Source organism: Brevundimonas sp. GW821-FHT10E09 (assembly GCF_058809375.1).
This window is the reverse complement of record NZ_JBXASO010000004.1, coordinates 112,420-223,687: the sequence shown is the minus strand read 5'-3', so window position 1 is coordinate 223,687 and position 111,268 is coordinate 112,420. Positions and strand designations below refer to the sequence as shown.

General features: G+C 68.1%; 102 protein-coding genes, 4 tRNA genes, 1 pseudogene and 1 riboswitch (2 of these 108 running past the window's edge). Of the genes and pseudogenes, 63 read left to right on the top strand and 44 right to left on the bottom strand.

Annotation, left to right across the window (positions count from 1 at the left end; genetic code table 11):
• Positions 1-334: the 3' end of an Nramp family divalent metal transporter gene (locus AC1RSI_RS05705; RefSeq protein ID WP_154726871.1), read on the top strand. The gene continues 866 nt to the left of window position 1, outside the view; only the last 334 of its 1,200 coding nucleotides appear in the window; its start codon lies off the left edge, out of view; it ends in the stop codon at positions 332-334.
• Positions 335-436: 102 nt separating this feature from the next.
• A complete protein-coding gene (locus AC1RSI_RS05700; RefSeq protein ID WP_197019791.1) occupies positions 437-1,930 on the top strand; it encodes an alginate export family protein in 1,494 nt (497 codons plus the stop codon).
• A 311-nt stretch (positions 1,931-2,241) separates the two neighbouring features.
• On the opposite strand, the pseudogene AC1RSI_RS05695 reads toward AC1RSI_RS05700, so the two are convergent.
• Positions 2,242-2,415 (bottom strand): annotated as a pseudogene (locus tag AC1RSI_RS05695) (IS110 family RNA-guided transposase); the annotation flags it as partial.
• Here AC1RSI_RS05695 and AC1RSI_RS05690 point away from each other — a divergent pair.
• Positions 2,333-2,677 carry a hypothetical protein gene (locus AC1RSI_RS05690; RefSeq protein ID WP_008263127.1) on the top strand — a complete coding sequence of 115 codons (345 nt, stop codon included), beginning with the start codon at positions 2,333-2,335 and terminating at the stop codon, positions 2,675-2,677. The pseudogene AC1RSI_RS05695 and the gene AC1RSI_RS05690 overlap by 83 nt on opposite strands.
• A 304-nt stretch (positions 2,678-2,981) precedes the next feature.
• Here the strand turns inward: AC1RSI_RS05690 and gyrB are convergent, their stop codons facing one another.
• From gyrB to rpsT, 5 genes are all read right to left on the bottom strand, one after another.
• Positions 2,982-5,408: a DNA topoisomerase (ATP-hydrolyzing) subunit B gene (gene gyrB / locus AC1RSI_RS05685; RefSeq protein WP_154726870.1), complete on the bottom strand. Its 2,427-nt coding sequence runs from the start codon at positions 5,406-5,408 to the stop codon at positions 2,982-2,984.
• Positions 5,409-5,552: 144 nt separating this feature from the next.
• A complete protein-coding gene (gene recF, locus AC1RSI_RS05680; protein WP_447941186.1) occupies positions 5,553-6,674 on the bottom strand; it encodes a DNA replication/repair protein RecF in 1,122 nt (373 codons plus the stop codon).
• An 85-nt stretch (positions 6,675-6,759) separates the two neighbouring features.
• Positions 6,760-7,878: a DNA polymerase III subunit beta gene (gene dnaN, locus AC1RSI_RS05675; RefSeq protein ID WP_154726893.1), complete on the bottom strand. Its 1,119-nt coding sequence runs from the start codon at positions 7,876-7,878 to the stop codon at positions 6,760-6,762.
• 151 nt (positions 7,879-8,029) lie between these two features.
• The gene (dnaA, locus tag AC1RSI_RS05670) at positions 8,030-9,490 is read right to left on the bottom strand and encodes a chromosomal replication initiator protein DnaA (RefSeq protein WP_419178339.1); all 1,461 of its coding nucleotides are present in this window, start codon (positions 9,488-9,490) and stop codon (positions 8,030-8,032) included.
• A gap of 456 nt (positions 9,491-9,946) precedes the next feature.
• Positions 9,947-10,216, bottom strand: a complete 270-nt coding sequence (gene rpsT, locus AC1RSI_RS05665; RefSeq protein ID WP_008262250.1) for a 30S ribosomal protein S20 — start codon at positions 10,214-10,216, stop codon at positions 9,947-9,949.
• A 196-nt stretch (positions 10,217-10,412) separates the two neighbouring features.
• Between rpsT and AC1RSI_RS05660 the strand changes: the two genes are divergently transcribed.
• Positions 10,413-12,929: an ATP-binding protein gene (locus AC1RSI_RS05660; protein ID WP_492322663.1), complete on the top strand. Its 2,517-nt coding sequence runs from the start codon at positions 10,413-10,415 to the stop codon at positions 12,927-12,929.
• Between the two features lie 32 nt (positions 12,930-12,961).
• Here the strand turns inward: AC1RSI_RS05660 and AC1RSI_RS05655 are convergent, their stop codons facing one another.
• Both AC1RSI_RS05655 and AC1RSI_RS05650 read right to left on the bottom strand, forming a co-directional pair.
• Positions 12,962-14,296, bottom strand: a complete 1,335-nt coding sequence (locus tag AC1RSI_RS05655) for a sigma-54-dependent transcriptional regulator (protein WP_008258643.1) — start codon at positions 14,294-14,296, stop codon at positions 12,962-12,964.
• Positions 14,296-16,137 carry a sensor histidine kinase gene (locus AC1RSI_RS05650; RefSeq protein ID WP_447941618.1) on the bottom strand — a complete coding sequence of 614 codons (1,842 nt, stop codon included), beginning with the start codon at positions 16,135-16,137 and terminating at the stop codon, positions 14,296-14,298. The genes AC1RSI_RS05655 and AC1RSI_RS05650 overlap by 1 nt, the downstream gene beginning before the upstream one ends.
• A gap of 242 nt (positions 16,138-16,379) precedes the next feature.
• On the opposite strand from AC1RSI_RS05650, the gene AC1RSI_RS05645 reads away from it, so the two are divergent.
• From AC1RSI_RS05645 to AC1RSI_RS05615, 7 genes are all read left to right on the top strand, one after another.
• Complete coding sequence (locus AC1RSI_RS05645) at positions 16,380-17,735, top strand: dicarboxylate/amino acid:cation symporter (RefSeq protein ID WP_419178340.1); 1,356 nt, start codon at positions 16,380-16,382, stop codon at positions 17,733-17,735.
• 135 nt (positions 17,736-17,870) lie between these two features.
• Positions 17,871-19,271 carry an OprO/OprP family phosphate-selective porin gene (locus AC1RSI_RS05640; RefSeq protein WP_154726932.1) on the top strand — a complete coding sequence of 467 codons (1,401 nt, stop codon included), beginning with the start codon at positions 17,871-17,873 and terminating at the stop codon, positions 19,269-19,271.
• A gap of 66 nt (positions 19,272-19,337) precedes the next feature.
• Entirely contained in the window at positions 19,338-21,278 is a 1,941-nt protein-coding gene (locus AC1RSI_RS05635; protein WP_154726933.1) for a methyl-accepting chemotaxis protein, read from the top strand.
• A gap of 239 nt (positions 21,279-21,517) precedes the next feature.
• Positions 21,518-24,010, top strand: a complete 2,493-nt coding sequence (locus tag AC1RSI_RS05630) for a TonB-dependent receptor plug domain-containing protein (protein ID WP_447941617.1) — start codon at positions 21,518-21,520, stop codon at positions 24,008-24,010.
• 279 nt (positions 24,011-24,289) lie between these two features.
• Positions 24,290-25,003 (top strand): 2,3-diphosphoglycerate-dependent phosphoglycerate mutase, encoded by a 714-nt coding sequence (gene gpmA, locus AC1RSI_RS05625; RefSeq protein ID WP_154726804.1) that lies wholly within the window; start codon positions 24,290-24,292, stop codon positions 25,001-25,003.
• A complete protein-coding gene (locus tag AC1RSI_RS05620) occupies positions 25,000-25,629 on the top strand; it encodes a bifunctional diaminohydroxyphosphoribosylaminopyrimidine deaminase/5-amino-6-(5-phosphoribosylamino)uracil reductase RibD (protein ID WP_035307921.1) in 630 nt (209 codons plus the stop codon). The genes gpmA and AC1RSI_RS05620 overlap by 4 nt, the downstream gene beginning before the upstream one ends.
• Positions 25,630-25,682: 53 nt before the next feature.
• A complete protein-coding gene (locus AC1RSI_RS05615) occupies positions 25,683-26,954 on the top strand; it encodes a pentapeptide repeat-containing protein (RefSeq protein WP_154726805.1) in 1,272 nt (423 codons plus the stop codon).
• A gap of 4 nt (positions 26,955-26,958) precedes the next feature.
• Here the strand turns inward: AC1RSI_RS05615 and metK are convergent, their stop codons facing one another.
• The gene (metK, locus tag AC1RSI_RS05610; protein ID WP_154726806.1) at positions 26,959-28,164 is read right to left on the bottom strand and encodes a methionine adenosyltransferase; all 1,206 of its coding nucleotides are present in this window, start codon (positions 28,162-28,164) and stop codon (positions 26,959-26,961) included.
• Between the two features lie 145 nt (positions 28,165-28,309).
• Here metK and AC1RSI_RS05605 point away from each other — a divergent pair, with 145 nt between their 5' ends.
• From AC1RSI_RS05605 to AC1RSI_RS05590, 4 genes are read left to right on the top strand one after another with little or no spacing between them, the layout of a single operon-like run.
• Entirely contained in the window at positions 28,310-28,756 is a 447-nt protein-coding gene (locus AC1RSI_RS05605; protein WP_154726807.1) for a helix-turn-helix domain-containing protein, read from the top strand.
• Positions 28,757-28,793: 37 nt separating this feature from the next.
• Positions 28,794-29,132: a hypothetical protein gene (locus AC1RSI_RS05600; RefSeq protein WP_447941616.1), complete on the top strand. Its 339-nt coding sequence runs from the start codon at positions 28,794-28,796 to the stop codon at positions 29,130-29,132.
• Between the two features lie 14 nt (positions 29,133-29,146).
• Positions 29,147-29,593, top strand: a complete 447-nt coding sequence (locus tag AC1RSI_RS05595; protein ID WP_154726809.1) for a hypothetical protein — start codon at positions 29,147-29,149, stop codon at positions 29,591-29,593.
• 21 nt (positions 29,594-29,614) lie between these two features.
• The gene (locus AC1RSI_RS05590) at positions 29,615-29,974 is read left to right on the top strand and encodes a hypothetical protein (RefSeq protein ID WP_035307932.1); all 360 of its coding nucleotides are present in this window, start codon (positions 29,615-29,617) and stop codon (positions 29,972-29,974) included.
• Between the two features lie 4 nt (positions 29,975-29,978).
• On the opposite strand, the gene AC1RSI_RS05585 is transcribed toward AC1RSI_RS05590, so the two are convergent.
• Positions 29,979-30,332 carry a helix-turn-helix domain-containing protein gene (locus tag AC1RSI_RS05585; protein ID WP_008262454.1) on the bottom strand — a complete coding sequence of 118 codons (354 nt, stop codon included), beginning with the start codon at positions 30,330-30,332 and terminating at the stop codon, positions 29,979-29,981.
• Positions 30,333-30,921: 589 nt separating this feature from the next.
• Here AC1RSI_RS05585 and AC1RSI_RS05580 point away from each other — a divergent pair.
• From AC1RSI_RS05580 to AC1RSI_RS05565, 4 genes are all read left to right on the top strand, one after another.
• On the top strand, positions 30,922-31,320 hold the full coding sequence (locus AC1RSI_RS05580; RefSeq protein ID WP_492322664.1) for an Arm DNA-binding domain-containing protein: 399 nt from the start codon (positions 30,922-30,924) through the stop codon (positions 31,318-31,320).
• A gap of 415 nt (positions 31,321-31,735) precedes the next feature.
• Positions 31,736-31,912 (top strand): hypothetical protein, encoded by a 177-nt coding sequence (locus AC1RSI_RS05575; RefSeq protein ID WP_447941614.1) that lies wholly within the window; start codon positions 31,736-31,738, stop codon positions 31,910-31,912.
• 268 nt (positions 31,913-32,180) lie between these two features.
• Positions 32,181-32,255, top strand: a tRNA-Thr gene (locus tag AC1RSI_RS05570).
• A gap of 230 nt (positions 32,256-32,485) precedes the next feature.
• Positions 32,486-33,622, top strand: coding sequence for a DNA cytosine methyltransferase (locus AC1RSI_RS05565; RefSeq protein WP_447941613.1), 1,137 nt, complete (start codon positions 32,486-32,488; stop codon positions 33,620-33,622).
• Here AC1RSI_RS05565 and AC1RSI_RS05560 read toward each other — a convergent pair whose 3' ends face one another.
• Entirely contained in the window at positions 33,623-34,567 is a 945-nt protein-coding gene (locus tag AC1RSI_RS05560; RefSeq protein ID WP_447941612.1) for a hypothetical protein, read from the bottom strand.
• A 132-nt stretch (positions 34,568-34,699) separates the two neighbouring features.
• Between AC1RSI_RS05560 and AC1RSI_RS05555 the strand changes: the two genes are divergently transcribed.
• Together AC1RSI_RS05555 and AC1RSI_RS05550 are read left to right on the top strand one after the other, a co-directional pair.
• Complete coding sequence (locus AC1RSI_RS05555; protein WP_447941611.1) at positions 34,700-36,577, top strand: ATP-dependent nuclease; 1,878 nt, start codon at positions 34,700-34,702, stop codon at positions 36,575-36,577.
• 340 nt (positions 36,578-36,917) lie between these two features.
• Positions 36,918-37,154, top strand: a complete 237-nt coding sequence (locus AC1RSI_RS05550; protein WP_447941610.1) for a helix-turn-helix transcriptional regulator — start codon at positions 36,918-36,920, stop codon at positions 37,152-37,154.
• A gap of 115 nt (positions 37,155-37,269) precedes the next feature.
• On the opposite strand, the gene AC1RSI_RS05545 is transcribed toward AC1RSI_RS05550, so the two are convergent.
• The 3 genes from AC1RSI_RS05545 to hemC all read right to left on the bottom strand — a co-directional run bounded on the left by AC1RSI_RS05545 (position 37,270) and on the right by hemC (position 39,073).
• A tRNA-Thr gene (locus AC1RSI_RS05545) sits at positions 37,270-37,345 on the bottom strand.
• Positions 37,346-37,385: 40 nt separating this feature from the next.
• Positions 37,386-38,123 carry a uroporphyrinogen-III synthase gene (locus tag AC1RSI_RS05540; RefSeq protein WP_154726810.1) on the bottom strand — a complete coding sequence of 246 codons (738 nt, stop codon included), beginning with the start codon at positions 38,121-38,123 and terminating at the stop codon, positions 37,386-37,388.
• Positions 38,120-39,073 carry a hydroxymethylbilane synthase gene (hemC, locus tag AC1RSI_RS05535; protein WP_154726811.1) on the bottom strand — a complete coding sequence of 318 codons (954 nt, stop codon included), beginning with the start codon at positions 39,071-39,073 and terminating at the stop codon, positions 38,120-38,122. Before hemC ends, AC1RSI_RS05540 begins: the two co-directional genes overlap by 4 nt.
• On the opposite strand from hemC, the gene tsaD reads away from it, so the two are divergent.
• The 3 genes from tsaD to AC1RSI_RS05520 are packed head-to-tail and all read left to right on the top strand — an operon-like array spanning position 39,072 to position 41,654.
• Positions 39,072-40,259, top strand: a complete 1,188-nt coding sequence (gene tsaD, locus AC1RSI_RS05530; RefSeq protein ID WP_230307719.1) for a tRNA (adenosine(37)-N6)-threonylcarbamoyltransferase complex transferase subunit TsaD — start codon at positions 39,072-39,074, stop codon at positions 40,257-40,259. The genes hemC and tsaD overlap by 2 nt on opposite strands.
• A 26-nt stretch (positions 40,260-40,285) precedes the next feature.
• Positions 40,286-41,284 (top strand): NAD(P)H-dependent glycerol-3-phosphate dehydrogenase, encoded by a 999-nt coding sequence (locus AC1RSI_RS05525; protein ID WP_040349927.1) that lies wholly within the window; start codon positions 40,286-40,288, stop codon positions 41,282-41,284.
• Positions 41,277-41,654, top strand: coding sequence for a Rieske (2Fe-2S) protein (locus AC1RSI_RS05520; protein WP_008262825.1), 378 nt, complete (start codon positions 41,277-41,279; stop codon positions 41,652-41,654). Before AC1RSI_RS05525 ends, AC1RSI_RS05520 begins: the two co-directional genes overlap by 8 nt.
• Positions 41,655-41,705: 51 nt before the next feature.
• Here the strand turns inward: AC1RSI_RS05520 and AC1RSI_RS05515 are convergent, their stop codons facing one another.
• From AC1RSI_RS05515 to AC1RSI_RS05505, 3 genes are read right to left on the bottom strand one after another with little or no spacing between them, the layout of a single operon-like run.
• On the bottom strand, positions 41,706-42,842 hold the full coding sequence (locus AC1RSI_RS05515) for a hypothetical protein (protein WP_447941609.1): 1,137 nt from the start codon (positions 42,840-42,842) through the stop codon (positions 41,706-41,708).
• Between the two features lie 41 nt (positions 42,843-42,883).
• Positions 42,884-43,651: an ABC transporter permease gene (locus AC1RSI_RS05510; protein ID WP_154726713.1), complete on the bottom strand. Its 768-nt coding sequence runs from the start codon at positions 43,649-43,651 to the stop codon at positions 42,884-42,886.
• A complete protein-coding gene (locus AC1RSI_RS05505; protein ID WP_154726712.1) occupies positions 43,651-44,583 on the bottom strand; it encodes an ABC transporter ATP-binding protein in 933 nt (310 codons plus the stop codon). Before AC1RSI_RS05505 ends, AC1RSI_RS05510 begins: the two co-directional genes overlap by 1 nt.
• Before the next feature lie 164 nt (positions 44,584-44,747).
• On the opposite strand from AC1RSI_RS05505, the gene AC1RSI_RS05500 reads away from it, so the two are divergent.
• The 13 genes from AC1RSI_RS05500 (at position 44,748) to AC1RSI_RS05440 (ending at position 59,412) form a co-directional block, all read left to right on the top strand.
• Entirely contained in the window at positions 44,748-46,163 is a 1,416-nt protein-coding gene (locus AC1RSI_RS05500) for a hypothetical protein (protein ID WP_008262992.1), read from the top strand.
• A 17-nt stretch (positions 46,164-46,180) separates the two neighbouring features.
• Positions 46,181-47,002, top strand: a complete 822-nt coding sequence (ccmI, locus tag AC1RSI_RS05495; RefSeq protein WP_154726710.1) for a c-type cytochrome biogenesis protein CcmI — start codon at positions 46,181-46,183, stop codon at positions 47,000-47,002.
• Between the two features lie 70 nt (positions 47,003-47,072).
• Positions 47,073-47,585 carry a cytochrome c maturation protein CcmE gene (gene ccmE / locus AC1RSI_RS05490; protein ID WP_154726709.1) on the top strand — a complete coding sequence of 171 codons (513 nt, stop codon included), beginning with the start codon at positions 47,073-47,075 and terminating at the stop codon, positions 47,583-47,585.
• A complete protein-coding gene (locus AC1RSI_RS05485; protein WP_154726708.1) occupies positions 47,582-49,570 on the top strand; it encodes a heme lyase CcmF/NrfE family subunit in 1,989 nt (662 codons plus the stop codon). Before ccmE ends, AC1RSI_RS05485 begins: the two co-directional genes overlap by 4 nt.
• A complete protein-coding gene (locus tag AC1RSI_RS05480; protein ID WP_372705321.1) occupies positions 49,567-50,073 on the top strand; it encodes a cytochrome c-type biogenesis protein in 507 nt (168 codons plus the stop codon). Before AC1RSI_RS05485 ends, AC1RSI_RS05480 begins: the two co-directional genes overlap by 4 nt.
• Positions 50,074-50,173: 100 nt before the next feature.
• The gene (locus AC1RSI_RS05475) at positions 50,174-51,715 is read left to right on the top strand and encodes a Do family serine endopeptidase (RefSeq protein ID WP_291755526.1); all 1,542 of its coding nucleotides are present in this window, start codon (positions 50,174-50,176) and stop codon (positions 51,713-51,715) included.
• An 83-nt stretch (positions 51,716-51,798) separates the two neighbouring features.
• Positions 51,799-52,470, top strand: a complete 672-nt coding sequence (locus tag AC1RSI_RS05470) for a response regulator transcription factor (RefSeq protein ID WP_008258750.1) — start codon at positions 51,799-51,801, stop codon at positions 52,468-52,470.
• A 144-nt stretch (positions 52,471-52,614) separates the two neighbouring features.
• Entirely contained in the window at positions 52,615-54,033 is a 1,419-nt protein-coding gene (locus AC1RSI_RS05465) for a sensor histidine kinase (protein ID WP_035310159.1), read from the top strand.
• A gap of 142 nt (positions 54,034-54,175) precedes the next feature.
• Positions 54,176-57,121: a bifunctional [glutamine synthetase] adenylyltransferase/[glutamine synthetase]-adenylyl-L-tyrosine phosphorylase gene (locus AC1RSI_RS05460; protein ID WP_154726704.1), complete on the top strand. Its 2,946-nt coding sequence runs from the start codon at positions 54,176-54,178 to the stop codon at positions 57,119-57,121.
• Positions 57,122-57,167: 46 nt separating this feature from the next.
• Positions 57,168-57,824, top strand: a complete 657-nt coding sequence (locus tag AC1RSI_RS05455) for an EF-hand domain-containing protein (RefSeq protein WP_447941608.1) — start codon at positions 57,168-57,170, stop codon at positions 57,822-57,824.
• A gap of 66 nt (positions 57,825-57,890) precedes the next feature.
• Positions 57,891-58,475, top strand: a complete 585-nt coding sequence (locus AC1RSI_RS05450; RefSeq protein ID WP_154727039.1) for an RNA polymerase sigma factor — start codon at positions 57,891-57,893, stop codon at positions 58,473-58,475.
• Positions 58,472-58,882 (top strand): hypothetical protein, encoded by a 411-nt coding sequence (locus tag AC1RSI_RS05445; RefSeq protein ID WP_154727038.1) that lies wholly within the window; start codon positions 58,472-58,474, stop codon positions 58,880-58,882. Before AC1RSI_RS05450 ends, AC1RSI_RS05445 begins: the two co-directional genes overlap by 4 nt.
• On the top strand, positions 58,879-59,412 hold the full coding sequence (locus AC1RSI_RS05440; protein ID WP_154727037.1) for a periplasmic heavy metal sensor: 534 nt from the start codon (positions 58,879-58,881) through the stop codon (positions 59,410-59,412). The genes AC1RSI_RS05445 and AC1RSI_RS05440 overlap by 4 nt, the downstream gene beginning before the upstream one ends.
• A gap of 7 nt (positions 59,413-59,419) precedes the next feature.
• Here AC1RSI_RS05440 and AC1RSI_RS05435 read toward each other — a convergent pair whose 3' ends face one another.
• The gene (locus AC1RSI_RS05435; protein ID WP_154727036.1) at positions 59,420-60,100 is read right to left on the bottom strand and encodes a bifunctional 4-hydroxy-2-oxoglutarate aldolase/2-dehydro-3-deoxy-phosphogluconate aldolase; all 681 of its coding nucleotides are present in this window, start codon (positions 60,098-60,100) and stop codon (positions 59,420-59,422) included.
• Positions 60,101-60,316: 216 nt separating this feature from the next.
• On the opposite strand from AC1RSI_RS05435, the gene AC1RSI_RS05430 reads away from it, so the two are divergent.
• Entirely contained in the window at positions 60,317-60,574 is a 258-nt protein-coding gene (locus AC1RSI_RS05430; RefSeq protein WP_008262170.1) for an Lrp/AsnC ligand binding domain-containing protein, read from the top strand.
• Here the strand turns inward: AC1RSI_RS05430 and AC1RSI_RS05425 are convergent.
• On the bottom strand, positions 60,571-61,071 hold the full coding sequence (locus AC1RSI_RS05425) for a hypothetical protein (protein ID WP_040349246.1): 501 nt from the start codon (positions 61,069-61,071) through the stop codon (positions 60,571-60,573). The two genes, AC1RSI_RS05430 and AC1RSI_RS05425, sit on opposite strands and share 4 nt — an antisense overlap.
• 126 nt (positions 61,072-61,197) lie before the next feature.
• Between AC1RSI_RS05425 and hmgA the strand changes: the two genes are divergently transcribed.
• Positions 61,198-62,493: a homogentisate 1,2-dioxygenase gene (hmgA, locus tag AC1RSI_RS05420; protein WP_291756967.1), complete on the top strand. Its 1,296-nt coding sequence runs from the start codon at positions 61,198-61,200 to the stop codon at positions 62,491-62,493.
• Positions 62,490-62,852 (top strand): hypothetical protein, encoded by a 363-nt coding sequence (locus tag AC1RSI_RS05415; RefSeq protein WP_154726999.1) that lies wholly within the window; start codon positions 62,490-62,492, stop codon positions 62,850-62,852. Before hmgA ends, AC1RSI_RS05415 begins: the two co-directional genes overlap by 4 nt.
• A 98-nt stretch (positions 62,853-62,950) precedes the next feature.
• On the opposite strand, the gene AC1RSI_RS05410 is transcribed toward AC1RSI_RS05415, so the two are convergent.
• Positions 62,951-63,337 (bottom strand): DUF983 domain-containing protein, encoded by a 387-nt coding sequence (locus AC1RSI_RS05410; RefSeq protein WP_008260146.1) that lies wholly within the window; start codon positions 63,335-63,337, stop codon positions 62,951-62,953.
• Positions 63,338-63,455: 118 nt separating this feature from the next.
• Here AC1RSI_RS05410 and AC1RSI_RS05405 point away from each other — a divergent pair, with 118 nt between their 5' ends.
• Positions 63,456-66,314 (top strand): tetratricopeptide repeat protein, encoded by a 2,859-nt coding sequence (locus AC1RSI_RS05405; RefSeq protein WP_040349248.1) that lies wholly within the window; start codon positions 63,456-63,458, stop codon positions 66,312-66,314.
• Between the two features lie 36 nt (positions 66,315-66,350).
• On the opposite strand, the gene AC1RSI_RS05400 is transcribed toward AC1RSI_RS05405, so the two are convergent.
• The 3 genes from AC1RSI_RS05400 to AC1RSI_RS05390 all read right to left on the bottom strand — a co-directional run bounded on the left by AC1RSI_RS05400 (position 66,351) and on the right by AC1RSI_RS05390 (position 68,007).
• Positions 66,351-66,629: an HU family DNA-binding protein gene (locus AC1RSI_RS05400; RefSeq protein ID WP_008263548.1), complete on the bottom strand. Its 279-nt coding sequence runs from the start codon at positions 66,627-66,629 to the stop codon at positions 66,351-66,353.
• Between the two features lie 113 nt (positions 66,630-66,742).
• Positions 66,743-67,534: a flagellar type III secretion system pore protein FliP gene (gene fliP, locus AC1RSI_RS05395; protein WP_154727001.1), complete on the bottom strand. Its 792-nt coding sequence runs from the start codon at positions 67,532-67,534 to the stop codon at positions 66,743-66,745.
• Positions 67,535-67,731: 197 nt separating this feature from the next.
• Positions 67,732-68,007, bottom strand: coding sequence for a flagellar biosynthetic protein FliO (locus AC1RSI_RS05390; protein WP_008260176.1), 276 nt, complete (start codon positions 68,005-68,007; stop codon positions 67,732-67,734).
• Positions 68,008-68,148: 141 nt separating this feature from the next.
• On the opposite strand from AC1RSI_RS05390, the gene flgB reads away from it, so the two are divergent.
• From flgB to fliE, 3 genes are read left to right on the top strand one after another with little or no spacing between them, the layout of a single operon-like run.
• The gene (flgB, locus tag AC1RSI_RS05385) at positions 68,149-68,556 is read left to right on the top strand and encodes a flagellar basal body rod protein FlgB (protein WP_035311182.1); all 408 of its coding nucleotides are present in this window, start codon (positions 68,149-68,151) and stop codon (positions 68,554-68,556) included.
• Between the two features lie 49 nt (positions 68,557-68,605).
• Positions 68,606-68,992, top strand: coding sequence for a flagellar basal body rod protein FlgC (flgC, locus tag AC1RSI_RS05380; protein ID WP_008261179.1), 387 nt, complete (start codon positions 68,606-68,608; stop codon positions 68,990-68,992).
• A 10-nt stretch (positions 68,993-69,002) separates the two neighbouring features.
• Positions 69,003-69,305 carry a flagellar hook-basal body complex protein FliE gene (gene fliE / locus AC1RSI_RS05375; protein ID WP_008262620.1) on the top strand — a complete coding sequence of 101 codons (303 nt, stop codon included), beginning with the start codon at positions 69,003-69,005 and terminating at the stop codon, positions 69,303-69,305.
• Between the two features lie 25 nt (positions 69,306-69,330).
• Here the strand turns inward: fliE and AC1RSI_RS05370 are convergent, their stop codons facing one another.
• Positions 69,331-70,242, bottom strand: coding sequence for a WecB/TagA/CpsF family glycosyltransferase (locus tag AC1RSI_RS05370; RefSeq protein WP_154727075.1), 912 nt, complete (start codon positions 70,240-70,242; stop codon positions 69,331-69,333).
• Between the two features lie 213 nt (positions 70,243-70,455).
• Between AC1RSI_RS05370 and AC1RSI_RS05365 the strand changes: the two genes are divergently transcribed.
• From AC1RSI_RS05365 to ptsN, 8 genes are all read left to right on the top strand, one after another.
• Positions 70,456-70,542: transfer RNA gene (locus AC1RSI_RS05365), tRNA-Leu, on the top strand.
• Between the two features lie 198 nt (positions 70,543-70,740).
• The gene (locus AC1RSI_RS05360) at positions 70,741-71,355 is read left to right on the top strand and encodes a ribonuclease D (RefSeq protein WP_154727071.1); all 615 of its coding nucleotides are present in this window, start codon (positions 70,741-70,743) and stop codon (positions 71,353-71,355) included.
• Between the two features lie 7 nt (positions 71,356-71,362).
• Positions 71,363-72,031, top strand: coding sequence for an LPS export ABC transporter periplasmic protein LptC (lptC, locus tag AC1RSI_RS05355; RefSeq protein WP_052005176.1), 669 nt, complete (start codon positions 71,363-71,365; stop codon positions 72,029-72,031).
• A gap of 5 nt (positions 72,032-72,036) precedes the next feature.
• Positions 72,037-72,546: an LptA/OstA family protein gene (locus AC1RSI_RS05350; protein WP_492793331.1), complete on the top strand. Its 510-nt coding sequence runs from the start codon at positions 72,037-72,039 to the stop codon at positions 72,544-72,546.
• Between the two features lie 39 nt (positions 72,547-72,585).
• The gene (gene lptB, locus AC1RSI_RS05345) at positions 72,586-73,380 is read left to right on the top strand and encodes an LPS export ABC transporter ATP-binding protein (protein WP_008262903.1); all 795 of its coding nucleotides are present in this window, start codon (positions 72,586-72,588) and stop codon (positions 73,378-73,380) included.
• A 728-nt stretch (positions 73,381-74,108) separates the two neighbouring features.
• Positions 74,109-75,611, top strand: coding sequence for an RNA polymerase factor sigma-54 (gene rpoN / locus AC1RSI_RS05340; protein WP_035309058.1), 1,503 nt, complete (start codon positions 74,109-74,111; stop codon positions 75,609-75,611).
• A 62-nt stretch (positions 75,612-75,673) separates the two neighbouring features.
• Positions 75,674-76,312 carry a ribosome hibernation-promoting factor, HPF/YfiA family gene (gene hpf, locus AC1RSI_RS05335; protein WP_008260210.1) on the top strand — a complete coding sequence of 213 codons (639 nt, stop codon included), beginning with the start codon at positions 75,674-75,676 and terminating at the stop codon, positions 76,310-76,312.
• 84 nt (positions 76,313-76,396) lie between these two features.
• Complete coding sequence (ptsN, locus tag AC1RSI_RS05330; RefSeq protein ID WP_008262263.1) at positions 76,397-76,864, top strand: PTS IIA-like nitrogen regulatory protein PtsN; 468 nt, start codon at positions 76,397-76,399, stop codon at positions 76,862-76,864.
• A gap of 45 nt (positions 76,865-76,909) precedes the next feature.
• Here ptsN and AC1RSI_RS05325 read toward each other — a convergent pair whose 3' ends face one another.
• The 5 genes from AC1RSI_RS05325 to AC1RSI_RS05305 form a co-directional block, all read right to left on the bottom strand.
• Entirely contained in the window at positions 76,910-77,161 is a 252-nt protein-coding gene (locus AC1RSI_RS05325) for a DUF1150 family protein (RefSeq protein WP_008260703.1), read from the bottom strand.
• A gap of 62 nt (positions 77,162-77,223) precedes the next feature.
• Complete coding sequence (locus tag AC1RSI_RS05320; protein WP_008260227.1) at positions 77,224-77,646, bottom strand: Hsp20 family protein; 423 nt, start codon at positions 77,644-77,646, stop codon at positions 77,224-77,226.
• 113 nt (positions 77,647-77,759) lie between these two features.
• Entirely contained in the window at positions 77,760-79,076 is a 1,317-nt protein-coding gene (locus tag AC1RSI_RS05315) for an ammonium transporter (RefSeq protein ID WP_008262589.1), read from the bottom strand.
• Between the two features lie 47 nt (positions 79,077-79,123).
• Positions 79,124-83,635 (bottom strand): glutamate synthase large subunit, encoded by a 4,512-nt coding sequence (gene gltB / locus AC1RSI_RS05310; protein ID WP_008259886.1) that lies wholly within the window; start codon positions 83,633-83,635, stop codon positions 79,124-79,126.
• Positions 83,632-85,059: an NAD(P)-dependent oxidoreductase gene (locus AC1RSI_RS05305; protein ID WP_154726399.1), complete on the bottom strand. Its 1,428-nt coding sequence runs from the start codon at positions 85,057-85,059 to the stop codon at positions 83,632-83,634. Before AC1RSI_RS05305 ends, gltB begins: the two co-directional genes overlap by 4 nt.
• A gap of 264 nt (positions 85,060-85,323) precedes the next feature.
• Here AC1RSI_RS05305 and AC1RSI_RS05300 point away from each other — a divergent pair, with 264 nt between their 5' ends.
• Positions 85,324-87,714, top strand: a complete 2,391-nt coding sequence (locus tag AC1RSI_RS05300) for a membrane-bound PQQ-dependent dehydrogenase, glucose/quinate/shikimate family (protein ID WP_447941606.1) — start codon at positions 85,324-85,326, stop codon at positions 87,712-87,714.
• Positions 87,715-87,879: 165 nt separating this feature from the next.
• On the opposite strand, the gene AC1RSI_RS05295 is transcribed toward AC1RSI_RS05300, so the two are convergent.
• On the bottom strand, positions 87,880-89,142 hold the full coding sequence (locus AC1RSI_RS05295) for a glutamate-5-semialdehyde dehydrogenase (RefSeq protein ID WP_447941605.1): 1,263 nt from the start codon (positions 89,140-89,142) through the stop codon (positions 87,880-87,882).
• Complete coding sequence (gene proB / locus AC1RSI_RS05290; protein ID WP_154726396.1) at positions 89,139-90,308, bottom strand: glutamate 5-kinase; 1,170 nt, start codon at positions 90,306-90,308, stop codon at positions 89,139-89,141. The genes AC1RSI_RS05295 and proB overlap by 4 nt, the downstream gene beginning before the upstream one ends.
• 67 nt (positions 90,309-90,375) lie before the next feature.
• Between proB and AC1RSI_RS05285 the strand changes: the two genes are divergently transcribed.
• The 4 genes from AC1RSI_RS05285 to AC1RSI_RS05270 all read left to right on the top strand — a co-directional run bounded on the left by AC1RSI_RS05285 (position 90,376) and on the right by AC1RSI_RS05270 (position 95,849).
• Positions 90,376-91,155: a ZIP family metal transporter gene (locus AC1RSI_RS05285; RefSeq protein ID WP_035310226.1), complete on the top strand. Its 780-nt coding sequence runs from the start codon at positions 90,376-90,378 to the stop codon at positions 91,153-91,155.
• 250 nt (positions 91,156-91,405) lie between these two features.
• Positions 91,406-93,625, top strand: coding sequence for a glycoside hydrolase family 3 N-terminal domain-containing protein (locus tag AC1RSI_RS05280; RefSeq protein ID WP_154726395.1), 2,220 nt, complete (start codon positions 91,406-91,408; stop codon positions 93,623-93,625).
• Between the two features lie 100 nt (positions 93,626-93,725).
• Positions 93,726-94,886, top strand: coding sequence for a glutamine-hydrolyzing carbamoyl-phosphate synthase small subunit (gene carA, locus AC1RSI_RS05275; protein ID WP_154726394.1), 1,161 nt, complete (start codon positions 93,726-93,728; stop codon positions 94,884-94,886).
• A gap of 18 nt (positions 94,887-94,904) precedes the next feature.
• Positions 94,905-95,849 carry a hypothetical protein gene (locus AC1RSI_RS05270; protein ID WP_154726393.1) on the top strand — a complete coding sequence of 315 codons (945 nt, stop codon included), beginning with the start codon at positions 94,905-94,907 and terminating at the stop codon, positions 95,847-95,849.
• Between the two features lie 10 nt (positions 95,850-95,859).
• On the opposite strand, the gene AC1RSI_RS05265 is transcribed toward AC1RSI_RS05270, so the two are convergent.
• The 6 genes from AC1RSI_RS05265 to metX all read right to left on the bottom strand — a co-directional run bounded on the left by AC1RSI_RS05265 (position 95,860) and on the right by metX (position 99,520).
• Positions 95,860-96,126 (bottom strand): hypothetical protein, encoded by a 267-nt coding sequence (locus tag AC1RSI_RS05265; RefSeq protein WP_008262121.1) that lies wholly within the window; start codon positions 96,124-96,126, stop codon positions 95,860-95,862.
• A gap of 190 nt (positions 96,127-96,316) precedes the next feature.
• On the bottom strand, positions 96,317-96,751 hold the full coding sequence (locus AC1RSI_RS05260; protein ID WP_154726392.1) for a growth inhibitor PemK: 435 nt from the start codon (positions 96,749-96,751) through the stop codon (positions 96,317-96,319).
• A 7-nt stretch (positions 96,752-96,758) separates the two neighbouring features.
• Entirely contained in the window at positions 96,759-97,016 is a 258-nt protein-coding gene (locus AC1RSI_RS05255) for a type II toxin-antitoxin system Phd/YefM family antitoxin (RefSeq protein ID WP_008262511.1), read from the bottom strand.
• 155 nt (positions 97,017-97,171) lie between these two features.
• Positions 97,172-97,246: transfer RNA gene (locus tag AC1RSI_RS05250), tRNA-Glu, on the bottom strand.
• A 52-nt stretch (positions 97,247-97,298) separates the two neighbouring features.
• A complete protein-coding gene (gene metB / locus AC1RSI_RS05245) occupies positions 97,299-98,483 on the bottom strand; it encodes a cystathionine gamma-synthase (RefSeq protein ID WP_154726391.1) in 1,185 nt (394 codons plus the stop codon).
• Positions 98,480-99,520 carry a homoserine O-succinyltransferase MetX gene (gene metX / locus AC1RSI_RS05240; protein ID WP_447941603.1) on the bottom strand — a complete coding sequence of 347 codons (1,041 nt, stop codon included), beginning with the start codon at positions 99,518-99,520 and terminating at the stop codon, positions 98,480-98,482. The genes metB and metX overlap by 4 nt, the downstream gene beginning before the upstream one ends.
• 80 nt (positions 99,521-99,600) lie before the next feature.
• Positions 99,601-99,717: riboswitch (SAM riboswitch) on the bottom strand.
• A gap of 415 nt (positions 99,718-100,132) precedes the next feature.
• Here metX and AC1RSI_RS05235 point away from each other — a divergent pair.
• Both AC1RSI_RS05235 and thrB read left to right on the top strand, forming a co-directional pair.
• The gene (locus AC1RSI_RS05235; RefSeq protein WP_447941602.1) at positions 100,133-101,878 is read left to right on the top strand and encodes an amino acid kinase family protein; all 1,746 of its coding nucleotides are present in this window, start codon (positions 100,133-100,135) and stop codon (positions 101,876-101,878) included.
• Positions 101,879-101,881: 3 nt separating this feature from the next.
• Positions 101,882-102,838 (top strand): homoserine kinase, encoded by a 957-nt coding sequence (gene thrB / locus AC1RSI_RS05230; protein ID WP_008263476.1) that lies wholly within the window; start codon positions 101,882-101,884, stop codon positions 102,836-102,838.
• Between the two features lie 421 nt (positions 102,839-103,259).
• On the opposite strand, the gene AC1RSI_RS05225 is transcribed toward thrB, so the two are convergent.
• Both AC1RSI_RS05225 and AC1RSI_RS05220 read right to left on the bottom strand, forming a co-directional pair.
• A complete protein-coding gene (locus AC1RSI_RS05225) occupies positions 103,260-103,661 on the bottom strand; it encodes a hypothetical protein (RefSeq protein WP_008264108.1) in 402 nt (133 codons plus the stop codon).
• A gap of 169 nt (positions 103,662-103,830) precedes the next feature.
• A complete protein-coding gene (locus AC1RSI_RS05220) occupies positions 103,831-104,595 on the bottom strand; it encodes an SDR family oxidoreductase (protein ID WP_154726998.1) in 765 nt (254 codons plus the stop codon).
• 216 nt (positions 104,596-104,811) lie between these two features.
• Between AC1RSI_RS05220 and AC1RSI_RS05215 the strand changes: the two genes are divergently transcribed.
• On the top strand, positions 104,812-105,120 hold the full coding sequence (locus AC1RSI_RS05215; RefSeq protein ID WP_035310390.1) for a CsbD family protein: 309 nt from the start codon (positions 104,812-104,814) through the stop codon (positions 105,118-105,120).
• Between the two features lie 182 nt (positions 105,121-105,302).
• Here AC1RSI_RS05215 and thrC read toward each other — a convergent pair whose 3' ends face one another.
• Entirely contained in the window at positions 105,303-106,685 is a 1,383-nt protein-coding gene (gene thrC / locus AC1RSI_RS05210; protein WP_154727081.1) for a threonine synthase, read from the bottom strand.
• Positions 106,686-106,873: 188 nt separating this feature from the next.
• Here thrC and AC1RSI_RS05205 point away from each other — a divergent pair, with 188 nt between their 5' ends.
• Positions 106,874-107,821 (top strand): aspartyl protease family protein, encoded by a 948-nt coding sequence (locus AC1RSI_RS05205; RefSeq protein WP_154727080.1) that lies wholly within the window; start codon positions 106,874-106,876, stop codon positions 107,819-107,821.
• Between the two features lie 173 nt (positions 107,822-107,994).
• On the opposite strand, the gene AC1RSI_RS05200 is transcribed toward AC1RSI_RS05205, so the two are convergent.
• Complete coding sequence (locus AC1RSI_RS05200) at positions 107,995-108,741, bottom strand: SDR family oxidoreductase (RefSeq protein ID WP_154726745.1); 747 nt, start codon at positions 108,739-108,741, stop codon at positions 107,995-107,997.
• 110 nt (positions 108,742-108,851) lie between these two features.
• Here AC1RSI_RS05200 and AC1RSI_RS05195 point away from each other — a divergent pair, with 110 nt between their 5' ends.
• Positions 108,852-109,256: a winged helix-turn-helix transcriptional regulator gene (locus AC1RSI_RS05195; protein WP_230307712.1), complete on the top strand. Its 405-nt coding sequence runs from the start codon at positions 108,852-108,854 to the stop codon at positions 109,254-109,256.
• A 58-nt stretch (positions 109,257-109,314) separates the two neighbouring features.
• On the opposite strand, the gene AC1RSI_RS05190 is transcribed toward AC1RSI_RS05195, so the two are convergent.
• Together AC1RSI_RS05190 and AC1RSI_RS05185 are read right to left on the bottom strand one after the other, a co-directional pair.
• Entirely contained in the window at positions 109,315-109,860 is a 546-nt protein-coding gene (locus tag AC1RSI_RS05190; RefSeq protein ID WP_154726746.1) for a GNAT family N-acetyltransferase, read from the bottom strand.
• 128 nt (positions 109,861-109,988) lie between these two features.
• Positions 109,989-110,318: a DUF1491 family protein gene (locus AC1RSI_RS05185; protein ID WP_154726747.1), complete on the bottom strand. Its 330-nt coding sequence runs from the start codon at positions 110,316-110,318 to the stop codon at positions 109,989-109,991.
• 56 nt (positions 110,319-110,374) lie between these two features.
• On the opposite strand from AC1RSI_RS05185, the gene AC1RSI_RS05180 reads away from it, so the two are divergent.
• Positions 110,375-111,247, top strand: a complete 873-nt coding sequence (locus AC1RSI_RS05180; protein WP_154726748.1) for a hypothetical protein — start codon at positions 110,375-110,377, stop codon at positions 111,245-111,247.
• A 4-nt stretch (positions 111,248-111,251) separates the two neighbouring features.
• On the opposite strand, the gene AC1RSI_RS05175 is transcribed toward AC1RSI_RS05180, so the two are convergent.
• Positions 111,252-111,268 carry the 3' portion of a sensor histidine kinase gene (locus tag AC1RSI_RS05175; protein ID WP_154726749.1) on the bottom strand. The gene runs 1,633 nt beyond the window's last position, so 17 of the gene's 1,650 nt are visible here — the last part of the coding sequence; its start codon lies beyond the right edge, outside the window — the gene reads right to left on this strand; it ends in the stop codon at positions 111,252-111,254.

The following is a 111,268-nucleotide window of genomic DNA, read 5'->3' as shown; positions in this document are numbered from 1 at the left end:
GGGCGGGACCCTGTTGTCGGACGGCCTCGGCTGGGGCGGGTCGTTCGATTCCCTGCGGACCAAGTTCCTGGTGGGATGCGTCCTGCTCTTCGGTGTGCTGGTGGTGGCGTTTGCGCCGGGCTCGCGGATACAGCTGATCATTCTGGCGCAGGCGATGACCGTGCTGGTCGCCCCCATGCTGGGCGTTCTGCTGGTCCTGACGGCCAACAACAGGCTGCTCGGGGATCTGCGCAACAGGTGGTGGCACAACCTGTTCGCCGCCGTGGGCCTGATTTCCATCTTCGCCACCAGCGTCCTGCTGGTCCTCAGCCTCACGGGCGTCATCGCGCGCTGATCGCGCTTGCCCGCGCCTGCCTCCTCTCCGGAGTTCCCCGCCGGATCACAGACGTCCGGCGGGGCGGGCGTAGCGAAAACCAAGACATCGGGAGACGAGACCATGACGGTTCGTAAAGACCGGCGCGGGATGCGCCGTGGGCGGAGCGCCGCCCTGACCCTGCTGGCGCTGGCCGCCGTGCCGGCCTCCGCGAAGGCCCAAGACGTTGCGGTGACTCAGACCCCTGAGCCTTCTGCGCCCTATCCTCGCGCCGCCATCGGCGTTGGCTCTGTCGTCGGCGGCTATGCCGAGGCGCGCTGGGCCGAGGACTGGTCCGCCCTGCGCGACCCGGAGCGGCGCAAGGACGTGTTTGATCGGCTGAAATACACTCCGTTGTCGCAGGATGGGGAGGTCTGGCTCAGCCTGTCGGGCGAGATGCGGCTGCGCACCGCCCTGACCACCAGTCCCGGCCTTCGGGAGGGTGCGGACCTGCGGCTGGACACCCTGCGTCTTGTCGGCGGCGCGGATTTGCACATAGGTCGTCATCTGCGCGTCTTCGGCGAAATGGCGCATGGCGGCGCGGGCGGCGACAACTATGGAAATCCGGTCGGCGCCATCCGCAACGACCTGGCCGTCACCCAGGCGTTCTTCGATGTGACGGGAGAGATCGGCGGACGCGAGGTCGGGGTCCGCTATGGCCGCCAATTCTTCATCGACGGCTCACCCTATCTGATCAGCACCCGCAACGGCGCGACCCTGCTCACCCCCTTCAATGGAATCCGGGGGTGGGTGAGGGGCGAGCATTGGCGGGCCGACCTGTTTGACCTGCATCCGACCCGCCTGGGGACAGGAGACGTCTCCGATGACCGAACAGACGACGCTCGACGGTTCAGCGGTCTGAATGTCAGCACTCAGGTTCCAAGCGACTGGTTCGGCGGCTCTAAGCTGTATCTCGATCCTTTCGTCTGGCGTTTCCGTCAGGACGCTCGTCGCTGGGGCGCCGAGACGGCGCGGGAGGAGCGAACCTATGTCGGCGCCCGTCTGTGGGGCGCAGCCGGCCCGGCTCAGTTGGACTGGACGCTGGCGCGTCAGACCGGTCGCTTCGGTGATCGCGATATCGAGGCGTTGCAGGTCTTCACGACCCAGAGCATGCGTGCGGGGGAGGGAACGGGTGCGCCGCGCATCAGCCTGCGCGTCGACTATGGCTCAGGCGGCGGGGCCTATGATGGCGGCGTGATCCGCAACGCCTTGACCCCACAAGGCGTGCCGATCTTCTACAGCTACCAGAACGTCTTCAACCCCGTGAACATGATCGCGGTCGCGCCAGGCGTCACGGTTCGCCAGGGCAAGACCAGCGTTACGGGCGAGGTCCAGTTCACCTGGCGCGCGTCGGAACGCGACGCCGTGTATCGGGCCACCGACCTGCCCTATGCCGGCACTGAGGTGGTCGAGGGCCGCCACGTCGGCGAAGTCTGGAAGCTGCAGTTGGCGCACACGATCTCTCCCAGGACCAGCTTGATCGCCCGCTATGAGCATCTGGCTGCCGGATCGGTGCTCAAGGATGCAGGCTACGAGAGCTCGGACTACCTGACGGCCTGGGTGAACTTCAGATTTTGAAGGACGCGGCCGTTCACCAGGTTCGCCAGGGCGCCATGCCGGCGGCATTTAGTTGGACGCCAACGTCGGCTTTCCGGCGGAAGTACAATGTGCGCTTCTCTAATCGGGTGTAGGGGGCAAGCTGGTTTGTGATTGTTGTCGGCCTGATCGATCACGCGATCACGCTTCTCTTCGCAGTCTGGATGGCTCCTTGCGAGCGGAGCCGGTGTACGCATGCATGGGATCGGGGTCTTGAGAGCCTCGCTTTTGGGCGCGCTCGAAGCGCAGTAAGCATTTTCGGCTTCATCCATCCCGTCGTCCGCGCGGGACGATCCGAGCCGGAACTCTGTGCCATCGACCCACATGCGGTGCAGGACGACAGCGATCTTGCGAGCGACGGCTACGATGGCACGCCGACGGCCCTTGGTCTTCATCAGCCGCATGCCCCAGGCCTTCAGGCTCGACCATTTGATCGAGCGCATGAGCATGGCGTTGGCGGCGGCGTACCCGCCTTTGCCGATCTCAGGGCGCTATGTTCGCGAGTCGGCCTTCGAAGGAAGGACGGCAGTGGATGAGCTTGCAGCGATGATCGACGATTCAGCCCTCGAATTGATCCGCTATTGTCTGAGACGGGCCCCGGACGAGAGCATCGAGGTCAACGAGGCCTGGCTCGACACAGCGCGCGATGCCCTTGGTGAGGACGGGCCCGAGCGGGCGATCGTCACACCTTCCTGCGGTCTGGCGAAGACCGGGCGGTCGAAGGCCTGAAGAGGCGGGTAGCCTGGCTCCAGGCCCGCGTACGAAACTCGACGCCTTGGTCGTGCTTTCCGGCGCCCTGTCCGGGGAGCTCTCCGAATAGTTACTCGCGGCCGAGGAAGAGCTTTCGCGGGCAGAAGTGGGCGCAAAACAGACACCGAAGGCGAAGAAAGCGAAGACGTGAAGCGGTTTGTACTCGTAGGCCGGTGATGATCGACCCCACTCTGCTGATGAGTTTCGTTTGCTGTGACTTCAGTCTCATCTATTGTGGCCCGGGTCTCATCTGCAGTGACCCGGACCACCGCCGCCGTCTTCCTTAGACGTCCACCGCCGCGTCCAGGGCGTTTTCCTGGATGAACTCGCGGCGGGGTTCGACCACGTCGCCCATCAGTTTGGCGAACAGGTCGTTGGCGTCTTCCTCGTGTTCGACCGAGACCTGCAGCAGGGTGCGGGCGTTGGAGTCCAGCGTGGTCTCCCACAGCTGTTCCGGGTTCATCTCGCCCAGACCCTTGTAGCGCTGGATGGCCAGGCCCTTCTTGCCGGCGTCCAGCACCGCGTTCAGCAGGTCCAGCGGCCCGCGGATGGTGGTGGACTTTTCCTTGCGGCGATAGGTGGCCGGAGCGGAGAAGACGCCGTCGAAGGCGGCGGCGCGCTCGGCCAGACGACGCGCGTCCAGCGAACGCAGCAGGGTTTCTTCCAGCACGATGGTTTCCTGCACCGCGCGACGGGTGCGGGTGAAGACGACCGCGCCCTGTTCGCCCGGCGCGCCGGTCCAGTCGCCGTCGCCTTCTTCGGCATAGAGATTCAGACGCACGGCGGCCGCGGCCGAGGCCTGGGTCATGTCGGCGTTTTCGGCGAACAGGCCGGCCAGGGCCGCCTGTTCGATGGCGAAGGCGGGGGCGCGCTGGCTGAGGCGATCGACGCCGCCCTTGAAGGCCTTGGCCTCGCGCACCAGGGCCTGCAGGTCCAGACCCAGGCGACGCTCGCCGGTGGACAGGTCCAGCTCGGCCTCGGACGAGCCCTCCTCGATCAGATAGGCGTCCATCTCGGCCTGGTCTTTCAGGTAGCGAGACTGCTTGCCCTTGGAGACCTTATAGAGGGGCGGCTGGGCGATATAGACGTGGCCGCGCGTGATCAGCTCCGGCATCTGCCGATAGAAGAAGGTCAGCAGCAGGGTGCGGATGTGGGCGCCGTCGACGTCGGCGTCCGCCATCAGAATGATCTTGTGATAGCGCAGCTTGTCGGCGTTGAAGTCGTCGCGGCCGATGCCGGTGCCCAGGGCCAGGATCAGGGTGCCGATCAGGTCCGACGACAACATCCGGTCGAAGCGCGCCCGCTCGACGTTCAGGATCTTGCCGCGCAGCGGCAGGACGGCCTGGTTCTCGCGGTTGCGCGCCTGTTTGGCCGAGCCGCCGGCGGAATCGCCCTCGACGATGAACAGTTCGGACTTGGCGGGATCCCGCTCCTGGCAGTCGGCCAGCTTGCCCGGCAGGCTGCTGATCTCCAGCGCCGACTTGCGGCGCGTCAGATCGCGGGCCTTGCGCGCGGCTTCACGCGCGGACGCCGCCTCGATGATCTTGGCGACGACCTGTTTGGCCTCGACCGGGTGTTCCTCGAACCATTGGGCCAGCCCCTCGGAGCACAGGGCCTCGACGGCCGGGCGCACTTCCGACGAGACCAGCTTGTCCTTGGTCTGGCTGCTGAACTTGGGATCCGGCACCTTGACCGACAGGACGCAGGTCAGGCCTTCGCGGGCGTCTTCGCCGGTGACGGAGACCTTCTCCTTCTTGCCGGCGCCCGAGCTCTCGATATAGCCGCCCATGACGCGCGTCAGGCTGGCGCGGAAGGCCGACAGGTGGGTGCCTCCATCCCGCTGGGGGATGTTGTTGGTGAAGCACAGCATGGTCTCGTGATAGGAGTCGTTCCACCACAGGGCGAGATCCAGCTCGATCCCTTCCTTCTTGCCGCGAATGACGATGACGTCCTTCAGGATCGGCGCCTTGGACTTGTCCAGGTGGCGCACGAAGGCCTCGACCCCGCCCTCGTAGTGCAGGATGGTTTCGGTCGGCTCGGCGCTGCGCTGGTCGGCCAGTTTGATGACCACGCCCGAGTTCAGGAAGGCCAGTTCCCGCAGCCGGTGTTCCAGCGTCTTCAGATCGAAGTCGATGTGGCTGAAGGTCGTGACCGACGGATAGAAGGTGACTTCGGTGCCGCTCAGCGGCTTGCCGGTGTCCTCGCGGATCGGGGCGTCGCCGGTGATCACCAGCGACTTGACCGTGTCGCCGCGCTCGAACCGCATCTGGTGCGCCTTGCCGTCGCGATAGATCTTCAGCTCCAGCCAGTCGGACAGGGCGTTGACCACCGACACGCCCACGCCGTGCAGACCGCCCGAGACCTTGTAGGAGTTCTGGTCGAACTTACCGCCGGCGTGCAGCTGGGTCATGATGACCTCGGCCGCCGAAACGCCTTCGCCTTCGTGGATGCCGGTGGGAATGCCTCGGCCATTGTCGGTCACGGTGACCGATCCGTCGGCGTTCAGGATGACCTGAACCAGGTCGGCGTGGCCGGCCAGGGCCTCGTCGATGGCGTTGTCCACCACCTCATAGACCATGTGGTGCAGGCCGGAGCCGTCGTCCGTGTCGCCGATATACATGCCGGGACGTTTGCGCACCGCGTCCAGGCCTTTGAGAACCTTGATGGAATCGGCGCCGTATTCGGGCATTTCGGCAATCGGATCGGTCATGAAATCTGTAGCTCTGAAGTCCCGACCGGGACGGGGATTGAGCGCCGCGTCGGGCGCTCGAATCGACGACGGGATCGCACCGCATCGAAGCCCGCAACATATAGGAATTTCCGACGAAAAAGCGAGGAATTCCGTGCCGGAATCCTAGTCGCTCTCCAGCGCTCCACCGGCGACGCGCACGAACTGCGCGCGGCCGTCCAGGCCGGCGAACAGGCTGCGTTCGGTGCCGGTCATGAAGGCTTGCAGGTCCAGGGCGACGATCTCGTCGAACAGGGCGGCGCGGCGGGCTTCGTCCAGGTGGGCGGGGGCCTCATCCAGCAGCAGGACGGGGCGGGCCGACTGGTGTGACAGGCGGCTGATCTGGGCCAGGATCAGGTTCAGGACCAGGGCCTTCTGTTCTCCGGACGAGCCCTCGGCGGCGGGGCGGTTCTTCTCGCGGTGAAGGGCGGTCAGGTCGGTGCGATGCGGGCCGAACAGGGAGCGGCCGGCGGCGCCGTCGCGGGCGCGGGCGCGGGCCAGGCCCTCGCGGATCGCGGCGGCGATCTCGTCTTCTTCGGCCCCATCCTCGGCCATCTGTTCGGCGGGACCGTCCAGCCCCAGGTCGGCCTGGGGGAAGGGGCGGTCGCGGCGGGCGTCGATAGCGGCCTGGAGCGCGTGCAGGGCGGCGACGCGGGCCAGGGCCGCGCGGGCGCCGGCCTCGCCCAGCCGGGCCTCCAGGGCGTCCAGCCAGACCGGGTCGGCCTCGCGCCCGTCCTGTGCGTCGTTCAGCAGCCGCAAGCGTTCGCGCAGGGCTTTCTCGTAGGCGGAGACGGCGGCGGCGTGGTCGGGATCGGCGGCGAACACCAGCCGGTCGAAGAATTTCAGCCGCTCGGCCCGGGCGTCGGAGAACAGTCGGTCCTGCTCGGGCGTGGCCCAGACGGGTCGCAGATAGTCCAGCAGCCGACCCGGCTGGGCCGTCTCGCCGTCGATGCGGACGATGCGCCGCGCCGCGCCCGCCGTCTGGACGCCGGTGCCCAGCCGCGTCTCGTCGTCCAGTTCCACCATGACGGCCCAGGCGCGGCCCACCGCCTCGCCGGGCTCGCGCCGGCCCATCTCGGCGGCGGTCGCGCCCCGCAGCCCCTTGCCGGGGGTCAGCAGGCTGACGGCCTCCAGCAGATTGGTCTTTCCCGCCCCGTTCGGGCCGTGAAGCACCACCGGGCCGGAGGCGAGCTCCAGCCGTGCGCCCGCATAGGAGCGGAAGTCGGTGAGGGTGAGGGAGGTGATCAAGGAAGTGACGAGTGGCGAGTGGCGAGTGGCGAGGAAAGCAGGGCGAGGTGTGCTCGCCACTCATCACTCGCCACTCGCCACTCGATCACACCCGCAGCGGCATCAGCACATACTGCACGCCGGGATCGCCCGGATCGAGCACCAGGGTCGGCGAGGCCGGGTCGGCGAAGCGGAAGGCGGCGTTTTCGCCGGTGATCTGGCCGGCGACGTCCAGCAGGTAACGGGCGTTGAAGCCGATCTCGAACGGCTCGTCGGAATAGCCGATTTCGACCTCTTCCTCGGCCTGGCCGGCTTCCATGTTGCGGACGGTCAGCTTCACCCGGTCGTTGTCGAAGGCCAGTTTCACCGAACGGCTCTTCTCGGCCGAGATGGTGGCGACCCGGTCCACGGCCTTGGCGAACAGGGCGTTGTCGATGTCGGCCTGTTTGTCATTGCCCTTGGGAATGACGCGCAGATAGTCGGGGAAGGCGCCGTCGATGACCTTGGAGGTCAGGGACGCCTCACCCATCTGGAAGCGGATCTTCTGGGCCGAGACGGTGATCTCGACCGGGCCGGCGGCGTCGTCCAGCAGGCGGCGGACCTGATCCACCGTCTTGCGCGGCACGATGACGCCGGGGCCGCCGGCCGCGCCCTCGGGCGCCGGGGTCTCGGCCAGGGCCAGGCGGTGGCCGTCGGTGGCCACGGCGCGCAGCAGGGCGACGCCGGCCTCGGCCACCGTGTGCAGATACAGGCCGTTCAGATAATAGCGGGTCTCTTCGGTCGAGACGGCGAACCGGGTCTTGTCGATCAGCCGCGCCAGGTCTTCCTTGGGCATGACGTAGGAGGCGCCGGCGCTGTCAGTGGACATGATGGGGAAGTCGCCCGCCGGCAGGACCGGCAGGTTGAAGCGCGACCGCCCGGCCGAGACCACCAGCCTGGGATCGTCGCCCGAATAGAGCAGCGACACCTCGGCGCCTTCCGGCAGCTTGCGCACGATTTCGTACAGGGTGTGGGCGGGGGCGGTGATCTGGCCCTCGACGTTCACCGTCGCCTCGGCCTCGTCCACCATCTCCATGTCCAGGTCGGTGGCTGCAAAGGCCAGCCGGTCTCGGCCTGCGCTGAGCAGGACGTTGGACAGGATCGGGATGGTATTTCGGCGTTCGACGACGCTCTGCACATGGCCCAGGGCCTTCAGGAGCGCGGATCGTTCGATGGTCAGTTGCATGTCGTCTCGCCCGGATGCGGCGACTCAGGCTGGAGCGCCGCGATAGAGGGCCTTGGACACTAGCGGATTGGGCGCAAGGAGCAAGGAAGGCGACGGAAGCCGTTCACAGATTTCTGTTTCTCCCGCCCCCTTCATGGGGGAGGGAGATTGTTCAGCCCCGCAGCTTGCGGGTCAGGGCCTCGACGTCGCGGGCGATCTGGTCGTCCTGGGCCATCAGCTCCTCGATCTTGCGCACGCCGTGCAGGACGGTGGTGTGATCGCGACCGCCGAAGCGACGGCCGATGTCGGGATAGGAGCGGGTCGTGTGCTGCTTGCACAGATACATGGCCATCTGGCGCGGGCGGGCCACCGAACGGGTGCGGCGCTCGCTCAGCAGGTCGGCCTGTTTCAGGTTGAAGTGGTCGGCCACCGTCTTCTGGATCTCGTCCACGGTGATGCGGCGCTCGGGGCCGCCGCGCAGGGCGGCGCCCAGCAGGATCGAGGCCTCGTCCACCGAGACGGTCGCCAGACGCGAACCGGCGGCGGCGGCCAGGGTGTTCACGGCGCCCTCAAGCTCGCGCATCGAGCCCGGCGTGCGATCCACCAGCTGGGCCAGCACCTCGGGCGCGGCCTCGCCCTGGACGACGCCCAGGGCCGACAGGGCCTTCAGACGGTTCTGGGCCACGGCGATCTTCAGCTCGCGGTCGCCCGCCTCGACCGGGCAGGTCAGGCCGGCGGCCAGGTGGCTGCGCAGGCGCGGCTCGACCTCGGTCAGGGCCATGGGCGCGCGGTCGGCCGAGAAGACGATCCGTTTGCCGTCCTCGATCAGGGCGGTCAGGGTCGACAGCAGTTCTTCCTGGGTCGAGGTCTTGCCGCCGACGAACTGGACGTCGTCCAGCAGCAGCATGTCGGCCGAGCGCAGGCTTTCCTTGAAGGCGGCGGTCGATCGGTCCTGCATCGCCTTGACGAAGGTCGACAGGAAGCGTTCGGCGGTCAGATAGACCACCTTGGCCTCGGGCCGCAGACGCTGGGCCTCCCAGGCGATGGCGTTCAGCAGGTGGGTCTTGCCGTAGCCGTAGGGGCCGCAGAAGAAGACCGGGTTGAAGTGGCCGTCGGCCCAGCTGGCCACCTGTTTGGCGATGGCCAGGGCGAAGGCGTTGCCCTGGCCCTCCACGAAGCTGTCGAAGGTCAGGCGGTCCTGAAGGCCGGCGGCGCGCACGGCGCGGGCGCCGTCGGCGATGGGGGGCACGGTCGGGCTGGCGAAGGCCGCCAGACGCGGTGTGGCGTCCAGGACATTGCCCGCGATCACGGCCGAGGCCGGAGGGGCCGAGCCCACCTCGGCGCGGCAGCGCACGTCCAGGCGGCGGTTCAGGCCGTCCAGGCCCAGCCACAGCTCGTTCATGCGACGCAGGGCGTTCTTGCGGACCCAGTCTCGGGCATAGGCGGTGGGCGTGACCAGGATCAGCTGGCCGGAGGAATCCACGCGAACGGCGGAAGGGGCGATGTAGGACGAGAAGGGGCCGTCGCCGATCTCGGCGCGCAGGCGCACCGAGGCCTCATTCCAGATGCGATCCGGATCCGTCATGTTCGATCCGTTCACGCCGCCTGCCATCGCCGTCGCACCCCCAACCATTTTTTCGCCACCCGCTTCAAAAAACCATTCCGACCTTCGGCACTTCAGGGCGACGGTTCAGGGACGACTTCTCCTGCCCCGAAAAGCGATGCTTTTCGGGCGGGGCCGAGCTCCTGGACAGACATCTCCCGCCAACGCGAAACTATCGTCCCGCGCCGTCTTCATCCGTGTTGGGATGGAAGTGCGTTAGAGGCCAAAACTTACGCTGCGAGCCGGTTGGGTCAACGCTGATTCGTTGGTCGATTCGCAGTTAAATTGTTTGACTCCGTCAAACGCTAATCCTGCTTGAGAAATTCGCCTTCCAGGCGCCCCGAAGTCCGTATTCCTGCGTAGAGAGGGTTAACGGCCAAACGCAAAACGGCGAAGGAGCATATGCCCCTTCGCCGTTGAAAAGTCTGCAAAATCCCGTAACGGAACAGCGACAGCCGTTCCGTATCCGGGAAATCCATAAAGGATTTAGGCGGCCGACAGCTTCTTCAGCTGGGCGGCCAGACGCGACACCTTGCGCGAGCCGGTGTTCTTGTGAACGACGCCCTTGGAGACGGCGCGCATCAGCTCGGATTGGGCTTCCACGAAGGCGGTCTTGGCGGCCGTGGCGTCGCCGCCGGCCAGAGCTTCTTGGAACTTGCGCAGATAGGTGCGGACGCGCGAGCGGCGCGCCTTGTTCACTTCGGTCCGCGCTTCGATCTTGCGGATCGCCTTGCGGGCGCCGGGGTTGTTAGCCATTTCAAACCTTCGAACGGAAAACGCCGCGGAGCACACGTCCACGGCGCGGAAATCTCAAGAGGGCGGGCCTATAGCCGAAAGCCCGGGGGTGGTCAACGCGCAGTTCCGACAAAGGTCAGGTGAGGTGCAACCCGCACCGGGTCGATAAACCTTATTCAACCAAAACATGGCAGCTTCCGATCAGATCGGAAGCCGTATGCCTATAAAAGCCGCAGCCTTTGCCCTCGCCCTCGTCCTGTCGGCGTTTTTCGTACATGACGTCTCAGCTCAGCCTGCGGCGCAATCGCGGACGCCCCTTCAACTGGCAGAGGCTGTCGAACGGAGGGCCGGGACGACGGATTTCAGGGCGCTTGAGGCGTTCGGCCGCGAGGCGATACGCCGTAACGACCGCGAAGGTCTGCAACGCCTCTATCATGTCGCCTGGATATTTCTGAACCAGGGCGAGTTCGACACGGCCAGGATCTGGAACGACCGGCTCATGGAAGGCGCGCGTCACCAGGGCTCCCACCGCTATATCCAGATCGCCCGGCTGAACGCCCTGGCCCTGCGGTACGACGAGGGCGAGACGGCCGCCGCCGACGAGATGCGCCGGCTCGCGTCGATGGAGCCCGACTGGTTCGCGCGCACGCACGCCACCCGACTGTGGGCGCTGGCCCTGATGGATCGCGATCAGATCGGTGAGGGGCTGAAGCTGCTGACCGACGCCGACGCCTTGATCCCCGAGGGCGACGCCTATGCTCGGATTGCGCAGGCGGGCCTGTGGGAAATGACCGGCATCGGCCTGATGAGGCTGAACGACATTGATGGGGCCACCGCCGCCTTCGGGCGGTTCGAGATCGACTTGGCCAATCCGGACTATCCCCGGCCGGACTTCGACGCCGTCTACAATCTGGCCCGGCTATCGACCCAATTGGGCGATGTCGAACAGGCGAAACGCCTGTATCAGGTTCATCACCGGCTGACGCTGCGCGCAGGCCTGCCCAGCCTGGGGGTCTATGACGCCCGCCTGTGCGCCATGGTGGCCCAGGCCGCAGAGGCGCCGCAGGACGTGCTGCGATGTCTGGCGCCCTATGGCGAGAACCTGGGGGACGCCTCCTTCCTGTCGACGCAATTGCTGCCGGCTCGCGCCATCGCCCGCGCCCAGACCGGACAGATCGAGTCCGCGCGGCGCGACCTTGCGCAAATCCGCCGTCGCATCACCGTAGACCGCTACCGAGAGGAAGCGCGGCTGGAGGTGGCGCATGTCGAGGCCGAGATCCTGTTCGCCGAGGGCCGGGCTGCGGAAGCCTACGTCAAGCTTCGCGCCTACAACAGCGCCGAGCGCGTCGCCGAAGCCCGCGTCTTCAGCGGAGGGATCCGCCAGGTCACCGGCGACATGCAGCACAAGCTGACCGAACGTCGCGCCCAGTTGGAGACCGCGCGCTCGAACAAAAGATTGCAGGGCTTGATCCTGACCATCGCCGCAATCTTCATCCTGTCGGCCTTGGCCGCCCTGTTGTGGATGGGAAGCCAGGCCCGGGATCTGCGCATCGCCCGTCGCCGCGCGGAAGAAGCCAGCCGGTCCAAGTCGGAATTCCTGGCGAATATGAGCCACGAGATCCGCACGCCCCTGAACGGGGTCGTGGCCATGGCCGACGCCTTGTCGCGCGCCGGGCTGGAGCCGCGTGAACGCGAGATGGTCGAAGTGATCCGGTCCTCGGCCGTGACCCTGGAACGGCTGCTGTCCGACATTCTGGACACGTCCAAGATCGAGGCGGGCCAGATCGTTCTGGAACGGTCGGTCTTTGATCTGGGCGACACGGTGCGCGGCGCGGCGGCCCTCTACCGGCCGCGCGCCGATGAAAAGGGCGTCGCCCTGCGGGTTGAGGTCGAGCCGACCATCGAAGGCGCCGTCGAGGGCGACGTGGTCCGGGTGCGCCAGGTCCTGTCGAACCTGATCTCCAACGCCTTGAAGTTCACGGAAACGGGATCCGTCGTCGTCGCCGCCGTCGCGGTGGATGAAGATCGGGTCCGGTTCACGGTGAGCGACACCGGCTGCGGCTTTGATGCGGGCCAGAAGGGGCGGATCTTCAATCGCTTCCAGCAGGCCGACGGCTCCATTACCCGCCGGTTCGGCGGCACGGGCCTGGGCCTGGCCATTTCGCGAGACCTGGTCGCGCTGATGGGCGGCGTGCTGGATTGCGACGGCCGGCCGGACGAGGGCGCCGACTTCTGGTTCGAAATCCCACTGACCAGGGTGGGGGGCGTCCAGTCGCCATCCGCGCCCTTCGGCCCGGGCGACGCCGGCGAGACCGACGCGCGCGCCTTCCCTGCGCGGATCCTGCTGGCCGACGATCATCCGGCGAACCGCAAGGTCGTCGAGATCATGCTGGCCGACATGCCGACCGAACTGGTGGCGGTCGAGGACGGGCGGCAGGCCGTGGAGGCCTTCCGAAAGGGCGGCTTCGACATGGTGCTGATGGACATGCAGATGCCGGTGATGGACGGCCTGACGGCCACCGCCGCCATTCGCGCCCTGGAGACCGGGGAGAACCGCGTGCGCACGCCGATCATCATGCTGACCGCCAACGCCCTGCCCGACCATGTGGAAGCGGGACGGGTTGCAGGCGCAGACGGCCACCTGTCCAAGCCGATCACCCTGGTCGGTCTGCTCGACGGCGTGGCGGCGGCCCTGGCTGCGGCTGAACGGCGGGAAAACCCCGTCGCTGCTTGAGGGGGGCTGCTTGAGGGGGCGCCGCTTGAGGGTCAGGCGCGGAAGTCGGCGGGTTTCAGTCCGTGGCGCTGCAGCTTGTCGTACAGGGTCTTGCGCGGAATCCGCATCTCTTCCAGCACCGAGACGATGTCGCCCCTATGGGTCTGCAGCGCGCCGCGCAGCAGTTCGCCCTCGAAACGATGCATCCGGTCCGGCAGGCTCAGATCGGCCTCGGCGCCGCCGGACCCCTCGTCCAGGCCCAGGACGACGCGTTCGGCGAAATGGGCCAGTTCGCGGATATTGCCGGGCCAGTCCTCTTCCAGCAGACGGCGGCGGACGCCGTCGGTCACGCTCGGCGGCTCGACGCCGTGGCGGTCTGCGGCGCGACGCAGGAAATGGGCGAACAGCAGGGGGATGTCCTCGCGCCGCTCACGCAGCGGCGGCACGCGCAGCCGCACCACGTTCAGGCGATAATAGAGATCTTCGCGGAAATCGCCGCGCCGCGCCGCCTCGCTGAGGTCGATCTTGGCCGAGGCGAGGATGCGCAGGTCCAGCACCCGGGGCTCGTTGGCGCCGATCGGATGGATCTCCCGCTCCTCCAGCACCCGCAGCATCTTGACCTGGACCGCCAGGGGCATGCTCTCGACCTCGTCGAGAAACAGCGAGCCGTTGTGGGCGCGCTCCACATGTCCCACCCGTCGCCGCATGGCCCCGGCGAAGGCGCCCAGTTCATGCCCGAACAGTTCGCTCTCGATCAGGCCGTCGGGCAGGGCGCCGCAGTTGACGGCGACGAAGGGCGCCAGCCGGCGCCGGCCCCCGTTGTGCAGGGCGCGCGCGACCGCCTCCTTGCCGACCCCGGTCTCGCCTTCGATCAGCACGTCCATTCGGGCGTCGGCGATCTGGGCGATGGTGGCCCGCAGCGCCGTGATGGCGCGCGACGATCCGGCCAGCGGCAGTTCGTGCCCGCCTTCGGCGGCCATGGCGACCAGGCGGCGGTTCTCCAGCACCAGACTGCGCTTCTCCAGCGCCCGGTTCAGGCTGTCCTGCAGCCGCTCGAACGGAAAGGGCTTGGCGACGAAATCATAGGCGCCGTCGTGCATGGCGGCCACGGCGTCGGCGATGTCGCCGTGGCCGGTGATCATGATGACCGGCAGACTCGTGTCCAGGGCCTGCAGCCGCGTCAGCAACTGGCGGCCGTCCATGCCCGGCATCCTCAGGTCGGTCACGACCACGCCCGGGAAGTCTGCGTCCAGCGCCTTCAGGGCGGGCTCGGCCGCCGTGAAGGCGCGCACCTCCAGTCCTTCAAGCGTCAGGCGTTCGACCAGGGCCTGGCGAAAGTCGGCGTCGTCCTCAATCAGGGCGACGGTCTGCGGCAGGGGCGGGCGCATCAGGCGGCCTTCAGGACGGCGACGAAGGTCGCGCCCCGTTCGGCGGGGACCAGATCCAGCTCGCCCCCGAAACTGGCGACGATGTCGCGGCAGATGACCAGCCCCAGGCCCAGGCCGTTGGCGCGGGTGGTGACGAAGGGCGTGAACAGCTGGCGCGCCACATCGGGCGCCACGCCGGGCCCGTTGTCGGCGAAGATCAGCCGCACCCGCTCGCCGTCGCGCGCCACGGCCAGGGTCAGGCGGGCGTCGGTCTGGCCTTCCATCGCCTCGGCGGCGTTCTTGATCAGATTGACGATGACCTGTTCCAGACGGAACTGGTGGGCGCGGACCTGCACGTCGCCGTCGCCGATCCGCTCCAGTCTGACCCCGCGTTCCTCCACCCGCCCGCGCGTCAGTTCCAGCCCGCCCTGGATGGCGTCCTCCAGCCGGATGGCGTCGATGGTCGGCGTGGCCTTGCGTGAGAACAGCCGCAGATCCTGGGTGATGGCGCCGATCCGTTTGGTCAGACCGCCGATGCGCTGAAGCACGTCTCCGACCTTGTCGGGCTGGTCGCGGCTCAGCAACAGTTTCGCGGTCTCTGCATAGGTCCGGATGGCGGCGACGGGTTGGTTGATCTCGTGCGCCACGCTGGCGACGATCTGGCCCAGGGCGGCCAGTTTGCTGGCCTGCACCAGTTCGTCGCGCAGCAGCTCCCGCGCGGCCTCGGCGCGGCGGCGCTCCTCGATCTGGCGGTTCAGGGCCAGATTGGCGTCGTGCAGTTCGCGCGTGCGTTCGTGGATGCGGCGCTCCAGCTCCAGCCGGCCTTCTTCCTCCGCCTGAGCCTTGGCGCGGGCCAGATGACGCCGGCGCAGCAGCACGGCCACGCCCAGGGCCAGAAGGCTGGTGATCAACAGGGCCAGGCCGCGCGCGCCCGCCACCGCCGCCCCGATCACCCCCCGTTCGGGCGTCAGCAGATGCAGGGTCCAGCCGGGCGCGGCCGTATCCGTCTCCGAATGCACCCATGTCTGCGGACGGCCGTCGCCGACGGCCGTCCGCACCAGCCGGGGCCGGTCGCCGTTCGGCGTCCGGAAGGGCAGGGGGGACAGGGCGCCGGGGTGGAGGGTGAGGTCGGTCAGGCTGAGGCGACGCCGTCGCTCGTCCATCGGTTCGGTCGTGCGGAAGCGCCATTCCGGGATGCTGGTGACCAGGACGACGCCGCCGGGATCCGCCACCCAGGCGGGTTCGCCCGAGCCGCGCCATTCGGCCTCCAGGTCGTCGAACTCGACCTTCAGCACAACCACGCCCAGGGGCGCGCCGTCCGCTGAGTCCACACGGCGCGACAGATAGAGGCCGGGTCGGCCGCTGCGGGTGCCCAGGGCGTAGAACTCGCCTTCGGCGTCGCGCATCGCATTGATGAAATAGGGCCGGAACTCGTAGCGCGAACCGACGAAACTGGTCGAGGCCCGCCAGTTGCTGGACGCCAGGGTCAGGCCCCGCGCGTCCAGCACATAGATGACGGCGGCGCGGGTCTGGGACGCCAGCCGCTCCAGCTTGCGGTCCACCCCGTTCACGGCCTGGGCGCTGGGCGTGGTCAGCAGGGCGGCCACATCGGGATCGCCGGCCAGGACGATGGGGATGGCGCGCTGCTTGTCCAGTTCGCTGCGCAGCACGGCAGCGTGCAGGGCGGCGCCGGCCGTCGCCTGGCGTTCCAGTTCGCCGGTCGCATCGCGCCGCGCGGCCTCGCCCGCGACGCCCGCCAGCACGGCGCTCGCCGCCAGCCAGCCAAGCGTCAGCAGAATCCAGGGCTGTCGAGCGATACTCGAAAGTCCTTCGATAGTCAGGGGCGGCGATGAACGAGTCATACGCCTATCTGTGCGACATTTCGCACGACTAGGCCATCACCTTGTGCGTCCAGCCGCACTGTCGATCCCGGCTCTCGACGTATCGTGGGAATATTATGCTGAAAAAACAGCCTTCTAGACTGTCTTTCGAAGGGGTTTGGAAGCGGCTTCACCCTGCCGGACACTGGACCTCGGAGCCTCGCCGCAGACGTGGGGCCCGTCGAGGAAACCGCGGGATGGTCCCGCAGTGACAGGAGCCTTCCGTGATCGCGCTTCCCTCCACCGCAGAACCGGCCGTGCGTCGGCCCTTTTACCGGCATCTGTATTTCCAGGTTCTGACCGCCATCGTGGCCGGCGCGATCATCGGCCATTTCTGGCCCAGCTTCGGCGAAAGCCTCAAGCCGCTGGGCGACGCCTTCATCAAGCTGGTGAAGATGATCATCGCCCCGGTCATCTTCCTGACCATCGTCACCGGCATCGCCGGCATGAGCGACCTCGGCCGCGTGGGGCGCGTGGCGGCCAAGGCCTTCGCCTATTTCCTGACCTTCTCGACCCTGGCCCTGATCGTCGGCCTGATCATCGCCAACCTGGTCCAGCCGGGACGCGGCCTGAACATCGATCCGGCCACCTTGGATGTCGGCGCCGTCGCCAAATATTCGGAACAGGCGCATGAGACGACCATCACCGGCTTCCTGATGGGCATCATCCCGGACACGATGGTTTCCGCCTTCTCCGAGGGCAATATCCTTCAGGTCCTGTTCGTCTCGGTGCTGTTCGGCCTGGCCCTGGCCCTGGTCGGCGATGTGGGCAAGCCGGTGCTGAGCTTCCTGGAATCGATCAGCCACGCCTTCTTCAAGCTGGTGGCCATCCTGATGAAGGCCGCGCCCATCGGGGCCTTCGGCGCCTTCGCCTTCACCATCGGCAAATATGGGATCGGCTCCATCGCCAATCTGGCCGCGCTGGTCGCCACCTTCTACCTCACCGCCATCATCTTCGTGGTCGGCATCCTGGGCCTGGTCGCCTGGGCCAACGGCTTCAACATCCTGAAGCTGATCCGCTATCTGAAGGAGGAACTGCTGCTGGTCCTGGGCACCTCCTCGTCGGAAGCCGCCCTGCCGTCGTTGCTCAGCAAGATGGAACGCGCCGGCGCCTCCAAGTCGGTCGTCGGCCTGGTCGTCCCGACCGGCTATTCGTTCAATCTGGACGGCACCAACATCTACATGACCATGGCGGCCCTGTTCATCGCCCAGGCCCTGAACATCGAGCTGACCTTGCAGCAACAGATCCTGCTTCTGCTGGTCGCCATGCTGTCCTCCAAGGGGGCGGCCGGCATCACCGGCGCGGGCTTCATCACCCTGGCGGCGACCCTGTCGGTGGTTCCTACCGTTCCGGTCGCGGGCATGGCGCTGATCCTGGGCATCGACCGGTTCATGAGCGAGTGCCGGGCCCTGACCAACTTCATCGGCAACGCCGTGGCCACCATCGTCGTCGCCCGATGGGAGGGCGAACTGGACCGGGACGCCTTGCACGCGGCCTTGAACGGTCCGTCGCAGCCGATCGCGGCCCAGCCCGATCCGGCGGCCGGCCCCGGTGACAAAGAGCTGGTCACCGCCGACTGAGTTCCTTCCTGTACAGGCGCCGTCGCGAAAGCGCGGCGCCTGTACTGCATCCGGCGCCTTGCCCAACGCTGATACGCATTTCTGCTTATAGCCATTTGGGCCTTCCTTAACAGTCGCACCCTATGAGCGTTATTCATGATTATTCACCGCTCCCTCGCAGCGGGTGTCGGCCTCGCCGCGCTCGCCACCTCCGCCTTCGCCCAGTCGTCAACGCCGACGGCGGAAGAAATCGCCGCCCTGCGCGCCCAGGTGCAGGCCCTGTCCGCGCGCCTCGAACAACTTGAGGCCCAGTCGCAGGTCCAGGCTCAGACGGCCGCCGCCGCGCCCGCTGCCGCGGGAACGCCGGCGCCGGTCGCCGCCGCCGCGCCGCGCCCGGTCGTCCAGGCCGCCAGCGCGCCCTCCAGCGTCGACTGGTCGAGCGGCCTTCCCGAACTGCGCAGCCCGGACGGCGGCTTCACCTTCAAGCCGCGCATCCGCGTCACGGCCGACCTGTCCAACACCTTCGGTTCGGACTTCGACGGCCGCAACCTGACCACCACCGAACTGCGCGGCCTGCGCCTGGGCGCCCAGGGCAAGACCCCCGGGGGCTTCAGCTACTGGATCGAAGGCGACATCGCCGACAACGCGATGAGCGTCGCCAACGCCTTCATCGCCTATAGCCGCAAAGTGGGCGGCCGCGATCTCGAGGTGTCCGTCGGCCAACGTCTGAACGACCGCTGTTTCGAATGCGGCACGGCCGAGGATGTGGTTCCGTTCCTGGAGCGCAGCATGGCGATCTCGACGGTGGGGCCGGAGCGCGGCTCCTACGGCGTCGGCGTGACCTCCAAGCTGATCGGCAGCGTCTGGCACGCCTCGTTGTCATTGACCGGCGACGCGATCAGCAGCGGCACGACGAATGACTCCGTCACCCTGATGGGCCGCACCCACTGGTCGCCCTTCAAGACCGACGACGGCTTCCTGCACATCGGCGGCTGGGGCTTTATCGAGGATCTGACGCCCAATGCATCGGTGGGTTCGCGCAGCCTGGTGGTCTCGTCGCGCGGCAACGACAATCTGCGTCTCTCGGCGGGAACCTATGCCGATCCGAAGGGCAGCAAGGGCCTGGGGCTTGAGCTGGGCGGGGTGCATCGCTCGGGCTGGCTGATGGCCGAAGGCGGCCGGCGTGTGCTGGAGACCGCCGCGCGGGACTTCGACCAGGACGGCTATAGCATTTCGGCGGGCTTCTTCATCACCGGCGAGAAGCCGCCCCTTTCGCCCCGTACCGGCACCTGGGCGCGTCCCAAGGTGCTGAAGCCGCTGGGCGTCGATGGTTACGGCGCGGTCGAAATCGTCGGCCGCTATGACACCGCCGACTACAGCGACAACCCGACCGGGGGGGAAGCCGACACCTGGCTGTTGGGCGTCAACTGGTATCCGACGAACAACACCCGCGTCTCCACCCACTGGAGCGCCTGGTCGGTCGATAACCGCACCGGGACCTTCGTCGGCGACGACAGCGGCAACACCGCCACCGTCCGCGTCCAAACCGCCTTCTAGACCTGAAATCCGCCCGAAACGGTCCGCCGTTCCGGGCTTGCGCCCCAAAGCCGCCGAGATGATCGCATGAACCCGAAGAACATCCCGATGCAGCGGAAACTGGCGATCGCCTTCGCCCTTCTGCTGACCGTAGCGGCCGCCATGATCGGGGCTGTCTTTTTCCAGCTGTCGGAGATGAAGACCGCGGCCGAACTGAACGCCGAGAGCAAGTCGATCATCGACCACACCCATGTGGCCGAGAAGGGCGTCATTCGCCTGAACTCACAGATGCGCGGCGTGCTGTTGACCGGAAACGCCGACTATCTCGAAGTCTACCGCAAGGGCTGGGAACAGTTCGAAGCCTCGGTCGCCGCTCTGGGCGCCGCCAACCTGACGCCGGAAGAGCAGGCGCTGGTTGAGAAGGCCAAGACCGACGCGGCCGCATGGCGCACCGAGTTCGGCACGCCGCTGACTGAGGCGGCGCTGGACCCTTCGCGTATCGAGGCCGCGCGCCGCGTGGTGATCGATTCCGGCGATCGGGTGCGGGTCACCCACATCACCAAGGCCGTCACCGAAATCCGCGATATGGAGATCGAGCGGATGAACGTGCGCGACGCCGAACAGGCGTCGGCGATCACCGCCTCCTTCATCGCCCTGGCGGTCGGAGGGCTGATCCTGGTCGCCGCCGCCGTCTTCCTGGGCGTGCAACTGTCCATCCTGATGGTCGCGCCCGTCCGCCGCATGACCGGCGCCATGTCGGTCATGGCCAACGGCAAGCTGGACGTCGCCATCCCCGACACCGACCGCAAGGACGAGGTCGGCGCCATGGCCCAGGCCATGCAGATCTTCCGCGACAACAGCCTGCGCGCCAAGGCGCTGGAGCTCGAAACGGAAACCATGCGCGACGAGTCGGAAGTCGAGCGTCGGCGCCGCGAAGCCGCCGCCGCGCAGGAAGCGGCCGAGAATGCGGTCGTGATCGAAAGCCTGGGCAAGGGGCTGTCCGCCCTGGCGGACGGCGATCTGGTCTATCGCATCGACGCGCCCTTCCCGGCGCGCAGCGAGGTCCTGAAAACCGATTTCAACCGTTCGATCTCCCGTCTGGAAGAGACGGTCACTGGCGTGCTCGGCTCGGTCCGCGGCATCGACTCCGGCGCCGGCGAGATCAGCCAGGCCTCCGACGACCTGTCGCGCCGCACCGAACAACAGGCAGCCAGCCTGGAGGAAACCGCCGCGGCCCTGGACGAGATCACGGTCACGGTCCGCAAGACCGCCGAGGGCGCCACCCAGGCCGCCACGGTCACCAGCGGCGCCCGCCAGAGCGCCGAGGCCTCGGGCGCGGTCGTGATGAACGCCGTCCAGGCCATGCAGAAGATCGAGGACGGCTCACGCCAGATCAGCCAGATCGTCGGCGTGATCGACGAGATCGCCTTCCAGACCAACCTCCTGGCCCTGAACGCCGGGGTCGAGGCGGCGCGGGCCGGCGAGAGCGGACGCGGCTTCGCGGTGGTCGCCTCTGAAGTGCGGGCCCTGGCCCAGCGCTCGGCCGAGGCCGCCAAGGAGATCAAGACCCTGATCAACAGTTCGGGCGCCGAGGTCGAGAACGGCGTGCGCCTGGTCAGCGAGGCCGGTTCGGCCCTGCAGGCCATCGCGTCCCAGGTCAACGACATCAGCAATCTGGTGGTCGAGATCGCCGCCTCCGCCAAGGAGCAGGCGACCGGCCTTCACGAGATCAATGTCGCCGTCAACCAGATGGACCAGGTCACTCAGCAGAATGCTGCGATGGTCGAACAGGCGACGGCGGCCAGCAACGCCCTGCGCCAGGAGACCGCCGAACTGTCGGCCCAGGTGTCCTTCTTCCAGGTCTCGGGCGGAAAGCCGGTCTCAGCCGCGCCCGCAGCCCCGTCCGCGCGCTCTGCGCCCCGCCCGTCCCCTCGCCCGGCCCCGCGTGCGGAACAGCGCGTGGTCAAGGTCGCCAACGGCCGCGACATGACGGTCGGTTCGAACGACGACGGCTGGGAAGAATTCTGATCAGAAGGGGGCGGGACCAAGGTTCCGCCCCGCCCTGTCATCGGACGTGCAAGACCCGAGTCCAACCCTGTTGAACGCGCCGCCGATCCGTTTCCGTCGCACAAGTTCAGGCTGTGTGGGGTGCATGCAACGCTTTCCAAAACGTCATGAATTCCGCCGCTTTCCAGCCATGTTTTTCACGCCCAAAGGGCCTGAAATCTACATTCTGGAACACGGTTTTCATGACTCCGACCGCGCTCATGCTGCTCGCACTCGCTCCGACCGCCAGCGCCGCCGATATCCAGCCTTTGCAGCAGGAAGAGGTGACGACGGTCCTGCCCGACATCGAGGTGACGGCCGCCAAGCGCGGCGTGGCCCTGGGCGGACAGGAACCGATCGTCTCGTATGACGCCGCCCAGATCCAGGCCTTCGGCGCGACCAATATCGGCGAACTGGTGACCCTGCTGGAGGCCCAGACCCGCAGCGCGCGCGGCGGGTCCCCGGTCTTCCTGGTCAACGGCCGTCGCATCTCCGGCTTCCGTGAAATCCGCGGCATTCCGCCCGAGGCCATCGAGCGGTTCGACGTCCTGCCGGAAGAGACGGCCCTGTCCTACGGCTACAGCGCCAACCAGCGCGTCGTGAACATCGTGCTGAAGGCCGACTTCCGCTCGCTGACCGCCTCGGTCAACGTCAGCCGGTCGGACCAGGGCGGCCGGACGACGACGGCCAGCGAGAACAACCTTCTCAAGATCGCCGGGGCCGACCGCTGGTCGCTGGACATCAACGGCGAGAGCAGCAACGCCCTGTACGAGACCGAACGCAATATCGACCGCACCGACTCGAACAGGGTCGACTCGGCGGGCGACAACGGCGAGCGGAACGCCTATCGCACCCTGCTGCCGCGCGCGGCCGAGGCGTCGGTCGCGGGGACCTACAAGCACGACCTGAACGACAAGGTCGGCATGACCCTGAGCGGCAGCCTGGAGGACAGCAGCAGCCGCAGCTATTCGGGGCTGCCCGGCTTCAGTCTGAGCCTGCCAGCCGGCAATCCCTGGTCGCCCGGCGGGGCGGCGGCCGATCTGTATCGCTACGTCGGTCTGCCGGACGCCCTGCAGCGCCAGACCAATACGCGGGCTGCGGAACTGGGCACGGTGTTCGACGGCTACCTCGGCGACTGGCGCTGGACCGCCACGGGCGAATACAGCCGCACAGAGACGGACACCACCACCGGGCGCGGCGTCAGCGCCGCCGCCCTGCAGGCCGCGATCACGGCGGGCGACACGACCGTGAACCCGTTCGGCGACCTGACCGGCGCGGTGACGACGTCCGCCCGCGACACCGCCAATTCGATCTCCCAGTCGGCGGAAGCCGAACTGGTGCTGAACGGCACGGCCTGGGAACTGCCGGCCGGTGGCGTCACCACGACCTTCAAGGTCGGAGGCGAACATCAGTCCCTGGATTCCGAAAGCGTCCGTTCGGGCGTGACGACCGACCGGTCCCAGTCGCGCGACCTGGGCAGCCTGCAGGCCAATTTCGATCTTCCGATCTCCAGCGTCGATCGCGGCGTCCTGCCCAGGATCGGCGATCTGTCGGCCAATATTAACATGGCCTATCAGGAACTGTCGGACTTCGGCGGCGTCTCGACGCTGGGCGGTGGTCTGAACTGGTCGCCGGTCGCCCGACTGTCCCTGTCGGCCAACTATTCGGACGAGGACAAGGCGCCGACGATCCAGCAACTGAACGATCCCACCATCTCGACGCCGAACACCGCCGTCTTCGACTATTCGACCGGCCAGACCGTCCAGGTCGTCCAGATCACCGGCGGCGATCCGAACCTGAAGGCGGAGAACCGTCGAATCCTGAAACTGGGCGTCAACTGGCAACCGCTTTCGGCCACCGACCTGCGCCTGAATCTCGCCTATACCCGCACCGAGGTCGAGGATGAGATTTCCGGCTTCCCGGCCATCACCCCCGACCTCGAAGCCGCCCTGCCGGAGCGGTTCACCCGCGCCGACGACGGCACGCTTCAGTCCATCGACGCCCGTCCGCTGAACTTCGCCAGCCGCGAGCAGCAGGACGTCCAGTGGGGCTTCAACTTCTCCAAGCCCTTCGGCAAGCCCAATCCGGCCATGATGGGGCAGAGGCCGGGCGGCCCTGGCGGCCGGCCCCCCGGGGGGGCGATGCGTATGGGCGGCGGGCCGGGCGGGCCGGGCGGTCCTGGCGGCGGGCGGCTGCGCGGCTCCGCCGCCCCCGGCATGCAACCCGGCCAGGGCATGTTCAACTTCTCCCTGACGCACACCTGGCGCGTCCAGGACGAGGTGGTGATCCGCGACGGCCTGGCGCCCCTGAACCTGCTGGACGGGGATTCCATCTCCGGCTCGGGCGGCCAGTCGCGTCACGAGGTCCAGGTGCAGACCGGCCTGTTCAAGAACGGCTTCGGCGCCTTCGTCAACGCCAACTGGCGGTCGGGCACGACGGTCGAGGGCGACACCGCGGGTTCGGCCGATCTGGACTTCTCGGACCGCACGACGGTCAACCTGTTCGCCTTCGCCGATCTGACCCAGCGCACCGCCTGGGTCGAACGTTTTCCCTTCCTGAAGGGATCACGTGTCGGTCTTGGGGTGCAGAATATCTTCGACGACCGAACGTCCGTCACCAGCAGCGACGGGGCGACGCCGGTCAATTATCAGCGCGACTACCTGGACCCGCAGGGGCGAGTGTTCCGGATCAACCTGCGCAAGATCCTGTACTGATCCGAGGGGCAGGGCGGGGCTCGCGCCGTTCCGCCCTGTCGGCCCTCCGACCTGTCAGGGCCAGACCACCGCCAGGGCGATCAGGACGGCGATGGCGACGAAGGCCAGGGGAAAGAACAGACGGTCGGACATGGCGACAGCCTAGCGGCCGCCCCAGGCCGCCACAAGCCGAGCGCGCGTCGGCTGGGCTGTGCGTTGCAACACGGCGAGGCGCGCAAGCCTTGACCGGCTCATGACTGCGGCTTACCCGGACAGACTGTTTTGCCGAGGACTGATCGAATGCCGCGCCTGATCCTGCTCCGCCATGGCCAGAGCCAGTGGAACCTTGAAAACCGTTTCACCGGCTGGGTCGATGTCGATCTGACGGCGGAAGGCGAGGCCCAGGCGCGTCGCGGCGGCGAACTGATCGCCGAGGCCGGGTTCACCCCTGCGGTCATGTTCACCTCGGTCCTGACGCGCGCAAAGCGCACCGGCGCCCTGGCCCTGCAGTCGGCGGGTCTGACCGATATCCCGGTGGTCGAGGACTGGCGCCTGAACGAGCGCCACTACGGCGGTCTGACCGGGCTGAACAAGGCCGAGACGGCCGAGAAGCACGGCGAGGATCAGGTCAAGATCTGGCGCCGCAGCTATGACGTGCCGCCGCCCCCGCTGGCGCCGGGCGGCGAATTCGATTTCAACGCCGACCCCCGCTACGCCGACAAGCCCATCCCGGACACCGAAAGCCTGAAGACCACGCTGGAGCGGGTCGAACCCTATTGGAACGCCGAGATCGCCCCGCGCCTGAAGGCGGGCGAGGACGTGCTGATCGCCGCCCACGGCAACTCCCTGCGGGCCATCGTCAAACTCCTGTTCGCCGTGCCGGACGACAAGATCGTGGGCGTGGAGATCCCGACGGGCAATCCGCTGGAGATCGATCTGGACGCCGATCTGAAGCCGACCGCCGCCCGCTATCTCGACGCCGCCCGCGCCGAAGAGCTGCCGACCGTCGCATGAGCTGGACCGACGCCGACCGCGCCTTCATGGCCCAGGCCATCGATCTGGCCACCGCCCGCATGGGCGAGACCTGGCCGAACCCGGCCGTGGGCTGCGTCATCGTCAAGGACGGTCGGATCATCGCCCAGGCCGCCACGGCCCCGGGCGGGCGTCCCCATGCCGAGGAACAGGCCGTGCCGGCCGCCGGGGCCGAGATCGAAGGCGCGACCGTCTATGTCACGCTGGAGCCCTGCGGCGCCCGGTCGTCGGGCCGCCAGTCCTGCGCCCATTTCCTGACCGAGGCGGGGGTGGAGCGGGTCGTCATCGCCTGTCTGGACCCCTCGCCCTTCGCCGCCGGGCGCGGCACCGAACGTCTGCGCGCGAAGGGTCTGACGGTCGAGACCGGCCTGATGTGCGACGAGGGCGCGACCCTGTGCGAGGGCTTCCTGCACCGGTTGGAGACGGGGCGGCCCATGGTGCGGATCAGCACGGACGGCGTGGGCTTTGACGGTCGGTTCGTCGCTGCGGCCAAGGCCGATCTGGTGACCGAACTGAAGCGGCTGGGCGAGGCGGGCTACACCCGCCTTTGGACCTCTGCGGGGGATCTGGCCGACGCCCTTCGCGAACAGGGCCTGCTGACCGAGTGACAACCACCTGTTGCGCAAGGCTTTCTTAAGCCGGTTGCGGTTAATCTGGCTGAATGGCCCAGGCTGCTGACCCCCTTGTACGCAAGCGCCTCACCCAGGCGGAGCTGGACCTCGTCTGCGCCCGGCACGACCGTCTGTTCCAGGCCCGCCCCGGCGGCGCCCGCGCGGTCTTCGCCTGGCTCGACATCTCCTTTCTGAGCCTGAAGGGGCGCAACCTGGCCGACGCCGACTTCGCCGCCGCCTGTCTTGAGGGTTGCGACCTGACCGGGGCCAAGCTGGACAACGCCATCTTCTTCGGCGCGGACATGCAGGACGCCGTCCTGGCCGACGCCAGCCTGCGTCGCGCCGACCTGCGCGGCGCCTGTCTGCGCGGGGCCGACCTGTCCGGCGCGGACCTGTTCGAGGCCGACCTGCGCGAGGGCACCATCGCCGCCGCCGACGCCAAACTGGGCTTCAAGGTGATCGAGCCGCGCCAGCGCGAGGAGACCGAGGCGACGGGCGCCTGTCTGGCCGGCGCCAACCTGCAACGCTCAAAGATGTCGGGCGTCATCGCCATCAAGGCCGACTTCTCCGGCGCGGTGATGAAGGACTGCAAGATGGTCCGCGCCAACCTGAAACAGGCCGATTTCCGCGGCGCCGACCTGGCGGGCGCAGACCTCTCGGGCGCCAATCTGTCCGGCGCCGACATGCGCGACGCCATTCTGGTGGGCTGCAAGATGACCATGTGGTGCGCCGACGGCGCCAATATGGAAGGCGCCCTGACGGACAAGAGCACGGTCGGCGAGTCCGTGGCCCGGATGCCGGCGGCCGAAATGCTGCGCGAACACGCCCGCTGGTGCGAAACGGGCGGAAGCGAGGGCCAGCCCTCGGTGTTCGACGGCGTGGACCTGCGACCGCTGAAGTCGATCACCGGCCTGAACCTGACCGCCCTCTCGGCCAAGGGCGCGATCTTCTACGGGCTGGATATGGAGGGGGTGCAGCTGCAGGGCGCGCATCTGGAGAACGCCGACCTGCGTTCGGCCAACCTCCATCGCGCCGACCTGCGCGGCGCGCGCCTGAAGAACGCCAAGCTGAACGGCGCCGATCTGCGCGGCGCCCAACTCGGTCCCCTGCTGATCGCGGCCGACCGGTTGCTGTCGGCGGACCTGACCGGGGCGGTGCTGAGGGGGGCGGACCTGTCGGGCGCGGATCTGCGCCGGGCCGTCATGACCGGCGCGGACCTCGGCCGGGCGACCCTGCACGGCGCCCAGACCCGTCAGCTGGACCTTACGGGCGCCAATCTGACGGGCGTTCGCGGCCTGACCCTGGACGATCAGGCCGCCTGAGCGATCAGGCCAGCGCCTTCAACTGCTCGACCAGATCGGTCTTTTCCCAGCTGAAACCGCCGTCGGCGTCCGGCTCGCGGCCGAAATGGCCGTAGGCGGCGGTGCGGGCGTAGATGGGCTTGTTCAGCCCCAGATGGCTACGGATGGCGCGCGGGGTCGCCCCGCCGATCAGGCCCAGCAGCTTCTCTTCCAGCAGGGTCTCGGAAATCTTGCCGGTGCCGTGCAGATCGACGTGGATCGACTGGGGCTTGGCCACGCCGATGGCGTAGGAGATCTGGATGGTGCAGCGGTCGGCCAGACCGGCGGCGACCACGTTCTTGGCCAGGTAGCGGCAGGCGTAGGCGGCCGAACGGTCCACCTTGGTCGGATCCTTGCCCGAGAAGGCGCCGCCGCCGTGGGGCGCCGCGCCGCCGTAGGTGTCGACGATGATCTTGCGGCCGGTCACGCCGGCGTCGCCGTCCGGCCCGCCGATCTCGAAGATGCCGGTCGGGTTGATGTGCCAGACGGTGTTCTCGTCGGTGAAGCCCTCGGGCAGGACTTCCAGGATATAGGGTTTGACGATCTCGGCGACCTGTTCCGAACTCAGCCCCTTGGCGTGCTGGGTCGACAGGACGATGGAGGCGGCGCGCTTGGGTTTGCCATCCTCGTATTCGATCGTCACCTGGCTCTTGGCGTCGGGCTCCAGTTGCGAGCCGCCCGCATGGCGGACGTCGGCCAGGCGTTTCAGGATGTTGTGGCTGTACTGGAGGGTGGCCGGCATCAGCTCCGGCGTCTCGTTCGACGCATAGCCGAACATGATGCCCTGGTCGCCCGCGCCCTCGTCCTTTTCATTGGTCGAGTCGACGCCGACGGCGATGTCGGCCGACTGGGCGTGCAGGTGGCAGGCGTATTCCGCCGTTTCCCAGTGGAAGCCGTCCTGCTCGTAGCCGATGTCCTTGACCGCGGCGCGGACCAGAGGCTCCAGGCTGTCGATGATGGACTGGGTGAAAGCCTCGTTCTGTTCCCTGGTGTTGCCCGGCTGGGTCGCGCGGACCTCGCCGGCCAGGACGATCCGCTGGGTCGTGACCAGGGTCTCGCAGGCCACGCGGGCCTCGGGATCCTTCGACAGGAAGGCGTCGACGACAGTATCCGAGATACGGTCGGCGACCTTGTCGGGGTGGCCCTCGGAGACGCTTTCCGAGGTGAAGAGGAAGGAAGAACGAGCGGCCAAAAGAGGCTCCTGTCAATGTCAGCCCGGCAAACATATAAAGACATGCTTATATGTTCAAGTGATCTTCCCGTCTTTGGTTCGCAGGAACCACGCCGTGTCTGGTCGTGCCGGTGAAATCCGCTATGACGAGGCGGGGAGCGCGTGAATGCCTGAAAGCCTGTCGCCAAGAGAGATCGAGTGCGTTCGCCTGGCCGGCCTGGGCCTCGAGGACAAGGAGATCGCTGCGCGATTGGGCATTTCCCCCCGCACGGTCGGCAATCACCTGCATCGCGCCTACGTCAAACTGAAGGTCTCGGACCGCAGACTGGCGGCCCGGCGGCTGAGTAACGGCTACTCAGGGGAGCCGATACTCATTCCCGAACCGGCGGAAGACGGGCTTGTTGATGCGGCGTCGGCCGGACAATCGGACGACGACGGCCCGGTCGTTCGGTCCGCTTGGTCCTTGCCGGCTCCGCCTCGCGGCGTCGGCGCACGACTGGCGGTCATCGTGGCGGGGGCCGCCGTCGCCCTCTTGCTCGCCATCGGGATCGTGACGGCAGGCATGGTGGTTCCCTCCCTGTTCGACCGGATCGCTCCCGAATGGGCCCGCTGACGCGGGGATCCTTTTGGAGGACGGCAGAATGCGAAACATGAACGTCGGGGTGAAAGTCGCTCGCCAGGTCAGGACCGCCGAACACGCGATCGACCAGGCCATGATCGAGGTCTGCAAGCTGATCCAGACCGCGCTCGAGGGCCGGCTTGAGGCGCGTCTGGCGGCCGAGGTCGGTCAGGCGGCGCTGGAGGACATCGTAACCGGTCTGAACCGGCTCGCAACGGTTCGAGCGGCGGTCGCCGCCGGCCACGCGGGGCTGTCAACCGTGGCTGACAACCACGCGATCGGTTGGCGTTTGGACGGCATGAGCGAGAACAAGAGCATACCTCAGGCGTCGTCGACGGCGTCGTCCGGCGTGTTGCATCTGGCCGCCTGATCGGTCCCGACGGAATGCCTTCGCCGCTCTGGTTTTTCGGTACGGCCCTGACCATCCTGGCGCTCGTGCTGCTCATCTGGAAGGGCGGCCGGCCCGAGCGCGAGGCGGCCGCAGGCCTCTTCGTCGTGCAACTGGTTTCCGGCTGGGTCGATCACCTCATCATCGGTCAATTCCGATGGGCGGTCGCCTTGGTCTCCCTCAGCCTTCTGGTCTGGTTGGTCCGGCTCAGCCTTCGTTACGACCGTTGGTGGCTGCTGTTCGCGGCCGGGGCTCAGCTTCTCGCGCTCGGCACCCATGCCGCGTCGTTGTTTGGTTCCGACGTCCTCACCTGGTCGATCGTGACCACGCGGATGGTGGTCTGGGTGGAGATCATGATCCTCGGTCTGATCGGCGTCTGGGAAGCGACCTCGGCCCCCTACGCCAGACCTCAATCCCTCAGCGCCAGGTCGCGCATCGCCTGAATTCTACAAGGACATCACAGCGTGAATACCCAACCTCCGAAGACCTTCATGCCGCTTTTCCGGTCATGGTTCGACACGACCCGACTGGCCGACAAACTCGGCGGAGCGGGACTCTCGGGCAGCGAGGACAATCTGCTGGCCGACCTGGATCTCGGACCGATGGTCGAGGCGGAGACCAGCCTGCTCAACCACCAGCCCGTGAACGCTGCGGAGGCCGCCTGTCTGCTTGAGGTCGTGCGTCAGAACATCGCCGATGCCGGACGTTCGGACGGTCTCGATCTTCGTGCGATCGTCGCGGTCCAGACCTGGCTCGCCGATGCTTCGGCCGGCGCGCGGGGCGGCGAACCGGTGGAGCGGGTGTTGAGACAGACTCAGGTCTGACGGATCAGTCGCGCAGGCCCTTGGCCACGACCAGGAGGGCGTCGCGCTTTTCAGCGTCCCGGATGCTGCGGAAGGCGGACAACAGTTCCGCCACGCCCGGCGCGGCCAGAGCCAGTTCATCGCCCTCGGCCGTCTCGAGTTCGCCCAGCAGAGCCGCGCCCGTGGACTTCAGCACCGCTGCGATCTGCAGCAGGCGTGCGGCCGAGACGCGGTTGACGCCCCGCTCATACTTTTGAATTTGCTGGAAAGTCACGCCGGCGCCGGCGGCCAGCTGCGCCTGGGTGATGCGGAGTTCCTCGCGACGGGCGCGAATGCGGGCGCCGATTGCGATGTCTACTGGGTCGACTGCGTCGTTCATCTTGGCCTTCGGGCGTGCGAGAATACCTGCGTCAGGCCTGAAAATGACAAGGGCGTCAAGCCAAAGCTCGACGATACGGGAATCCTACGTACCGCGAATAGGTGAATATTCAACTTGAGAGAGAGGTTGTGAGCGAATCTTTCGCAACTGAAACGAAAGTAACCAAGACTGTTCCAGTCGATACTGGAGTCTCAAGCTCGCCTCAGGTGAACGGGATACCTTATGAGGCCGTTTCAAGGGACTGAAAACTGACCGAAGGGAAGCCTGAAGACTACGGTTCGGATCGGAAATCGATATGCCTGCAGCGACCCGATACTGGGCTTCGCACCCAGGTTCAGGGCGAACACTCTTCTATTTGAGGCCGGGAAACGATGGTGCCGCTTGCGTGACTCGAACACGCGACCCCCTCATTACGAAGAATGGCCGCTCAACGCAATCGGCTACGGGCAGATACGGAAACGTCCACAAAATCAGATAGATCACGTGATCGCACCACGGAGGAGTACGGGTTGATCCGTTTGTCCACGGGGCCTCCTGCTTCCATATTGCTTCCACGGAAGGGCCCAAATATCCCGGCTCCATAAGGAGTATGGATATGTCCAACAGGAGCCACAAACGTCTAACGAAAACGCTGATCGACCAAGCAGCCCCCGGCGAAACGGTGTGGGATGCCGAGATTCGTGGGTTTGGGGTGCGAATCACCCCGTCCGGAGTGCGGTCGTTCATCCTCCAGTACCGGACGCTGAAGGGGGAGCAGGGCAAGCTGGTCCTTGGTCGCTATCCCACGATGCCGGTCGATGAAGCGCGCAGGATCGCTCGAGAGCATCGTGTCTCAATCGACAAAGGCGGAAACCCGAGCCGCGAGCGCCAGCAGATCAGAGCCGCGCCGACGTTGGCGGACTATGCGACGATCTACTGTGACGTATACCAATGCTCTGCGTTGCGCCCTCCTTCCAAAGCGAAGGATATAAGGCTCCATTCTCCATGATCGAAGATGTCTCCGGATAAGAAAAACCTCCGAGAGGCTAAGCGGGTCTCTCATCGGATCATTCCCGAAGTCGGACTGCCTCATTGGGACCACTCCAGCGAAATCCTGAAGATGCTGGGATGGAGCATGGCGTCTCGGGAACTGGGCGCGACGCCCTTCACGCTTCGTCTGTCTGACGATGTGGTCATTAAGGCTCAAGCCTGCCGCCGAGGGTTTGGCTGGTACATGCAGGATCGGCTAAACCGTTGTCTGCGCCCAGTGATGGCCCACCACAGCCTTAATGGGATGGACGCTCATCCTGTTTGCAGTAGGGATGGTTGGACTCGCTCTCGCCGTGAGACGCAAAGAACCTCGCCCTGGCGCAAAAACCTGGCTCGGCTGGCCTGTTGTACTTCTCACGGTTGCGGCGCTGTTCATGACCACGCGCGAAATGAATCTTCTGCTTCTGGATGCTGGGGTCAAAGCTCCCACCGGCATGGCGCAGCAGGCTAAGCGCGATGTCGCAGCGCAGATGCGACAGCTGTGCCTTACCAGTACCGAGGGACCTTTTTCGGCGCCAATGAAGGCCATCTGGCCGTCCGGTAACGATTGAGGCGCTCACGAAGCAGAGTTTTTCCCGGCATAATCACGCCTGTCGCTTTCCCTCTAACTATCTGTTCTAAAGCCATAAGGCCGAGGGATAAAAACGGCCCGTCGCCGATCTCCGAATGTACAACGCGAATGTGGTTGTCGATTAAATCCACGTCATACCGGTCAGCCACGACGATCCCTGCTCCTTCGATACCCTGCACGTCTATAAGCGCGATGAGCTGGTATAATCGCTTCAAATCTCAACAGGAACCGGCTAATAGCCGCGCGTTGCCGCCGTAGCTCAGTGGTAGAGCGCATCCTTGGTAAGGCTGAGGTCGTGGGTTCGATTCCCCCCGGCGGCACCATTCTATGAGATCGACGTGCGCCGACAGCGCCGTCGGCCTCTCGAGTGGGGCTTACACGCTTGGCGGTTCGAGCCGTAGTCATTGACTGACCCAAAGACTGCTTTTCACGGGACTCGCGATCAGGCATCGTCAAATACGATTCTCAACCCGCTTCGTTCATGTTATGTTCTCTTTAGCGTGCGGGTGCGCTGGGGAATGAAATAAGGGCCGCTATGCCGTCGAACTTGACCGTGATTGATCTGTTCTGCGGTGCCGGCGGCCTTTCAGAAGGATTTCGACAGGCTGGCTTCGACGTTCGTGTCGGCAACGACTTCGACGCGCGCGCCGGAGAGACATTCGCGGCGACCCACGATGACGCTGTTTTCCTGCCTGGCCCCATCCAGAACTGGAGCGCCTCGCAGTTTCTCGAAGCGGCCAATCTGAAAAAGGGTGAGCTAACGGTGCTGGTCGGAGGCCCGCCGTGCCAAGGCTATTCGGTCTATAACCACCAGCGTGGATTGCACGATGAAAGGTCGTCGCTCTACCGCGAGTACCTTCGCATTGTCGAAGGCGTGTCCCCAGAGTGGGTGGTTTTAGAGAATGTTACGGGCATGACTTCTGCTGGTCAGGGCGGTGCCGTTCTAGCGATTGTCGAGGGGCTTCAGAGCCTCGGCTACCGGGTCGAAAGCAAGATTTTGAAGGCTGAGGAGTACGGTGTTCCTCAGGAACGCCGACGCTTGGTGTTCGTGGGTAATCGCGTGGGTGCCGACATCCCATGGCCCGCGAAGACGCACGGCCCAGGCTTGGCCCCGTTTGTGACAGTTCGAGATGCGATCTCCGACCTACCTGCGCTCGTCAACGGGGAGGATCGCGGCATCGTACCCTATAGCCAGAGCCCTCAGTCGGCGTTCCAAGCAGCGATGCGTGGAGACTCCAATCTTGTGACCAATCATAGTGCGACGAAGCTGTCTGCCGTCAACCAAGCCCGGATGTCACACATCCCACAAGGCGGTTCGTGGAGAGACATTCCTTTCGAGCTTCTTCCGGAGGGTATGAAGAGGGCTAAGCGGTCGGATCACACGAAGCGCTATGGCCGACTGCGGTGGGATGGGCTGTCGTCCACCATTCTAACTAAATGCGATGTGCACTGGGGGCCGTATATTCATCCGGCTCAAGAGCGAAGCCTGACCGTGCGCGAAGCCGCTCGATTCCAAAGTTTCCCGGACTGGTTCGAGTTCAAGGGCTCTCGCACCGAACAGTTTGTTCAAGTGGGAAATGCGGTTCCTCCCGTGCTCGGAAAAGCGATCGCGGAAGGCTTGCTGTCCAAAATCCGGAGCACGCCGAAATCAAAGGCTAAGGCTGTTAAGCGCGAGTTGGCGAACGCTTAGTTACAGCGTTTTCTTCCGGGCAATCTTCCTCAGGTTCTGCGAGATGACCTCCTCGTAAACTCCAGCCGCCGGAAGGTTCTGCGGCGAGACAAACGCGAACGCAATCTGCTCGACGGTGGTCGTAAAGGTTTCCCCGAACACCAAACCGCGAGTCCCATTCTCGGCCATTGGGCCTAGGTCATAAGTCCTGAAGGTGATGGTCCCAGCTGCTTGCGGATATTCGAGCAATCGTCCTCCAACGCGCCTTTTGATCCTCTGATAAACCGCTTGGGGAACAACGAAGAAAAGCCCCTTGAAGCACATGGGCTCCCGGCGCAGGGCGTGTCCCTTATAAATCAGCTGGGGAAGGATTCGCTTGGAGACATTTTCCCAGTTCAAACCGGCATTGGTGAGGTCTTCGCCCCAAGGGCCATGATATTCTTGGCCAGCGGCGTACCGTGCAGCCGCGTCAGCATAGCTGTTCGTGGTGTCGATCGTCTGTATCTCGACCGATACAAAGGCTTCAGGGTCGTTATCGCTGCCAGCCTTCACCAAAATGAAATCGATATAGAAGCTGCCTGCTCCTTCCCCCTCTTCAAGGCCTGGAGGCGTAGGAATACCAAGCTCCTTGCCGAAATATTTCCCGAAGACGGTTATCTCCCGGCCATTCAGTTCGCCTGCACGCCTTCTGACTTCCACATCCAGAGCGGACAATAACTCAGTATCGATGCCGAAGGCTTCGTCAGCGATCTCTTTCAGAATGTGGAAGCGATCTGCGTACAGGCGATTCGGGCAGATGATCACCGGCTCTGATTGCCCCACCTGCAACGAGCAGGCTCCGAGAGATCGCCGCCGATTCTTGATGCAGTCGCTGTCGACGAACGGACACCAGTGATTTTGCGCGTTTAACACGCTTGGTTCGGACAGCGGTGCCGATCCGAAAAACTCGACGATACGCGACGTCATTGATCCCCCTCAGACACCTCGTGAAGCTACTGCTGGTTGGTGGCAGTTGCCATCACAATCTGCCTGACGTGCTTCACAACTAGCCGGAGGTGGCAATCTTCGGCATGTAGGGAGAAACAACGGGGCTCCTAGATGACCGCTGAGACTGCAGAACTCGACGCTGAACCTAGCGCCACTGATGCCAAAAAATCTGCCGCTCCTTCAATCTTCGATGATTTACCGAAAGCCCCGGCGGCCCCTCTAGCAGATGCTCCGATCGACACGGGCCAGTTCATCAGCTCGAAGACGCCTCGCATCACCAGGAAATGGTCTTCGATAGACTCGGTCACCATCGAGAACTTCAAAGCTATAGACGCAACGACCATCCCGCTTGGCCGAGTAACTATCTTGGTTGGTCCCAATGGTTCAGGTAAATCGTCAGTTTTGCAGGCGATACATTGGGCAGCAAGGAGCGTTAGCTACGTCTTGCCGAAGAACGGCAAAGAAATGATTTCCTTTGACCGTATTGATTATATTCCATCAAGCGAACCTCTGAAAACAGCTTACAAGTCGGAGCTGAAACCGAGTGCCACAACACGACCAACGCGCGTTCTTTTCAATCATAGTCCTGTAAATGAGGAGCAATCTGGTCCAATAGCAAGCGTCAGCATATGGGCGGCACGTAATAAAGGCGGCATCACTGCTCACATCGAAGGGGGTGGGATTGTTTCGCCCTATAAGCAGAGAAGCACTTTTATCACTGCTTACATCCCAGGCTTGGCGGGTCTTTCGGAGCGAGAGTCGATCCTCGCGCAACCTTCTTTACGTCGCCAAGCCGCATCCGGTGACGCGGGCGGTGTCTTAAGAAACATATTGCTCAGCCTAAGTGTTAACAGAACTAACGAGGATAACAGCGCGGGCCAAAAGCGCCTCGCTCGCCTCAACCAACTGGTTCAATCCGTTCATCCCACAATAACCCTGCGCATCGCGTACGACGAACGGGAAGATTTCAACATATCTGCGTCGTACGAAGACTCGAGGATTGGTGGCGGATACCATTCGCTAGAAAGCGCTGCGACCGGAGTTCTACAAGCGGTTCAGATTTTCGCGTACCTTGTACTTTTCAGGCCGCGCATCATGTTGATTGATGAGCCCGACGCGCACCTCCATCCCGACAAGCAAGAGCGGCTTATCGAAACGCTCGAAGCTGCAGCGCTGGAGTTTGATACGCAGGTGATCCTGACAACTCACAGCCCCCACATTGCTCGCGCAGCCAGCCCTAGCACCAAGCTCATTTGGATGAGCGATGGGAAGATTAAGACTGACGACGATGGGGCGATCAGGCAACTCATGGGATGGGGCGGGCTAGACAAACACGCGCTGTTTTTCGTCGAAGATGAAGACGATCAGGCGGTTCGGGCGATTCTCAAGCAATGGCCGGACTTGGCGCGCAAACTTGCGGTTTGCCGATGCTTTGGGGTCGACAACCTGCCGAAGGACACCTTGCTTCGGGGGATGTTGGTAGACGGTAAGATTGGCTTGAACGCGCTCATCCATCGTGACCGGGATTTCATGACCGACGAAGAGGTCATCCGCTGGCTTGACCTCTATAAGACCCAAGGCGTGGAGCTTTGGATATCGGAAGGGTGCGATGTCGAGGCGGAGTTTTGCAAGCCGGAATATCTCGCGGCTCTTTACCGCGTGCCGCTTCAAGAAGCTCAAGGATGGTGCGCTACAGCAGCGGGGAAAATCAACGGTGCAAGGAAGACATATCTAGAAAAACGGCGAGTGATTGCACGGGTGGTTTGGCCCGACGGAGGCTCCCCTGATGCAACAGCGCTATGGGACGGGTCCGGTCAGGTGCCAGAGACTGTGGTCGGAAAGGAGCTGTGGAGGCAGCTCAAGTCTGTGGTGAAGGCGGCAAACTACAATGACAAACTCCTAAATGCGTTTGCGATCCCCGAAAACTACGTCGTCGCACCAGCCTTGAAAGCATTGGTCGAGAAGGTCACCGCGCCGCCCGCTAGGTAGCTAAATAAGGCGCGGCGCTCTCTGGAGGGGCAGACGCAAACAGGCCACGGAATCGTCTAAGCACCAAAGCCACCCTTGTTACGCGCACCTGTTACGCATAACCTCTAAATCGCTGTCCGAATCTGCGTTACGCGCTGATGTTCCACAAGGAAATGGTGCTTGGTTGAGCCTCCCATCGGCTCAACCCTCGTCACCCGTCCGTATCGAAATGACGCCATATTTGGACAGTAGTGCAACGAGGCCGCGCCGATCCTGCGTGCGGTGGGGCCGATAGGCCCACGCGAGGCTAAACTTAACCAGCCGTGCGACGACGCGCTATTCGTCCCTATGGGATTTTCCCATGTTTGAAGTTGAAACTAACCACGCCGAAGCCGTGGTCCCCATACTCCTGAATACCAAGCAGGTTGCGCGCATTCTCGGCGTGTCGCATCGCACCCTTGAAGATTGGCGTCGAAAAGGGGGCGGGCCAAAGTTTGTCATGTTCGGGAGAATGGTCCGCTATCGCCGCTCGGACATAGCGGCCTACCTCAGCCGTCCCACTTTCCAGAACACGGGCGAGGCTGCTCTCGCGGCATAATCCTGTGGATAGCAGCCTATTTTCAGGCTGCTTCCACCATGCTTCCACGGCAAAGGGGCCGAGAGCGCGCGCTTCCCCCTGGCGGGGTTAACGTCTTGATCAGTATGGGTAAAAATGGTGCCGCTTGCGTGACTCGAACACGCGACCCCCTCATTACGAATGAGGTGCTCTACCGGCTGAGCTAAAGCGGCCCGGTTGCGAAGGCGAAGCAGCCCGCGCGAGAGGGGCTCTTTATACGGGCGTATCGCGCTTGCCAAGCGCCGCTTTCAAGGTCGCGAGCAATGTGGCTTCGTCCGGGGCGTCCGCCACCGCCGGCGTGGGGCCGACGGCGCTCAGGGGCGCGGCGGCGGCGGGCGAGATACAGGCGATCACGACGCCGGCCAGGCGCGCCGACGGCAGGGAGACGGGAACCAGGGCGGCCAGGGCCTGGGCCGCGCGCGGGGAGTGGATCAGCACGGCGTCGAACGCCTCTGGCGGCGCAGCGGCGGTCGGGGCGGTGCGATAGACGTTCAGGGGGTGCAGGCTGACGGCCCGGGCGTCGGCGACGCCGAGGGCGGCGGCGAGGTCGCCGGCGGGCGTCTCGGCCTGGGGCGCCAGCAGGGCGGCGTCGCTCAGTTCAGCGGCGATCCGGCGGGCGAGGGCGGTCAGGTCGCCCGAGGCGGAGCGGACGGCGACGAAGCCGGCCTCGCGCGCCGCCTGGGCGGTGGCGTCGCCGACGGCGAAGACCGGCCGGTCGCGCCGGGACGTCAGGGCGGCGAAGGCGGCGACGCCGTTCCGGCTGGTGAAGGCCAGGGCCGCGAACCGATCCAGATCCGGGACGGGCGGGCTCAGGGTCTCCACCGCCAGCAGGGGCTGGATCAGGGGCGTGAACCCCATGTCGCGCAGACGGGCGGCGGTGCGCGACGCGCCGGGCTGGGCGCGGGTGATCCAGACGCGGGGGCTCTGATCCGCGGCGCCCGGGGCCGTCATCCGTCCAGGCTCGCCGGATCGACCTCCTGATCGCCGGCGAAGGCGTGGACCTCGCCGCCCAGCCGTTCGCCCAGGGCGCGGGCGTCGGCCTCGGTGGGCTGGAACAGTTCGCCGACGCGGCGCCAGCGGGCCGATCCGTCGGGGCTCAGCATTTCGGTGGTCAGGCGCAGGGTGTCGCCCTCGATCACGGCGTAGGCGCCGACGGCGGTGCGGCACGATCCCTCCAGCGCGGTCATGGCCCCCCGCTCGGCGGCCACGGCGACGGCGGTCTCCGGGTGGTTCAGGGCGGCGACCCAGGGGGCGTCGATGTCCTCGGCGCGGGTCTGGATGGCCAGGGCGCCCTGGCCCGGGGCCGGCAAAAAGGCGTCCAGCGACAGTTTCTCGCGGATATGTTCGGTCACGCCCAGCCGGGTCATGCCCGAGACGGCCAGCAGTATGGCGTCGAAATCCCCCTCGGCGGCGCGGCGCAGCCGGGTGTCGATATTGCCGCGCAGCATCTCGACCTTCAGATCGGGCCGCAGGGCCAGGGCCTGGGCCTGGCGCCGCAGGCTGGCGGTGCCCAGCCGTGCGCCGAAGGGCAGCTGGTCGAAACTGTCGAAGTCGCGGCTGATGAAGGCGTCGCGGGCGTCCTCGCGTTCCGGGATGGCGGCGATGCACAGGCCCTCGGGCTGTTCGGCGGGCACGTCCTTCATCGAGTGGATGGCGATGTCGATTCGCCGGTCCAGCAGGGCCTCCTCGATCTCCTTGGTGAACAGCGCCTTGCCGCCCATCTCCATCAGGCGGCGGTCCTGGATCCGGTCGCCGGTGGTGACGATCTCGACCAGGGGCACGGCGGCCTCGATGTCGGCCTCGGCCACGCCGAGCGCCCGGCCGATGGCCCGCTGCATCATGCCCGATTGGGCCAGGGCCAGCTTGGACCGCCGGGTGCCGATGCGGAGAGGAAGGTTCATGATCGTTGCTTACCGGACGCCGGATCGCTACCTCGACCCGATGGAGAGTTCCGCCGACTATAGCAGCGGCGCCGCAGCGGCAACCGGACGCGATGTCCGACCCCTGACGGTGCTGGGTCTCGAGACCAGCTGCGACGAGACCGCCGCCTCGGTGGTGCGTCTGCACCCGTCCGAACGGGGCGGCCGGGCCGAGGTCCTGTCCTCGGTCGTTCACAGCCAGATTGACGACCATGCGGCCTATGGCGGCGTCGTCCCCGAAATCGCCGCCCGCAGCCATGTCGAGATGATCGCCGGGGTCACGCGCCGCGCCATGGCCGAAGCCGGCCTGGGCTATGACGGCCTGGACGGAATCGCCGCGACGGCCGGGCCGGGCCTGGTCGGCGGCGTCATGGTGGGCCTCAGCTTCGGCAAGGCGGCGGCCCTGGCGCGGGGTCTGCCCCTGGTGGCGGTCAATCATCTGGAGGGGCATGCGGTCTCGGCCCGGCTGGGGCAGGAGGTCGCCTATCCCTTCCTGCTGCTGCTGGTGTCCGGCGGCCATTGCCAACTGCTCGAAGTGCGCGGCGTCGGCGACATGAGCCGGATCGGCGCCACTATCGACGACGCGGCCGGCGAGGCCTTCGACAAGATCGCCAAGGCGCTGGGCCTCGGCTATCCCGGCGGGCCGGCGCTGGAGCGGTTGGCGCAGCAAGGCGACGGCTCGAAGATCGATCTTCCGCGCGCCCTGCTGGGCCGCAAGGACTGCGACTTCTCCTTCTCGGGTCTGAAGACGGCCGCCTTCCGCATCGCCCAGACCTGCGAGACCGAGCAGGACAGGGCCGATCTGGCCGATGCGGTCCAGAACGCCATCGCCCGGCAATTGTCGGATCGCTCCGAGCGGGCCCTGGCCGCCTATGCCGAGACCCACGATCACCGGCTGTTCGTGGTCGCGGGCGGCGTCGCGGCCAACAAGACGATCCGCGCGACCTTGCAGGCGACGGCGGCGAAACACGGCTTCGACTTCCTGGCGCCGCCCATGGCCTATTGCACCGACAACGCCGCCATGATCGCCCTGGCGGGAGCCGAGCGGCTGGCCCTGGGGCTGACCAGCGACATCGACGTGGTCGCCCGGCCGCGATGGCCGCTGGACGAAGCCCGCGCCCTGGCCGATCCTTCGCACAAGCCGGGCCGCAAGGGCGCGAAAGCATGACCAACGAGACCGCCTCGGGAGGGCGCATGGAATTCCGCACCGCAGGGGTTATCGGCGCCGGCGCCTGGGGCACCGCCCTGGCCCAGGTCTGCGTCCGCGCCGGATTGGACACGACGCTTCAGGCGCGCGAGCCCCAGCTGGTCGAGACCCTGGCGACGACGCGGGCCAACGACCTGTATCTGCCGGGCGTCACCCTGGCCGAGGATCTCAAATTCACCGCCGATCTGGCCGATCTGCGCGACTGCGACCTGATCCTGGCCGTTCCCCCGGCCCAGCATATGCGGGCGACCCTGACGGCCTTTGCGCCCCATCATCGCGCCGGCGTGCCGGTGGTGCTCTGCTCGAAGGGGGTCGAGCGCGGCACGATGAAACTGATGACCGAGGTGCTGGCCGAGACCCTGCCGGACGCGCCGGCGGCGGTCCTGTCCGGCCCCAGTTTCGCCGGCGAAGTGGCGCGCGGCCTTCCGACCGCCGTCACCCTGGCCTGCGCCGATCCTGTCCTGGGTCAGGCCCTGCTGAACACCCTGTCGGCGCCGGGCTTCAGGCCCTATCTGGCCACCGACCTGATCGGGGCCGAGGCGGGCGGGGCGCTGAAGAATGTGCTGGCCATCGCCTGCGGCGTGTCCGAGGGGCGTCAGCTGGGCCGCAGCGCCCACGCCGCCCTGATCACGCGCGGGTTTGCGGAAATGACCCGCCTCGCCGTCGCCATGGGCGGCCAGGCCGAGACGGTGGCGGGCCTGTGCGGCCTGGGCGACCTGGTCCTGACCTGTTCCAGCCCTCAGTCGCGCAACATGAGCCTGGGCCTGGCCCTGGGGCAGGGCCAGACGGTGGAACAGGCGCTGGCGGGCAAACGCTCGGTGGCCGAGGGCTATGAGAGCGCGCCGGCCGTGCGCGCCCTGGCCGCCCGTCTGGGGGTGGAGACCCCCATCGCAGAGGGCATCGCGGCCCTGCTGGCGGGCGAGATCACCGTGGATGGCCTGATCGACGGCCTGCTGTCGCGCCCGCTGAAGGCCGAGCGTGTCTGACGAGGCGCCGACCGAGCGCAAACGGGTCTGGAAGACGCCGCCGAACGTGGCCCTGTGCGCCGAGGCCGACATCGCCGAGCCCGGCGCGCGCGGCTTCGTGCTTCAGATCGGCGAGGCCTTCTTCCACGGTTTCGTGGTGCGCAAGGACGGGGCTGTGGCCGGCTGGGTCGATCGCTGTCCGCACGCCGGTTTTCCCATCGCCATGGAGATCGACCGTTATCTGACGCCGGACGGCGCCCTGATCCTGTGCGGCTGGCACGGGGCGGTGTTCGAACCCCTGACCGGCGAATGCAAGGGCGGCCCCTGCGCCGGCGGGCGACTGACGCCCTGGCCGGTGACGACCAGCGGCGGCGTCATCCGCACGGCCTAACCGCCCCACACGCCGGGGCGCGGGGGCGGAAGCGGCTTCAGTCCAGCGGCTTCAGTCCAGCGGTTGGGGCCGGGTCACGACCGGAGCGTTCGGGTCGGTCTGGGCCGGACGCGCGGCGGTCGGCGCGGGCGCGACGACGACGACCGGCGCCGGCGTTGCGGAGGGGGGCGTCGAGACGGCCGCCGGGGCCTGAGCCGTCGGGACCCGGGGCGCCGGGGTTTGCGTCGTTGATTGCGCCGGCGTCTGAGGACGCGTCGTCGTCGCGGGGCGAGCGGACGAGGTCGGGGGCGTGGTCGGAACCGGGGCCGCTGCAGGCCGCGCGGCCGCACCCGCGGGTGTTTCCTCGACCGGTGCGGCTTCGACGGGCGCTGCGGTCTCGACCGGCGTCTCCACGGGCGCGGCGGCCGGGGGCAGGGCTTCAGGCGCAACGGCTTCGGGCGCCGCCGCCGGGGCGGGCGCAACCGGCGCGGCCACAGGGGCGGGACGCAGGGCGAACCACAGGCCGCCGCCGACCGCCAGAACCGCCAGCACCCCGACGCCGATGTACAGCGGCAGGCGCGACGGCCGCCGGGTCGCGGCGCGCGCGAAACTGGGCGTGACCGAAGGGGCGGCCTCAACAGCAGGAGACGGCTCAAGCGGGGCCCGGGCGGGGGCCGCGACCACGGGCGCCGAGGCGGCCTGTTCGGCGACATCGGGCTGATCGACAGGCGCCGTTCGCGGCTCGGCCGAGACGGGGGGCAGGGGGGCGGGCGTCGAAGGAGCGTTGGTCAGACCCGCGCCGGGCAGGGGCCGCACGGTCGTGTCGGCGCTGGGCGCGGGCGCGGGAGCAGGCTTGGGCTGTGGCGCAGGCGTCACCGGACCGGCGCCCGGACGCGCCTGGGGGATCAGCGACCCGCTCAGGATATTGCCGCCGGCGCGCGGCGCAGGGACTCGGCGCGGCGGCTCCTGAACCTGTCCCGAAACCTGGCCCCCGCTCGGGCCTGTCTGGCCCAGCGGCGTCGTGCGCGGCGGGCGATTGGGAATCCGGTCCAGCGGATTGGGCGCGACCGGCACCGGGCCGACGTGGAAGGTGGTCGTGGGCATGCGCCCCCAGGTCACCTGTTTGCGCACGAACGGCTCCGGCGGTCCTCCCGATGGACCGTTCGAGGCGGGCGGCGTAGCGGGGGTGATCTTGGCGTCGTCGGACATGATACTCTAATCGCTGGCGATCTGGCCGGTTTCGTGACGGCTCAGCTCTTGAGGCGGTAGCCGGTCTTGAACATCCACATGACCACGGCCAGGCAGACGACGAAGAAGCCCATGGTGGCGGCCACGCTGATGCCGATGGGAACGTCGCCCTGGCCATAGAAGGTCCAGCGGAAGCCCGAGATCAGATAGACCACCGGATTGAAATGGGCCACCGCCCGCCAGACGTCAGGCAGCATGTTGATCGAATAGAAGGAGCCGCCCAGGAAGGTCAGGGGCGTCACGATCAGCATGGGGATGAAGTTCAGCTGTTCGAAACTGCCGGCCCAGATGCCGATGATGAAGCCGAACAGGCTGAAGGTCACCGAGATCAGCACCAGCATGGCCAGCATGCCTACAGGGTGCAGCACCTGCAGCGGCACGAACAGGGTCGAGGTGGCCAGGATGATCAGGCCTAGCGCCGCCGACTTGGTCGCCGCCGCCCCGACATAGGCGATCACCACCTCCAGCGACGACACGGGCGCCGACAGGATCTCGTAGATGGTGCCGGTGAATTTCGGGAAATAGATGCCGAAGGAGGCGTTGAAGATCGACTGGGTGAACAGGCTCAGCATGATCAGGCCCGGCACGATGAAGGCGCCGTATGCCACGCCGTCGATCGCCTCCATCCGGCTGCCGATCGCGCTGCCGAAGACGATGAAATAGAGGGCGGTGGTGATCACTGGCGTGACCACGCTCTGCCAGATGGTGCGCAGGGCGCGGGCCATCTCGAAGCGATAGATGGCCCAGACGCCATGTCCGTTGAAGTTCATCAGGCGGTCTCCCCATCGCGGTGGACCAGGCTGACGAAGATGTCTTCCAGCGAGCTCTGGCGGGTGTTCAGATCCTTGAAGCCGATGTTCAGCCGCTCCAGGCTGCGGATCAGCGACGGCACGCCGGTGTCGTCGGCCTGGGCGTCGAAACTATATTCCAGCTCGCTTCCGTCGGCCTTCAGCGCCAGATCCCAGTCGGACAGATCGGCCGGCAGGGCGGGCAGGGGTTCGATCAGGTTCAAGGTCAGGGTCTTCTTGCCCAGCTTCTTCATCAGGGCGGTCTTTTCCTCGACCAGGATCAGTTCGCCGTTCAGGATCACCCCCACCCGGTCGGCCATCTCCTCGGCCTCCTCGATATAGTGGGTGGTCAATATGATGGTGACGCCCCGCTCGCGCAGCTTGCGGACCATGGCCCACATGTCGCGGCGCAGTTCGACGTCCACCCCGGCGGTCGGCTCGTCCAGGAACAGGATGTCCGGCTCGTGGCTCAGGGCCTTGGCGATCATCACCCGGCGCTTCATCCCGCCCGACAGGGTCATGATCTTGGCGTCGCGCTTGTCCCACAGCGACAGGTCTTTCAGGATCTGTTCGATCAGGGCCGGGTTTCCCGGCTTGCCGAACAGGCCCCGGCTGAAGGTGACGGTGGCCAGCACCGTCTCGAAGGCGTCGGTGGTCAGCTCCTGCGGCACCAGGCCGATCTTGGTGCGGGCGGCGCGGAAATCCTTCCTGATGTCGTGGCCGTCGGCGACCACGGTCCCCGTCGTGGCGTTGACGATGCCGCAGACGATGGAGATCAGGGTGGTCTTGCCCGCTCCGTTCGGACCCAGCAGGGCGAAGATCTCGCCCTTCTCAATGGTCAGGTCCACGCGCTTCAGCGCCTGAAGCCCCGACTTGTAGGTCTTGGTCAGGCCTTCGATCTCGATAACCGGCATGGGCGCTCCTGATCCGAGGCGGAAACGCCTGGCGTCGTCGTGGCGGGAATATGGCGTGCCATCGGCTGGGCTCAAGGGGCGCCGGTCTCTGCAGGGACGAGAAGCCGTTGTTAACCCAAAGACGGCACGGTGGCGTCTTCGTCGCCTGCAGACGGGAGTGCCTCTTGTCCTCGCTGTCCGTCGCCCATCGCGCCGCCCTGCAGGCGGTCGTCCAGGCCGCGCCTGACGCGGTCCTGACGCAGCTGCGGGCGGCCGTCCCGTCCCTGGGCGGGGACAAGGCGGCGGAACTGACCGCCATGATCGTGCAGGAGGCGCGCGACCGCGCCCGGCGCGACCTGGCCTTCGCCCCCCTTCTGCCCCTGTTCCAACCCCGCGCCGACCGAACTCCGGCCCTGATCTTTCCGCCGGCCGTGCTGGCGCGGGTCTGGCGCGAGGCGCGGACGGGCGAGGAGGCCTTCCTGAGATTGCTGGACGGGGCGGGCGTCGGCGAGGGGGAATGGACCCTGGCGGCGGATCGGCTGTGCGCGCGGGCGGCTGCGGTGCTGCGGGACCGGCCTCGCGACGTCTGGCCGGACGACCAATGGCCCGACCCGACGGCCGGCCAGGCTGAAACCCCGGCCGCCAGCCCGGCGGAACTGGCCGGTTGTTTCGACCTGGCGCCCCTGGCGCGAACCGCCGTGGCCCGCCTGTCGGTCTGGCTGGAGCGGCCCGACGACAATCAGTTGGCGGGGCTGCGGCTGCTGATCCAGGACTGTCTGGCGATATCCCCCGAGGGCGGGCGGCGGATGATCGACATTCTGTTCGCCCATGTCGCCGACGCTGAGCGGATGCTGCGGATCGTCACGCGCACCAGCCGCCTGGCCGACACCGAGGCCATTCTCAGCCATTCCGAAATGGGCGTCTTCGTCGAGCGGCTGCTGACGTCGGTCCAGAGCCGTGTCCAGCGCATCGCCGCCTGTCTGTCGCCCCGCGACGGGCCGGACATGGCCCAGGCGGTGGAGGATGCGACCTGGTGCGCCGGGGTGCTGGCCGAAATGGACATGACCCTGATGGTCCGGCCCGATTCTCCCTGGGGCAAGACGGCGCGGATGGCGCGGGTCCAGGTGGCCGGCCAGCTGTCGGGCCTGATGAAATCGACCTCGGCCGCCGTCCACGCCGCCCTGCCGATGAAGCGTCAGGTCCTGACCGGGCGGATGACGCGCCTGTGCCCCTGGCTGGAGGCGCCGGCCAAGGGCGAACCCATCGAGGCGGCGGCCGCCCTGCTGGGGGCGGTTTCGGGCCTGCGCGGCGCGGCCAACACCTTCGGCTGCGAGGCGGACCGGATGGCGCTGAAGACCGAGCTGACCGACTATCTGTCCACCTGGGCCAATGAGGCGCTGGACAGTATCGCCGACGGCGATGTGGCCGATCCCGATCAGGCCCTGCGGCTGGTCGGAACGGCGGCCCGTTTCCTGACCCTGGTCGAGGCGCTGGAGGCGGCGCGGGCGGTGCGACGGCGCGCGGCCGCCGCCGAGGCCGCAAGGGCGACGACAGGTGTGACGACTGGCGCGACGACTGGGGCCTCGCCCGGCGTCGTCTGATGCGATAGACGGCGGGGATGATCGTCTTCTGGATAATGACCGGCCTGGCGGCGGCGATGGCCGGCCTGCTGGTGCTGACCGGGGCGCGACGCGGGGCTGACGCGGCCGGCGCCGACGCCGATGTCGGCGGTCGCGAACTGGACGAACTGGACCGGTTGAAGGCGCGCGGCCTGCTGGACGAAACGGCCCACGCCGTCGCACGGGCCGAGGCGGGGCGGCGGCTGCTGGCGGGTCAGGCCGTGGCTGCGGCCACGCCCGTGGCCGGCCGGCATGACCGCTTCTGGGTGTTGGGCGGGATCGCGGCGACGACGGCGGGGGCGCTGGCCCTCTATGTCCTGACCGGGTCGCCGGGTCTGCCGGACCAGGCCTATGAGCGGCGGGTCGATCAATGGTCCACCCAGCTGGAAACCCTGGAGCCGGCGCAGCTGGCGGCGGTTACGGCGCGGGTGGCGCGGGACAATCCGCAGGACCGTCAGGCCCTGACCATGCTGGGCGCGGCCCGGTTCGCCGCCGACGATCCGCTGGGCGCCGCCTCGGCCTTTCGCCGGCTGATCGAACTGGAGCCCGGCGACGCCCGGGCCTGGGCGCGGCTGGGCGAAAGCCTGGTGCGGGCCGATGATGGCCGGATCGGCGGCGACGCCGAGGCCGCCTTCCGCCAGGCGGTGAACCTGGACCCGGACCAGTTGGGCGCCCGCTTCTTCCTGGGCCAGGCGGCGCTGGAGCGGGGCGATACGACGACGACGCGCGCGCAATGGACGCCGTTGATCGCCGCCCTGGACCCGGCCGATCCGCGCCGGATCGACCTGGAACGGCGCCTGCCTGCGGATAAGGCGCAATGACACATTGGCGGCCGGCCCCCGCCGCTATAGACCCAAGGAAAATTCCGTCGGGGAGCGGGACTTTCAGGCCATGAGCTGGCTGCCGAAATCGCCGAAGGCGCGCCGTCGTCTGTGGGTCGTCGCCGCCGTGGCCCCGATCCTGGCTCTAGCGGTCGGCCTGTCGCTGTGGGCCATGCAGGACAGCGTGACCTTCTTCTATTCCCCGTCCGAGGCCACCGCCGACAAGGCGCCGGAAGGCCGCGACATCCGTCTGGGCGGTCTGGTCGAGACCGGCAGCGTGCGGAAATCCGGCGACGGGCTCGTGGTCTTCACCGTCACCGACAATATCGCTGTGACCCGGGTCCAGTATCACGGCGACCTGCCCGACCTGTTCCGCGAGGGGCAGGGGATCGTGGCCCAGGGTTCGTTCGGCGCCGACCGCGTCTTCCACGCCAGCCAGGTCTTGGCCAAGCACGACGAGAACTATATGCCGCGCGAGGTCGCCGACCGGATCAAGGCCAAGGGCGAGTGGCGGCCGGAGACCTCGACCAAGAACACGCGCTCAAGCAGGCCGCAGGCCGATAGCGCAACGAACAGTCTATGATCGCCGAACTCGGGGCCTTCGCCCTATCCCTGGCCCTGGCTCTTTCGATCCTGCAGACGGCCTTGTCGACGGCGGGACGGGCGCGGCGCAGTCCGGTGCTGGCGGGCGCGGCGCAAGGGGCGGCCCTGGCGGCGGCGGGCGCTGTGGCCCTCAGTTTCGCGGCCCTGATCTACGCCTTCGTCGTCTCCGACTTCTCAGTGTCCAACGTCGCGGCCAACAGCCACACCGACAAGCCGATGCTGTACAAGGTCGCTGGCGCCTGGGGCAGTCACGAGGGGTCGCTGCTGCTGTGGTGCCTGGTCCTGACGGTCTTCGGCGGCGCCCTGGCCCGCGCGCGGGGACTGCCGTTCGGGCTGAAGGCCTCGGCCGTGGCGGTGCAGGGGGCGCTGGGATCGCTGTTCCTGGCCTTCGCCGTCTTCACCTCCAGCCCCTTCACCCGCCTTGACCCCGCGCCGTTCCAGGGGGCGTCGCTGAACCCGCTGCTTCAGGATCCGGCATTGGCCGTGCATCCGCCGCTGCTCTACGCCGGCTATGTCGGTTTCTCCGTCTGCTTCTCCCTGGCGGTCGCCGCCCTGATCGAGGGCCGGGCCCAGACGGCCTTCTGGCCCGCCTGGGGCCGGTGGGTGCGCCCCTGGGCCCTGGCCAGCTGGGCCCTGCTGACCGTCGGCATCACCCTGGGGTCGTTCTGGGCCTATTATGAGCTGGGCTGGGGCGGCTGGTGGTTCTGGGACCCGGTCGAGAACGCCAGCTTCATGCCCTGGTTGGCCGGCGCGGCCCTGCTGCACAGCGCGGTGGTGACCGAGCGGCGCGGAGCCCTGGCGGGTTGGACCGTCTTTCTGGCCCTGCTGGCCTTCAGCTTCTCCATGCTGGGCGCCTTCCTGGTGCGGTCCGGGGTGCTGACCTCCGTCCACGCCTTCGCCGTCGATCCCCAGCGCGGGCTGATGCTGCTGGCCATCCTGGGCCTCACGGCCGGCGCCGCCTTCGCCCTGTTCGCCTGGCGCGCGCCCCAGTTGAAGGGCGGCGGCCTGTTCGCCCCCGTCAGCCGCGAGGGCGCGCTGGTGCTGAACAATCTGTTCCTGACGGCGGCGGCCGCGACCGTCCTCTTGGGCACCCTCTATCCGCTGATCCTGGAGGCGGCCTCCGGCGCCACCATCTCGGTCGGCCCGCCCTATTTCGCCGCCACCTTCGTGCCCCTGATGACGGTCGCCTTCATCATCCTGCCCGCCGGGCCTCTGCTGGCGTGGAAGCGCGGCGACCTGCCCGGGGCGATGCAGAGGCTGGCCGTCGCGGCGGGCCTGGCCCTGGTTTCGGCCCTGGCCGCCTACGCCCTGTGGGAGCCCAGAAAGGCCTTCGCCGCCGCCGGTATCGGTCTGGGCGCCTGGCTCATCCTGGGTTCGCTGGCCGAGGTCGCGGAACGGGCGCGTCTGTTCCGCGCCTCGGGCGCCGAGACGATGCGTCGTCTGAAAGGTCTGCCGCTGGGCGCCTGGGGCATGAGCCTGGCCCACCTGGGCCTGGGCGTCTTCATCCTGGGGGCGGTGGTCGAGACCGGCTTCAAGGCCGAGGCCGCGCGCGCCCTGTTCCTGGGCCAGAGCGTCTCCGCCGGCCCCTGGACCGTGACCCTAGATCAGGTCAGGGTGGTCGAAGGCCCCAACTATCTGGCCGAACAGGGCCGGCTGACCGTGCGGCCCTCCAACGACCGGGGCCCGGCGAAGACCGTCACGGCCGAGCGCCGCTTCTTCCCCGCCGGCGGCCAGACCACGACCGAGGTCGGGCTGGATTTCCGCGGGCTGGACGACGTCTATGTGGTGATGGGCGAACGGGCGGGCAGCCCGGCCGAACCCGCCTGGGTCGTGCGCCTGTACTGGAACCCCTGGGCGCGGCTGATCTTCCTGGGGCCGATGATCATGGCGTTTGGGGGGCTTCTGTCCCTGCTGGACCGCCGGCTGCGGCTGGGCGTCGGGCCCCGTCGGAGGAAGGCCCCATGAGGCGGCGGCTGATCCTGCTGATCGCGCCCGTTCTGGCGCTGATGCTGACGGCGGCCGAGCCCGCCGCCGCCCCCGACCGGCCCCTGGCCGACCCGGCTCAGGAGGCCCGCGCCCAGGCCCTGTTCGAGGACGTGCGCTGCGTCGTCTGCCAGCATGAGGCCATCGCCGACAGTCCGGCGGGCGTCGCCGGCGACATGCGCCGTCTGATCCGCGAAGAGATCGCCGCCGGCGCCACGGATCAGGCGGTGCGCGACGACCTGGTGCGCCGGTTCGGCGACTATGTGCTGTTCACCCCGCCGGTGCGGGCTGGAACCTGGCTGCTGTGGTTCGGGCCGTTCGCTCTGGCGGCCCTGGCGCTGCTGGTTATCCTGGTCCGCGCAGGTCGCGGCGCCGTCGAGGCGCAGCCCCTTTCCCCGGATGAGGAACGTCGACTGCAAGACATTCTCGCAAATGAGAAGCTTCGCCGTGATCTGGACGCAACCTCGCCTCACGACGGGCGCTAGTCGAGATCATCCATCGAACACCGGAATTGGCGTCGCGCCGGTTCGGCCTATATCAAGAGCCAAGACGGGGCGTCGCCCCGAGAGGATCGCAAGGACCAAGATGCTGAAGCGCAAAGAGTTCATTCTCGGGGCCGCGGCCGGCCTGACCCTGGCGGCGGCGGCGACCGCAGGCGGGGTCATCAACTGGCCCGGCGCGCACGCCGACCCCCAGGCGGTGAACCGGCTCACCCCCGTGCCGGCCAACGGAAACAGCTTCTCGCCCCCGCCGGGCGCGCCCAACAGCTTCGCCAACATCTTCGAACAGGTGGCCCCCGCCGTCGTTCAGATCGACGTGACGGTGAAGGTCGAACAGCCCCAGGGCGGCGCCTTCCAGATCCCCGGCCTGCCGTTCCAGTTCGTTCCGCCCCAGGGGCGCGGCGGCCAGGGCGAGGAGGACGAGCCTCAGACGACCCAAGGCGCCGGTTCCGGCTTCTTCATCTCCCAGGACGGCTTCATCGTCACCAACAACCACGTCGTCGCCGACGCCACCGAGATCAAGGTCAAGATGTCGGACGGCCGCGAACTGCCGGCCCGCCTGATCGGCCGCGACCCCGGCACGGACCTGGCCGTGATCAAGGTCGAGGGGAACGACTTCAAATACGTCAGCTTCGAAGAGACCGCCCAGCCGCGCGTCGGCGACTGGGTCATCGCGGTCGGCAACCCCTTCGGCCTGGGCGGTACGGCGACCGCCGGCATCGTCTCGGCCAAGGCCCGCGACATCGATCCGTCCGGCTATAACGACTACATCCAGATCGACGCCGCCATCAACCGGGGCAACTCGGGCGGCCCGACCTTCGACATCTACGGACGCGTCATCGGCGTGAACTCGGCCATCTATTCGCCCACGGGCGGATCGGTCGGCATCGGCTTCGCCATTCCGGCCGAAACCGCCAAGTCGATCACCGAGCGGCTGATGCGCGGCCAGGCGATCGAGCGCGGCTACGTCGGCCTGGGCCTGCGCAGCCTGTCCCCCGACTCCTGGGAAGCCCTCGGCCAGCCCAAGGACTTCAAGGGCGCCTATGTCGAGACCGTCACCGAGGACGGCCCCGCCGCCCGCGCGGGCGTCAAGGTCAACGACATCCTGGTTGCCGTGAACGGCGAGGCCATCGACAGCAGCGCCGAGGCCACCCGTCGGGTCGGCGCGGCCAAGCCCGGCGACACCATCCGCCTGGAGGTCATCCGCGACGGCCGTCGCCAGACGCTGAACGTCCGCTCCGGCGTCCGCCCGTCAGACGAAGAACTGAACGCCGGCGAGGAGGGCGGCTCCTCCGCGCCCGGTCAGGCCCAACCCGGCCAGAACGAAACCATCGAGGGCCTGGCGGTCACCCCGCTCAGCGCCGCCGCGCGGTCGCGCTTCAACATCCCCGAAAGCGTGAACGGGGTTGTCATCACCAATGTCGCCCAGGGGTCTTCGGCTGCGCGTCTGGGCTTCCAGCCCGGCTTCGTCATCACCCGCGCCAACGGCCGCGCCATCGCCTCGGCGGCGGATCTGCGGACGGCGGTTCAGGAAGCCAAGTCGGCCGGACGTCCCAGCATCCTGCTGTTCGTCCGCACGCCCCAGGGCACCAGCCCGGTGCCGCTCCGCTTCGCCACGGAAGAATGATCGGCATTCTGACCAAGCCTTAACTCGTCAATCGCCGCCGATGCGCTACCATCGGCGGCGATTTTGATTCCGGGAGGGGTTCCATGCGGATTTTGGTGGTCGAAGACGACGCGGAGGCGGCGACCGCCATGGTGCGGGGCCTGTCCGAAGCCGGGCATGACGTCACCCATGCCGTGGACGGGGCCTTCGGCCTGCTGGAATCGCAAAAGGGCGGCTACGACGTCTATGTGGTGGACCGGATGATGCCGCGCCTGGACGGCGTCGGCATGGTCGAGACGGTCCGCAAGGGCGGGGACCAGACCCCGGTCCTGTTCCTGTCGGCCCTGGGCGAGGTCGAGGACCGGGTCACGGGCCTGAAGGCCGGCGCGGACGACTATCTGGTCAAGCCCTACGCCTTCGCCGAACTGATCGCGCGGGTCGAGGCCCTGTCGCGCCGTCGCGAGACCGGCGGCGTCCAGACCGTGCTGAAGGTCGGCGACCTGGAGATGAACCTGATCGCCCGCACGGTTCATCGGGGCGCGACCGAGATCGATCTCCAGCCGCGCGAATTCCAGCTGCTGGAGTTCCTGATGCGCCACGCCGGCCAGTCGGTGACCCGCACCATGCTGCTGGAGAAGGTGTGGGAATATCATTTCGACCCCCAGACCAACGTCATCGACGTCCATATCAGCCGCCTGCGCTCCAAGATCGACAAGGGCTTCGACCGGGCGATGCTGCAGACGGTGCGCGGCGCGGGGTATCGGTTGGAGGCTTGATGTGAATGGTGAATGGTGAATGGTGATTAGATAGAATCTGGGGCGAGACGTGGGCGCGAAGACCCTGGATGTTCATCCGTCAGCCTGTTCACGCACTCCACTTCTGCGTCACCACTCACAAATCACGACTCACCTCTAACCCCCATGCGTCTTCCCTCCCTCCTTCGCCGCACGCCCTTCCGGCTGACGCTGCTGTTCCTGGCCCTGTTCGTGGCGGCGGCGGGGGCGATCCTGGCCTATGTCTATTTCGCCTCGGCGTCCGAGGCCCAGACGCGGGCGCGGACCGACGTCGAGACGGAGCTGGCCGCCCTGACCGCCGTCCACCGCACGCGCGGGATCGACGCCCTGAACCAGGCCCTGGTGGAACGCACGATTCGGGGCGGTCCCTATCTGTATCTGCTGACCGGCCCGGACGGTAAGATCGTCACCGGCAATCTGTCGGTCATGCCCTTCGACCTGAAGGAGGCGCGCCGGACCGGGACCGGCGAATGGAGCACCTTCCGCCTGACCAGCACCGATCCCGACGGCCGGGTCCAGACCCGCCGCTCCATCGGGGTGATCATGCCGCTGGCGGGGGGCGACACCCTGTTCGTCGGCGAGGATATCGGCGGGATCGAGGAATATCTGTCGCGCCTGACCCAGGCCCTGTGGGGGGCGATGGCCCTGGTCATGTTGCTGGGTCTGGCGGGCGGTCTCTACATCAGCCGCCGGGTCGAAAGCGCCATGGCCGGGCTGAACCGCGTGGTCCAGGCGGTGCAGGACGGCGACCTGAAGGTCCGCGCCCCCATCCGCAATTCGGGCGACGAACTGGACGAACTGGGCCAGGGATTGAACGTCATGCTGGACCGGCTGGAGGGGTCGATGGCCTCGATCCGTCACGCCGGCGACGCCATCGCCCACGACCTGCGCTCGCCCCTGACGCGGATGCGGGCCAAGCTGGAGGTGGCCCTGATCGACGCCGAGGCGGGCAAGATCGACGGGGTGGACGCCCTGGGCATCGCCCTGGACGAGGCCGATCACCTGCTGAAGACCTTCAACACCGTCCTGGCCATCGCCCGGCTTCAGGCTGGCGGAGCGCCGGACCCCAAGCCGATGGACGCGGGCGAACTGGCCGCCGACATGGCCGAGCTGTACGAACCGGCGGCCGAGGACAAGTCGATCGACTTCTCGTCCGAGGTCGAGACCGGCCTGATGATCGAGGGCAACCAGCCCTTCCTGGCCCAGGCCCTGGCCAATCTGATCGACAACGCCATCAAATACACCCCGGCCGGCGGGGCGGTGAAGCTGCGGGCGCGGCGGCGGTCGTCGGGCGAGATCGAATATTCGGTCACCGACACCGGCCCCGGCGTGCCGGAAGAGGACCGCGAGCGCGTCGTTCAGCGGTTCGTGCGCCTGGACAACAGCCGCACGGAACCGGGCTCGGGCCTGGGCCTGTCCCTGGTCACGGCGGTGGCTGAGGCCCACGGCGGCCGGGTGGTGCTGGACGAAGGCCCCGGCGCCTATGGCGGCTTCGGGCCGGGTCTGCGGGTGGCCCTGGTGCTGCCGCCCGCTGGGCAGACTTAGAGATTTCCGCTCATCCCGGCGAAAGCCGGGACCCAGTTCTTTGGGCGCGCGGCCTTGTGGCGCGTGTCAGGATTGTGGTCCAACGGCGGCGCCGAGCGAAAGCACTGGGTCCCGGCTTTCGCCGGGATGAGCGGATAAATTGATGGCCGATACTGAAACCTCCGCGACGATCCCGCTGGGCCAGCGGATCAAGGCCGCCGGCCCCGTCGCGAACCCCGCCGCCGCCGAACGCCTGCTGGAGACCCTGATCGAGGCCGCCGACGCCGACGGCTGGCGCGAGACCCTCGACGCCGCCTGGCCCGCCCTGGCGCCGGTGGCGGGCGCCTCGCCCTATCTGGCGGGCCTGATGCGTCGTCGGCCGGCTCATCTGCGTCGGATTTTGGAACGGGACCCGACGTCGGGACTGATCCGCATCCTCGCCGAGACCGACGCCCTGGACGCCGAACCCGACGATGTCCGCGCGCCGCTCCGGGTGCTGAAGGCCGATCTGCACCTGCTGACGGCCCTGGCCGATCTGGGCGGGGTCTGGGATCTGGACCAGGTGACGGGCGCCCTGTCCAGCTTCGCTGACGCCGCCTGCCGCGCCGCCCTGCGCGCCGTCGCCGCCGAACAGCGCGCGCGGGGTCGCCTGGTCTCGCCACCCGACGATTCGCGCGGCCCCATCCCCGGCCTCTTCGGCCTGGCCATGGGCAAGCATGGCGCGAATGAGCTGAACTATTCGTCCGACATCGACATCTCGCTCTTCTTCGAGCCGCGCCTGCTGGGCCTGGCCCTGCGCGAGGGCGAAGAGATGCAGGATTTCGCCAATCGGGTTGGCAAGGGGATCGCGACCCTGCTGACCGAACGGACGGCCGACGGCTATGTCTTCCGCGTGGATCTGCGGCTGCGGCCCGACCCGTCCTCGACCCCCCCGGTGGTGTCGGGCCCGATGGCCCTGGCCTATTATGAAAGCGTCGGTCAGAACTGGGAGCGGGCGGCCTTCATCAAGGCGCGGCCGGTGCTGGGCGACCCGCGCGCCGCCGCCCGGTTCGTGAAAGCCCTGCGTCCTTTCATCTGGCGCCGCAGCCTGGACTACGCCGCCGTCCTCGACATCCAGTCGATCAAGAAACAGATCCACGTCCACAAGACCGGCGAGGGGCTGCAGGCCGCCGGGGCCAATCTGAAACTGGGCCGGGGCGGCATCCGCGAGATCGAATTCTACGCCCAGACCCAGCAACTGATCCTGGCCGGTCGCGACCCGGCCCTGCGCGCCACGCGCACCCTGGACGCCCTGGCGGCCCTGGCCCAGGCCGACCACATCCCCGCCGCCGTCGCCGACGAGATGTCGGCCGCCTATGTCGAGCTGCGCGGCCTGGAGCACCGGGTCCAGATGCTGGACGACGAACAGACCCACCGCCTGCCCGAGGATCCCCAGCGCCGCGCGGCCGTCGCCGCCCTGGCCGACTGGACCGATCTGGCGGCCTTCGACGCCCATGTCGAGGCCCTGCTGGTCCGGGTCAACACCCGCTACGGCGAGCTGTTCGAAGGTGGGGAGGAGCTGGATTCCGCCTATGGCAGCCTGGTCTTCACCGGGGTCGAGAACGACCCTGAGACGCTGGAGACCCTGCGCCGAATGGGGTTCTCCGAGGCGCCGTCGGTGGCGGACACCATCCGCTCCTGGCACCACGGCCGCATCCCGGCGACCCGGACCGAGCGCGGGCGCGAACTGTTCACCCGCCTGGCGCCGCGCCTGCTGGAGGCCCTGGCCCGGTCGGGCGCGCCCGACGACGCCTTTCGCCGGTTCGCCGTCTTCTTCTCGGGCCTGGCCGCCGGGGTTCAGGTCCAGGCCCTGTTCCTGAACCAGCCCAAACTGTTCGAGATGGTGCTGGGCGTCATGGCCTTCGCGCCTCGTCTGGCCCGGACCCTGGGGCGTCAGCCGGCGGCCCTGGACGGGGTGCTGGATGCCCGCTTCCTGGCCGACCTGTCGGACGAGACCGGCCTGACCGAACAGATCCTGCGTGAAGCCGGCGAGACCGAGGATTTCGAGGGCGCCATGAACGCCGTGCGCCGTCTCCACCGCGAGCAGATGTTCCGCATCGGCATCCACGCCATGACCGGCCGCGCCGGACCGGAGGCGGCCGGCCGCGCCTACGCCGCCCTGGCCGACGCCGCCATGCGGACCCTGTCGCCCGCCGCCCTGGCCGAGACCGAACGGTTGGGCGGCGCCTTCCCCGGCGCGGTCGCCGTGGTGGCCCTGGGCAAGGCCGGCTCGCGCGAGATGACGGCCGGGTCCGACCTGGACCTGATGACCCTGTACGACGCCCCGCCCGAGACGGTGTCCGAAATCAAGGGCTGGACCGCCGACGTCTTCTACGCCCGGTTCACCCAGCGACTGATCGCCGCCTTGTCGGCCCATACGGCCGAGGGCGGCCTGTACGAGGTGGACATGCGGCTGCGGCCCACCGGGTCCAAGGGGCCGGTCTCGGTGCGGCTGTCCACTTTCGACGACTATTACGCAGGCGAGGCCGAGACCTGGGAGTTCATGGTCCTGACCCGCGCCCGCGTCGTCTGGGCCAGCGATCCGGTCTTCGGCGACCGGGTCTCCGCGGCCATCGAGGCGGCCCTGCGTCGGCCCCGTCCCGGCGTCGACGTCGCCGCCGATGTCCGCAGAATGCGCGCCCTGATGGATCGCGAGCGCCGCCCCCACGGCTTCTGGGATCTGAAACTGTCGCCGGGCGGCCAGGTGGACGCCGAGTTCGCGGCCCAGTACCGCCAGCTCCAGGCCGCCGTCGCGGGCGAGCCCCTGACCCTGTCCACGCTGGAGGCCCTGCACGACGACCCGGTCCTGGCCGAGGCCTGGCGGGTGCAGCAGCGGCTGGCTCATCTGCTGGCCGCCGCCTTCGAGGGCCGGGTCGATCCCGAGGCCGAGCCGTCGGTCTTCCGGCTGCGGCTGGCCGAGGCGGCGGGGGCTCAGGACTTCGAGTCGCTGAAGACCGAACTGGCTGAACTGCGGGTAAGGGCGCGCAAGGCCTTCGAACGGGCGGTGCCCCTCACACGCGAAGAGATCAGTCGCGACGGAGAGTCCGAGGAGCCGCGTTCAATCTCCTGACAGGGTCGTCAACGACCGCTCAAGGCGGTTCGAGGAGATTATCGAGATGAGAAACATCTTTCTGAACGGCTTCAGCGCCATGGCCTTGGCCGCCGTCCTCGGCGCCGGCGCCGGGGTCGCCACGGCCCAGGTTCCGCCGCCCCCGGCGGATGGTCCCCCGCCGCCCCATGCGCGCGGCCTGGCCGACCGGAACGCCGACCTGACCCGCGCCGCCTTCGTCGAGGCTCGTGTCGCCCGCCTGACTGCGCTGGACGCCGACCGCGACGGCACGGTCAGCGTGGCCGAGCGTCAGGCCGCCATGCAGGCCAAGCGCGCCGAGCGGGCCGACGACCGTTTCGCCACGCTGGACGCCGACAGCGACGGCTCCATCAGCCGCGCGGAGTTCGACGCCGGTCACGTCGCCCGTCCTGATCGCCCCGAGCGCGCCCGTTCGGGTCAGCGCGGCGGTCCCCGTCACGCCATGCGCGGTCCGGAAGGTCGGGCACGCGGCCCCGTGGTCATCTCCGAGGCCGCCGCCAGACTGGGCGAACAGTTCGACAAGATGGACACTGACAAGAACGGCGTCGTCACCGCCGACGAGCGCCGGGCCGCCATGACCGCCAATCGCGCCGAGCGCCGCGCCGAACGGGGAGGCCAAGGTCAGCAACGCCGCGCCGTCCGTCCGGTGCAACAACCCGCTTCCCCGGCTCCGGCTTCGGAGTAAGAACGGTGTCGGGGTCGGCCGTCCTGGGCGAATCGGTCCCTTTCGTCAGCAGCGGAAGAGGCGGGTTTGGTCGCGATCGTCGACCCCGACGAGGATCTGGTGCGCCGCGTGGGTCAGGGCGACCCGGCGGCCGCGCAGACGCTTGTGTCGCGCAAGCTGCCGCGCATCCTGGCCCTGGCCCAACGCATGCTGGGCGACGCCGCCGAGGCCGAGGACGTGGCCCAGGAGACCCTGCTCAAGGCCTGGCGACAGGCGCCGAAATGGACCCCCGGCAAGGCCCGGTTCGACACCTGGCTGCACCGGGTGGCGCTGAATCTCTGCTACGATCGGCTGCGGCGACGGCGCGAAATACCCATGGAGACGCCGCCGGATCGCCCCGATGACGGCCCGGCGCCGGATCGCACCCTGTTGGCGGCCGAGACGGGGGCTCAGGTCGACGGGGCGCTGAAACGCCTGCCGGACCGTCAGCGCGAGGCGGTGGTCCTGTGTCATTATCAGGAGCTGTCCAATATCGAGGCGGCCGCCCTGATGAGCATCAGCGTCGAGGCGCTGGAGAGTTTGTTGTCGCGCGGACGCCGCGCATTGCGTCTAGCCCTGGCGGACCTCGCGCCGGGGATGAAGCCAGGGATGACTAAGGGAGTCGGACGATGAAGGCGGATCGGTTGCACGCTCTGGCGGAGGCTTACGGCGCCGACCTGCGTCGGTGGCCCGCGTCTGAACGCGTCTTCGCCGAAAGCCTGATCGCCGCCGATCCGTCGCTTAAGACGGCGCTGGCCCAGGCGGCGGCGCTGGACGCCCTGCTGGACGCCTCGCCCGCCCCGACGCCCTCGGCCGACCTGACGGCGCGCCTGCTGGCCGCCGCGCCGAAAGCGAAGACCCGCCGCTATCATCTGGACCGGATCGCCCTGTTCCTGGGCGCGGGCTGGGCGGCGGCCGCCTGCGCAGGCGTGGTCGCGGGCGTGGGTCTGACCACCCATGTCACCGCCGACGAGCGGGCCGACGCGGTGCTTTACCAATCCACCCTGGTCGAGGTGGACGATACGGAGGTTCTGGGATGAGCGGACGCAGCCTGAAGATCGCCCTGGCGGTGTCGGTGGCCCTGAACCTGTTCGCCCTGGCCGGCGGGGTCGCCTTCGCGGTCAGCTGGGCCAGGGTGGACGAACGGGTCGCCGACCTTCGCCGCACCGCGCGCCACGGTCCCTTCCGCGAGGTGATCGCCCAGCTGCAGCCTGAGGTCCGGCGCGACGTTCGCGCCAGGATGCGGGCGGCTGCGCTCGCGGCCCGGCCCGATTTCGAGGCCGCCCGCGCGGCGCGGGCCCAGGCGGTCCAGGCGGCGTCCCAGCCCCGGATGGACGCGGCCCGGGTCCAGGCCCTGCTGGATCAGTCGCGCACGGCCGAGATGCGCGGTCGCGCCCGTCTGGAAGGCGAGGCCATCGCCATGCTGGAAAAACTGGACGTCGAGGACCGCAAGGTCCTGTCCGGCCTGCTGATGCGGCGTGGGCCACGGTCCGGTCCCCCGACGCCCGACACCGGCCGCAACGCCGCGCCCCGGCCGCCGGGACCGGACGGCCCCGACGGTCCGGGCTGAGGCGGGTTCAGCCCTTGTTCGACGCCCGATAGGCGGCGACGGCGTCCACGGTGGCGCGCACCTTGGCCTCGATGGCGGCCCAGTCGCCCGACTTGACCGCTTCGTCGGTCACGAGCTTGGAGCCCATGCCCGCCGCCACGATGCCGGCGCCGAACCATTTGGCGATGGAGGCCTCATCGGGATCAACGCCGCCGGTCGGCATGATCTTGACCCAGGGCATCGGCCCCTTGACCGCCTTGACGAAGTCCGGGCCGCCGACCGACGACCCCGGAAACAGTTTGACGATGTCGCAGCCCAGCTCGTGCGCCTCGCCGATGTCCGTCACCGAGCCGCACCCGGGGAAATAGGCGACCATGCGCCGGTTGCAGACCTTGGCCACGTGGGGGACCAAGCAGGGGCTGACGACAAAGCGCGCGCCCCGGTTCAGGTAGAGCGACGCCGTGCCGCTGTCGACCACCGAACCGATGCCCAGCACCACGTCCGGGTCGGTCCTGATCAGTTCGCGATTGATCTCGCCGAACAGGTCGCAGGCGAAGTCGCCGCGATTGGTGAACTCGACCACCGGCGCCCCGCCGCGCGCGCAGGCGCGGATGACGTTCAGGCTGACCTCGGGATCGGGATGATAGAAGACGGGGCAGACGCCCTGGGTCTCGAGCGCCTGAAGCACGCTGACGCGATCATGGGCCATGTCTTAATCTCCGCCTGTCCCGAGCCGCGCCGGAACGCCTGTGTTGCACCGACCGGTCGCCCGGCCTCGCCCCCTGCTTATCCCAGCCGCCGCCGAAAGCGAAAGCCGCGCGGCAGGGTTCGGCGCGCTGCGGCGGAACATATTGTTTCATCCGACGTCTTCGACGCCGCGTCCAAAACGGTTTAGGACGCGGGCCAGCAACAGGAGCCCCCGCCCATGATGACCGCCATCTTCGTCTTCATCAAAACCGAGCTGGGCTACGCCAACGATGTGGCGGCCGACATCGTGGACAATGTCGAGAACGTCTCGGAGGTCTATTCCACCTCGGGCCAGCACGACCTGCTGGCCAAGTTCAACCTGCCGCGCGACGCCGACATCGGGACCTTCGTCACCAAACAGGTCCAGACCCGGCCGCATGTCCGCGACACCTTCACCGTCATCACCTTCTCGCCCTTCCTGCCCAAGGGCGGCTAGGCGCTCTTGCGCTTGACCTTGTCCTTGCGTTCTTCGGCGTCGTCGTCGTCGCCGACCTTCTCCTCGACCGTGGCCGACAGGCGCTGGAACACGCCCAGCCCGACCAGGACCAGCACCGCCGCGATCAGCAGGGCGGTGGGATAGATCAGCAGGGCCACGTCCTGGCGCGCCGTCTTGAACACCACCACCAGGGCCTCCAGGAACAGGGCGATGACGATGGTGGACAGGAATTTGGTCAGGCTGCGCCGGGCCTCGGCCGCGCTGCGCCGTTCGTTGCCGCGCCGCACCTCGTCCTCGAAGATGTATTTGGCCACGTCGAAGACGGCGATGGCGACGATGACATAGCCCAGCATGTCCAGCGCCGCGTCCGCTCCGGACTTGTCCGGGGACCGAATGGTGTGGATGGCGTCCATCAGGCCGAACCCGATCAGGGCCGAGGCCGACAACAGCAGCAGCAGGCTGGCGAAGGCGAAGACCGCGCGGGTCAGATAGGTCATGACGGTCGTCTCCTGGCGGCCCTGAACGCGCGAACGGCGAAGCTGTTGCACCGCTCGGTGGATGACGGCTTGGGGTGACGATGGCCGGCGGCGGCGCTAAACCAGCGAAATAGGGAGACCACACACATGACGCGATCCAACGCGCCCGCCTATCTGACCGGCTTCGGCAATCATTTCGCCACCGAGGCCGCGCCCGGCGCCCTGCCGCAGGGCCAGAACTCGCCGCAGAAGACGCCGATGGGCCTGTACGCCGAACAGCTGTCGGGCACGGCCTTCACTGCCCCGCGCGCCGAGAACCGGCGCAGCTGGCTGTACCGCCTGCGCCCCTCGGCCCAGCACGGCCCTTATGCGCCCTTCGACCAGGGCCGGGTGCGGTCGGGCCCGTTCGACGAGACCCCGCCCAATCCCAACCGGATGCGCTGGGACCCGCTGCCGATCCCGGAAGCGCCGACCGACTGGGTCGAAGGCCTCTTTACCTATGGCGGGGCGGGCGATCCCGACGCCGGGGGCGGGGCGGGCGTCCACCTGTATGTCGCCAATCGCTCGATGATCGACCGCGTCTTCTACGACGCCGACGGCGAACTGCTGATCGTGCCGCAACAGGGCGCCCATCGCTTCGTCACCGAAATGGGCGTGATCGAAGCCCAGCCCGGCCATGTGGTCCTGATCCCGCGCGGCGTCCGCTTCCGCGTCGAGATCGATGGGCCCGTGCGCGGCTATGTCTGCGAAAACTACGGCGGTCCGTTCCGCCTGCCGGACCTGGGGCCGATCGGCGCCAACGGCCTGGCCAATCCGCGCGACTTCGAAACCCCGGTCGCGGCGTTCGAGGACGTGGATCGCCCGACCCAGTGCGTCCAGAAGTACGGCGGCCGTCTGTGGGCCACGACCTTTGCGCACAGCCCGCTGGACGTGGTGGCCTGGCACGGCAATCTCGCGCCCTGCCGCTATGACACGGCGCGGTTCAACACGATCAACACCGTCAGCTACGACCACCCGGACCCGTCGATCTTCACCGTCCTGACCAGCCCGTCCGAGACGCCGGGCACGGCCAATATCGACTTCGTCATCTTCCCGCCGCGCTGGATGGTGGCCGAGCACACCTTCCGCCCGCCCTGGTTCCATCGCAACGTCATGAGCGAGTTCATGGGCCTGGTGACCGGCGCCTATGACGCCAAGGCCGGCGGCTTCGCCCCCGGCGGCGCCAGCCTGCACAACCGGATGAGCGGCCACGGCCCCGACCAGGCCAGCTATGAGGGCGCGATCCAGGCGGAACTGAAACCGCACAAGATCACTGACACCCTGGCCTTCATGTTTGAGACCCGGGCGCCGATCCGGGTCACGAAATGGGCGTCGGAATCACCGCAGATGCAGCTCGACTACGACGACGTCTGGTCGGGCTTCGCAAAAGGACAGGTCAAATGATCCGTATAGCCCTCATCGCCGGCGCCGCCTTGCTGGCCGCCGCCTGCACCCCTCAGACGACAGGCGCCGGCTCCGACGCCCCGATGCAGAGCGCCGACGCCTCGGCCTGCGCCACGCGGGGCGGCACGATGAAACAGGTCGGCCGGATGCAGTCCTGGCAGTGCGTGATCAGCTACGCCGACGCGGGCAAGTCCTGCACCGACGGCGACCAATGCCAAGGCGACTGCCGCGTCGAAGGCAACAGCGGCATCGCGCCGGGCGCGGCCACGACCGGCGTCTGCCAGGCTGACAGCGACCGTTTCGGCTGCAATACGCCGGTCGAGGACGGCAAGGCCGGCCCGACGCTCTGCATCGACTGAGGCGTAAGGTTCGGGCGAAGACCGCCTATCCCATAAGACCGTCATCCTAGGGACAAGCCCTAGGATGACGGCGTGAGAGGGGGGCTGCGCCCCCGCCCTCAATCCCCGTGCTTGCCGTTGCTGGAGAACTCCGGCGGGGCGGCCTTGTGGATGAACTGCTCCGCCACCAGCCAGGCCTTGAACGGCCGCAGGCAGCCCAGGCACATGATCACCAGGATCGGCAGGGTCACAACCGCGTGCACCCAGATGGGCGGCTTCACGCTGAAGTCGAAGACCATCAGCAGGATCATCCCGACCAGGCCCACCGCCGTCATGACGAAGAAGGCGGGGCCGTCGGCCGGATCGGCGAACCCATAGTTCAGCCCGCATTTCGGGCAGGATTCGCGCAGGGTCAGATAGCCCTTGAACAGCGCCCCCTCGCCGCAGCGGGGACAGCGACAGGCCAGGCCGGTCTTCAGGGTGCTCAGGCGCGGGTAATCGGTCATGGCCCCATCATGGGCCGGATCGCGCCGCCTGTCGCCGGACGAACCGTCCTATCCGTAGAATCCCGGTCAATGTCGGTTAACCGTGATTAAAGAGCTTGTGGGGCAAGGCTCGACGGATATGTCCGGGACCCCGCACAGCAAGCGTATCCTGAAGTCGACCGTGGCCGCCGCCGCGGCCGGCGCGGTCGTGTTCGCGCCTCTGGCGCCGCTGGCCCAGGAAGCCGGCCGGTCGCGCGATCCGCTGTCGATCAGCATCGGCCAATCCAGCGAATTCACCCGTGTCGAATTCGGCGGCGTCATCGGCGCGCGCAGCCAGGTCCGGCGCGAGGGCGACAAGGTGATCGTCCGCCTGGGCGTCTCGGCCGCGCCGGACGTCTCGCGCCTGCGCGTCGATCCGCCGGAGGGGGTCAAGGCCGTCGAGACGCGGCTGGCGCGGGGCGGAACGACCGATCTGGTCATCACCCTGGCCGAGGGCGCCGACGCCCGGTCCGGCGCGGCTGACGGCGCGGTCTGGCTGAACCTCTACGCGCCGGGCAAGGCGCCCGAGCCGACGTCGGAAGAACGGGCGGCGGCCATCAATTCCGTCGTGCCCGTCCGCGCCGTCTCGACGCCGGACAAGACGGTCCTGACCTTCCAGTGGGGCGCGCCGGTGGGCGCCGCCGTCTTCCGGCGAGGCGAGGCCGTCTGGGTCGTGTTCGACACCGCCGCCAAGATGGACCTGACCGGCGCCAAGGCCCTGGGTCCGGCCAAGGACGCCCGCTGGGCCGCCGGCCCTGACTACACCGCCGTCCGCATCGCCGCTCCCGACGGCCTGCCCGTGGCGGCCGAAGGGCAGGGCGGAACCTGGACCGTGACCATCGGCGGTCCGCCCGCCGGCGCCTCGGGCGTCGAGATCGACCGCTCGGACGACGGCTCGGCCACCCTGGTGGCGCGGATGGCGGGCGCGACCAAGACCGTCTGGCTGACGGATCCCCTGGTCGGCGACCGTTTCGCCGCCGTCACCGCCCTGGCGCCCGGCAAGGGGTTCTCGGGTACGCGCAGCACCGTCGATCTCAGCCTGATCCCCACCGCCCAGGGCCTGGCGGTCGAGACCACGACCGACGATCTGAAGATCGAGGCGGCGGGCGATCTGGTCACCCTCAGCCGCCCGCAGGGCCTGACCCTGTCGCCGCCGTCGGCGACGCTGGAGGCCGCCGCCCATGAGGATGACGCGCCGAAGCCGGCGGCCTATCCGGCCCTGATCCTGGAGGAATGGGCGACCGCAGGCGAGGACGGCTTCTCGCAACGCTATCGCCGCCTTCAGGACGCGGCGGCTCAGGAAACCATCGCCGGAACCGACAATCCCCGCGCGCCCATCGCGGCGCGCATGGCCCTGGCCCGGTTCCTGGTCGGCTCGGGCCTGAACTATGAGGCGATCGGCGTCATCAACGCCCTGGTCGCCAAGGCCCCCAACATGCAGGGCGAGCCCGAGGTGCGCGGCCTGCGCGGCGCCGCCCGCGTCGGCGTCGGCCGTCTGGAAGAGGCCCAGGCCGACTTCGCCGGCTCGGCCCTGTCGAACGATCCCGCCGCCAAGGTCTGGCAGGGCTATATCGCCGCCGAACAGGGCGACTGGGAGGGGGCGCGCCGCGCCTTCGCCGCCGGGGCCTCGGTCATCGACGACTTCCCCAAGGAATGGCGCGCCCGCTTCGGCGCCGCCCACGCCCTGGCCGCCATCCAGACCAACGACCTGCCGGCCGCGCGCCAGCTGCTGGCCTATGTCTTCAGCCAGAACGCCTCGGCCGCCGATCAGCTGACCGCGCGCGTGGTCCAGGCGCGGCTGTTCGAACTGTCCGGCGACAAGGACCGGGCGCTGGCGGTGTACAAGGCCGTGGCCCGCGCGCCGCTGGACGGCATCGCCACCCCCGCCAAACTGGGCGCCATCGGTCTGGAGCTGGACAAGGGCGTCCTGACGCCGGATCAGGCGGCCCAGCAGCTTGAGCAGTTGAAGTGGCGCTGGCGCGGCGACGCCACCGAACTGGCCGTCATCCGCAAACTGGCCAACCTCTATCTTCAGCAGGGCCGCTATCGCGAGGCCCTGGACGCCCTGCGCGGCGCCGGCAAGCGGATGTCCGGGGTGCCCGGCGCCGCCGAGATCTACGCCGACCAGTCCAACGCCTTCCGCGCCCTGTTCCTGGAAGGCGCGGCCGACGGCTTGCAGCCGGTTCAGGCCCTGGCCCTGTTCTATGATTTCCGCGAACTGACCCCCATCGGCGCCGACGGCGACGAGATGGTTCGCCGTCTGTCGCGCCGCCTGATCGACGTCGATCTGCTGGACCAGGCCGCCGAACTGCTGAAACACCAGGTGGACGAGCGGCTGGACGGGGTGGCCAAGGCCCAGGTCGCCACCGATCTGGCCACCGTCTATCTGATGGACCGCCAGCCGGAGAAGGCGTTGCAGGCCATCTGGGGCTCGCGCACCACCCTGCTGCCCAACGCCATCAACAGCGAGCGTCGGGCGCTGGAGGCCCGCGCCCTGATGGATCTGGGCCGCTACGATCACGCTCTGGAGGTTCTGGACCGCGACCAGTCCGCCCCGGCGCGCGAGGTGCGCGGCGACATCCTGTGGAAACAGCAGAAGTGGGCCGAGGCCGCGCCCCTGTACGAAGCGCGTCTGGGCGACCGCTACAAGCAGGCGGAGGCGCCCCTGACCCCGTCCGAGGAAAGCTGGCTGATTCGCGCCGGCGTGGGCTATTCGCTGAGTGGAAACCCCGCCGCCCTGGATCGTCTGCGCGGCCAGTATTCGCCCTTCATCCCCCGGGCGCGGTCAGCGAATGCGATCCGCGTGGCCCTGGACGACAATCTGGCGGGTCTGGCGGGAGTGAACGATTTCGCCGCCCTGTCGGCCAACGCCGACACCTTCGTCGGCTGGGTCAACGCCGCCAAACAGGACTTCCGAAAGGAAACGGGCGGGAATCGCCCTGCGACCCCCGCCCGTTGAATCGGTTGATCGGTCCCCGAGGGGACCGGAAAAACCTTAGCCGTTGACGGCGTCCTTCAGCGGCTTGGAGACGCGGAAGCGGACGGCCTTCGAGGCGGCGATCTTGATGGTCGCGCCCGTGGCGGGGTTGCGGCCTTCGCGCTCGGCGCGGGCGGCGGTGTCGAAGACGCCCAGGTTCGAGATGCGCACGTCGCCGCCGGCCTTCAGGCTGGCGTGGATGTTTTCGACGATGGCGGTCAGCACCTTGCCGGCGTCGGCCTGCGAGACACCGGCGTCCTTGGCGACGGCGGCGATCAGTTCGGCTTGAGTGGTCATAAGAAGCGTTTCCAGTGTTAGTCGCCCGATTCAGGGCGAGGACCGGTGGATCAACACGGATTTCGTCCGGCATTGCAAGCGGGTAAAAGGCGCAAAGCCTTATGGGGCGGGGATTATCCGGTTCCGGACGCCCGCTGGAAGCTCTCGACCAGGCTGCCGGCGACCAGTCTCCAGCCGTCCACCAGCACGAAGAAGATCAACTTGAACGGCAGGGACACCACCACCGGAGGCAGCATCATCATACCCATGGACATCAGCACGCTGGCGACGACCAGATCGATCACAAGGAACGGAACGAAAAGGAGAAATCCGATTTCGAACGCCTTCTTCAGCTCGCTGATCATGAAGGCCGGCGTGACCACGCGCAGGGGCAGCTCCTGCAGGTTGGCCGGGGCCTCCACGCGGCTCAGACGAGTGAACAGGGCCAGGTCTCCGCGGTCCACCTGGGCCAGCATGAAGGTTTTCACAGGTTCCGACGCCGCATCGAAGGCCTGGGGCAATTCCATCTGCTGATCCAGCAGCGGACGGATGCCCGAATCATAGGCGTCCTGCCAGGTCGGGGCCATGACGATGGCGCTCAGGAACAGGGCCAGGGACACCAGAACGGCGTTCGGCGGCGACTGCTGCATCCCCAGCGCCGTCCGCAACAGCGACAGGACCACGACGATTCGCACGAAACTGGTGGTCATGATGACGATGGAGGGCGCCAGCGACAGCACGGTCATCAGCCCGACCAGCTGCACCACCCGCTGCGTCAGCCCCGCGCCGCTGCCCAGGTCGATATTGATCGCCGACCCGCCCGCAGCCGCGTCCTGGGCGAAGGCCGCCAGAGGCCAGACCAGGCACACCAGGGTGGTGAACAGAGACAACAGGGCCGCGCGCTTCAGCTCGGCGCCCGTGGGGATCGTGAAGACTTTCTCCCTCCCCCTGCGGGGGAGGGGCGTCGCGCAGCGACGGGGTGGGGGCGGCAAGGCGACGTCGCACTGAACTGAGACAGGACCGGTGCGTGTTTGGGCCAGCCCTTCCCACCCGGCTTCGGCTAGGCCTTCGCCCCCCTCCCCCGCAGGGGGAGGGAGAAGCTCGCTCTCGCCCCTTGACCCCTTCACTTGAAGATCTCCGGCTGGCGCGGCTCGATCAGTTCGCGCCCTTCGCCCAGAAGGATCAGTCGTTCTTCCGCATCGATCCGCACCAGGACCAGCCGGCGCGCGGGGTCCAGCACCAGGGTCTCGACCACCTGCATCCGCCGTTCGCCGCGCTGGGCGTTCAGCTTGGCCATCAGCTGCGGCGCATAGCGACGCGCCGCATAGGCGGCCAGGCCGATCAGGCCCAGGGTGAAGGCCAGGCCGAAGACGGCGCGGGCGAGATCGAGGAAATTCATACGCTTAAGGCCCCGCGCAGTCGGCGCTGTTCCTCAAGTCTTAACCACCACGGTTAACGATGGGTTTAGATAACGGCCTGTTAACCATGGAGGCGGCATTTTCTGCCCATCGCGCGCATCCGCGTCGCACGGGAGATCGCCATGGGCGTCGCCGACATACCGCTGCTGGGGCAGATCAAGGGCCGGCTGGGCTGGCTGGACGAGCGCCAGAAGCTCATCGCCGAAAACGTCGCCAACGCCGACACGCCCGGCTTCGTCGGCCGCGATCTGAAACAGCCGACCGACTTCGCCGCCGCCCTGCGTTCGGGCGGGGGGCTTCAGGTCGTCCGCACCAACCGCGCCCATATCGCCCCGGCCGTCAGCGCGCCTCGGTTCGATCCGACCAAGTCGCCGGACTCCGAGACCACGCTGGACGGCAATTCCGTGGTGGTCGAAGAGCAGATGCTGAAGATGGCCGAGAGCCGCATGGCCTATGACGCCGCCATCGGCTTCTATCAGAAATCCATGTCCATGCTCCGCATGGCCGCGCGCAAGCCTGGCGCGGGCTGAGACGAAGGACTGATCCATGCCTGATCCCATCCCCCCCTCGAACAGCGCCATGGCCGTGGCGGCCTCGGCTCTCAAGGCCCAGCAGTCGCGCATGCGCGTCATCGCCGAGAACATCGCCAACGCCCAGTCCACCGCCCGCACCCCCGGCGGCGAGCCCTATCGCCGCCAGATCCCGGTCTTTCAGGCGCGCGAGGTCGACGGCGCGACCGGCGTGACCCTGGCCGAGGTCCGGCCCGACCAGGGCGAGTTCAAGATGGACTACGACCCCTCGCACCCGGCGGCCAACGCCCAGGGCTATGTGATGCGGCCCAATGTCGACACCCTGGTGGAAGCCATGGACATGCGCGAAGCCCAGCGCGCCTACGAAGCCAATCTGAACGTCATCGAGACGGCGCGGTCCATGGACAGCCGCACCCTCGACATCATCAAACGCTGAGGACTAGGCCATGAACCCGATGATGGCCGCCCGCGCCTACGCCGCCGTTCAGGGCAGCGCCATGCCCACGGCGGCGCAACCGCCCGCCTCCGGCGACAACGGCTTCGCCGACCTGGTCAAGAACGCCATGACCGACATGACCCAGCAGTCGCGCGCGGCCGAGACCCAGATGACCCAGTCGATCCAGGGCAACGGCAATCTGATCGACGTGGTCACGGCCCTCAGCTCGGCCGAGGCGTCGCTGGAAACCGTGATGTCCGTCCGCGACCAGGTGATTTCCGCCTACAAGGAAATCATGGCCATGCCGATCTGATCCGCCGGAGCGCGGCCCAGGTCCTTCAGGTTCCGCGCGGAAAATTGCGGGTCGGCGGCGCGCCGAAATCCGCGCCCCGTGCGGCCGTCTTGCCGGACATGCGGCGCCGCGCCGCGCGCAGGTCGCGGATCGCCAGGGGCGCCAGGGTCCAGGGCTCGATGCAATAGCGGTGGAACAGGCGGCGGGGGTCCTGCACCAGCCGATAGGCCCATTCGATCCCGGCGCGGCCCATCCATCGCGGCGCGGGATTCTGGGTTCCCGCCTCGTAGTCGAAGGCGGCGCCGACCGACAGGATGACGCAGTCGGGCAGGGCGTCGAACACGGCCAGGGTCCACAGCTCCTGGCGGGGCATGCCCATGCCGACGAACAGGATATGCGGCTGAAAGGCCTGAATCTCCGCGACGACTTCGGCGTTGTCGGCGGAACCTGCCCGGGCGTCGAAGAAGCCGTGACGGGTGCGGATCTCGGTCTTGGGATAGCGCGCGCCCAACCGGCGCGCCGCTTCTTCGCCCACGCCCGGCGCGCCGCCGACCGCCATGATCCGCCAGGCCTTGCGGTTCGCGACGCTCCAGAAATGGTCGCGCCAGTCCAGATAGGTGCAGCGATGAAAGCCCCGGCTGTGCAGCCCCAGGGCGCGGGAGAACCAGATCATCGGCGTCGAATCGACCTCGATCAGCTCGGCCATCTCGTAGAAGGCCCGCATCTCCGGATGTTTCTGGAGCAGGTAGAGGCCGTGCAGATTGTGGTTGGCCACCACGCTCTTGCGGCCCTCGGCCACGGCGTCCTGGACGTGATGCAGCACTTCCTCGGGCTTCACCAGATCGACCAGCTGGCCGAACATGTGGACGCGCTCGCGCCGACGCCGACGCTTGCGATAGGTCGCGCGAGGGGTCGTGCGCCGCTCGTGCGCCTTGGGAACTCGGGACGGATCCGCCATCGCTCCCAGATAGGGGACGGGCTCTCAAAGCGAGGTAAGCGAACAGGCTTAACGGGCCGCAACCCTGTCCGATTGACGCCCGCGTCGCGGCCTCCCGCCTCGCTTGCGAAATAAAACCGACCTCCGACGAAAAATCCCTGTTGACCCCGCCCGGACCCTCCCTTAGAGGTCCGCGCCTTCCCGATGGAAACGCCGCAAGGCGCTGCCGACGGGGCCCAGATGGCGGAATTGGTAGACGCGCTGGCTTCAGGTGCCAGTGGCTTAACGGCCGTGGAGGTTCGAGTCCTCTTCTGGGCACCATATTATAGACGGCGTCGTGTTTTCGGACACGGCGCCGTTTGCTTTTTCGGCCTATCGCATCGCGCGCGGCGCTCTGTTGCTTGAGGCCATCTTCGTTTTGGGGCCTATCGCCTCGCGCGCGGCGCTCGCCTGCTTGAGGCCCGTCCGTCGCGCTGTAAGCCGTTTCGTCCCGTCCCCCAGCCGTGTAAGAACCTGCCCATGACCGTTTACCTGCACGAGGGCGACCTGCCCGACGACCTGGACCTGGGTTCCGACGTCGCCATCGATTCCGAGACCATGGGCCTGCGCTTCCGCCGCGACCCCCTTTGCGTGGTCCAGTTGTCGGCCGGCGACGGAAACGCCCATGTCGTGCGTCTGAACCGCCCCGGCTATGACTGTCCGAACCTGAAGCGGCTGCTGACCGATCCGGCGGTGACCAAGATCTTCCACTTCGGTCGCTTCGACATCGGCATGTTCCTGCTGCACCTCGGGGTCGAGACGCGGCCGGTCTATTGCACCAAGATCGCCTCCAAACTGGCCCGCACCTACACCGACCGCCACGGCCTCAAGGACGTGGTGCGCGAGACCGTCGGGGTCGACCTGTCCAAGGCCCAGCAGTCGTCCGACTGGGGCGCGGCCGAACTGACCCAGGCCCAGCTGGACTACGCCGCCTCGGACGTCCTGTATCTGCACGCCGCCCGGACCAAGCTGGACATGATGCTGGCGCGCGAGGGACGGGCCGAACTGGCGGCCCAATGTTTCGACTTCCTGCCGACCCGTTCGGCGCTCGATCTCGCCGGCTGGGACGAGATCGACATCTTCGCCCATAGCTGAGGCGCGCTTGACCGACCCCGGCGAACAGACACGGATCCAGGCGGACGCCGCGGACGAGGCCCGGGTGGTCCTGGCCGGTGCGCGCTGGCGGGCGCGTTCGCGGCGCGTCAAACTGTACCGCCGCGTCCTGCCGATCATCATCCTGGTGCTGGCGGGCGGCGTCCTGACCTGGACCGTGTTCCGCACCGTCATGTCGGGGGTGGAGCGTAAGGCCAGCCAGGGTCAGGAAGTCCGCCTGGACAAGCCCCTGTTCCACGGCCAGGACGCGCAAGGCCGCGCCTTCACCGTCGGCGCCCAAGGTGCGATCCGCGATCCCGCCACCGGCCATTTCCGCCTGGTCGGCCCGGCCCTGAAGCTGAATCTGGGCGGCCGCAAGGTCACCGAAATGACCGCCGACGGCGGGACCTACAACGAACAGGCCAGGACCGTGACCATCGGTCCGAACGTGCGGATTTCGGACGGCGGCTCCGGCTTCGTCCTGACCACGCCCGAGGCGGTGGTCGACACCAATACCGGCATCATCACCGGTTCACGGGGCGTTCAGGGCGCCGGCCCTATTGGAACCATCAACGCTTCGTCCTATGCGATCTATGATCAGGGCGAGCGCGTGGTGTTCAAGGGCTCTGGCGACACCAAGATAAGCGGGACCATCAATCCCTCGGGATCAGGCGAATGACGGCGATGACAGCGAAAACCCAATACGCCCGAACGGTTGCGGCGCTGGCGGCCCTGACCCTGCTGGCCCTGCCGGCCGTGGGCGACGCCCAGAGCGCGCGCACCAGCTCGAACCAGCCCATCGCCTTCGGCGCCGACACGGGCGAACAGTCCGCCGAACGCATCAGCCTGCGCGGCCGGGCCGAAGTGACCCAAGGCCAGAACCGTCTGCGGGCCGAGGCCATCACCCTGTTCCGCAACGCCGCCGGCGATCCGGAGCGGGTCGAGGCCACGGGCACCGTCTATTTCGTCACCCCGACCCAGTCGATGCGCGGCGACCGCGCCGTCTATACGCTGTCGAACGGCGAACTGGTCGTGACCGGCAACGTCATCCTGAACCAGGGCAAGAACGTCCTGACGGGCGGGCGGCTGGTCTATAACGTCAACACCGACGCGGCCAACATGTCGGGCGCCCCGCGCGGCGGGACCGCCGGCAGCCGCATCCAGGGCGTCTTCTATCCCAACGGAACCAACTGAGGCCGCCCGGCCCAGGACGTAAGAACGGGATCTGAGGATTTGGCGCGCAAGGAACTCTCCGCCCTGAACCTGTCCGACCGGCCGGCGGCGACGCCGGAACCGGCGGTCTCGGCTGCTGAAAAAGGCCTGCGGGTGCGCAACATCGCCCGCGCCTTCGGCCAGCGCCAGGTGGTGAGCGACGTCTCCCTGACGGTTCAGCGCGGCGAGGTCGCGGGCCTGCTCGGCCCCAATGGCGCCGGCAAGACCACCTGTTTCTACATGATCACCGGCCTGATCCCGCCCGATTCCGGCACGATCTGGCTGGACGGCGAGGACATCACCAGCCAGCCCATGTACCAGCGCAGCCGCATGGGCCTGGGCTATCTGGCCCAGGAAGCCTCGATCTTCCGGGGCATGACGGTCGAGCAGAACATCATGGCGGTGGTCGAGCTCAACTATCCGCGCGATCAGCTTCAGGCCGAGACCGACCGCCTGCTGAACGAGCTTCACATCGACCATCTGCGTCACGCCCCGGCCACCGGCCTGTCGGGCGGCGAGCGTCGTCGGGTCGAGATCGCCCGCGCCCTGGCCGGCCGGCCCTCCTTCATCCTGCTGGACGAACCCTTCGCCGGCATCGACCCCCTGGCCATCGCCGACATCCGTTCGGTCATCCGCTATCTGGCGGACCAGGGCATCGGCGTGCTGATCACCGACCACAATGTCCGCGAAACCCTGGACATCACCGACCGGGTCTCGATCATCTCGGGCGGGTCGGTCCTGTTCGAAGGCACGGCTGAAGAGGCGGTCAACGACGCCGAGGTCCGCCGGGTCTATCTGGGCGAAAACTACGCCTGACGCGCCCCCTCCGTCACGGCGCTTCGCGCCGCGCCACCTCCCCCAAGGGGGGAGGAATGCGATGACCGAAATCCTCCCCCCTTGGGGGAGGTGGATCGCCGGCGAAGCCGGCGAGACGGAGGGGGTCCGAACGGGTCCAACTGTGACAATGACGCTGGTCTCACTCTAATGATTCCAACGGCTTGTCAGTTTCTCGCCCCGACTTCCCCGCCAGGGTTTCCCCACCCCCTATAATCCGCCTCGGTCTCGTCGCTTGGAGGGCTCGCTTGGCCTGCGACCTTGCGGCGGCGGGAGCGGATGGAACGGGAGCGGGGGTGCAATCCCTCCGCGCCGGCGGCGTCTCAAAACGCCGTTGGAGGGTCGAGGGGGATACTCGGCCGCACTCGGGACAGGGTTCGCAGACCCTGCCGACCCGTCGCAGGCTTATGGGGTTAGGCGATAAGACCGCCACCGCTCGGCGCCCCGAGCTTGCAGGCCAACCATTCGCGCGGAGCGTCAAACCTTCGTCGAAACGGTACTCAAAACACCAAACTCCGGGCGAAGGCCCGGCGCCCCGCCCAGCCCTCCATAACTTCGCAGCGAAAGCGCGAGGGGGCTTCTGCACGTCCGTGTTCCGGCGCCCGCGTTCGGGCGCCACGCGAACCGCCGTTTGTCGGGCGTTAACCACTCTCGATCCATGCTGACAGCAAGTTCCGGGCCAGTTGGCGCGCCGGCAGGATTTTTCGAACGTGATCGGGCAACGTCTAGAGATCAGACAGGGGCAGGGGCTGGTCATCACGCCCCAGCTGCAGCAGGCGATCAAGCTGCTGCAACTGTCGAACCTCGAGCTCGAGGAGTTCGTCGAGGCCGAGCTGGAACGCAATCCCCTGCTGCAACGCGACGAGCCCGAGGGCGAGGGCCCCGAGGCTCCGGTTTCGGTTTCCGACGCCGCCCCGGACGGTGAAATGTCCTTCGGCGACGGGGTCGGCCAGGATTCCGTGGCCTCGATGGACGCCGGGTCCGACGACGTCTACGGCGACGCCGCGCCCGGCGAACGCACCAGCGACCGCATGACGGACGAGGCCCAGCCGGGCCTGTCCGACTGGTCCAGCGCCGGCAAGGGCGGCCAGGTCTTCGAAGGCGACGGCGAACGCCCCGACGCCCATGAACTGACCCTGTGGGAGCATCTGCAGGCCCAGGCCTCCTCGGCCGGCCTCTCGGCCGCCGACCACGCCATCGCCCTGACCCTGATCGACGCCACCGACGAGGGCGGCTATCTGCGCGGCGAAATGGCCGAGTTCGCCGATCGCCTCGGCGTCAGCCTGGACCGGATCGAGGCCGTCGTCGCCGTCTGCCAGGGGTTCGAGCCGACCGGGATCATGGCCCGTTCGGTGCCCGAATGCCTGAAGCTGCAGCTGATCGAGCGCAATCGATTCGATCCGGCCATGGGCGCCCTGCTCGACCATCTGGACCTGCTGGCCCGGCGCGACCTGGCGGGCCTGAAGAAGATCTGCGGCGTCGACGGCGAGGATCTGGCCGAGATGATCGCCGAGCTGAAGGCCCTGACGCCCCGCCCCGGCGCCGGATTCGGCGGCGAACCGGCCCAGACCGTGGTGCCCGACGTCCATGTGCGGCCCGACCCGGCCGGCGGCTGGCGGGTCGAGCTGAACGCCGACACCCTGCCGCGTCTGTTGATCGACAAACGCTATCACGGCCTGGTCCAGGCCGGCGCCCGGTCCGACACCGAAAAGACCTTCGTCGCCGAATGCGCCGCCCAGGCCAGCTGGCTGGTCAAGTCGCTGGACCAGCGCGCCAAGACCATTCTGAAGGTCTCGTCCGAGATCGTGCGCCAGCAGGACGCCTTCCTGGCCTTCGGCGTCGAATTTCTTCGCCCGCTGAATCTGAAGACGGTCGCCGACGCCATCGGCATGCACGAATCGACGGTCAGCCGCGTCACCTCCAACAAATATGTCTCGACCCCGCGCGGGGTGTTCGAGCTGAAATTCTTCTTCACCGCCGCCATCCAATCGGTGGACGGCGCCTCGACTCATTCGGCCGAGGCGGTCCGCCATCGGATAAAAACCATGATCGATGGGGAAGGGGTGGGGGGCGACGTTTTGTCCGATGATCGGATCGTCGAAATCCTTAAGGAGGCGGGCATAGATATAGCCCGTAGAACGGTCGCCAAGTATCGGGAAGCCTTGAGGATTCCGTCCTCCGTCGAGCGCCGCAGGATGCTTAAGACCGGCTGAAGCGTGACCACAAATCGGTGATCCCGATTGACACCAAATGCGGGCGGGAGCGTTCTATCCGTATGCAAGTCCAAGTCAGCGGCAAGCAAGTGGATGTCGGCGAAGCGTTAGGCTCGCGCATCTCCCAAGAACTCGAAGACGGGGTCGGAAAATACTTCGCCCGCGGCGGTGAAGACGCCGAGGTCGTGGTGTCCAAGGACGGCCACAACTTCAAGGTGGACTGTTGGGTCCGCCTCGCGTCGGGCCAGACCCTGGTGACGACGGGCATGGGCGGCGACGCCCATTCCGCCTTCACCGAGGCGCTGGATCGTCTCGAAAAGCGGGTCCGTCGCTACAAGCGCCGGCTCAAGGATCACCACATCGGGCCCAAGGGCCTGTCGCCTGAAAAAACCGAAAACGCCGCCCGCGAAGTCGCTCGCAGCATCGTGCTGCGGGATCCCGACAGCGTCGAGGACGACGTCTTCGGCGACACCGGCGAGAACGACGGCCCGCCGCCCGTGGGCATGGTCATCGCCGAGACCGAGCATGAGATCCGCTCCATCACGGTCGGTCGCGCGGTCCTGGAACTGGATATGACCGGCTATCCGGTGGTGCTGTTCCGCAATGCGGCGCACGGCGGCCTGTCCGTCGTCTATCGCCGCCCAGACGGCAATGTCGGCTGGATCGACCCCGAGCGCACGAAGAAGTCGAACGGGCATTAGACTACGGCTTAGTTTGACTTTGCCGCGGGAGCCTCTAAAGGGGCGCCCGCGGCCGCCAGTCGCTTATCTAGAGTTGGGCTACCCATGGATATCGCAGATCTGCTCGCGCCGAACGGCGTGGTGCTGCGTGGCGGCGCCTCGTCGAAACGTCAGGCGCTTCATGCCGTGGCCGAGGCTGCGGCCCAGGCTCTGGGCGTCGACCAAGGCCGTATCTTCGAGGCCCTGCTGGAACGCGAAGCCCTGGGCTCCACCGGCCTGGGCTCCGGCGTGGCCGTGCCGCACGCCCGTCTGAAGGAGATCGACCGGGTCACGGCCGTCTTCGTGCGCCTGGATACGCCTGTGGCCTATGAAGCGGTCGATGATCGTCCGGTCGATCTGCTGCTGGCCCTGTTCGCCCCGCCCAAGGACGGCGCCGAACATCTGCGCGCCCTGGCGGCGGTCTCGCGCGCCCTGCGGTCGCCGGAGCTGCGTGAGCAGCTGCGTCAGGCCCGGACGGTCGATGCGATCAAGGCCCTGTTCGTCAAGGACCAGGCGCCCGCCACGGCCGCCTGAGAGGCCGGGCCGTCAAGGGCGGCGCCCGGCCGCCCTTTCCCTTGTTCAGTGAACCGAGACCGGCTCCAGCTCGTGCGCCACAGCGGCGGCGAAGGCGGTGTCGCGGTCCAGCATGACGGCCAGCCGTTCCCCGTCCGCACTGTGAACGGCGTAGAGGGACTGATTCGGGTCGAAGGCGATGTCCTTCATCTCGACCGCCTCTTCCAGCAGGTCGGACGCCTTCACCTCGCGCACATAGACGAGATCGGGGGCGCCCAGTCCGGCGAAATCTTCCTTGGTCATCATCATCGGCGTCATAGGACCGCCTCCTTCGCTTTGACAACGCCCGGATCGCCGGGCGGTTCGAACGGCTGCGCTTTTCAGCCGGCCGTGATGGGAATGCGCCGCACCTGGCGCTCGGCCTCGGGCCGGATCAGATCGACATGCAGCAGGCCGTGTTCCAGCCGCGCGCCCTCGATCTCCAGCCCGTCGGCCAGGACGAAGCTGCGTACAAAGCCTCGCGCCGCGATGCCGCGATGCAGGAAGGCCTGTTCGCTCTTGCCCGCGTCGTCGCGCTTGCCGGCGATGGTCAACTGCCGCCCTTCCAGGGTGATGGCCAGTTCGTCAGGCGCGAACCCGGCCACAGCCAGGCTGATGCGGACCCCCGCCTCGCCGATCTGTTCGACGTTATAGGGCGGATAGCTCTCGGCCGCCGCCTTGGCGGCGCGGTCGATCAGGGCGCGGGTGTGGTCGAAGCCCAGCAGGAACGGGCTGTCGAACAGGATGGTGCGGGTCGTCGTCATCTGGGTCCTCGGAAAAGCGACCGACCGTGGGCCTCCCGCAATCGGCAAGGCTCCCGGTCACAGATGAAGATGGGGGCGGACAGGGGCGGGATCAACCGTCCCTGTCTGTGACCTCAGTGGATGGCTTCGCCATGCTGGGTATAGTCCAGGCCCTCGACCTCTTCGTCCTTGGTGACGCGCAGGCCGGTGGTGAATTTGCAGATCATCAGGACGACGAAGGTGCCGACCGCGCTCCAGACGATGGCCCCGCCCAGGCCGAGCGCCTGTTTCCACACCGTCGCGCCCTCGGACAGGGCGTTGATGCTGGTGGTGGCGAAGACCCCGGTCAGCAGGGCGCCGACGATGCCGCCGATTCCGTGCACGCCGAAGGCGTCCAGGCTGTCGTCGTACTTCAGCGCGTGCTTCAGCCAGACGGCCCCGGCGTAGCAGGCCGGACCCGCGATCAGGCCGATGAAGAAGGCGCCCTTGGGATCCACGAAGCCGGCGGCGGGGGTGATGGCGACCAGACCGCCGACGACGCCCGACAACAGGCCCAGCAGGGTCGGGCGCTTGCGGTCGAACCATTCGACGGTCATCCAGCCCAGGGCCGCCGCGGCGGCGGCCAGAATGGTGTTGAAGGCGGCGGTGGCGGCCAGGGCGTCGGCGGCGCCGGCCGACCCGGCGTTGAACCCGATCCAGCCGACCAGCAGCAGGCCGGTGCCGATGGCGCTGTAGACCAGATTGGCGGGGGCCATGTTGTCGCGGCCGAAGCCGTGACGCGGGCCCAGCACCAGGGCGCAGACCAGGCCGGCGACGCCCGCATTGACGTGGACCACCGCCCCGCCGGCGAAGTCGAGCACGCCCAGGCTCCCCAGATAGCCGCCGCCCCAGACCTGGTGACAGATCGGCGCATAGACGATCAGGTGCCACAGGGCGAAGAACAGCAGGCTGGCCGAGAATTTCATCCGCTCGGCGAAGGCGCCGGCGATCAGGGCCGGGGTGATGATGGCGAAGGTCATCTGGAAGCTGACGAACAGCAGTTCCGGCAGGCCGGGCAGCAGGCTGTGCGCCGTCTCCATCGTCACCCCGTTCAGGAAGGCCGCCTGGACCCCGCCGATCAGACCGTTCACCGCATCCGGCCCCTTGCCGAACGACAGGCTGTAGCCGACCAGGAACCACAGCACCGAGACGATGGCGAAGGCCGCCGCCGACTGGGCGATGACGCTGATGATGTTCTTCTTGCGCACCATGCCGCCGTAGAACAGGGCCAGACCCGGCAGGGTCATCAGCAGCACCAGGGCGGTGGACGTCAGGATCCAGGCCGTCGCCGCATTGTCGATGACCAGGGGCGCCTGATGGGCCAGCAGAGCGGGCGCGGCCGCCAGGGCCGGAGAGGCGAGCGACGCCGCCCCGGCAACAGCGATGGCGGACAGGGCGGCGTGTCGGGTCATTTCATGCGTCTCGGGGAGGAGAGGAAGGAACGGCTCAGGCCAGGGTCTCAGGCCGAAGTCTTAAGCCGTTCCTCCGTTCTGACAATGTCCGTAAGCGGCAGGATACGCACGAAACGGTCAAGCGTGTTGTCCCAGTCGCCCAGCAGTCGGCGGGCCAGCGGCGAACCGGTCGCCGCCAGATGGGCCTCGACCAGTCCGCGCAGCCGTTCGGCCGCCGCTTCGTCGATGTCGGCCACGCCCGCCAGGTCGCCGTTCAGGGCCCGTTCGGCGAAGCCCGGCTGATCCAGCACGAACAGCTCGCCGCCGCTCATGCCCGCCGCCAGGTTCCATCCGACCCCGCCCAGCACGACCACCCGGCCGCCGGTCATATATTCGCAGCCATGCGCGCCCAGGCCCTCGACCACGGCCTCGGCGCCCGAGTTGCGGACCGCGAACCGCTCGCCCGCCGCACCGGCCACGAACAGCCGGCCCGAGGTCGCGCCATACAGGGTGGTGTTGCCGCAGATCAGCTGGTCCTCGCGCCATTCCGGCGTGCGGATCGAGATTTCGGCCCCCGACAGGCCCTTGCCGACATAGTCGTTGGCCTCGCCGGTCAGATGCAGTTCCAGCCCCTTGGCGGCGAAGGCGCCGAAGCTCTGGCCAGCGATGCCTTCCAGACGCAGCTTCAGCCGACCGGCCGGCCCCTGCGCCCCGAACCGCCGCACGATGGCGGACGAGACGGCGGCCCCGACCGTGCGCTGGGTGTTGTTCAGCGGATAGGACAGTTCCAGCGTCTGGCCGCGATCCAGGAACCGCACCGCGTCCTTCAACACCCGGGCGTCCAGGCTGTCGGCGATGGGCTTGCGCCCCTTGTCCGCCCATTTGCCGGCCGCGCCCTCGTCCACCCGAACCAGCAGGGGGTTCAGGTCCAGGTCGTCCAGGTGCGAGCCGCCGCGCCGGACCTGACGCAGCAGGTCGGTGCGGCCGATGATCTCGTCCATCGTCCGGGCGCCGATCGAGGCCAGGATTTCGCGCGTCTCCTCGGCGATGAAGGTGAACAGGTTGACCACCTTGTCCGGGGTGCCGGTGAACTTCTCGCGCAGCCGCTCGTCCTGGGAACAGACGCCGACGGGGCAGGTGTTCGAATGGCACTGGCGCACCATCAGACAGCCCATGGCGATCAGGGCGGCGGTGCCGACCCCGTATTCCTCTGCCCCCAGCATGGCGGCGATGACCACGTCGCGGCCGGTGCGGACCCCGCCGTCGGTCCGCAGCGTCACCGTGCCGCGCAGATTGTTCAGCGTCAGCACCTGATGGGCCTCGGCCAGGCCGATTTCCCACGGCAGGCCGGCGTGTTTGATCGAGGTCTGGGGCGAGGCGCCGGTGCCGCCGTTGTGGCCGGCGATCAGGATGGCGTCGGCGTTGGCCTTGGCCACCCCGGACGCAATGGCCCCGATGCCCGAGGCGGACACCAGTTTCACCGTCACCTTGGCGTCGGGGTTGATGGCCTTCAGGTCGTAGATGAGCTGGGCCAGGTCCTCGATCGAATAGATGTCGTGATGCGGCGGCGGGCTGATCAGGGTGGTGCCGGGCACGGCGTGGCGCATCCGGGCGATGAACTCGGTGACCTTGAAGCCGGGCAGTTGCCCGCCCTCGCCGGGCTTGGCGCCCTGGGCCACCTTGATCTCGATCTCGCGGCACTGGTTCAGATATTCGGCCGTGACGCCGAACCGGCCCGAGGCCACCTGCTTCACCGCCGAGTTGGCGTCGTCGCCGTTGGCGCGCGGGTGATAGCGTTCCGGATCCTCGCCGCCCTCGCCCGAGACCGAGCGGGCGCCGATGCGGTTCATGGCGATGTTCAGCGTCTCGTGCGCCTCGGGGCCCAGTGCGCCCAGGGACATGGCCTGGGTCAGGAAGCGGCGGCGGATGTCCGACACGCTCTCGACCTGGTCCACCGGAATGGCGACGCCCTCGCGGAAGTCCAGCAGATCGCGCAAGGACAGGTCCGGCTGGTTTCTGACGGCCTCCGAGAACTGCTTGAACCGGCGATAGTCGCCGCGGTTGCAGGCGTCCTGCAGCAGGTGGATGGTCTTGGCCTCGTGGGCGTGGGCCTCGCCGCCCGAGCGGATCTTGAAGAAGCCGCCGATGGCGGGCGAGGGCCGGGCCTCGCCCCAGGCGACCGTGTGCCGCTTCATCGCCGCCTGTTCCAGACCGGCCAGGCCGATGCCGGAGATGCGCGACGGGGCGCCGGGGAAGAATTCGGCCGTCAGGGCGCGCGACAGGCCCAGCACCTCGAACTCGCAGCCGCCGCGATAGGCGGAGATGACGCTGATCCCCTTGCGCGCCAGGGTCTTCAGCAGGCCCGCCTCGATGCCCTTCTTGTAGTTCAGGCAGGCGTCGCGCAGCGTCAGGCCGGGATACAGGCCCCGGTCCAGACGCTCCTGGAACAGGTCCTGGGCCAGCCAGGCGTTGACGGTGGTCGCGCCGACCCCGACCAGGACCGCGAACCCGTGCGGGTCCAGGGTCTCGGCCGTGCGGACCACGATGGAGCAATAGGAGCGCAGACCCGCCTGGGTCAGGCGGCCGTGAACCCCGGCCGTGGCCAGGATCATCGGCGCGGCCAGACGCCCCGCCGACCCCTGCTGATCCGTCAGCACGACCAGGGCCGCCCCGTCGCGGGCGGCGGCCTCGGCCTCGTCCATGATCCGGTCCAGCGCCGCGCGCAGGCCGGCGCCGGGCCGCGCGTCCTCGGACGGGGTGTCATAGCTGCAGTCGATGACCACAGTCGAACCCGCCCCGACCGTCTCGATCATCCGCTCATACATGCCGTTGGTCAGCACCGGGCTGTCCAGCACAAAGACGTCGGTCTGGGCCGCTTCCTGGGCCAGGATATTGCCCAGGTTCTTGAACCGGGTCTTCAGGCTCATGGCCCCGGCTTCACGCAGCGGGTCGATGGGCGGATTGGTCACCTGGCTGAAGTTCTGGCGGAAATAGTGGCTCAGCGGGCGGGGCAGGGCCGACAGCACCGCCGGCGGGGCGTCGTCGCCCATCGAGCCGACCGCCTCCTTGCCGTCGCGCACCAGGGCGTCCAGCAACAGGTCCAGATCCTCGCGGCTGAAGCCGGCGGCGATCTGACGGCGCGTCAGATCATCGCCCGAGGTCGAGCGTGGTTCGGGTCCGGGGCCGATGATCGGCTCCAGATCGACCATATTGTCCAGCCACTCGGTATAGGGGTGGGCGGCGGCCAGGGCGTCGATGGCCTCGTGCTCGTCGTACAGACGGCCGTGCTTCATATCGACGGCGATCAGCTTGCCGGGGCCGATGTGCAGGCGGCGCTTCACCCGGCTCTCGGGGATCGGCACCAGACCGGCTTCGGAGCCGGCCATCAGCAGGCCGTCGACGGTCTCGACGGCGCGCAGGGGGCGCAGGCCGTTGCGGTCCTTGCCCGCCACGATCCAGCGACCGTCGGCGGCGCAGATGGCGGCCGGGCCGTCCCACGGCTCCATGACCGCGTTGCAATAGGCGTAGAAGGCCCGGTGTTCGGGCGGCATGACCACGTCGTCCTTGGCCCAGGCCTCGGGGATCAGCAGGGCCTTGGCCATGGGGGCGGGGCGCCCGGCGTGGACCAGCACCTCCATGACATTGTCCAGCGCGGCCGAGTCCGATCCGCCCGGCTGGACCACCGGCTTCACCTCGCGGTCACGGTCGCCGAAGGCCTGGGCGGCCATGCGGATCTCGTGCGACTTCATCCAGTTCAGATTGCCCTTCAGCGTATTGATCTCGCCGTTGTGGGCCATCATCCGGAAGGGCTGGGCCAGCTTCCATTCGGGGAAGGTGTTGGTCGAATAGCGCTGGTGGAAGACGGCGTAGGCCGAGACGAAACGCGGATCCTCCAGGTCGGGGTACAGGTTGCCCAGCAGCTCGGCCCGCACCATCCCCTTGTAGGCGATGGAGCGCGCGGACAGGGTGCAGATGTAGACGGCGGCCAGGTTCTCGGTCTTGACCGTCTTTTCGATGCGGCGGCGGCACAGATACAGCTCGCGCTCTAGCGCCTCGCCGTCCAGCGGCTGGCCGGCGTCGTCCAGGGGCGGGGCCAGCATGATCTGTTCGATCTCGGGCCGGGTCGCCCCGGCCTTGGTCCCCACCACCGACAGGTCGATGGGCGTCTGACGCCAGCCATAGATCCAGAAGCCGGCGCGCAGGGCCTCGGTCTCGACGATGGCGCGGGCGCGGTCCTGGGCGCCCAGGTCGGTGCGCGGCAGGAAGACCTGGCCGACGCAGATCGGGCCGGGACGCAGGGACTGGCCGATGGAGGCCACCTGTTCGGCGAAGAAGCCCTGGGGCAGTTCGGCCATGATGCCGGCCCCGTCGCCCGACAGGCCGTCGGGATCGACCGCGCCGCGGTGAGCCACGGCCTTCAGGCTGCGGATCGCATATTCCACCACGTCGCGACGCGGGCTGCCATCGATGGAGCAGACCAGGCCCACGCCGCAGGCGTCGCGCTCGGAGGCGCGGTCATAGGCGTGGCCGGCTTCCAGGCGGTCGCGGGTTTCTTCGTACTTATCAAGCCATTGGGTCATGCCGCGACCTCCTCGGTGCGGGTCTTCAGGTAACGGTCGATTTCGGCGGCGGCGTCCTGGCCCTCGCGCACGGCCCAGACGACCAGCGAGGCGCCGCGCACCGCGTCGCCGGCGGCGAAGACGCCGGGCAGGCTGGTGGCGAAGCTGACCGAGCCGACCTTGATCGTGCCGTCGTCGCGCAGGCGCAGATCGGGCTCATGCGCCGCGAACGGCTCGGGCGAAAAGCCCAGGGCCTCGATGACGATGTCGGCCGGAATGTCGAAGTCGGCGCCGGGGACGGGCACGATGTCGCGACGCTGTCCGGGGGCCGCCTCGGTCAGCTGCATCCGCGCGGCGCGGACGCCGGTGACGCGGTCGCCCTGGGACAGCAGGGCCTTGGGCGCGCCCAGCCATTCGAAGACAACGCCTTCCTCCTCGGCGTTGACCACTTCGCGGGCCGAGCCGGGCATGTTCTCGCGGTCGCGCCGATACAGGCAGGTGACGGAGGCCGCGCCCTGGCGAACGGCGGTGCGGACGCAGTCCATGGCCGTGTCGCCGCCGCCGATGACCACCACCCGCTTGCCGCGCGCCTCGTGCCAGCCGTCTTCCTCGGCGTCGCCCAGGTCGCGCCGGTTCTGGTGCGTCAGATAGGACAGGGCCGCGACGGTCGAATCCGGACCCCGGCCCGGCGCCGACAGGATGCGCGGCTGATAGACGCCCATGGCCAGCAGGACCACGTCGTGGCGCTCGCGCAGTTCGGCCAGGGTCACGTCCTTGCCGATCTCGCAGCCCAGGACGAACTGGACTCCGCCGTCGATCAGACGGTCCACGCGGCGCTGGACGACGTGCTTCTCCAGCTTGAAGCCGGGGATGCCGTAGATCAGCAGGCCGCCGGCCCGGTCATGCCGGTCATAGACCGTGACCTGATAGCCTTCGCTGCGCAGACGGTCGGCGGCGGCCATGCCGGCCGGACCCGCGCCGACGACGCCGACGCTCTCGCCGCGTTCGGCCGCCGGGCGGATCGGTTCGACCCAGCCGTTGGCGAAGGCCTGATCGCCCAGCCAGGCCTCGACCGAGCCGATGGTCACCGCGTCCCAGCCGGACTGGTTCAGGGTGCAGGCGCCCTCGCACAGCCGGTCCTGCGGACAGATGCGGCCGCAGATCTCGGGCATGGTCGAGGTCAGCGACGCGACGCGCCAGGCCTCGCGCGGCTCGTTCTCGGCCGACAGGCGCAGCCAGTCGGGAATATTGTTCTGAAGCGGACAGGCGTTCTGGCAGAACGGCACGCCGCAGTCGGTGCAGCGCGACGCCTGTTTCTCGGCCGTCTCGGTCGAGGGCGGAATCGTGATCTCGCCGAACCCGCGTGCGCGCAGTTCGGCTGTGGCCTTCGAGAGGCGGCGTGGTTCGACGACGAAAGTCCCGCCTTGCTTCAGGGTCTTGTGCATGACGCGCTTATGCCGCGAATGGTCCGGCCTAGGCAAATATTATTGCTGAGACCCGTTCGCGGCTGCTCAAGTTGCAATAGGCATCCTGATATGTCGAAATTCGAGACAGCAAATTGCGCTATCGGTAGGGTTGGGGAAACAGGTTTCAGGCGTCTCCAATCTTTGCCGGAACCTCCCCGGCTCGCGGTCGTTGGCTTTCCATTCTAATTTCTCAAGGGAACCGCCATGCCGCGATGGACCACGCCGAGCGGATGGGGTGGGTGGTTGACCCTCCTCCTGGGTGTTTTGATTTTTCTGATCGGCGGGATCCTCGCCGTCGGCGGCGTTCAGCTCCTGAGTCTGGGCGGTTCCTGGTACTATCTGGTCGTGGGCCTGATGCTGATCGTCGCCGGCGCCCTGCTGGTGTTGCGGGACGTCAGGGGCGTGTGGGTCTATGGCGCGGCCTTCCTCTTCACCCTCGTGTGGGCCTTGTGGGAGACGGGTCTGGACGGCTGGGCCCTGGTGCCCCGGCTGGTGGGGCCTCTGGTCTTGATGGTCCTGGTTCTGGCGACCCTGCCCGTGCTGAAGCCGCACGGCGGCAAGCGGTTGGCCGGGGGCGGCGCCCTGGGGCTGGCGGTTCTGACCGTGGTGTTCGGGTTTGCAGTCGCCCAGGCCAACCAGGCCGGCGTCGAGAACCGGCTGCCGGGACCGCGCGGCGCCTATAATGATCCGGCCCTGCTGAAAACCGGCGCCGACTGGCCCGCCTGGGGCGGCACCGACAGCGCCCAGCGTTATTCCCCGCTGACCCAGATCAACAAGGACAATGTCGGCCGGCTGGAACGCGCCTGGACCTTCCGCACCGGCGATCTGCCGGAGGAGCGTTGGGGCGCCGAGACCACGCCGCTGAAGATCGGGAACACCGTCTATCTCTGTTCCGCGCGCAACAAGCTGTTCGCGCTGGACGCCGCGACCGGCCAGCAGAAATGGGCCTATGATCCCCAGGTCGCGGACGAGAACATCCCCTATACGGCCGCCTGCCGCGGCGTGACCTATCATGTCCGCGCCGACGCCCAGCCGGCCCAGCCCTGCGCCACCAAGATCATCGAAGGCACCCTGGACGGCCGTATCATCGCCGTCGACGCCCAGACCGGCCGGCCTTGCCCGGCCTTCGGTCAGAACGGCGCCGTGGACATCAAGCGCGGCATGGGCGACCCCTATCCCGGCATGGTGTCGATCACCTCGCCCCCCGTCATCGTGCGGGGCGTGATCGTGACCGGGCATCAGGTGCTGGACGGCCAGAAACGATGGAACGCCTCTGGCGTGATCCAGGGCTTTGACGTCGAGACCGGCGAACTCCGCTTCGCCTGGGACATGATGCGCCCCGACCGCACCGGCCTGCCGCCCGAGGGCGAGACCTATACGCCCGGCACGCCCAATATGTGGACCACGGCCACGGGGGATGAGGCCCTGGGTCTGGTCTATCTGCCCATGGGCAATTCGGCGGCCGACTACTGGTCCAGCTCGCGTCGCCCGCAGGAGAATGAATACTCCACCGCCCTGGTCGCGCTCGATGTGACGACGGGCAAGCCGCGTTGGCATTTCCAGACGGTTCACAAGGATGTCTGGGACTTCGACCTGGGCTCGCAGGCGACCCTGATCGACTATCCCACGGGGGGCGGCGTCGTGCCGGCCCTGCTGCTGCCCACCAAACAGGGCGACATGTATGTGTTCAACCGCGCCACCGGCCAGATGCTGCACGGGATGGAGGAACGCCCGGTCCCGACCACGGGCGGAACCGAACAGGGCCAGCGCGCCCCGACCCAGCCGTTCTCGCTGTTCGCCACCCTGCGCAAGCCGAACCTCGAAGAGCGCGACATGTGGGGCATGTCCCCCATCGACCAGATGATGTGCCGCATCAACTTCAAGAAGGCGAATTACCAAGGCTATTACACCCCGCCCTCGACCAACCACTACATCAACTATCCGGGCTACAACGGCGGTTCGGACTGGGGCGGCGTGGCGGTCGATCCGGTGCGTGGCGTGATCATCGCCAACTATAACGACATGCCCAACTACAACCGGCTGGTGCCGCGCGAAGAGGCCAACGAGAAGGGCTGGTTCCCGCGCGACGACCCCCGCTACATCGAGCAGCAGAAGGAGCTGGCCCTGCGCGGCGGCAGCCTGTCCAAGGGCGAAGGCGCCGGCGATCCGCAGATCGGCGTGCCCTACGCGATCGACGTCAACGCCGGCTGGCGCGTGAAGTGGACGGGCCTGCTGTGCAAGGAGCCTCCCTACGGCGGCATCACCGCCATCGACCTGCGCTCGGGCCAGACCCTGTGGGACCGTCCGTTCGGCACGGCGCGCAAGAACGGGCCGTGGGGCATCCCCTCGCACCTGCCGCTGGAGATCGGCACGCCGAACAACGGCGGGTCGGTCGTCACGGCCGGCGGCCTGATCTTCATCGCCGCCGCCACCGACGACCTGATCCGCGCCATCGACATCGAGACGGGCGAGACGGTCTGGTCGGACGTGCTGCCGGCCGGCGGTCAGGCCAACCCGATGATCTATGAGCAGAACGGCCGCCAGTATCTGGTCATCATGGCGGGCGGCCACCATTTCATGGAGACGCCACGGGGGGACTACGTCATCGCCTATGCCCTGCCGCAACGCGGCTGAGGCGTTTTCTCCCTCCCCCTGCGGGGGAGGGAGGTCGCGCCAGCGACCGGGTGGGGGCGGCTCGGAAACGAGCCGCCTCTTTTCGTTCAGGGATGCTTTGCTGGGCCGCCCCCACCCGGCTTCGCCTGCGGCTCAGCCACCCTCCCCGGACGGGGAGGGAGAAGGTCAGGGTCTGATCTGGCCCTGGCCGCGCACCACGTATTTGTAGGTGGTCAGCTGTTCGGCCCCTACCGGGCCGCGAGCGTGCAGGCGGGCGGTGGAGATGCCGATCTCGCCGCCGAAGCCGAACTCGCCCCCGTCGGCGAACTGGGTCGAGGCGTTGATCAGGACGATGGCGCTGTCCACCCGCGCCGCGAACCGTTCGGCGGCGTCTGAGTCTGTGGTGATGATCGCCTCGGTGTGGCCCGAGCCGTAACGGGCGATATGGTCGGCGGCGCCGTCCAGGTCATCGACGATCCGCACCGCCAGGATGGGCGCCAGATATTCTGTGGTCCAGTCGGCCTCCGTCGCCGGGATCATGGCGGGAACCAGGGCCACAGCCTCGGCGTCGCCGCGCAGTTCGCATCCGGCGGCGATCAGGTCGGCGGCGACGGGCGGCAGCAGGCGTTCCGCCGCCGCCCGATCCACCAGCAGGGTCTCGGTCGCGCCGCAGACCGACACCCGCCGCATCTTGGCGTTCACCACCACGGCCCGCGCCACCGCCAGATCGGCGGCTTCGTGCAGATAGGTGTGGTTCAGCCCTTCCAGATGGCTGAGCACCGCCACCCGGGCCTCGGCCTGGACCCGCGCGACCAGGCTCTTGCCCCCGCGCGGGATGATCACGTCGATGGCGCCGTCCAGCCCGGTCAGCATCAGGCCCACGGCCGCGCGGTCAGGCGTGTCCACCAGTTGCACCGCGTCGGCGGGCAGGCCGGCCTCGTCCAGCGCCTGGGCGATCAGGCCCGCGATGGCCAGCGACGAGTGCAGACAGTCGGAGCCGCAGCGCAGGATGGCCGCATTGCCCGAACGGATGCACAGGGCGGCGGCGTCGGCGGTGACATTGGGCCGGCTCTCATAGATGACGCCCAGCACGCCGATGGGGGTGCGGACCCGGGCGATGTCCAGGCCGTTGGCCGGGGTCCAGCGTTCGGTCTCGACGCCCAGGGGATCGGCCACGGCGGCGATGGTCGCCACAGCCTGGGCCATGCCGGCGACGCGGGCGGGCGTCAGGGCCAGCCGGTCGATCAGGGCCTCGGTCATGCCATTGGCGCGGGCGGCGTCCACGTCCTGGGCGTTGGCGGCCAGGATCTGGGCCTCGGCCGCCGTCAGCTTTTGCGCCAGCACCTCCAGCGCGCGGGTGCGGGCGGCGGCAGGCGCATCACGCAGGGCGACGGCGGCGGCGCGGGCGCGTCGGCCCAGGTCCATCATTCGGGTCTCAAGATCGGTCATCGCTCGTCCAGAACCATGTCGTCGCGGTGGATCAGAACCGAGGCGCCGCGATAGCCGAGGATGGCCTCGATCTCGTCCGAGCGGCGGCCCCGGATGCGGACGGCCTCGTCGGCGGCGTAGGCGGCCAGGCCCACGCCCACGGCCCGGCCCTCGGGGTCGGTCAGGCGCACGCAGTCGCCTTTTTCGAAATCGCCGCTCACGGCCGTGACCCCGGCGGGCAGCAGGCTCTTGCCCGCCTTCAGCGCGGTCACGGCGCCCCCGTCCAGCGTCAGGGATCCCGCCGGCGACAGACTGCCGGCGATCCACTGTTTGTAGGCGGCCATCGGTCCGTCGGGCGCGGCGATCAGGGTGGCGCGGGCGCCCGCCTGGACGGCGCTGAGCGGCGACAGGGTCTGGCCCGAGGCGATGATGGTGGCGCACCCGGCCGAGCGGGCGATCTGGGCCGCCGCCAGCTTGGTCGCCATGCCGCCGGTTCCGACCCCGGCCTGGGTGTTGGCGCCCCCGCCCATGGCCAGGATGTCGGGGCTCAGGGTCTCGATCAGGGGCAGATGGGCGGCGGTGGGATCGCGGCGCGGATCGGCGGTGTAGAGGCCGTCCACGTCCGACAGCAGGATCAGCAGATCGGCCCGCGCCAGCTGGGCCGTCCGCGCCGCCAGCCGGTCGTTGTCGCCATAGCGGATCTCTTCGGTGGCGACGGTGTCGTTCTCGTTGACGACGGGGATGACCCCGTGGCCCAGCAGGGCCTCGACCGTGGCGCGGGCGTTCAGCCAGCGGCGGCGCCGTTCGGTGTCGTCGCGCGTCAGCAGCACCTGGCCGACCACCAGATCGTGGGGCGCCAGGGCCTCGGACCAGGCGGCCATCAGCAGCGACTGCCCGACCGAGGCCGCCGCCTGCTTGTCCTCCAGCCGCGCCCCCAGTTTCGGCAGACGCCCCCGGCCCAGGGCGATGGAGCCGGACGAGACCACGATGACCTCGCGCCCCTCGGCCTTCAGTACGGCCAGATCCGACGCCACGGCCGCCAGCCAGTCGCGGGTCGGCCGCCGCGTTTCGGCGTCGATCAGCAGCGAGGATCCGATCTTGACCACGATGCGCCGCGCCGCCCTCAGGGCCGACGCGGCGCTGGTGGCGGAGTCTGGGCGCGGGGGGAGGGCGGCGGCCTGGGACATGAAGGTTTCTCTAACGCGACTGTTCGGGCTTGTCTCTTGCCGTATCCACCGCCACAGCAGGCGGATGATGGAATCCCTTTCCCCGATCGCGGCCGGCGCCCTGGGCAGTCTGGCGGCGGGCATGATGACGGCGGTCGGCGCGGCGCCCATGCTGTTCGTCAAACGGCCGGGACAACAGACCCAGAGCGTCCTGCTGGGCTTCGCCGCCGGGGTGATGCTGGCGGCCTCCTTCTTCTCGCTGATCATTCCGGGCGTCGACGTGCTCCAGGCCGGGGGCGCGTCTCAGGGCTGGGCGGCGGGGACCATGGCGGCGGCGGTGCTGATCGGGGCCACGGTGATCGGCCTGATGAACCGGTTCGCGCCCGTGGACATGCTGGCCATCGGTCCGGCCCAGTCCAAGCATCTCGCCCGTCGCATCTGGCTGTTCATCATCGCCATCACCCTGCACAACTTCCCCGAAGGCGCGGCCGTCGGCGTCAGTTTCGGCGGCGGCGACATGCACCAGGGCCTGGCCACCGCCCTGGGCATCGGCATCCAGAACATGCCCGAAGGCCTGGCCGTCTCGGCCGCCATGGCCTCGCTGGGCTATGGTCGCGGCGCCGCCTTCCTGGCCGCGCTGGCGTCGGGTCTGGTCGAGCCTGTCGGCGGTCTGATCGGGGCCGGAGTCGTGGGGGCATCGCCCGGCGCACTGCCGTGGGGCCTGGGACTGGCGGCGGGCGCCATGATCTATGTCGTCACCGCCGAGATCATTCCCCAGACCCGCGAACAGTCCAAGGGGGACGGCTCGATGATCGGTCTGATGATCGGCCTGGTGGGCATGATGTTCCTGGATATCGCCTTGGGTTGACGGGCGCGCGGTGGTCGCCGACGTGTCAGTTACATCATTTACATCCGGCGCGGGTCTGGACGGGGGCATGCGCCAGAGGTTAGGCCACATGCCTCCCCGGCCTGATCCGCACGATCTCGCCGCCGATCTTCCGCCCGACCTTCCGAAGGAGCGCCCCATGAAGACGCGACCTGTAAAACCTTCGGCTTCCCGTCGAAACTTCTTGTCTGGCCTCGGGCTTCTCGCCCTGATGGGCGCCGGAGTCTTCCCCATGCCTGCTACCGCCGAAACCGCCCGCGCCGTTCAGCGTCATCGCCAGCGGATCGAAGATCTGATCGCGGCCATGACCGTGGAGGAGAAGGCGGGCCAGTTGAACCTGCTCGCCGACCCGTTCCGCTGGATGCCCACGGCGGTCAATCCGCTGGACGGCACGGGGGACCCCGCGCGCGTCACCGCCCTGATCCGCGAAGGCAAGGTCGGCAGCCTGTTCAACGGCATCGGCGCCGAGACCGGCCGCCGCATCCAGCAGGTGGCGATGGAGGAAAGCCGGCTGAAGATCCCGCTGCTGTTCGCGGCGGACGTGATCCACGGCCTGTCCACCATCTTCCCCGTGCCCCTGGCCGAGGCTGCGGCCTTCGACACCCATCTGGCCTATCGCACCGCCCGCGCCGCTGCGGTCGAGACGGCCGCCTCGGCCGTGCACCAGACCTACGCCCCCATGGTGGACGTGGCCCGCGACCAGCGCTGGGGCCGCAATGTCGAGGGCGCCGGCGAGGACGTGCTGCTGAACAACCTGCTGGCCGCCGCCCGGGTGCGCGGCTTCCAGGGCGAAAAGGGTCTGGACGACCGCGACGCCGTCCTGGCCACCGCCAAACACATGGCCGCCTATTCGGGCGCCATCGGCGGGGTCGAGTACAACACCACCGACATGAGCGAACAGACGCTGCGCGGGGTCTATCTGCCGCCGTTCAAGGCGGCGGTGGACGCCGGCGCCCTGTCGATCATGAGCGCCTTCAACGACGTCAATGGCGTGCCCGCCTCGGGCAGCCGCAAGCTGCTGACCGACATCCTGCGCGGCGAATGGGGCTTCGAGGGCTTCGTCGTCTCCGACTACACCTCCGAACAGGAACTGGTCGCCCACGGCTTCGCCGAGGACGGCCGCGACGCCGCTCGCCTCGCCTTCAACGCCGGGGTCGATGTCTCGATGGTCTCGGGCCTCTATCTGGAACACCTGCCCAGCCTGGTGGCGAGCGGCGAGGTGTCGATGGCCCGGCTGGACGAGGCGGTGCGCCGTCTCCTGACCACCAAGGCGGCCCTGGGCCTGTTCGACGATCCTTATCGCGGCACGGATCCGGTGCGTGAAAAGGCCGTGGTGGGGTCGCGCGAACACATCGCCCTGTCGCGCGAGGCGGGCCGCAAGTCGGTGGTCCTGCTGAAGAACGACAATCAGCTGTTGCCGCTGAACAAGAGCCAGAAGATCGCCCTGGTCGGCCCGTTCGCCGACGATGTGGACAATGTCTGGGGACCGTGGACCATCTGGGGCGCGCCGGAGCGCCGCGTCTCGCTGGAAGCCGGCTTCCGCGCCGCCATGACCGATCCGCAAGCCCTGACCGTCGCGCGCGGTTCGGGCGTCGAGACCCCGCTGGACGGCGGGATCGAAGAGGCCGTCCGTGCGGCCGCCAACGCCGACGTCATCGTCCTGGCCATCGGCGAGAGCCAGAAGATGTCGGGCGAGGCGCAGTCGCGCACCGAGATCGTCGTCCCGGCCCCGCAACAGGCCCTGGTCGACGCCATGGCCGCCACGGGCAAGCCCATGGTCATACTGCTGCGCAACGGCCGGGCCCTGGCGCTGGAGGGCAATGTCAAGAACGCCCAGGCCATCGTCGTCACCTGGTTCCTGGGCGAGCAGATGGGCAACGCCGTCGCCGACGTCGTGTTCGGCGATCACGGCCCCTCGGCCCGCCTGCCGGTCAGCTTCCCGCACAAGTCGGGCCAGCAGCCCTATTCCTACGACCACAAGAACACCGGCCGTCCGGCCAATCCGGACCTGCCGATCGAGGAATACAAGGCCCGCTACCGCGAGACGACCAATACGGCCCTGTATCCGTTCGGCTACGGCCTGACCTATGGCGAGGTCGCTTATGGTCCGGTCGAGATGGAGAGCAACCAGATGGCCTGGGCCGGCACGCTGGACGTGGCCGTGACCGTCACCAACCAGGGCGCCCATGTCGCCGAGGAGCTGGTCCAGCTCTATATCCACGACCGGGTCGCCAGCCTGACCCAGCCGGGGCGGCTGCTGAAGGACTTCAAGCGGGTGACGCTGCGGCCGGGCCAGAGCGAGACGGTGCGTTTCACCCTGAACGCCCGCCAGCTGGGCTTCATCGGCGAGGACAATACGTATCGGATCGAGCCGGGCCTGTTCGATCTGTGGCTGGCGCCCCACGCCCAGGGCGGTTCGGCGGCCCAGTTCCGTCTGGTCGGCCCGGCTTAGGATGCGGATGGTCGTTGACCCGGCGCACGGCAGGGCTTAACGACCCCGCCGTTTGTCTCCGGCCTCCGTTTGGGCCGGATTCGTGTGTAGGAGCGCGCCCATGACGATCAAGATTCTTCCGGGCGCGACAGGCGTCCTCGCGCTCGCCGACGGCACGGTCCTGCAGGGAATCGGCGTCGGAGCGGTTGGATCGGCCCTGGGCGAGGTGGTCTTCAACACCGCCATGACCGGCTATCAGGAAATCCTGACCGACCCGTCCTACATGAGCCAGATCCTGGCCTTCACCTTCCCGCATGTCGGCAATACGGGGACGAACGTCGAAGACATCGAGCAGATGGGCGGCGGTTCGGACACCTCGGCGCGGGGCGCGATCTTCCGCGACGTGCCGACCGATCCGGCCAACTATAGATCGGACGCGAGTTTCGACGACTGGATGAAACGGCGCGGCGTCGTCGGCCTGGCCGGCGTGGACACCCGCGCCCTGACCAAGATCATCCGCGACAAGGGCGCGCCGCACGCGGTCATCGCCCATGACCCGAACGGCGAGTTCGACCTCGACGCCCTGGTGGCGCAGGCCAAGGCCTGGACCGGCCTGGTCGGCCTGGACCTGGCCAAGCCCGCCTCGACGCTGCAGGCGTTCGAATGGGACGAGGGCCTGTGGGAATGGCCGGAAGGCCATCCGAAGACGCAAGGCCGCAAGCAGGTGGTCGTCATCGACTATGGGGTGAAGCGCAACATCCTGCGCGCCCTGGCCTCGACCGGCGCGCGGATTACCGTGGTCCCGGCGACGACGACGGCGGAAGAGGTTCTGGCGCGCAATCCGGACGGCGTCGTCCTGTCGAACGGTCCGGGCGATCCGGCCGCGACCGGCGAATACGCCGTGCCCGAGATTCAGAAACTGGTCGCCAGCGGCAAGCCGCTGATGGGCATCTGCCTGGGCCACCAGATGCTGGCCCTGGCCCTGGGCGCCAGGACGGTGAAGATGGAACAGGGCCACCACGGCGCCAACCATCCGGTCAAGGACCTGACCACCGGCAAGGTCGAGATCGTGTCGATGAACCACGGCTTCACCGTCGATCGCGACAGCCTGCCCGACGCCGTGACCGAAACCCACATCAGCCTGTTCGACGGCACCAACTGCGGCATCGCCGTCAAGGACAAGCCGATCTTCAGCGTCCAGCACCACCCCGAGGCCTCGCCGGGTCCGGCCGACAGCCTGTATCTGTTCGACCGGTTCGCCGACCTGATGGGTCCGCGCTGACGCCATGAAGCTGATGTCATGAGACGGGGGGCGGTCCGGTCGCACTATCTGGACTGGCTGGCCCAGGCGCTGGAGGTCGGACGCCGGACCGAACCCCTGCCTGACGGGGATGCGGTGGTCGGCTACGCCACCGGCTACGACGCCGCCGACATCGCCCCCTTCGTCCTGTCCCTGCGGGCGGTGTTCGACGGCCCGGTCGCTCTGGTGGTCGACGCCGACCCCGACCTGCGCGCCTTCCTGACCCAGAATGACGTGACCGCCGTCGATGCGCCGGTCTGGCGCGGCTGGGCGCCCCATCCGGTGATGCAGAGGTTCGTCGCCTTCGCCGGCCTGCTGGGCGACCGGCCCGGCGCGGGCCTGGCCTGCGACGTGCGTGACGTCATCTTCCAGGCCGCGCCCTTTTCGCCCGCGCCGCACGGGCTGGAGGCCTTCATCGAGGCCGAGACGCCCCTGGCCGACCACGGCTTCAACATGAAATATCTGCGCGCCCTGTTCGGCGAGGCCCAGGCCGCGCAACTGGGCGACAAACCCTGTCTGTGCGTCGGCACCGTGCTGGGGCCTCGGGCCGAGGTCGCGCGTCTGTCGCGGCTGATCCTGTCATTGGCGGCCACGCCCCGGTCCGAGATCGGCGGGGCCTTCGGCGCCGATCAGGCGGCCTTCAACATGGCGATCCATCAGGGTCTGACGGCCGCGATCCTCCGGCCCAACTACGGCCGCGTAGCGACCCTGGGCCTGACGCTGGGCGATGCTCTGAGCTTCCGCGACGGACAGGTGGTCAATCCGGACGGGACGATCAGCCCCATCGTCCACCAGCACGACCGCCATCCCCACCTGGACACGGCCGTTCACGACCGCTGGGGCGGCGGACTGGAACACCGCAAACGGGTCCGGCCCAAGTCGGCCGGCCAGAAGCTGGCCAAGCTGACGGCCTCGCTGCGGCGGCGGACGCCGGAACTGCGTTAAGGCCGTTTATCTAGGGCAGGGGCGCGAAACTCTTGTCCTCGCGCAGGGCGCTGGCCTTCTGCACCGCCATGGGGGCGGCGTGCAGCCAGTAGTCGGCGTCATCGAGCCTTTGCTCGCGGCGGCGTTCCTGGCCGCGCATCCGTCTCAGGGCGGCGTTTTCCAGAAGGCGAGCGTGCAGGGCGCGGGGCGTCGGTTCGGGGATGGCGGAAGAGCCGGGGACAGCGACGAGATCGGGGCCTTGGGGCTCCACCGCCGGACGGGCGATGGCGATGAACATGAACCACTCTTGGGGATGAGGAGAGGGGGCGCTTCTGCACTGGGGGGTCTGTGGATGAACCGCAGTCGCTGTGGATAGTTCCCGAGCGTGTCCGAAAAAAGGTCCGCGAATCGAAAGGCTTGCTGCCTCAATCTGGTCAAAGGGGTTGTGGATTGATTAACCGTGGTCGGAGGAATGCCGGGTCGGGCTGTCACGCCTTGCGATCCGCCGCCTTGAGTTTCCGCTGCCGGACAAGGTCCAGCATCGTCGCGCGAAGCCTGTCGTACAGGCCCTTGGGTATGAGGCCGTAAGCCCACTGTACGCCCGGCTTTACGGGAACAATGCCGGGATCGTCCCATGAGACGCTGTTGGCCTCGCTGGCGATGATATAGCTGCGCGCGTCATCCAGGCCGAGGTGCTGCCCGACCCGGTGCGGGATCTCGATGGCGACCGTGCCGGCCATCGGCGGGGAATGGGTGATCGGCGCGACCAGAATGTCCGTACCGCCCGTCGCCTTGCGAATGACGGCGGTGACGATCACGCAGGGCCGGGTCTTGGCGCCGTCCGCATAGCCTTTCTCGCGCTCGTGCGACCACAGGAAGTCGTAGCGGATCACCAGGCCGACGGTCGGTTCCGGCTTTTTCACGCGCGGTCTATTTGATCAAGGTCTCGAGCTTCGGATCGGCCTCGCCGTAGTCCGCCGCCTCAAGGGCCGCGGCCCATTCATCAGGGAGGTCTTGCGTCGCATAGGCCTGGCGCGTGTCGCGCGCCTTCAGCCGCTCATATTCTTCGATATCGAGCAGCACCCGCGCGGGGCGGCGATGCTTGGTGATGAGCACCGGCTCCTTGCCGGATTGCTCAATATAGAGCCCCGCCCGCGTCTGGAATTCCGTCGCACTGACTTCTCGCACGAATTCCTCCTGGGGGCGGCTGAGATGTCCCGATATTAGCTATTTTGCTGATAATGGCAAATCTTGACCGAGCAGCGCGGTCTGGCTTTGCCGTTTTGATATGTCGGTAGGCAAGAGGGCGGCGGCGCACCCGCCTGCAAACGCCTTAAACCCGGTGGCAGTCCCTAGGGGAGTCGAACCCCTCTTTTCAGGTTGAAAACCTGACGTCCTAACCGATAGACGAAGGGACCGCGGCCGGGGCGGCGCATTTGCCCCGGTTCGGCCCCCTCTGCAAGCAAAAAATCAGGCGGCCTGCGCCTTCGCCGGGATGACGGCGTCCAGGGCCGGGAACAGGTCGGCGATCAGGTCCTCGACATGCTCCAGCCCGACCGACAGCCGCACCAGGCCGTCGCTTATGCCGGCGGTGGCGCGCTGTTCGGGCGTCATGGCGGCGTGGGTCATGGTGGCGGGGTGGGCGATCAGGCTTTCGACCCCGCCCAGGGATTCGGCCAGGGTGAAGATCTCCAGCGTCTCGACCAGGTCGCGCACGGCCTCGGTCCCGCCTTCCAGCTCGAAGCTGAGCATGGCGCCCGGTCCCGCCTGTTGCGCGGCGACCAGGGCGTGGTTGGGGTGGGACGCCAGGCCGGGATAGTGGACGACCTTGACCGCCGGGTGGGCGGCCAGCCGTTCGGCGATCTTGCCCGCCGTGGCCTGTTGCCGCTCGATCCGGGCGAACAGGGTCCGCACCCCGCGCAGGGTCAGATAGGCGTCGAAGGGCGAGCCGGTCACGCCGGTGCAGTTGGCCCACCAGGCCAGGGTCTGATGATCCTCGGCGTCGGCCGAGATCACGGCGCCGCCGACCACGTCGGAATGGCCGTTGATGAACTTGGTCGTCGAGTGAACGACGAAGTCGGCGCCCAGCTTGATCGGGTTCTGCAGCGCCGGCGACAGGAAGGTGTTGTCGCACACCACCTTGGCCCCGGCCGCATGGGCGCGGGCGCAGATCTCGGCCACGTCCACCAGCCGCAGCAGGGGGTTGGACGGGGTCTCGACCAGGACCAGTTTGGGCTTCAGCGCCAGGGCGGCCTCGAAGGCGACAGGATCGCCCTGATCGACCAGCAGCAGGTCGAAATGGCCCTTCCTGGCGCGGGCGTTCAGCAGGCGGCAGGTGCCGCCGTAACAGTCGTGCGGCGCGATCAGCAGGTCGCCCGGCTCCAGCAGGGCCAGGGGCAGATCGACCGCCGCCATGCCGGTGGCGGTGATGACGCAGCCGGCGCCGCTCTCCAGCTCGGCCAGGGTCTCGGCCAGGACGTCGCGGGTCGGATTGCCCGAGCGGCTGTAGTCGTATTTCCGCTTCTGCTCGAAACCGGCGAAGGAATAGTTGGACGACAGATAGAGCGGCGGCATGACCGCGCCGTGGGCCGTGTCCGTATCCACGCCCGTTCGGGCGGCGATGGTGTGCGGGTCGGCAGGGCGGCGGGCAGTCATGCTTTGATGTCCTTGAAAGCGGCGCGGAGGATGTCGCCGACGAAGGCGTCCTCCTTCAGAAAGGCGTCGTGGCCATACAGGGAGGGCGCCTCGACGAAGCGCCACAGGGTCGGCAACCGCGCGGCCAGTTCGCGGATGTCGTCGATCGGCACCAGCCGGTCGGAGGTGAAGCCGATCAGGGTGACGGGGGTGGTGATGGCCTCGGGCGTTACACTGTGGCGGTCCAGGGAATCGGACATCGACAGCCAGCGGGCCGGGGTGGTGTGGGTGCGATAGGCCTGGCCCCGCGCCGTCAGATAGTCGCAGACGGGATAGGCGCCGCCGACCGCGTCTGGCGCGGTGGTCTCGAACCGGTCGTTGAACTCTTCGGCCGTGCGATAGGTGGTCATGGCCAGTTCGCGGGCCAGGGCCACGCCTTCTTCCGGGCGGCCGGCGGCGACGGCGAACTGAAGGATGCGGCGCTGGATGCCGCGCCAGGCGGTGGCCTGGGGGTGGGCGCGGTGGGCGGCCGAGACCACGATCAGCTGCTCGGCCCAGTCGGGATACAGTTCGGCGAAGGCCAGACCGACCATGCCGCCGTAGGAGCAGCCGACGAAGGCGGCGACCCGCTCGACCTTCAGGTGGTTCAGCACCAGGGCCAGCAGGCGGGCCTGGTCGTGGGTGGTGATGGTGACGGGGGTGTCCGAGAACTCGGCGCCGGGCGCGAAATCGACGGCCAGCACCTGGAGGCGGGACAGGTCGATGGGGCCGCGCACCGACACGGCGCCCGACCACCAGCCCAGGCCGTTGGTCTCGGTGCGGTGGACGAACCGGCCGGCCGAGATGCCGCCGGCGACGACGACGACGGGGGCGCCGGCGCGGCCGTGGATGCGGCCCACGATATTGGGCTGGCTCAGTTTTTCGCCCGAGGCCAGGCGGAAGTCGGCGGGAATGGAGACGATGACGTCGCGGGCGCCGCCGCGTTCACGAACGGGCGCAGCCGAGGGCGTGGGCCGACAGGCGGGCTCTTCAAGCAGGGATGTTTCAGCCAGGGTCATCAATCGTCTTCCGCATCGGTCTCGCCTCAGCAAGGCTCGATGCGGTGACAGATCGTGGAGCGTCGACTCGACCGATGCTCCACTCATCTCTCGCGACCCCGAAGGACCCCGCAGGAGTTGGCACCGTTTCGGGTGGTGAAACCCGATGGTTGCCCCGGCGTCAAAGGGCCTAATCCCTCAGCCGGTCTTGATGAGTGACTTTACGTTGATGAAACCCATGGCGCCGGTCAAGCGAAAAATTCGACCCCGGCCGCGACGGACGTTGCGGATGTCGGGCTTGAATCGGACCAAAAACCGTCTGTCGTGAAAAAATCATCCAATGCGACTTGACAGTGTGGGGGCGCCCCGACCACCCTAGGGGCAGATTTCAACCGGACCAGCCCTGTGCAACAGCGCTTCCTCATCGCCGAACTTTCGACCGTCGCCGGCCTCGCCGCGACGGGCTTCGGCATGATTACCACCGGCGGAACCACCACCATCACCATGCCCTCACGGGCGGGACGAGTTTAGCGCGCCGAACCCCGGCAACCGCAGAACCCGAACCCCGCCCGGTCCGCCTGGCGGGGTTTTTCTATTCACCCCACCCCTTCCGAACATTCCCGAGAAACCCCAATGTCCGCCTCCCTCGCCGTCGTAGAGAAATCCGAGAACCCCGATCCCAGCAGTCGGCCCGCCGCAGCCGCCGCCGAAGTGGTGGTGCTGAAGTTCGGCTCGTCCATCCTGCGCAGCCCGGCGGAGGCGCCGCTGGTGGCCTCGGCCGTCTATGGCCATGTGCGGGCGGGGCGGAAGGTGGTGGCGGTGGTCTCGGCCTTCGGCGGGGCGACGGACCAGATGCTGGGCGAGGCGCGAGCGCTGGGCCTGGCCCATTCCAACGACCTGCTGCCCGGCTATGTGGCCCTGGGGGAGGAGAAGTCGGCGGCCCTGGTGGCCATCGCCTGCGACCGGATCGGCCTGGACGCCTGCGCCCTGTCAGTGCGGGAACTGGGCATCGTCGCCGAGGGCGAGCCGGAGCATTCGCGCCCCTGCGGCCTGCGGCCCGACCATCTGAAACAGGCGCTGGACCGGCACGAGGTGGTGGTGGTGCCCGGCTTCGGCGCGGTGCGGCCGGACGGGCGGATCGCCCTCTTGGGCCGGGGCGGTTCGGACCTGACGGCGGTCTTCCTGGCGGCGGAACTGGGCCTGAAGAAGGTGCGTCTGGTGAAGGATGTCGACGGCCTGTACGACCATGATCCGAACGATCGGACGGCCCCGGCCCTGCGCTATCGCCGGGCGTCCTGGGACGTGGCGCGCAAGCTGGGCGGCGCCCTGGTCCAGCACGACGCCATCGATCTGGGCGAGAGCCGGGGCGTGGAGATCGAGGTCGCGGCTCTGGATCGGGCCGACGGCACGGTCATCGGCAAGAAGTCGGCCCCGCCCGGACCGGCCCCGGCCCTGCCGCCGCTGAAGGTGGCGGTCGCCGGCTGCGGCGTGGTGGGCGGCGGGGTACTGGCCCGGCTGCTCAGCGACCCGCGCTATGACGTGGTCGGGGTGCTGGTGCGCGATCCGAAGAAGGTCCGCGACGTCGCCTGTCCCCAGTCCCTGTTCACCGCCGATCCGGCCGTCCTCTGGGCCAAGAAGCCGGACATCGTGCTGGAGGCCCTGTCGGAAGGCGAGGCGGGCCATGCGGTCATCCGCGCCGCGCTGGAGGCCGGCTGCGACGTGGCCAGCGCCAACAAACAGGCGGTCAGCCGCGATCCCGGCGGCCTGCAGGACCTGGCCAAGGCCCATGGCCGGCGGATCTTCTGGTCGGCCTCGGTCGGGGGCGGCGCGCCGATGATCGAGACGGTGCGGGCGGCCCGCGCGGCCGGCGAGGTGGTCGGGTTCGAGGCGGTGCTGAACGGCACGGTCAACTTCATGCTGGAGCGGCTGGGCGACGGCGCGGCCTTCGCCGAGGCCCTGGCCGACGCCCGGGCGGCGGGCTTCGCCGAGGAGGATCCGTCGGCGGACCTGGAGGGTCTGGACGCCGCCGCCAAGGTGCGGCTGCTGTGCCACGAGGCCTTCGGCCGTTCGCCCGAGGGCGAGGTGCCGCGCGACCATCTGTCCGAGGCTACATCGGCCGACGGCGGGGTGCGCCAGATCGGCGCCGCCCATCTGAAGGACGGGGTCATCGCGCCGTCGGTCAGGCTGACGGGCGAACACGGCGACCCGCTGTTCTCCAGCCTGCGCGGCGAGGGCAATGCGCTGAAGGTTTACGGCGCCGACGGTCGGGTGTGGCGTTGCCGGGGCCGAGGCGCCGGCCGCTGGTCCACGACCGAGAGCATCATGGCCGATCTGGCCGAGATCGTGCGCGCCCGCCGCGCCGACGCGGGCCTGAACTAGGCCATGGCCGTCTTCACCCCCGTTTCGCTGGACGAGGCCCGGCGGTTCCTGGCCGGCTACGACCTGGGCGAGGTGGTCGAACTGACCGCCATCGCCGAGGGGGTGGAGAACACCAATTACCGGCTGGAGACCCGGCAGGGGGCAGCCCGCCGGCGGTTCGTCCTGACCCTGTTCGAGGCGCGGACGGACGAGGCGTCGCTGCCGTTTTGCCTTGGGCTGACGGCCCATCTGGCGGGGCGGGGCTTTCCTTGTCCGACCCCGATCGAGGACCGGTCGGGCGGCTGGCTGGGGCGGCTGAACGGCCGGGCGGCGGCGGTGATAGAATGGAAGACCGGCGCCTGGCTGCTCCACCCGTCGGAAGCCGATCAGGCGGCGGCGGGGGCGGTGCTGGCGCGGCTGCACCAGACGGCGGCCGGGTTCGCCGGGCGGCGGGAGAACCCGGTTGGTCCGGCCATGTGGCGACGGCTGGCGGACCGGTGCGCGGCGGGGGCCTCGGGCGAGGACCGGGCGCTGCTGGACCAGGTCGAGGCGGCGCTGGCGCGGCTGGATGATCCGTTTACGGATGATCTGCCCGTCGGGCCGATCCATGCCGACTATTTCCCCGACAATATCCTGTTCGAAGAGGGGGCGGTGTCGGCGGTGATCGACTTCTATTTCGGCTGCACCGGGCCGCTGGTCTACGATCTGGCCATCGCCCTGTCGGCCTGGGGCTTCGACGCTGAGGGCCGACCGATGCCCGACGCCCTGGCCGCCTTCCAGCGCGGCTATGAGGCGGTGCGGCCGCTGAGCGAGGCCGAGCGCGCGGCCCTGCCGCGACTGGGCGAGGCGGCGGCCCTGAGGTTCACCGTCACCCGCCTGCACGATCGCATCTTCCACGACCCCTCCAAACTGGTCACGCCCAAGGACCCGGCGGTCTTCCTGCGTCGCATGGACCACTGGCGGGCGCTGGAGACGGCCTGATTAGACTCAAAAAATGGAGTCTATTTTCGTCCAGTGTTTCGCGCGGCGGTGAAATTGCACCGGGCGGAAAAGACGGTGCAATGTGCAAAGTGCAGTTTCGCCGGGGCGGCTGGGGTTCAGTTCTCAAAGACCGTGCGAGGAGTATGGCACGGTTTTGAAGGGCGTTAGGTTGAAGCCTGTTTCAGGCGCCAGGGCGCTGAAAATGCGCACAGTGTGGTCGCGGAATTGGGATAGCTGACAGCTCCGGTCCTGCTCACGCTTCGACTTCAATCTGTCTCCTCCCCGCTTGTGGGGAGGGGCCCCGAGGGGGTGAAGGGGCTCTTTCCGCGCCACCGAATCCGAGTTCAGAACCCCTCCGTCACGGCGCCGACGAGGCTCGCGCCACCTCCCCACGAGGTCGGAAGGAGACCTTGGAAGAGGGTCACCCTTGTCCGGGATTGGGCAGGCAGGCGGGGTCGACAATGTCCTGGTCCTGGACGCGATAGCCGCCCAGATCGTCCCGGACGATCAACAGGGCTTTCTGAGTCCTGTAGCTCCCGCTATTCAGCGCCTGATCATAGAAGCAGGCAACGACGCCGTCGGGCGTGGATCGCAGTATTTTCAGGCCGAGCCGCCATCTGTTGCCCGTCCGCTGCAAGCTGGCGACATCGTCTTCCACCGTCAGATTCGAGAAGGACCAGTCGGCGGGACGTCGCAGGCCTTCCGCTCGGGATGGGCCCGTCGAGTTCCGGAAGGACGTCAGGTCGAGACCTTGAAGAATCTCAGCCGCAGAAGGCGCGGCCTGAACAGATATGAAGGCCGCTACGGCGGCGGGGAACAACATGGCCAAGGTTCCTGATCGCCGCGAACAGGCGGCTTTGCATGTTGTCCGATCTTCCGGATTTGACAAGTTCGATGAACTTTGGCGGCCCGGCCTCGCGTCGGGCCCCACCCGCTTCGCTGCGGGCGCAACCCCTCCCCTTGACGGGGAGAGGCGATCAACACGGGCCCGATCAGGTCCGGCAAATCGACACGCCGCCGTCCACCAGGGTCGCCGTTCCGGTCATGAAACTGGAGGCGTCGGAGGCGAGGAAGGCGGCCGCGCGAGCGATTTCTTCGGGTTGGGCGATCCGTTTGAGGGCGTAGAGCCCAGATATGAAGTCGAGGGCTGCGGGTGTGTCGGCAACGCTGCGGCCCATCGGGGTGTCTGCGCCGCCACAAACAAGGGCGTTGGCGCGGATCTTCTGCGCACCGAATTCGGTTGCGACGACCTGGGTCAGACCGATCAGTCCGGCCTTGGAGGCGGCATAGGCCGCCATGCCCGGAAATCCGACGGTGTGGCCGACGAAGGTCGAGGTGAAGATGATCGAACCGCCGCCGCGCGCCTGCATGGCGGGAATCTGATGCTTGGCGCACAGAAAGGCGCCGGTCAGGTTGACGTCGAGAGCGTCGCGCCAGCCGGAGACGGACAGGTCCGGCGTCGGCGCCATCTCGGAGAGGATCCCGGCGTTGTTGAAGGCGATGTCCAGGCCGCCGAACCGGTTCTTTGCCGCCTGGACCATGGCGACGGCCGTCGCTTCGTCACGGACGTCGCCGACGACCGAGACCGCTTCGCCGCCTTCGGCCTCGATCATCGTGACCAGGTCGGCGAGTTCGGCGTCACGACGGCCGGAGACCACGAGCTTGGCGCCGAGCGTGGCGAACAGTCGGGCGGCGGCGTGACCTATGCCCGAACTGGCGCCCGTCACGACGGCGACTTTGTCTTTGAGCTGATACATGGAGAATTCCCGTTGCAAATGAAGGCTGCCCCGCAGTCGTCGGGGCAACTGGATTTTGCCCCGAGCGCCTGGCGAAGGCTGGCGGGAACCGGCTGTCGGATCGAAAAGCCGAACAGCCGCGCCTGCGCCGCCTTGTCGCTGGAACGGAAGCGGGTTCCGGGATTTTCTTGGTTACGCGGCCATGAGGGTCGCGCTCCCCGAGGACGAGATTTCAATATGACCGACGAACGGATCGAGGGCGCCGCGTATGAGGCGACCGGTAAGACGAAAAAGGGTTTCGGCAAGCTGGTCGGCGACCAGAAGCTGCAGGTCGAAGGGGCGTTCGAGGACGCCAAGGGCCGGTCGCTGGACACCTTCGGCAAGGCGATGGACGCGGTGGATCGGCTGGTCGAGAAGACCCCGGTCGATTATCGCGACAAGGCGCGGGCCGTGGCCGGCGAAGCGCGCAAGCGGCCGCTGGTGACGACCCTGTCGGTGGCGGGCGTCGGCCTGATGCTGCTCGGGATGCTGACGCGGCGGCGGTAGGTAATAAAACGCTCTCCCTCCCCCCTGCGGGGGAGGGGGGCGAAGCGACGCGGAGCCGGGTGGGGCGGGCAAGGCAAGGGCCCACAGATATCTGTTAGATTGGGGCGGTGCGTTGTCGCCCTGCCGCCCCCACCCCGTCGCTGCGCGACGCCCCTCCCCCGCGGGGGAGGGAGATTTATGGGTCAGCGCGCGCGGACCGCGGCCAGGGCCGCGTCCATCGTGCCGTCGATGATCGTCATCCGTTCGGCCTGGTCGCCCAGGGCGGCGATGACGGGCGCGGGTTCGGGTTCGAAGCCGAGGACGGCGGAGACGAAGGCGCCGAACTTGGACGGGTGGGCGGTGGACAGGGCGACGACCGGGCCGGTCGAGCGATCGACGCGGCGGGCGGCGGCCAGCGCAACAGCCGTATGCGGGCAGACGACGCGGCCCCAGGTCTCATAGGCGTGAGCGATCTCGGCGCGGGTTTCCATCTCATCGACCGAGACGGCCGAGACGGCGGCGCGCAGGGCGGCCAGCAGGTCGGGATCGAAGGCGACGGCGCCGTCGCGGGCGAAGGTTTCGAACACCGCGCGGGTGCGGTCGCCGTCGCGGCCGGTGGCCTCATAGACCAGGCGTTCGAAGTTTGACGGGGCCTGGACGTCCATGGAGACGCTGCCGCTTTCGACCGCCGGACGGCGTGAGTAAATGCCGTCATTGATGGCGCGGGCCAGGGCGTCGTTCTGGTTCACCGCGGCGACGAAGCCGTTGCACGGCAGACCCATTTTCGTGGCGGCGATGCCGGCGAAGGCGTCGCCGAAATTGCCGGTGGGGACGACGAAGGTGGCCGGGCCGCCCAGCTGGGCCGTGGCCGAGACATAATAGGGGATCTGGCCGGCCAGCCGGGCCCAGTTGATCGAATTGACCGAGGACAGACGGCCGCGTTCGCGCAGGGACTCCTCGGCCAGCAGGCCCTTCACCAGGCGCTGGCAGTCGTCGAAGTCGCCACGCACGGCCAGGTTCAGCACATTGTCGGCCTGAACCGTCGTCATCTGCTTGCGCTGCACCGGCGAGACGCGATCCAGCGGATGGAGCACGACCAGATCGACCGACTGGGCGCCGGCGAAGGCGCGGACGGCGGCGGCGCCGGTGTCGCCCGAGGTGGCGGTGAGGATGGTCAGACGCTCGCCCGAGGCGGCCAGGGCCTCGTCCGTCAGGGCGGCGACCAGCTGCATCGCCAGGTCCTTGAAGGCGGCGGTGGGGCCGTGGAACAGTTCCAGCACGAACAGGCCGGGCTCCAGCTCGACCAGGGGGGTGACGGCCGGGTGGGCGAAGCCGGCGGCCAGGCGGTCCAGGGCGCGGTCGAGCGCGCCGGCGGGCAGGGCGTCGCCGATGAAGGGTGCGACGGCGGCCAGGGCGATGGACTTGTAGTCGGCGGTCGCATCCCAGGCCGAGGGTGACAACGTCGGCCAGGCGGCCGGCATATAGAGGCCCCCGTCGGGGGCGATGCCGCGCAGCAGGGCGTCGGCGAAGTCGGTCTCGGGGGCCTGACCGCGGGTGGAGACGTAACGGGCGCTGGAGGTGCTCATGATGGTCTGGTCGTAACCAGCCGGGGCGGCGTCGTCACCCGGTTTCTGGTCGTTCGGGGGAGGAAATTGTCGGGTGGGCGGCGAAGATGCGCCCGTGCGACAAATTCATGCCGCCTGGGCGCTCGGGCGTGCCCCTGCGACCATCGTCCCCGCTGGCGCCTGAGCGCGGGACGGTCCATGTCTGGGGGATGAGACGACGCGATCTTCTGATCCGGCTGGGCCTGGTCGCCGGCGCCGTGGGCGGGGCCTGGTGGCTGCGCGACCATGTGTTGTGGAAGGCGCCGGGCGTCGGGTTTCCGGCGGACGGCGCGTCGGGCTGGCTGGATTACGCCGCACGCCGCGCCGTCACCCCGACGGTCGCCGTGACGGTCAACGGAACCCCGGTGCGGGCCCTGGTCGATTCCGGCGCCCAGTATTCGGTGATCGACCGGTCGTTGGTCCAGACCCTGGGGCTGACCGATGTCTTCAATATTCCCATGGTGGCCTACGGCGTCGGGGGCGAGCCGCAGATGGGACGGGGCGCGGCCCTGGATGTCGAGGTCGGGCGGCTGAGGCTGGACGGGTTGCGGGCGGCGATCCTGGACCTGGGGCCGCTGGCGGGCGATCAGGGGCTGGGCGCGCCGCTGATCCTGGGGCAGGACGTGCTGCGCGAACTGGTGCTGGAGCTGGACACGGGGCGACGGCGGATGCGGTTCCTGAAGCACGAGGTCTGGACGCCGACCCCGGACATGGCCGCCGTCGCCGTGACCCGGGCGGGCAAGGCCTTGCAGGCGGGGATCACGGTCGAGGGGGCGACGGTGGAGGCGGTGATCGACACCGGCGCCTCGGCCGTTCTGGCCGTGACGCGCGAGACGGCCCAGGCGGCGGGCCTGCTGGACGGGCGTGAACGGCGGCCGGGGCAGAGCCTGGTGCTGGGCGGGGTGGTGCGGGCCGAGGCGGTGACGGTCCGCACACTGACGTTCGCCGACGAGCTGTACCGCAATGCGGAGGTGGCCATCTATGACGACGTGCCCGTGCCGGGCTTTCCCAAGGCCCTGATCGGCATGGGGGCGTTCGAGGATCGGCGGCTGGCGCTGGACCTGGGCGGGCCGCGCCTGTTCATGTCGCGGCCCCTGGAGATCACGGTGGGAGAGTAGAAGGGAAGCTCTCCCTCCCCCTGCGGGGGAGGGGCGTCGCGCCAGCGACGGGGTGGGGGCGGCAGGGCGCGGGCGCACCTGTTTTTGCAAGCCTGTGATGCGTCGCCCGGCCCTTCCCACCCGGCTTCGGCTCCTCCTCCGCCCCCCCTCCCCCGCAGGGGGAGGGAGAGGCCTCAGCCGTTCAGCATCTCGAACACCGCTGCGTAGCCGTTCGCCTCGGCGAAGCGCAGGGGCTTGACCCGTTCGACCAGGATCTCGCCGCGCGGGGTGTCGCCGCTTTCGATCAGGCCGATCACCTCGGCCGTATAGTCGGCCAGGGGCATGGAGGCGGGGTTTTCGGCATGGCCCGGCATCAGGTCGGTGGCGACGCCGGGCGGGGCCAGTTCCAGCACCTCGACGGCGGTGTCCCGCAGTTGATGGCGCAGGGACTCGGTCCAGGAGTGGATGGCCGCCTTGGTGGCGTTGTAGGTCGGGGTCGCCGCCAGGGGGATGAAGGCCAGGCCGGAGGTGACGGTCATGATCGTCGCGGCGGGCTGGGCCTGCAGATGGGGCAGCAAGGCCGCCGTCAGGCGGATCGGGCCCAGCAGATTGGTGGCGATGGTCGCCTCGACGGTCGCGAAGTCGAAGGGGCGGGCCTTCAGGTCCTCGACCTTCATGATCCCGGCGTTCAGGATGACCGCGTTCAGGGCCGGGTGATCCCTGACCACCTGTTCGCCGAAGGCGGCGACGGCGGCGGGATCGGCGACGTCCAGGGCGGCCCAGGCCATGCCGGGATTGGCGGCGGCGACGTCCTTCAGCACGTCTTCGCGACGGCCGGTGATGATGATCTGATTGCCGCGGGCGTGCAGGGCCTCGGCCAGGGCGCGGCCGATGCCGGTGCCGCCGCCGGTGATCAGGATGGTGTTTCCGCTGATGTTCATGGGGCTCTCCTCAGGGGTGCGTCAGTGCGGAAACTCAGTTATGACGGTCACTCTCCATTGGAAAGTAGGTACTGGAAACCGCCATACTTACCGCGAAGGAAGAAATGGACATGACGGCTGTTCCGCCCGCAAGAATTTCACACCCCGAGACCGGCGAGGTCGCCGATCCGCGCGTCGAGGCCCTGGTCAACGAGGTGATCGGCCGGGTGGCCGACAAGTGGACCATGCTGATCCTGGAGGTCCTGGCCGAACACGGCGAGACCCGGTTCACGCGCGTGGGCGAACTGGTCGGCGGCATCAGCCAGAAGATGCTGACCCAGACCCTGCGTCAGATGGAGCGCGACGGCCTGGTGGTGCGCACGGTCCATCCGGTCATCCCGCCCAAGGTCGAATACCGGCTGACCGACCTGGGCTTCACCCTGGCCGAGGCGTTTTGCGGGGTGTGGACGTGGGCGGAGAAGAACATCGACCGGATCGAGGCGGCGCGGGCGGCGTTCGACGCGCGGAAGGGATAGGGGCCGATCCAGAGCGGGCGACGCAAGGTCCGAGAGGGAGCTGTCCACCCCCACCTGCTCAAAGCTCTGAACTTGACGCTCTCATGATCTTTTCGAACTGAAAAGCGTCCCCGTCTCCGGGAAGATCGTCTTGCGCCTCAGGATTGTTAGGGTCGGAGTGGTATTTGTTGAAGAACTCGATGATCCTGAAGCCGCACTTGTTGACGTAGAAGTGGATGTTTCGCTTCTCGAAATACGGGGTGTGCGTCTGCCAGGCGATCGTCTCGGGAAAACGGTCCTCGATGGCGCGCCAGGCCTTGAGGCCGAGCCCCCGACCCTCCTCGCCGACCTTCAGGAAAAAGAGGTCGAGAGAGTTGCGGTGGGTCACGGGGTCGATTGTGACGACGGCGCCGCCGACCTTCCGGCCATCGCACAATATGCGCAGCGCCACCGCGCCAGGGGATTTGACGGCGCCGTCCAACACCTCGTCCGAGGGGATCGGCCCATCTGGAAGATCGCCGAACTCATCGACGACCGCCACTGCGAACGCGTCCTGCAGCTCTTTCTTGAAGATCGCGAACTCGGCGGGATCGGCTTCGGCGAGGGTGATCGTTTCGCTGGTCATTCGGAGGCCTTACACCGCAATCGCATGCAAATTGAGTCTGCCAGAGGGTCGGTTTATGAAACAGGCGTCCGCCATAGAACCAGACCCTCGCGACCGCTGAGGAGAAAGCGGCCGGGTGATTTCGCGCCTTAGCCCTGCACCTTCTCGGTGATGAAGTGGCGGCCCTGTCTGTCTTCGATCTCGACCACCCAGAGGTCGGGGTCGTAGGTGCGCTGGCGGGCGATATAGGCGTCCAGTTCGGATTCGCTGTCGCTGGTCACCGGCTGGATCCACAGGGGTTCACCGTCGTTTCCGAAGGCCTCGGTGTAGAGTTTGGCGGTGCGGGTCGCGGTGTCGTAGGCCTTGACGATGACCGAGCCGGCGCGGTCGTCGCCCTTCTTGACCACGGTGGCGTAGGCGCCCTCGAGCTCGGCGCGGCGGATCAGGGCGCTGACCCACAGGTCGCTGGATAGAAGCAATTCGCTAACCCTGTACGGAAACCAGACCCAAAGGCGGGACGTGCCAGGGTCAGGGGATGAGAATAGGCTCTTCCACCCGGCGAACCCAAGCCCTGATCGCCGCCGCCCTGATCGCCGCCCCGGTCGCGGCGGGTCCGGGCATGGCGGGCGCGGCGCCGGCGGATCGATACTATGAGCGCAGCTTCGTCCTGGCCGCCAACGCCCGCTGCGGCCTGTTCCAGCCCCAGCTGACCGCCGCCCTGACCGCCGCCGCCTGGCAGGCGCGGGGCGCGGCCCTGCGCGCAGGCGGCAATGACCGAGACCTGGCCGAGACGGCGGCGCGGGCGCGGGCGCGGGCGGCGGCGACCCGGTGCGACTCCCCCGATCTGAAGACGGTCAGCGGCCGGGTGCGCGACGCCTTCTCCGGCTGGTCGCGGATGGCGCGGATGAATTTTCCCGGCGAACGGGCGGGCTGGAGCGCTGATCGCGCCGCCTACGCCCGGCCCACCTGGCGGCTGATGCAGGCGACGCGGACCGGCGCCTCGCCGGTGCGGTTCGGCATGGTCGGCGGGATGGGCCGGTCGGACCAGCTGGCGGCCGTGGTGTCCTGGCAGGGCCGGTCACGGCCGACCGGGGTGCGGATCGTCATGCGCGACGCGACCGTGGCGCCGCGGCCCTGGCTGGCGCGCGAACTGCCGCCCCAGACCCAGCGCCGCGCCGTCTGGGCCTCGGGCGTCTCGGCGGCGGACGCCGGCCTGCTGGTCGAGGGGCGAGAGGCGGGCCAGATGTGGGTCTTCCCGACCTCGGCGGCCGATGCCCTGTCGGCCCTGGATCCGCGCGAGATCTTCACCGTCGAATTCCTGTTCCGCGACGGCAGCGTGGCCCGCTCGACCTTCGAGACCGGCGACTTCGCCGCCGGCCGCGCCTTCCTGTCGATGGGGCAGACCTAGACGGTCAGGGCGCGACGAGGT

Bases quoted from the DNA above. Each gene is read 5' to 3' on its own strand.
- AC1RSI_RS05700 (WP_197019791.1), top strand. From the start codon at position 437: ATGACGGTTCGTAAAGACCGGCGCGGGATGCGCCGTGGGCGGAGCGCC.
- gyrB (WP_154726870.1), bottom strand. From the start codon at position 5,408: ATGACCGATCCGATTGCCGAAATGCCCGAATACGGCGCCGATTCCATC.
- dnaN (WP_154726893.1), bottom strand. From the start codon at position 7,878: ATGCAACTGACCATCGAACGATCCGCGCTCCTGAAGGCCCTGGGCCAT.
- dnaA (WP_419178339.1), bottom strand. From the start codon at position 9,490: ATGGTTGGGGGTGCGACGGCGATGGCAGGCGGCGTGAACGGATCGAAC.
- rpsT (WP_008262250.1), bottom strand. From the start codon at position 10,216: ATGGCTAACAACCCCGGCGCCCGCAAGGCGATCCGCAAGATCGAAGCG.
- AC1RSI_RS05660 (WP_492322663.1), top strand. From the start codon at position 10,413: ATGCCTATAAAAGCCGCAGCCTTTGCCCTCGCCCTCGTCCTGTCGGCG.
- AC1RSI_RS05655 (WP_008258643.1), bottom strand. From the start codon at position 14,296: ATGCGCCCGCCCCTGCCGCAGACCGTCGCCCTGATTGAGGACGACGCC.
- AC1RSI_RS05650 (WP_447941618.1), bottom strand. From the start codon at position 16,137: ATGACTCGTTCATCGCCGCCCCTGACTATCGAAGGACTTTCGAGTATC.
- AC1RSI_RS05640 (WP_154726932.1), top strand. From the start codon at position 17,871: ATGATTATTCACCGCTCCCTCGCAGCGGGTGTCGGCCTCGCCGCGCTC.
- AC1RSI_RS05635 (WP_154726933.1), top strand. From the start codon at position 19,338: ATGAACCCGAAGAACATCCCGATGCAGCGGAAACTGGCGATCGCCTTC.
- AC1RSI_RS05630 (WP_447941617.1), top strand. From the start codon at position 21,518: ATGCTGCTCGCACTCGCTCCGACCGCCAGCGCCGCCGATATCCAGCCT.
- gpmA (WP_154726804.1), top strand. From the start codon at position 24,290: ATGCCGCGCCTGATCCTGCTCCGCCATGGCCAGAGCCAGTGGAACCTT.
- AC1RSI_RS05620 (WP_035307921.1), top strand. From the start codon at position 25,000: ATGAGCTGGACCGACGCCGACCGCGCCTTCATGGCCCAGGCCATCGAT.
- AC1RSI_RS05615 (WP_154726805.1), top strand. From the start codon at position 25,683: ATGGCCCAGGCTGCTGACCCCCTTGTACGCAAGCGCCTCACCCAGGCG.
- AC1RSI_RS05605 (WP_154726807.1), top strand. From the start codon at position 28,310: ATGCCTGAAAGCCTGTCGCCAAGAGAGATCGAGTGCGTTCGCCTGGCC.
- AC1RSI_RS05600 (WP_447941616.1), top strand. From the start codon at position 28,794: ATGAACGTCGGGGTGAAAGTCGCTCGCCAGGTCAGGACCGCCGAACAC.
- AC1RSI_RS05595 (WP_154726809.1), top strand. From the start codon at position 29,147: ATGCCTTCGCCGCTCTGGTTTTTCGGTACGGCCCTGACCATCCTGGCG.
- AC1RSI_RS05585 (WP_008262454.1), bottom strand. From the start codon at position 30,332: ATGAACGACGCAGTCGACCCAGTAGACATCGCAATCGGCGCCCGCATT.
- AC1RSI_RS05580 (WP_492322664.1), top strand. From the start codon at position 30,922: ATGGATATGTCCAACAGGAGCCACAAACGTCTAACGAAAACGCTGATC.
- AC1RSI_RS05575 (WP_447941614.1), top strand. From the start codon at position 31,736: ATGACCACGCGCGAAATGAATCTTCTGCTTCTGGATGCTGGGGTCAAA.
- AC1RSI_RS05560 (WP_447941612.1), bottom strand. From the start codon at position 34,567: ATGACGTCGCGTATCGTCGAGTTTTTCGGATCGGCACCGCTGTCCGAA.
- AC1RSI_RS05555 (WP_447941611.1), top strand. From the start codon at position 34,700: ATGACCGCTGAGACTGCAGAACTCGACGCTGAACCTAGCGCCACTGAT.
- AC1RSI_RS05550 (WP_447941610.1), top strand. From the start codon at position 36,918: ATGTTTGAAGTTGAAACTAACCACGCCGAAGCCGTGGTCCCCATACTC.
- AC1RSI_RS05540 (WP_154726810.1), bottom strand. From the start codon at position 38,123: ATGACGGCCCCGGGCGCCGCGGATCAGAGCCCCCGCGTCTGGATCACC.
- tsaD (WP_230307719.1), top strand. From the start codon at position 39,072: ATGATCGTTGCTTACCGGACGCCGGATCGCTACCTCGACCCGATGGAG.
- hemC (WP_154726811.1), bottom strand. From the start codon at position 39,073: ATGAACCTTCCTCTCCGCATCGGCACCCGGCGGTCCAAGCTGGCCCTG.
- AC1RSI_RS05525 (WP_040349927.1), top strand. From the start codon at position 40,286: ATGGAATTCCGCACCGCAGGGGTTATCGGCGCCGGCGCCTGGGGCACC.
- AC1RSI_RS05515 (WP_447941609.1), bottom strand. From the start codon at position 42,842: ATGTCCGACGACGCCAAGATCACCCCCGCTACGCCGCCCGCCTCGAAC.
- AC1RSI_RS05510 (WP_154726713.1), bottom strand. From the start codon at position 43,651: ATGAACTTCAACGGACATGGCGTCTGGGCCATCTATCGCTTCGAGATG.
- AC1RSI_RS05505 (WP_154726712.1), bottom strand. From the start codon at position 44,583: ATGCCGGTTATCGAGATCGAAGGCCTGACCAAGACCTACAAGTCGGGG.
- ccmI (WP_154726710.1), top strand. From the start codon at position 46,181: ATGATCGTCTTCTGGATAATGACCGGCCTGGCGGCGGCGATGGCCGGC.
- ccmE (WP_154726709.1), top strand. From the start codon at position 47,073: ATGAGCTGGCTGCCGAAATCGCCGAAGGCGCGCCGTCGTCTGTGGGTC.
- AC1RSI_RS05485 (WP_154726708.1), top strand. From the start codon at position 47,582: ATGATCGCCGAACTCGGGGCCTTCGCCCTATCCCTGGCCCTGGCTCTT.
- AC1RSI_RS05480 (WP_372705321.1), top strand. From the start codon at position 49,567: ATGAGGCGGCGGCTGATCCTGCTGATCGCGCCCGTTCTGGCGCTGATG.
- AC1RSI_RS05475 (WP_291755526.1), top strand. From the start codon at position 50,174: ATGCTGAAGCGCAAAGAGTTCATTCTCGGGGCCGCGGCCGGCCTGACC.
- AC1RSI_RS05470 (WP_008258750.1), top strand. From the start codon at position 51,799: ATGCGGATTTTGGTGGTCGAAGACGACGCGGAGGCGGCGACCGCCATG.
- AC1RSI_RS05465 (WP_035310159.1), top strand. From the start codon at position 52,615: ATGCGTCTTCCCTCCCTCCTTCGCCGCACGCCCTTCCGGCTGACGCTG.
- AC1RSI_RS05460 (WP_154726704.1), top strand. From the start codon at position 54,176: ATGGCCGATACTGAAACCTCCGCGACGATCCCGCTGGGCCAGCGGATC.
- AC1RSI_RS05455 (WP_447941608.1), top strand. From the start codon at position 57,168: ATGAGAAACATCTTTCTGAACGGCTTCAGCGCCATGGCCTTGGCCGCC.
- AC1RSI_RS05445 (WP_154727038.1), top strand. From the start codon at position 58,472: ATGAAGGCGGATCGGTTGCACGCTCTGGCGGAGGCTTACGGCGCCGAC.
- AC1RSI_RS05440 (WP_154727037.1), top strand. From the start codon at position 58,879: ATGAGCGGACGCAGCCTGAAGATCGCCCTGGCGGTGTCGGTGGCCCTG.
- AC1RSI_RS05435 (WP_154727036.1), bottom strand. From the start codon at position 60,100: ATGGCCCATGATCGCGTCAGCGTGCTTCAGGCGCTCGAGACCCAGGGC.
- AC1RSI_RS05430 (WP_008262170.1), top strand. From the start codon at position 60,317: ATGATGACCGCCATCTTCGTCTTCATCAAAACCGAGCTGGGCTACGCC.
- AC1RSI_RS05425 (WP_040349246.1), bottom strand. From the start codon at position 61,071: ATGACCTATCTGACCCGCGCGGTCTTCGCCTTCGCCAGCCTGCTGCTG.
- hmgA (WP_291756967.1), top strand. From the start codon at position 61,198: ATGACGCGATCCAACGCGCCCGCCTATCTGACCGGCTTCGGCAATCAT.
- AC1RSI_RS05415 (WP_154726999.1), top strand. From the start codon at position 62,490: ATGATCCGTATAGCCCTCATCGCCGGCGCCGCCTTGCTGGCCGCCGCC.
- AC1RSI_RS05410 (WP_008260146.1), bottom strand. From the start codon at position 63,337: ATGACCGATTACCCGCGCCTGAGCACCCTGAAGACCGGCCTGGCCTGT.
- AC1RSI_RS05405 (WP_040349248.1), top strand. From the start codon at position 63,456: ATGTCCGGGACCCCGCACAGCAAGCGTATCCTGAAGTCGACCGTGGCC.
- AC1RSI_RS05400 (WP_008263548.1), bottom strand. From the start codon at position 66,629: ATGACCACTCAAGCCGAACTGATCGCCGCCGTCGCCAAGGACGCCGGT.
- AC1RSI_RS05390 (WP_008260176.1), bottom strand. From the start codon at position 68,007: ATGAATTTCCTCGATCTCGCCCGCGCCGTCTTCGGCCTGGCCTTCACC.
- flgB (WP_035311182.1), top strand. From the start codon at position 68,149: ATGGGCGTCGCCGACATACCGCTGCTGGGGCAGATCAAGGGCCGGCTG.
- flgC (WP_008261179.1), top strand. From the start codon at position 68,606: ATGGCCGTGGCGGCCTCGGCTCTCAAGGCCCAGCAGTCGCGCATGCGC.
- fliE (WP_008262620.1), top strand. From the start codon at position 69,003: ATGAACCCGATGATGGCCGCCCGCGCCTACGCCGCCGTTCAGGGCAGC.
- AC1RSI_RS05370 (WP_154727075.1), bottom strand. From the start codon at position 70,242: ATGGCGGATCCGTCCCGAGTTCCCAAGGCGCACGAGCGGCGCACGACC.
- AC1RSI_RS05360 (WP_154727071.1), top strand. From the start codon at position 70,741: ATGACCGTTTACCTGCACGAGGGCGACCTGCCCGACGACCTGGACCTG.
- AC1RSI_RS05350 (WP_492793331.1), top strand. From the start codon at position 72,037: ATGACAGCGAAAACCCAATACGCCCGAACGGTTGCGGCGCTGGCGGCC.
- hpf (WP_008260210.1), top strand. From the start codon at position 75,674: ATGCAAGTCCAAGTCAGCGGCAAGCAAGTGGATGTCGGCGAAGCGTTA.
- ptsN (WP_008262263.1), top strand. From the start codon at position 76,397: ATGGATATCGCAGATCTGCTCGCGCCGAACGGCGTGGTGCTGCGTGGC.
- AC1RSI_RS05325 (WP_008260703.1), bottom strand. From the start codon at position 77,161: ATGACGCCGATGATGATGACCAAGGAAGATTTCGCCGGACTGGGCGCC.
- AC1RSI_RS05320 (WP_008260227.1), bottom strand. From the start codon at position 77,646: ATGACGACGACCCGCACCATCCTGTTCGACAGCCCGTTCCTGCTGGGC.
- AC1RSI_RS05315 (WP_008262589.1), bottom strand. From the start codon at position 79,076: ATGACCCGACACGCCGCCCTGTCCGCCATCGCTGTTGCCGGGGCGGCG.
- gltB (WP_008259886.1), bottom strand. From the start codon at position 83,635: ATGACCCAATGGCTTGATAAGTACGAAGAAACCCGCGACCGCCTGGAA.
- AC1RSI_RS05305 (WP_154726399.1), bottom strand. From the start codon at position 85,059: ATGCACAAGACCCTGAAGCAAGGCGGGACTTTCGTCGTCGAACCACGC.
- AC1RSI_RS05295 (WP_447941605.1), bottom strand. From the start codon at position 89,142: ATGACCGATCTTGAGACCCGAATGATGGACCTGGGCCGACGCGCCCGC.
- proB (WP_154726396.1), bottom strand. From the start codon at position 90,308: ATGTCCCAGGCCGCCGCCCTCCCCCCGCGCCCAGACTCCGCCACCAGC.
- AC1RSI_RS05285 (WP_035310226.1), top strand. From the start codon at position 90,376: ATGGAATCCCTTTCCCCGATCGCGGCCGGCGCCCTGGGCAGTCTGGCG.
- AC1RSI_RS05280 (WP_154726395.1), top strand. From the start codon at position 91,406: ATGCCTGCTACCGCCGAAACCGCCCGCGCCGTTCAGCGTCATCGCCAG.
- carA (WP_154726394.1), top strand. From the start codon at position 93,726: ATGACGATCAAGATTCTTCCGGGCGCGACAGGCGTCCTCGCGCTCGCC.
- AC1RSI_RS05270 (WP_154726393.1), top strand. From the start codon at position 94,905: ATGAGACGGGGGGCGGTCCGGTCGCACTATCTGGACTGGCTGGCCCAG.
- AC1RSI_RS05265 (WP_008262121.1), bottom strand. From the start codon at position 96,126: ATGTTCATCGCCATCGCCCGTCCGGCGGTGGAGCCCCAAGGCCCCGAT.
- metB (WP_154726391.1), bottom strand. From the start codon at position 98,483: ATGACTGCCCGCCGCCCTGCCGACCCGCACACCATCGCCGCCCGAACG.
- metX (WP_447941603.1), bottom strand. From the start codon at position 99,520: ATGACCCTGGCTGAAACATCCCTGCTTGAAGAGCCCGCCTGTCGGCCC.
- AC1RSI_RS05235 (WP_447941602.1), top strand. From the start codon at position 100,133: ATGTCCGCCTCCCTCGCCGTCGTAGAGAAATCCGAGAACCCCGATCCC.
- thrB (WP_008263476.1), top strand. From the start codon at position 101,882: ATGGCCGTCTTCACCCCCGTTTCGCTGGACGAGGCCCGGCGGTTCCTG.
- AC1RSI_RS05225 (WP_008264108.1), bottom strand. From the start codon at position 103,661: ATGTTGTTCCCCGCCGCCGTAGCGGCCTTCATATCTGTTCAGGCCGCG.
- AC1RSI_RS05220 (WP_154726998.1), bottom strand. From the start codon at position 104,595: ATGTATCAGCTCAAAGACAAAGTCGCCGTCGTGACGGGCGCCAGTTCG.
- AC1RSI_RS05215 (WP_035310390.1), top strand. From the start codon at position 104,812: ATGACCGACGAACGGATCGAGGGCGCCGCGTATGAGGCGACCGGTAAG.
- thrC (WP_154727081.1), bottom strand. From the start codon at position 106,685: ATGAGCACCTCCAGCGCCCGTTACGTCTCCACCCGCGGTCAGGCCCCC.
- AC1RSI_RS05205 (WP_154727080.1), top strand. From the start codon at position 106,874: ATGAGACGACGCGATCTTCTGATCCGGCTGGGCCTGGTCGCCGGCGCC.
- AC1RSI_RS05200 (WP_154726745.1), bottom strand. From the start codon at position 108,741: ATGAACATCAGCGGAAACACCATCCTGATCACCGGCGGCGGCACCGGC.
- AC1RSI_RS05195 (WP_230307712.1), top strand. From the start codon at position 108,852: ATGACGGCTGTTCCGCCCGCAAGAATTTCACACCCCGAGACCGGCGAG.
- AC1RSI_RS05190 (WP_154726746.1), bottom strand. From the start codon at position 109,860: ATGACCAGCGAAACGATCACCCTCGCCGAAGCCGATCCCGCCGAGTTC.
- AC1RSI_RS05180 (WP_154726748.1), top strand. From the start codon at position 110,375: ATGAGAATAGGCTCTTCCACCCGGCGAACCCAAGCCCTGATCGCCGCC.